The 115,343-nt window shown below is 38.9% G+C and carries 109 protein-coding genes, 3 pseudogenes and 1 riboswitch (1 of these 113 cut by a window edge); of the genes and pseudogenes, 66 read left to right on the top strand and 46 right to left on the bottom strand.

Annotation, left to right across the window (positions count from 1 at the left end):
* The 4 genes from sstT to GXK58_RS13235 all read left to right on the top strand — a co-directional run.
* Positions 1-322 carry the end of a serine/threonine transporter SstT gene (gene sstT / locus GXK58_RS13250; protein WP_160723571.1) on the top strand. 917 nt of this gene lie to the left of the window's left edge, so 322 of the gene's 1,239 nt are visible here — the last part of the coding sequence; the start codon falls outside the window, past its left edge; its stop codon occupies positions 320-322.
* A gap of 264 nt (positions 323-586) precedes the next feature.
* Positions 587-865, top strand: coding sequence for a hypothetical protein (locus GXK58_RS13245; RefSeq protein WP_160723569.1), 279 nt, complete (start codon positions 587-589; stop codon positions 863-865).
* 259 nt (positions 866-1,124) lie between these two features.
* Positions 1,125-2,207, top strand: coding sequence for a mechanosensitive ion channel family protein (locus tag GXK58_RS13240; RefSeq protein WP_160723567.1), 1,083 nt, complete (start codon positions 1,125-1,127; stop codon positions 2,205-2,207).
* A 274-nt stretch (positions 2,208-2,481) separates the two neighbouring features.
* Positions 2,482-2,658, top strand: coding sequence for a DUF3934 family protein (locus tag GXK58_RS13235; RefSeq protein WP_160723565.1), 177 nt, complete (start codon positions 2,482-2,484; stop codon positions 2,656-2,658).
* 114 nt (positions 2,659-2,772) lie between these two features.
* On the opposite strand, the gene GXK58_RS13230 is transcribed toward GXK58_RS13235, so the two are convergent.
* Entirely contained in the window at positions 2,773-3,759 is a 987-nt protein-coding gene (locus GXK58_RS13230) for a glycoside hydrolase family 43 protein (protein ID WP_160723563.1), read from the bottom strand.
* A gap of 365 nt (positions 3,760-4,124) precedes the next feature.
* On the opposite strand from GXK58_RS13230, the gene GXK58_RS13225 reads away from it, so the two are divergent.
* From GXK58_RS13225 to GXK58_RS13195, 7 genes are all read left to right on the top strand, one after another.
* Positions 4,125-4,289 (top strand): hypothetical protein, encoded by a 165-nt coding sequence (locus GXK58_RS13225; protein WP_160723561.1) that lies wholly within the window; start codon positions 4,125-4,127, stop codon positions 4,287-4,289.
* Between the two features lie 195 nt (positions 4,290-4,484).
* Positions 4,485-5,324, top strand: a complete 840-nt coding sequence (locus GXK58_RS13220; RefSeq protein ID WP_160723559.1) for a D-alanyl-D-alanine carboxypeptidase family protein — start codon at positions 4,485-4,487, stop codon at positions 5,322-5,324.
* A gap of 204 nt (positions 5,325-5,528) precedes the next feature.
* Positions 5,529-6,509, top strand: coding sequence for an ABC transporter ATP-binding protein (locus GXK58_RS13215; protein ID WP_160723557.1), 981 nt, complete (start codon positions 5,529-5,531; stop codon positions 6,507-6,509).
* Positions 6,499-7,272, top strand: a complete 774-nt coding sequence (locus tag GXK58_RS13210; protein WP_160723555.1) for an ABC-2 family transporter protein — start codon at positions 6,499-6,501, stop codon at positions 7,270-7,272. The genes GXK58_RS13215 and GXK58_RS13210 overlap by 11 nt, the downstream gene beginning before the upstream one ends.
* 1 nt (position 7,273) lies before the next feature.
* Positions 7,274-8,062 carry an ABC transporter permease gene (locus GXK58_RS13205; RefSeq protein ID WP_160723553.1) on the top strand — a complete coding sequence of 263 codons (789 nt, stop codon included), beginning with the start codon at positions 7,274-7,276 and terminating at the stop codon, positions 8,060-8,062.
* A gap of 294 nt (positions 8,063-8,356) precedes the next feature.
* Positions 8,357-10,132, top strand: a complete 1,776-nt coding sequence (locus GXK58_RS13200) for an ABC transporter ATP-binding protein (protein WP_160723551.1) — start codon at positions 8,357-8,359, stop codon at positions 10,130-10,132.
* A gap of 331 nt (positions 10,133-10,463) precedes the next feature.
* Complete coding sequence (locus GXK58_RS13195; RefSeq protein WP_202171362.1) at positions 10,464-11,690, top strand: multidrug effflux MFS transporter; 1,227 nt, start codon at positions 10,464-10,466, stop codon at positions 11,688-11,690.
* A gap of 86 nt (positions 11,691-11,776) precedes the next feature.
* On the opposite strand, the gene GXK58_RS13190 is transcribed toward GXK58_RS13195, so the two are convergent.
* Positions 11,777-12,325 carry a TetR/AcrR family transcriptional regulator gene (locus tag GXK58_RS13190; RefSeq protein ID WP_160723549.1) on the bottom strand — a complete coding sequence of 183 codons (549 nt, stop codon included), beginning with the start codon at positions 12,323-12,325 and terminating at the stop codon, positions 11,777-11,779.
* Positions 12,326-12,542: 217 nt separating this feature from the next.
* Between GXK58_RS13190 and GXK58_RS13185 the strand changes: the two genes are divergently transcribed.
* The 4 genes from GXK58_RS13185 (at position 12,543) to GXK58_RS13170 (ending at position 16,476) form a co-directional block, all read left to right on the top strand.
* On the top strand, positions 12,543-13,298 hold the full coding sequence (locus GXK58_RS13185) for a carboxymuconolactone decarboxylase family protein (RefSeq protein WP_160723547.1): 756 nt from the start codon (positions 12,543-12,545) through the stop codon (positions 13,296-13,298).
* A gap of 43 nt (positions 13,299-13,341) precedes the next feature.
* Entirely contained in the window at positions 13,342-14,205 is an 864-nt protein-coding gene (locus GXK58_RS13180; RefSeq protein WP_160723545.1) for an aldo/keto reductase, read from the top strand.
* Positions 14,206-14,411: 206 nt separating this feature from the next.
* Positions 14,412-15,509, top strand: coding sequence for an MBL fold metallo-hydrolase (locus GXK58_RS13175; RefSeq protein WP_160723749.1), 1,098 nt, complete (start codon positions 14,412-14,414; stop codon positions 15,507-15,509).
* A gap of 232 nt (positions 15,510-15,741) precedes the next feature.
* Complete coding sequence (locus GXK58_RS13170) at positions 15,742-16,476, top strand: cation diffusion facilitator family transporter (RefSeq protein ID WP_160723543.1); 735 nt, start codon at positions 15,742-15,744, stop codon at positions 16,474-16,476.
* Positions 16,477-16,616: 140 nt separating this feature from the next.
* Here the strand turns inward: GXK58_RS13170 and ftsX are convergent, their stop codons facing one another.
* Genes ftsX through GXK58_RS13155 form a run of 3 tightly spaced genes read right to left on the bottom strand, consistent with a single transcriptional unit; the run spans position 16,617 to position 19,431 of the window.
* Entirely contained in the window at positions 16,617-17,504 is an 888-nt protein-coding gene (ftsX, locus tag GXK58_RS13165; protein WP_272928152.1) for a permease-like cell division protein FtsX, read from the bottom strand.
* Between the two features lie 2 nt (positions 17,505-17,506).
* Positions 17,507-18,187 carry a cell division ATP-binding protein FtsE gene (gene ftsE / locus GXK58_RS13160; RefSeq protein WP_160723539.1) on the bottom strand — a complete coding sequence of 227 codons (681 nt, stop codon included), beginning with the start codon at positions 18,185-18,187 and terminating at the stop codon, positions 17,507-17,509.
* A 32-nt stretch (positions 18,188-18,219) separates the two neighbouring features.
* The gene (locus GXK58_RS13155; protein ID WP_160723537.1) at positions 18,220-19,431 is read right to left on the bottom strand and encodes a glucosaminidase domain-containing protein; all 1,212 of its coding nucleotides are present in this window, start codon (positions 19,429-19,431) and stop codon (positions 18,220-18,222) included.
* Between the two features lie 477 nt (positions 19,432-19,908).
* Here GXK58_RS13155 and GXK58_RS13150 point away from each other — a divergent pair, with 477 nt between their 5' ends.
* From GXK58_RS13150 to GXK58_RS13125, 6 genes are all read left to right on the top strand, one after another.
* Entirely contained in the window at positions 19,909-20,271 is a 363-nt protein-coding gene (locus GXK58_RS13150; protein WP_160723536.1) for an aminotransferase yhxA, read from the top strand.
* 44 nt (positions 20,272-20,315) lie between these two features.
* Positions 20,316-20,714, top strand: a complete 399-nt coding sequence (locus GXK58_RS13145; protein ID WP_160723534.1) for a DUF350 domain-containing protein — start codon at positions 20,316-20,318, stop codon at positions 20,712-20,714.
* A gap of 15 nt (positions 20,715-20,729) precedes the next feature.
* Positions 20,730-21,191, top strand: a complete 462-nt coding sequence (locus GXK58_RS13140; RefSeq protein ID WP_160723532.1) for an RNA helicase — start codon at positions 20,730-20,732, stop codon at positions 21,189-21,191.
* Positions 21,192-21,193: 2 nt separating this feature from the next.
* Positions 21,194-22,423: a glutathionylspermidine synthase family protein gene (locus GXK58_RS13135; RefSeq protein WP_442862476.1), complete on the top strand. Its 1,230-nt coding sequence runs from the start codon at positions 21,194-21,196 to the stop codon at positions 22,421-22,423.
* Between the two features lie 188 nt (positions 22,424-22,611).
* Positions 22,612-23,034: a MarR family winged helix-turn-helix transcriptional regulator gene (locus GXK58_RS13130; protein ID WP_160723528.1), complete on the top strand. Its 423-nt coding sequence runs from the start codon at positions 22,612-22,614 to the stop codon at positions 23,032-23,034.
* A 105-nt stretch (positions 23,035-23,139) separates the two neighbouring features.
* Positions 23,140-24,357 (top strand): multidrug effflux MFS transporter, encoded by a 1,218-nt coding sequence (locus GXK58_RS13125; RefSeq protein WP_160723526.1) that lies wholly within the window; start codon positions 23,140-23,142, stop codon positions 24,355-24,357.
* Positions 24,358-24,632: 275 nt separating this feature from the next.
* Here the strand turns inward: GXK58_RS13125 and GXK58_RS13120 are convergent, their stop codons facing one another.
* Positions 24,633-25,220, bottom strand: a complete 588-nt coding sequence (locus tag GXK58_RS13120) for a DUF421 domain-containing protein (RefSeq protein WP_160723524.1) — start codon at positions 25,218-25,220, stop codon at positions 24,633-24,635.
* 201 nt (positions 25,221-25,421) lie between these two features.
* Here GXK58_RS13120 and GXK58_RS13115 point away from each other — a divergent pair, with 201 nt between their 5' ends.
* Positions 25,422-26,261, top strand: coding sequence for a DUF2935 domain-containing protein (locus GXK58_RS13115; protein ID WP_160723522.1), 840 nt, complete (start codon positions 25,422-25,424; stop codon positions 26,259-26,261).
* 99 nt (positions 26,262-26,360) lie between these two features.
* Here the strand turns inward: GXK58_RS13115 and GXK58_RS13110 are convergent, their stop codons facing one another.
* Together GXK58_RS13110 and GXK58_RS13105 are read right to left on the bottom strand one after the other, a co-directional pair.
* Positions 26,361-27,503, bottom strand: a complete 1,143-nt coding sequence (locus GXK58_RS13110) for a YsnF/AvaK domain-containing protein (protein WP_160723520.1) — start codon at positions 27,501-27,503, stop codon at positions 26,361-26,363.
* 111 nt (positions 27,504-27,614) lie between these two features.
* Entirely contained in the window at positions 27,615-28,463 is an 849-nt protein-coding gene (locus GXK58_RS13105) for an AraC family transcriptional regulator (protein WP_160723518.1), read from the bottom strand.
* A 125-nt stretch (positions 28,464-28,588) separates the two neighbouring features.
* Here GXK58_RS13105 and GXK58_RS13100 point away from each other — a divergent pair, with 125 nt between their 5' ends.
* The 15 genes and pseudogenes from GXK58_RS13100 to GXK58_RS27700 all read left to right on the top strand — a co-directional run bounded on the left by GXK58_RS13100 (position 28,589) and on the right by GXK58_RS27700 (position 45,993).
* Positions 28,589-29,584: a Gfo/Idh/MocA family protein gene (locus tag GXK58_RS13100; RefSeq protein ID WP_160723516.1), complete on the top strand. Its 996-nt coding sequence runs from the start codon at positions 28,589-28,591 to the stop codon at positions 29,582-29,584.
* Positions 29,585-29,603: 19 nt separating this feature from the next.
* Positions 29,604-30,545: an aldo/keto reductase gene (locus GXK58_RS13095; RefSeq protein ID WP_160723514.1), complete on the top strand. Its 942-nt coding sequence runs from the start codon at positions 29,604-29,606 to the stop codon at positions 30,543-30,545.
* A gap of 553 nt (positions 30,546-31,098) precedes the next feature.
* Positions 31,099-31,263, top strand: a complete 165-nt coding sequence (locus GXK58_RS27015; RefSeq protein WP_202171360.1) for a hypothetical protein — start codon at positions 31,099-31,101, stop codon at positions 31,261-31,263.
* A 911-nt stretch (positions 31,264-32,174) separates the two neighbouring features.
* Complete coding sequence (locus GXK58_RS13085) at positions 32,175-32,840, top strand: response regulator transcription factor (RefSeq protein ID WP_160723512.1); 666 nt, start codon at positions 32,175-32,177, stop codon at positions 32,838-32,840.
* Positions 32,827-34,296: a sensor histidine kinase gene (locus GXK58_RS13080; RefSeq protein ID WP_160723510.1), complete on the top strand. Its 1,470-nt coding sequence runs from the start codon at positions 32,827-32,829 to the stop codon at positions 34,294-34,296. The genes GXK58_RS13085 and GXK58_RS13080 overlap by 14 nt, the downstream gene beginning before the upstream one ends.
* Positions 34,297-34,683: 387 nt before the next feature.
* On the top strand, positions 34,684-35,781 hold the full coding sequence (locus GXK58_RS13075) for an alpha/beta hydrolase (protein ID WP_202171359.1): 1,098 nt from the start codon (positions 34,684-34,686) through the stop codon (positions 35,779-35,781).
* A 16-nt stretch (positions 35,782-35,797) separates the two neighbouring features.
* Positions 35,798-36,871 carry an alpha/beta hydrolase gene (locus tag GXK58_RS13070; protein WP_202171358.1) on the top strand — a complete coding sequence of 358 codons (1,074 nt, stop codon included), beginning with the start codon at positions 35,798-35,800 and terminating at the stop codon, positions 36,869-36,871.
* Between the two features lie 236 nt (positions 36,872-37,107).
* Positions 37,108-38,691: a carboxylesterase/lipase family protein gene (locus GXK58_RS13065; RefSeq protein ID WP_160723508.1), complete on the top strand. Its 1,584-nt coding sequence runs from the start codon at positions 37,108-37,110 to the stop codon at positions 38,689-38,691.
* A gap of 451 nt (positions 38,692-39,142) precedes the next feature.
* Complete coding sequence (locus tag GXK58_RS13060) at positions 39,143-40,249, top strand: alpha/beta hydrolase (protein ID WP_237389657.1); 1,107 nt, start codon at positions 39,143-39,145, stop codon at positions 40,247-40,249.
* Between the two features lie 387 nt (positions 40,250-40,636).
* On the top strand, positions 40,637-41,716 hold the full coding sequence (locus GXK58_RS13055) for an AraC family transcriptional regulator (protein ID WP_160723506.1): 1,080 nt from the start codon (positions 40,637-40,639) through the stop codon (positions 41,714-41,716).
* A gap of 80 nt (positions 41,717-41,796) precedes the next feature.
* On the top strand, positions 41,797-42,648 hold the full coding sequence (locus GXK58_RS13050; protein ID WP_160723504.1) for an aldo/keto reductase: 852 nt from the start codon (positions 41,797-41,799) through the stop codon (positions 42,646-42,648).
* A 250-nt stretch (positions 42,649-42,898) separates the two neighbouring features.
* Complete coding sequence (locus GXK58_RS13045; protein WP_160723745.1) at positions 42,899-43,981, top strand: MBL fold metallo-hydrolase; 1,083 nt, start codon at positions 42,899-42,901, stop codon at positions 43,979-43,981.
* A 483-nt stretch (positions 43,982-44,464) separates the two neighbouring features.
* Positions 44,465-45,202, top strand: coding sequence for a cytochrome P460 family protein (locus GXK58_RS13040; RefSeq protein WP_160723502.1), 738 nt, complete (start codon positions 44,465-44,467; stop codon positions 45,200-45,202).
* Positions 45,203-45,315: 113 nt separating this feature from the next.
* A pseudogene (locus GXK58_RS27705) lies at positions 45,316-45,633 on the top strand (DUF4405 domain-containing protein); the annotation flags it as partial.
* Between the two features lie 33 nt (positions 45,634-45,666).
* Positions 45,667-45,993, top strand: coding sequence for a hypothetical protein (locus GXK58_RS27700; protein WP_237389672.1), 327 nt, complete (start codon positions 45,667-45,669; stop codon positions 45,991-45,993).
* 112 nt (positions 45,994-46,105) lie between these two features.
* Here GXK58_RS27700 and GXK58_RS13030 read toward each other — a convergent pair whose 3' ends face one another.
* Positions 46,106-47,023 carry an AraC family transcriptional regulator gene (locus tag GXK58_RS13030; protein WP_160723498.1) on the bottom strand — a complete coding sequence of 306 codons (918 nt, stop codon included), beginning with the start codon at positions 47,021-47,023 and terminating at the stop codon, positions 46,106-46,108.
* Positions 47,024-47,238: 215 nt separating this feature from the next.
* On the opposite strand from GXK58_RS13030, the gene GXK58_RS13025 reads away from it, so the two are divergent.
* The 14 genes and pseudogenes from GXK58_RS13025 (at position 47,239) to xerS (ending at position 58,461) form a co-directional block, all read left to right on the top strand.
* Positions 47,239-48,405: an MFS transporter gene (locus GXK58_RS13025; RefSeq protein WP_160723496.1), complete on the top strand. Its 1,167-nt coding sequence runs from the start codon at positions 47,239-47,241 to the stop codon at positions 48,403-48,405.
* A gap of 83 nt (positions 48,406-48,488) precedes the next feature.
* On the top strand, positions 48,489-49,133 hold the full coding sequence (locus GXK58_RS13020; protein ID WP_160723494.1) for an NAD(P)H-binding protein: 645 nt from the start codon (positions 48,489-48,491) through the stop codon (positions 49,131-49,133).
* Positions 49,134-49,159: 26 nt separating this feature from the next.
* Positions 49,160-49,633: a flavodoxin family protein gene (locus GXK58_RS13015; RefSeq protein ID WP_160723492.1), complete on the top strand. Its 474-nt coding sequence runs from the start codon at positions 49,160-49,162 to the stop codon at positions 49,631-49,633.
* 2 nt (positions 49,634-49,635) lie between these two features.
* A pseudogene (locus tag GXK58_RS13010) lies at positions 49,636-50,619 on the top strand (aldo/keto reductase).
* Between the two features lie 129 nt (positions 50,620-50,748).
* Positions 50,749-51,114: a nuclear transport factor 2 family protein gene (locus GXK58_RS13005; RefSeq protein WP_202171356.1), complete on the top strand. Its 366-nt coding sequence runs from the start codon at positions 50,749-50,751 to the stop codon at positions 51,112-51,114.
* A 159-nt stretch (positions 51,115-51,273) separates the two neighbouring features.
* The gene (locus GXK58_RS13000; protein ID WP_160723488.1) at positions 51,274-52,125 is read left to right on the top strand and encodes an aldo/keto reductase; all 852 of its coding nucleotides are present in this window, start codon (positions 51,274-51,276) and stop codon (positions 52,123-52,125) included.
* Between the two features lie 260 nt (positions 52,126-52,385).
* Positions 52,386-52,802, top strand: a complete 417-nt coding sequence (locus GXK58_RS12995; RefSeq protein WP_160723486.1) for a (R)-mandelonitrile lyase — start codon at positions 52,386-52,388, stop codon at positions 52,800-52,802.
* A gap of 86 nt (positions 52,803-52,888) precedes the next feature.
* Entirely contained in the window at positions 52,889-53,218 is a 330-nt protein-coding gene (locus GXK58_RS12990; protein ID WP_160723484.1) for a carboxymuconolactone decarboxylase family protein, read from the top strand.
* Between the two features lie 26 nt (positions 53,219-53,244).
* Entirely contained in the window at positions 53,245-53,988 is a 744-nt protein-coding gene (locus GXK58_RS12985; protein ID WP_160723482.1) for an SDR family oxidoreductase, read from the top strand.
* A 258-nt stretch (positions 53,989-54,246) separates the two neighbouring features.
* The gene (locus GXK58_RS12980) at positions 54,247-55,410 is read left to right on the top strand and encodes an MFS transporter (RefSeq protein WP_160723480.1); all 1,164 of its coding nucleotides are present in this window, start codon (positions 54,247-54,249) and stop codon (positions 55,408-55,410) included.
* A gap of 97 nt (positions 55,411-55,507) precedes the next feature.
* Positions 55,508-56,404, top strand: coding sequence for an FAD:protein FMN transferase (locus tag GXK58_RS12975; RefSeq protein WP_160723744.1), 897 nt, complete (start codon positions 55,508-55,510; stop codon positions 56,402-56,404).
* A gap of 79 nt (positions 56,405-56,483) precedes the next feature.
* A complete protein-coding gene (locus GXK58_RS12970) occupies positions 56,484-56,933 on the top strand; it encodes a hypothetical protein (protein ID WP_202171354.1) in 450 nt (149 codons plus the stop codon).
* Positions 56,934-56,988: 55 nt separating this feature from the next.
* Positions 56,989-57,072: pseudogene (locus tag GXK58_RS12965) on the top strand (oxidoreductase); the annotation flags it as partial.
* Between the two features lie 300 nt (positions 57,073-57,372).
* Positions 57,373-58,461: a tyrosine recombinase XerS gene (gene xerS, locus GXK58_RS12960; RefSeq protein WP_160723478.1), complete on the top strand. Its 1,089-nt coding sequence runs from the start codon at positions 57,373-57,375 to the stop codon at positions 58,459-58,461.
* A gap of 526 nt (positions 58,462-58,987) precedes the next feature.
* Here the strand turns inward: xerS and GXK58_RS12955 are convergent.
* From GXK58_RS12955 to GXK58_RS12930, 6 genes are all read right to left on the bottom strand, one after another.
* Entirely contained in the window at positions 58,988-59,737 is a 750-nt protein-coding gene (locus GXK58_RS12955) for a hypothetical protein (RefSeq protein WP_160723476.1), read from the bottom strand.
* A 102-nt stretch (positions 59,738-59,839) separates the two neighbouring features.
* Positions 59,840-62,278 (bottom strand): DNA topoisomerase IV subunit A, encoded by a 2,439-nt coding sequence (parC, locus tag GXK58_RS12950; RefSeq protein WP_160723474.1) that lies wholly within the window; start codon positions 62,276-62,278, stop codon positions 59,840-59,842.
* Positions 62,275-64,254: a DNA topoisomerase IV subunit B gene (parE, locus tag GXK58_RS12945; protein WP_160723472.1), complete on the bottom strand. Its 1,980-nt coding sequence runs from the start codon at positions 64,252-64,254 to the stop codon at positions 62,275-62,277. Before parE ends, parC begins: the two co-directional genes overlap by 4 nt.
* Positions 64,255-64,543: 289 nt before the next feature.
* A complete protein-coding gene (locus tag GXK58_RS12940) occupies positions 64,544-64,957 on the bottom strand; it encodes a CoA-binding protein (RefSeq protein WP_160723470.1) in 414 nt (137 codons plus the stop codon).
* Positions 64,958-65,054: 97 nt separating this feature from the next.
* Positions 65,055-65,987, bottom strand: a complete 933-nt coding sequence (locus GXK58_RS12935; RefSeq protein ID WP_160723468.1) for a sensor histidine kinase — start codon at positions 65,985-65,987, stop codon at positions 65,055-65,057.
* Positions 65,988-66,011: 24 nt separating this feature from the next.
* Positions 66,012-67,304, bottom strand: a complete 1,293-nt coding sequence (locus GXK58_RS12930) for a GGDEF domain-containing response regulator (RefSeq protein ID WP_160723466.1) — start codon at positions 67,302-67,304, stop codon at positions 66,012-66,014.
* A gap of 360 nt (positions 67,305-67,664) precedes the next feature.
* On the opposite strand from GXK58_RS12930, the gene plsY reads away from it, so the two are divergent.
* The gene (gene plsY, locus GXK58_RS12925; protein WP_160723464.1) at positions 67,665-68,264 is read left to right on the top strand and encodes a glycerol-3-phosphate 1-O-acyltransferase PlsY; all 600 of its coding nucleotides are present in this window, start codon (positions 67,665-67,667) and stop codon (positions 68,262-68,264) included.
* A gap of 388 nt (positions 68,265-68,652) precedes the next feature.
* Here plsY and GXK58_RS12920 read toward each other — a convergent pair whose 3' ends face one another.
* The 9 genes from GXK58_RS12920 to acnA form a co-directional block, all read right to left on the bottom strand.
* The gene (locus tag GXK58_RS12920) at positions 68,653-68,949 is read right to left on the bottom strand and encodes a hypothetical protein (RefSeq protein WP_160723462.1); all 297 of its coding nucleotides are present in this window, start codon (positions 68,947-68,949) and stop codon (positions 68,653-68,655) included.
* Positions 68,950-68,997: 48 nt separating this feature from the next.
* A complete protein-coding gene (locus GXK58_RS12915) occupies positions 68,998-69,426 on the bottom strand; it encodes an acyl-CoA thioesterase (protein ID WP_160723460.1) in 429 nt (142 codons plus the stop codon).
* Between the two features lie 20 nt (positions 69,427-69,446).
* Positions 69,447-71,783, bottom strand: coding sequence for an AAA family ATPase (locus GXK58_RS12910; protein WP_160723742.1), 2,337 nt, complete (start codon positions 71,781-71,783; stop codon positions 69,447-69,449).
* A gap of 122 nt (positions 71,784-71,905) precedes the next feature.
* Positions 71,906-72,136 (bottom strand): small acid-soluble spore protein Tlp, encoded by a 231-nt coding sequence (gene tlp, locus GXK58_RS12905; protein WP_160723458.1) that lies wholly within the window; start codon positions 72,134-72,136, stop codon positions 71,906-71,908.
* A 139-nt stretch (positions 72,137-72,275) separates the two neighbouring features.
* A complete protein-coding gene (locus tag GXK58_RS12900) occupies positions 72,276-72,419 on the bottom strand; it encodes an acid-soluble spore protein N (RefSeq protein ID WP_160723456.1) in 144 nt (47 codons plus the stop codon).
* A 64-nt stretch (positions 72,420-72,483) separates the two neighbouring features.
* Positions 72,484-72,615 (bottom strand): FbpB family small basic protein, encoded by a 132-nt coding sequence (locus GXK58_RS12895; protein ID WP_160723454.1) that lies wholly within the window; start codon positions 72,613-72,615, stop codon positions 72,484-72,486.
* A gap of 145 nt (positions 72,616-72,760) precedes the next feature.
* Positions 72,761-73,297, bottom strand: coding sequence for a peroxiredoxin family protein (locus tag GXK58_RS12890; RefSeq protein ID WP_160723452.1), 537 nt, complete (start codon positions 73,295-73,297; stop codon positions 72,761-72,763).
* 92 nt (positions 73,298-73,389) lie between these two features.
* The gene (gene abc-f / locus GXK58_RS12885; protein ID WP_160723450.1) at positions 73,390-75,111 is read right to left on the bottom strand and encodes a ribosomal protection-like ABC-F family protein; all 1,722 of its coding nucleotides are present in this window, start codon (positions 75,109-75,111) and stop codon (positions 73,390-73,392) included.
* Between the two features lie 465 nt (positions 75,112-75,576).
* A complete protein-coding gene (gene acnA, locus GXK58_RS12880) occupies positions 75,577-78,285 on the bottom strand; it encodes an aconitate hydratase AcnA (protein WP_160723448.1) in 2,709 nt (902 codons plus the stop codon).
* Positions 78,286-78,608: 323 nt separating this feature from the next.
* On the opposite strand from acnA, the gene sspO reads away from it, so the two are divergent.
* Positions 78,609-78,761, top strand: a complete 153-nt coding sequence (gene sspO / locus GXK58_RS12875) for a small acid-soluble spore protein O (RefSeq protein ID WP_160723446.1) — start codon at positions 78,609-78,611, stop codon at positions 78,759-78,761.
* Between the two features lie 69 nt (positions 78,762-78,830).
* Here sspO and GXK58_RS12870 read toward each other — a convergent pair whose 3' ends face one another.
* The gene (locus tag GXK58_RS12870; RefSeq protein ID WP_160723444.1) at positions 78,831-79,100 is read right to left on the bottom strand and encodes a hypothetical protein; all 270 of its coding nucleotides are present in this window, start codon (positions 79,098-79,100) and stop codon (positions 78,831-78,833) included.
* A 111-nt stretch (positions 79,101-79,211) separates the two neighbouring features.
* On the opposite strand from GXK58_RS12870, the gene GXK58_RS12865 reads away from it, so the two are divergent.
* Positions 79,212-79,352, top strand: coding sequence for a small acid-soluble spore protein P (locus GXK58_RS12865; protein ID WP_160723442.1), 141 nt, complete (start codon positions 79,212-79,214; stop codon positions 79,350-79,352).
* A 91-nt stretch (positions 79,353-79,443) separates the two neighbouring features.
* Here the strand turns inward: GXK58_RS12865 and selA are convergent, their stop codons facing one another.
* The gene (gene selA / locus GXK58_RS12860; protein WP_160723440.1) at positions 79,444-80,856 is read right to left on the bottom strand and encodes an L-seryl-tRNA(Sec) selenium transferase; all 1,413 of its coding nucleotides are present in this window, start codon (positions 80,854-80,856) and stop codon (positions 79,444-79,446) included.
* Between the two features lie 189 nt (positions 80,857-81,045).
* Between selA and GXK58_RS12855 the strand changes: the two genes are divergently transcribed.
* Positions 81,046-81,441 (top strand): Hsp20/alpha crystallin family protein, encoded by a 396-nt coding sequence (locus tag GXK58_RS12855; protein WP_160723438.1) that lies wholly within the window; start codon positions 81,046-81,048, stop codon positions 81,439-81,441.
* 87 nt (positions 81,442-81,528) lie between these two features.
* Here GXK58_RS12855 and GXK58_RS27540 read toward each other — a convergent pair whose 3' ends face one another.
* Positions 81,529-81,735 carry an Rdx family protein gene (locus tag GXK58_RS27540; protein ID WP_337248180.1) on the bottom strand — a complete coding sequence of 69 codons (207 nt, stop codon included), beginning with the start codon at positions 81,733-81,735 and terminating at the stop codon, positions 81,529-81,531.
* 173 nt (positions 81,736-81,908) lie between these two features.
* Here GXK58_RS27540 and selD point away from each other — a divergent pair, with 173 nt between their 5' ends.
* Positions 81,909-82,964: a selenide, water dikinase SelD gene (selD, locus tag GXK58_RS12845; protein WP_442862473.1), complete on the top strand. Its 1,056-nt coding sequence runs from the start codon at positions 81,909-81,911 to the stop codon at positions 82,962-82,964.
* 98 nt (positions 82,965-83,062) lie between these two features.
* Here selD and GXK58_RS12840 read toward each other — a convergent pair whose 3' ends face one another.
* A complete protein-coding gene (locus GXK58_RS12840; protein ID WP_160723436.1) occupies positions 83,063-84,007 on the bottom strand; it encodes an L-threonine 3-dehydrogenase in 945 nt (314 codons plus the stop codon).
* Positions 84,008-84,097: 90 nt separating this feature from the next.
* Complete coding sequence (locus GXK58_RS12835) at positions 84,098-85,288, bottom strand: glycine C-acetyltransferase (protein WP_160723434.1); 1,191 nt, start codon at positions 85,286-85,288, stop codon at positions 84,098-84,100.
* A 145-nt stretch (positions 85,289-85,433) separates the two neighbouring features.
* Between GXK58_RS12835 and GXK58_RS12830 the strand changes: the two genes are divergently transcribed.
* A complete protein-coding gene (locus GXK58_RS12830; RefSeq protein ID WP_160723432.1) occupies positions 85,434-85,739 on the top strand; it encodes a hypothetical protein in 306 nt (101 codons plus the stop codon).
* Between the two features lie 107 nt (positions 85,740-85,846).
* Here GXK58_RS12830 and GXK58_RS12825 read toward each other — a convergent pair whose 3' ends face one another.
* Both GXK58_RS12825 and GXK58_RS12820 read right to left on the bottom strand, forming a co-directional pair.
* Positions 85,847-86,566 (bottom strand): hypothetical protein, encoded by a 720-nt coding sequence (locus tag GXK58_RS12825; RefSeq protein WP_160723430.1) that lies wholly within the window; start codon positions 86,564-86,566, stop codon positions 85,847-85,849.
* A 57-nt stretch (positions 86,567-86,623) separates the two neighbouring features.
* Positions 86,624-87,622 carry an NAD(P)H-dependent flavin oxidoreductase gene (locus GXK58_RS12820; protein ID WP_237389656.1) on the bottom strand — a complete coding sequence of 333 codons (999 nt, stop codon included), beginning with the start codon at positions 87,620-87,622 and terminating at the stop codon, positions 86,624-86,626.
* A 215-nt stretch (positions 87,623-87,837) separates the two neighbouring features.
* Positions 87,838-87,939: riboswitch (purine riboswitch) on the top strand.
* Between the two features lie 117 nt (positions 87,940-88,056).
* Here GXK58_RS12820 and GXK58_RS12815 point away from each other — a divergent pair.
* Complete coding sequence (locus tag GXK58_RS12815; RefSeq protein WP_160723428.1) at positions 88,057-88,650, top strand: xanthine phosphoribosyltransferase; 594 nt, start codon at positions 88,057-88,059, stop codon at positions 88,648-88,650.
* On the top strand, positions 88,650-89,960 hold the full coding sequence (locus GXK58_RS12810; RefSeq protein WP_160723426.1) for a nucleobase:cation symporter-2 family protein: 1,311 nt from the start codon (positions 88,650-88,652) through the stop codon (positions 89,958-89,960). The genes GXK58_RS12815 and GXK58_RS12810 overlap by 1 nt, the downstream gene beginning before the upstream one ends.
* 680 nt (positions 89,961-90,640) lie before the next feature.
* Here the strand turns inward: GXK58_RS12810 and GXK58_RS12805 are convergent.
* The gene (locus tag GXK58_RS12805; RefSeq protein ID WP_160723424.1) at positions 90,641-90,847 is read right to left on the bottom strand and encodes a hypothetical protein; all 207 of its coding nucleotides are present in this window, start codon (positions 90,845-90,847) and stop codon (positions 90,641-90,643) included.
* 149 nt (positions 90,848-90,996) lie between these two features.
* On the bottom strand, positions 90,997-91,257 hold the full coding sequence (locus tag GXK58_RS12800) for a hypothetical protein (protein ID WP_160723422.1): 261 nt from the start codon (positions 91,255-91,257) through the stop codon (positions 90,997-90,999).
* Positions 91,258-91,500: 243 nt separating this feature from the next.
* Between GXK58_RS12800 and GXK58_RS12795 the strand changes: the two genes are divergently transcribed.
* The 5 genes from GXK58_RS12795 (at position 91,501) to GXK58_RS12775 (ending at position 96,671) form a co-directional block, all read left to right on the top strand.
* The gene (locus GXK58_RS12795) at positions 91,501-92,406 is read left to right on the top strand and encodes a putative selenate ABC transporter substrate-binding protein (RefSeq protein WP_160723420.1); all 906 of its coding nucleotides are present in this window, start codon (positions 91,501-91,503) and stop codon (positions 92,404-92,406) included.
* Between the two features lie 14 nt (positions 92,407-92,420).
* Positions 92,421-93,179, top strand: a complete 759-nt coding sequence (locus GXK58_RS12790) for a phosphonate ABC transporter ATP-binding protein (RefSeq protein WP_160723418.1) — start codon at positions 92,421-92,423, stop codon at positions 93,177-93,179.
* Positions 93,176-94,810, top strand: coding sequence for a PhnE/PtxC family ABC transporter permease (locus GXK58_RS12785; protein ID WP_160723416.1), 1,635 nt, complete (start codon positions 93,176-93,178; stop codon positions 94,808-94,810). Before GXK58_RS12790 ends, GXK58_RS12785 begins: the two co-directional genes overlap by 4 nt.
* 279 nt (positions 94,811-95,089) lie before the next feature.
* Positions 95,090-96,256 (top strand): MFS transporter, encoded by a 1,167-nt coding sequence (locus GXK58_RS12780; RefSeq protein ID WP_160723414.1) that lies wholly within the window; start codon positions 95,090-95,092, stop codon positions 96,254-96,256.
* 73 nt (positions 96,257-96,329) lie between these two features.
* Positions 96,330-96,671 carry a hypothetical protein gene (locus GXK58_RS12775; protein ID WP_160723412.1) on the top strand — a complete coding sequence of 114 codons (342 nt, stop codon included), beginning with the start codon at positions 96,330-96,332 and terminating at the stop codon, positions 96,669-96,671.
* Positions 96,672-96,697: 26 nt separating this feature from the next.
* Here the strand turns inward: GXK58_RS12775 and GXK58_RS12770 are convergent, their stop codons facing one another.
* Both GXK58_RS12770 and GXK58_RS12765 read right to left on the bottom strand, forming a co-directional pair.
* A complete protein-coding gene (locus tag GXK58_RS12770) occupies positions 96,698-97,213 on the bottom strand; it encodes a DUF3189 family protein (RefSeq protein ID WP_160723410.1) in 516 nt (171 codons plus the stop codon).
* A 126-nt stretch (positions 97,214-97,339) separates the two neighbouring features.
* Positions 97,340-97,966 (bottom strand): hypothetical protein, encoded by a 627-nt coding sequence (locus GXK58_RS12765; protein WP_160723408.1) that lies wholly within the window; start codon positions 97,964-97,966, stop codon positions 97,340-97,342.
* A gap of 250 nt (positions 97,967-98,216) precedes the next feature.
* On the opposite strand from GXK58_RS12765, the gene GXK58_RS12760 reads away from it, so the two are divergent.
* A complete protein-coding gene (locus GXK58_RS12760) occupies positions 98,217-101,879 on the top strand; it encodes a polysaccharide deacetylase family protein (RefSeq protein WP_237389655.1) in 3,663 nt (1,220 codons plus the stop codon).
* A 61-nt stretch (positions 101,880-101,940) separates the two neighbouring features.
* Here GXK58_RS12760 and GXK58_RS12755 read toward each other — a convergent pair whose 3' ends face one another.
* The 8 genes from GXK58_RS12755 to map all read right to left on the bottom strand — a co-directional run bounded on the left by GXK58_RS12755 (position 101,941) and on the right by map (position 110,214).
* A complete protein-coding gene (locus GXK58_RS12755; protein WP_160723406.1) occupies positions 101,941-103,017 on the bottom strand; it encodes a copper resistance D family protein in 1,077 nt (358 codons plus the stop codon).
* 5 nt (positions 103,018-103,022) lie between these two features.
* Positions 103,023-103,571 (bottom strand): copper resistance CopC family protein, encoded by a 549-nt coding sequence (locus GXK58_RS12750; RefSeq protein ID WP_237389654.1) that lies wholly within the window; start codon positions 103,569-103,571, stop codon positions 103,023-103,025.
* Positions 103,572-103,743: 172 nt separating this feature from the next.
* A complete protein-coding gene (locus tag GXK58_RS12745) occupies positions 103,744-104,820 on the bottom strand; it encodes a PrsW family intramembrane metalloprotease (RefSeq protein ID WP_160723402.1) in 1,077 nt (358 codons plus the stop codon).
* A gap of 99 nt (positions 104,821-104,919) precedes the next feature.
* The gene (locus GXK58_RS12740; RefSeq protein ID WP_160723401.1) at positions 104,920-105,888 is read right to left on the bottom strand and encodes a ring-cleaving dioxygenase; all 969 of its coding nucleotides are present in this window, start codon (positions 105,886-105,888) and stop codon (positions 104,920-104,922) included.
* 19 nt (positions 105,889-105,907) lie between these two features.
* On the bottom strand, positions 105,908-106,516 hold the full coding sequence (locus tag GXK58_RS12735; RefSeq protein ID WP_160723399.1) for an alpha/beta hydrolase: 609 nt from the start codon (positions 106,514-106,516) through the stop codon (positions 105,908-105,910).
* Positions 106,517-106,677: 161 nt separating this feature from the next.
* Positions 106,678-108,156, bottom strand: coding sequence for a SulP family inorganic anion transporter (locus GXK58_RS12730; RefSeq protein ID WP_160723397.1), 1,479 nt, complete (start codon positions 108,154-108,156; stop codon positions 106,678-106,680).
* 275 nt (positions 108,157-108,431) lie between these two features.
* Positions 108,432-109,370 (bottom strand): AEC family transporter, encoded by a 939-nt coding sequence (locus GXK58_RS12725; protein ID WP_160723395.1) that lies wholly within the window; start codon positions 109,368-109,370, stop codon positions 108,432-108,434.
* 103 nt (positions 109,371-109,473) lie between these two features.
* Positions 109,474-110,214, bottom strand: coding sequence for a type I methionyl aminopeptidase (gene map, locus GXK58_RS12720; RefSeq protein ID WP_160723393.1), 741 nt, complete (start codon positions 110,212-110,214; stop codon positions 109,474-109,476).
* A 193-nt stretch (positions 110,215-110,407) separates the two neighbouring features.
* Here map and GXK58_RS12715 point away from each other — a divergent pair, with 193 nt between their 5' ends.
* Positions 110,408-111,751: a D-serine ammonia-lyase gene (locus GXK58_RS12715; protein WP_160723391.1), complete on the top strand. Its 1,344-nt coding sequence runs from the start codon at positions 110,408-110,410 to the stop codon at positions 111,749-111,751.
* Positions 111,752-111,768: 17 nt separating this feature from the next.
* On the opposite strand, the gene GXK58_RS12710 is transcribed toward GXK58_RS12715, so the two are convergent.
* From GXK58_RS12710 to GXK58_RS12700, 3 genes are all read right to left on the bottom strand, one after another.
* Entirely contained in the window at positions 111,769-113,262 is a 1,494-nt protein-coding gene (locus tag GXK58_RS12710) for a pyruvate kinase (RefSeq protein WP_160723389.1), read from the bottom strand.
* A 152-nt stretch (positions 113,263-113,414) separates the two neighbouring features.
* Positions 113,415-114,773, bottom strand: a complete 1,359-nt coding sequence (locus GXK58_RS12705; protein WP_160723387.1) for an arsenic transporter — start codon at positions 114,771-114,773, stop codon at positions 113,415-113,417.
* 242 nt (positions 114,774-115,015) lie between these two features.
* Positions 115,016-115,343 (bottom strand): hypothetical protein (locus tag GXK58_RS12700; protein WP_237389653.1); only part of this gene is annotated, 328 nt, incomplete at its 5' end.

The following is a 115,343-nucleotide window of genomic DNA, read 5'->3' as shown; positions in this document are numbered from 1 at the left end:
ACTTGCAGCAGTGCATACATTAAACATCCATGTAGATATCCCTACTGCGTTTATCCTTAGTTTATTATCTGCGATTTGTGCTTGTGGTGCATCAGGTGTTGCAGGCGGCTCACTTTTACTGATCCCGCTTGCTTGCAGCTTGTTCGGCATTCCTGGGGATGTTGCGATGCAAGTCGTAGGAGTAGGTTTTATCATCGGAGTGCTGCAAGACTCTTTTGAAACCGCCCTTAACTCTTCCACAGATGTTCTTTTTACAGCAACAGCTGAATTTAAAAAGTGGAGAAAAGAAGGAAGAACGATTGATATTCAAAAAGTTTCATAAAAATTGGGGCGAAGCTTGCATGTCAGGCTTTGCCCTTCTTTAAGCCTATAATTTGAAGTTATGGAAAAAATGTCAATAAGGTGAAATTGTTTTTAAGAGCATGTAAAAAAGTAGTAGATAACTTGAAAACAGTATTGATATTTCAAATAAGATGGATATAATGAATATGGTGATTAAAAGAACAATCTTTTATCTCCCAAAGAGGTTACAGAACACCAGATAATGGTGATAAAATAAAACGAATAAAACGAAGGAGCAAGAACGATGAAGTTTCCTAAAAATATTATTTTAGATTCTATTGCCGAACGTAGAAACGATGAAAATTATGGTCTGGAATTTGTTCAAGAACTTGGGAACGATGATGCAGGTTATTCCGAAATGGTTGTCATTATTTTCAAATACAAAGACAAATATTATAGTGTCGATATCCAGCATGTCAATGGGGAGAACAATTACGATCATTGGGAAGACGAAGTGGAATGTCCTGAGGTTGTAAGAAAAGAGGCAATTCAATATTATTGGGAAGAAGTTAAGATTAAATAGAATGATAACATCTAAGTGAAACCTGTCGTCTCTTGTTGACGATGGGTTTTTTAATCTTAATTTAAGAATTGCATGATTAACTTATTACTATACATAGCTTTCTTTGAGATTACTACCCATCAATCTGAGACTTTTGATGTATTCAAATCTCTTAGTAAAAAAGTTATTATTATGCGTTGTAATGATGTAAAAAAGTATTTGTAAAAAGAGGGAAGGTATTTTAAAAATGTCTTTAAGTTCGTTTGTAATGGGGTTTTCAATGGCAGAGATAAACTATGACATCTTAAAAGATTTAGGAATTTCTATAGGAATTTTGCTACTGTTTATTCTTTTTAGAAACCTATTTACAAAGTATGTGTTCCAATTGATCTTGAAACTGTCAAGGAAGACACCAACAGATTTTATAACTCAAATATGTTTAGGGTTTGAACGTCCTTTAGGTTGGTTCTTTATTATTTTAGGTTTGTATGTTGCAATGGATTACTTTCCATTTATGGAACAGCACAATGTCTTATTTTTAAAATTTCTACGTTCTATGGTGATTGTTCTCATTACTTGGGGACTGTTTAATTTATCTTCGCCAACATCGGGTTTATTAATAAGTGTGAATCAAAAGCTAAATAATAAGATTGATTTAATTCTGATTCCTTTCATATGTAGAATCATCCGTGTGATTATGATTGCGATCAGTATTAGTATTATTGGTCAAGAGTTTGATTATGACGTCAATGGGCTGGTAGCCGGCCTCGGCTTAGGCGGCCTGGCATTTGCTCTCGCTGCAAAAGAAGCGGTTGGAAATCTCATTGGCGGCGTGGTTATTGTCACCGAGAAACCTTTTTCGATTGGGGATTGGATTTTAACACCAAGTGTTGAGGGGACAGTAGAAGACATTAACTTTAGGAGTACGAAAGTCCGGACATTTAGTCAAGCTCTTGTAACGGTACCTAATTCAACCCTTGCCAACGAGCCGATTACTAACTGGAGCCGGATGGGGAAAAGACGTATCACTTTCCACTTAGGATTAAACTATCAAACGACCAAAGAACAAATTAAAAGGGTTGTAGAAAAAATGGAACATATGTTGAGAACCCATGAAGACATTCACCCGGATACGATTATGGTCGCATTCGATCATTATAATGAAAGCAGTCTCGATATTCTAGTTTACTTTTTCACAAATTCGACGGTTTGGGCAGAACACGTGAAAATTAAGCACGAAATCAATCTGGCCATCATGGGCATCTTAGAGGCAGAGGGAGTAGAAGTGGCTTTCCCAAGCCGAACTCTTTACGTTTCACCGCAAACTAATGAATTACTCCAAACAATGGGATCTTATGATTGATAGTAGATTTAGTTTTTTCAGAGGAAACCTATGTTTATGGATTTTTTTGTGAGTAGAGTTACTGTTCTACTGGATACTATAAAACATATTTCTGAGCCTAGCCGATTGGATAGGCTCTTTTTTAAGTAGGATACACTCAAAACATGGTGAAATATCATTTTAAAAAATAGAATTGCTCTCTTTTTATCTTTATGTATGGTATACTGCATCGTGCTTGGATAAAAGATAAGTAAAATGGACAAAACAAAACCGTATATAATATTGGAGTGATTATATGAATAAAACTAAGGGTAAAGGCGGAACGGGCAGAGGAACAGGAAAAAAGGGATGGAATCGGTGGAAAGCTAGTGCTAACCGAGCTAAGAGCGCCAAACCTTATGTTAGTAAAGGCGCTAAAAAATCGGATGTATCAAATTCCACTAGTAGTAATAAAGCTGATACATCCGAATAAAGTAACCTATTGTCGTTATTTTGCAGTAGCTTCCTATTCAAATTCAACAGTGGATATTCCCTAAACGAGAGAAGGCTGACCTCAAAGCTTTTTGAGAGTCAACCTTCATCCTAATTATTTATCACCATAAGGATCAATCGTTTGAATGGTTCTGTCTTCATTATATTTTAATTCTGTGAATTTCACAGAACGCTTATGGTTGACACCGTCTGACAATGAGCAATCATGATAGAACAGATACCACTTATCATTAAACTCAACAATTGAATGATGGGTAGTCCAGCCAATAACAGGTGTAAGAATCGTTCCTTTGAACTCAAATGGTCCTTGTGGATTTTCACTAACCGCATAAACAATTTTATGAGTGGTTCCAGTTGAATAGGATAGATAGTAAAGTCCATTGTATTTATGAACCCATGGACCTTCAAAATATCTTCGGTCTTCGTCACTTGCAAGGATCGGATTGCCGTTTTCATCTACAATTGAAATTTCCTTCGGTTCACTTTTAAAAGTCAGCATATCATCGCTTAACTCTGCGACTCTTGGTCCTAGTGCAGGTTCGTTTGGAGCCGGTCCTTCAGCATCTGGGTTAAATGTTCCCGTCTGCCATTTTTCCAATTGTCCTCCCCAAAGGCCGCCAAAATAAACGTAAGCTCTATCATCTTCATCTACTAACACAGCTGGGTCAATACTGAAGCTGCCCGGTATGTAATTTTCTTCGGCTTTAAAAGGTCCTGCTGGATTTGTGCTTGATGCCACGCCAAGTCTGAAAATACCATCTTTATCTCTAGCAGGGAAAAATAAATAATAGGTATTGTTTTTATAAGCAGCATCAGGTGCCCACATCTGTTTACTTGCCCATGGTACATCTTTTAAATGAAGCGCTTCTCCGTTATCTATACACGGTGCGTCTACATCATCCATTGATAAAATATGGTAATCTTCCATTGCATATTGATCTCCATTATCATTTGAAGGACCATCATGATCAAGGTCATGAGAAGGATAAATATATAGTTTGCCATCAAAGACATGTGCAGAAGGATCTGCTGTAAAAATATGTGTTACTAAAGGTTCATTCTGTTTTGAGTTTTTCCCCATAATAATAGCTCCCTATAAAAAAGTATTTACGCTTACATTCCTATTATACTGAACTTAGTTTACTTTGTATAGTGGGTCAACTAAGTTTTTTATCTTTATAGGATTTATTGAAAAAACCAGAATAATTTTATCAGTTTCAATCGGTCCAAGTTGGGTATCCAATAGACGTAATGAAAGATTCGTTACTACTCACTAATATGAAATAGGAAGCGCTTTCTGCTGACGGATTAAATCTGGTTGGAGGGGGACGAAAACGTTTTTAGTGATGGTGGATTTGCCAAAAAGGACTCTAATTTGGAGGATTGAATCACTAAGTAAACTCTTCTAATGCTTGTAAACAATGGAAGGGAAAGGGGGTGGCGGGTGTGGGTAATTTCCTTCGTAAAGCTGTGGAACAAAGAAGAAAAACTTTAATTAATCATTTGCATACCTTTAATCACTTTTATAAAGAGGAGGATTTTTCGCTCTGGTCTTTAACGGAATTAGAAGAGGAATACAAAAAAACTATTGTGGATAGCCAGCCTCTGTGAACAGGATCCTTGCAATGGACAAATAAAAAGAAACCATGAAATACGTAAACGTATTTTTAAAGACCTCAACCATTTGGGTTGGAGGTCTTCTTTTTATTGATTAAAACAAAACTTAAGTATTTCTGGAAAAAATGGAACAAAATAAAACGGCAAAGCCATTTTAAAGAATTGCGGATATTAAACTGGAGGAACATCATGGCAAACATCAAGAAAATCCTTATCGCAAGCCTCATAGCCCTTTTTGTAATGAATGCAATTTTCTCAATAAAGGTAAGTACAGCGGAAATGGAAGTTCCGCAAATTGCGGGTGAGTATGGAGTGGCGATAGATGCCTTAACTGGGGAGGTCCTTTACAACAAAAATGCCCATTCGAGAGCGTTTCCTGCAAGTATGACGAAAGTATTAACAGCCACTATTTTAGATGAACGCATGAAGGATGGGGAAATGTTGACGGTCAGCAGAAATGCTGCCAATCAAGAATGCATTTGTTTTGGGCTTACACCAGGAGAAAGGATCTCCAAACAAGACGCAATGAAAGCTTTATTGCTGTTAAGTGCGAATGATGTGGCTGTCGTTATCGCAGAAAATGTCGCTGGAAGCGAACCAGGATTCGCAGAACTTATGAACCAAAAGGTGAAGCAATGGGGGCTAAAGAATTCCCATTTTATCACACCTAGCGGTCTTCATCATCCCAGCCATTATTCCACTCCGTATGATATGGCTTTTATTACAAAAGAAGCCATTAACCATCCCAATGTTTTAAATGTGATGTCTGCTCAAGTAACAGAAGTTCATACAAGCAGGCAAGACAGAACCATTAGTCATTTAATAAATTTTCTCAGCAATCCCCATGTCATCGCTGGAAAGCCAGGGTTTACAGATCAAGCTCAGCATACGCTGGTTGAATATTTAAAAAAGGGCAACAAGGAAGTGATCTCTGTTGTCATGAAGTCAGATAAAAAGTCCAAGTACAAGGATATTCAGGCGATGGCAAACTATACGTTTGTACAAATGAAAACCCGATCTACTCACTAACAAATCAAATTCTATTCTAAAATTGCTGCTCACTTGAAAAAAATCCCTCTTTCCTATTAGAAATGGGGATTTTTAATACTGTTACAAAACAAAATAAATATTACCAATAATTTTTAAGAGATTCATATATTTTATTCTTGTACTACAACAATTTCAAAAACTATACTAATAGAGTATGATTATTTTTCAAATACTGGAGGAACCATGTCTATCCTAGTTCAAGATTTAACTAAATCCTTTCGCGTCCATGTGAGGAAAGAAGGCTCTATGGAGGCGTTACGCAGTTTATTCAAACGGGAGTACGAAACCGTTCAAGCGGTAAAGGACGTGTCCTTTACCATTAATACAGGCGAAATTGTAGGGTTTTTAGGTCCCAATGGTGCGGGAAAAACAACCACCATTAAAATGTTAGCAGGATTGCTGCATCCTACTTCTGGGAGTATTAAGGTAAATGGTTTTAAACCGCAGGAACAACAGAATGAGTACAAAAAAATGATGAGTTTGGTGATGGGGCAGAAAAGTCAGCTGATTTGGGACATCCCGCCAATGGAAACCTTTTTGGTCAATAAAAGTGTTTATGAAATTGATGAAAAAGTATTCCGCCAAACCTTAGATGAATTGGTTGAATTGCTAGAGTTAGCCCCATTGCTTGGGAAGCCTGTTCGAAACTTGAGTCTTGGCCAGCGGATGAAATGCGAATTGGCCGCCTCACTATTACACCGGCCATCCATTCTATTTTTAGATGAACCCACGATCGGTCTGGATGTAGATACACAAGAAAAGGTCCGGCAATTCATCGCTAAATATAATCGTGAACATCAAACAACGATTCTCTTAACTTCACATTATATGGGTGATGTGACTGCACTTTGTGAGCGGGTATTGATCATTAATCACGGGAAACTTCTTTACGATGGTGGATTACAAGTATTAACAGAAAGATTGACACCTTACAAATTGTTAGAGGTGCGTCTTCCTGCTGACTCAATTGGTCAATGGGAGGCGTTCGGTGAAGTGGTTTCATTTGAAGATGGTAAATTGACCCTTCGCGTAGCTAGGGATCGTGTACCGATTGTTTCATCAGCACTACTGGCTAATTTTGAAATTAATGACCTCAATATCCAAGATCCGCCGATGGAAGAAGTGATTACCTTAGCTTTCCAGGAGGAGTCACATGATTACTAAATACCGGGCGATTTTACGGATGAAGTATGTTGAAATGTTCTCTTATCAACTCTCAACGTTGGTCTGGATGTTTGGTACGATGGTCCAGCCATTGATTACTATGATGGTATGGATGAACATTTATCCAGAAGAGGGAGATACGTTTATTTTGTATTTTGTCTCACTGATTATGGTCGAGCGCTTGACAAGTGCTTGGGACGTCTGGGAAATGGATCGCCAAATCAGAGAAGGATCGTTTTCCTATCAAATTGTCCGGCCTTTTCATCCGATTCATTGGGCAATCGCTGAAAATATTGTTTATAAAGGTTTGTTCTTAGTTGTGCTTATTCCTTTATGGATTGTTTTATCCTTCTTTGTTCCATCGCTTCAGTTACATTTATCCTTTAGCCAGTGGGGACTTTTTCTAGTTGCGTTGCTGCTTGGAGCGATTATCCGATTTGCGTTTAGTTTTATGTTTGGTATTTTAGGTTTTTGGATGACCAAAGTAACCGCGGTCTATGCCACGTTTGAAACTGTTTCCTTATTTATTTCAGGCCGAATTGCCCCGTTTTCTCTCTTGCCGCCGGTTGTGAAAGAGATCAGTACTTTCTTACCTTATCGATATATGATCGGATTTCCTTTAGAAATTCTAACGGAGTCAGCCGATTCGCAAACATTAATGGCAGGATTTATCGGTTCTTTTATTTGGACTGTTCTGCTTATTGCTGCAATCGGGTGGTTATGGAAGGCTGGACTAAAGAAAAATCAGGCGGTGGGAGGATAAGATGAGGCGTTACCTGCGTATATTTAAAGAATTTTTTCGAACATGTCTGGTAGAGGAACTCGAGTATCGCAGCGAGTTTGTTGGAAATCTGTTTTCAAGTTTATTTGGTATTATTGTTTCGATCTTAATGGTGCAGATTTTCTTTTATCAAACGGATGAATTGGGCGGCTGGCCCTATGCAGATGTATTGATTCTTCTTGGAATATTTAATACATTACAAGGATTAGTTGATTTCGCTCTTCGCCCCAATATGCCAAGGCTTCTTTTACATATTCGAATGGGAACATTGGATTATGTACTGACCAAACCGGTCGATAGCATGTTTTTTGTTAGTCTGCGGCATCTAGTCTTCTGGCGCCTGATTGATGTCTTGTTAGGAATTGGATTAATCATCTATGGTCTTGTCCAAAAACATTTCATTCCTTCTTTTCTTGACGTAGGATTCTTTTTTGTTAGTATCCTGGCTGCCATGTTAATTATTTATTCGTTATGGATGTTATTAATGACCACGGCCTTTTGGGTGATTCGAATGGATGATTTATCTTTTTTATTTAATTCTTTCTTTGAAACGACTCGCTTCCCAATTACTATGTATAAAGGAGTGCTGCGAATGGTTTTAACCTATATATTACCGGCAGCTTTTCTTACGTTTACACCGGCAAGTTCTTTAATAGGCAAATGGGATGGGGGAACTACCGTCACATCCCTAATTGTGGCTGTTATATTCTTTTGGCTGGCCCGCAGATTCTGGAAGTTCGCCCTTGCGAATTATACTAGTGCGAGCAGTTAAATTTCTCAACTTAATAAGTAAAAGAGCTTTTTATATTTTTATAAGAAATGGGTTAGCCAGTTCGATTGGTTAACCTATCTTTTTTTCTAAAGGAGATTTTTATTGATTTACGAAACAAACAATAAACTAGTATAGGGACGGGTTTTGAAATATGTTTTGTTTGACGTATCAAATCTTGAGGAGTAGGATTGATGACGTATGTGGAAAACAATCGAATCAGGAAATAGTAGAGTAATGAAAAAAGTAATTAGGAAATTTTTTGTGATATGAGTTTCTATTTTGAGGGAGTTAAAAATGAACAGTTTTAAATTATATAGTAGATTTGTAAAACCTTATTGGAAGTTAGTAGTCATTACCTTGCTCATTGGTGTTATAAAGTTTGGCATTCCTTTAACCTTACCATTAATTATGAAATATGCAGTTGATTCCATTCTGCTGACAAAACTTTCATTAAGTCAGAAGATTCTTCAGCTAACTTACGTTATTTCAATTGCGTCTGTTTTATTTATTATCGTTCGATTTCCAGTTGAGTATTATCGTCAATATTTTGCTCAGGAAATTACGAGCAGAATTTTATATGACATCCGTGATAAACTCTATGGGCACTTACAAAAGCTTTCCCTTCGGTTTTATCAAAACCATAAAACCGGAGAAATCATTTCCCGTGTCATGAACGATGTGGAGCAAACAAAAAACATTGTTGAGACGGGTATGATGAATATCTGGTTAGATATCTTCACGCTCACCATTGCATTAGGCTTTATGTTTACTCTGAATGTAAAACTGACATTCGTAGCGATTGCCATTCTGCCTCTTTACGCAATTTCTGTAAAAAAATTATATAAACGTCTGAAATTATTAACAAAGCAGCGTTCACAATCCCTTGCGGATGTTCAGTCCTATCTTCATGAACGGGTTTCTGGGATTCCTGTTGTAAAAAGTTTTACATTAGAGGAGTATGATCAGAACCAATTTGATATTCGAAACAGCAATTTCCTTTCTAAAGCGTTGAAAGTTACCCAGTGGAATGCTTTAACCAATGCCATCATTAATACGCTAACTGATATCGCCCCATTACTGGTGATTGCCTATGGAGGATATAAAGTAGCGACAGGTGACCTTACGATTGGGACATTTGTTGCCTTCTTTGGCTATTTAGATCGGATATATAGTCCATTACGAAGATTAGTCAATTCATCTACTTTACTGACACAAGCAACCGCTTCGCTTGAGCGGGTTATGGAGTTATGGAATCACCCTTATGATGTTCAAGACGAACCTAACGCAAAAAAATTAGTTAATGTTACTGGTGATATTAAGTTTCAAAATGTATGGTTTCGATATGATAAGGAATCCGAATATATATTAAGAAACATTAATTTATCTATACCTTCGGGCCGGACAGTTGCTCTTGTTGGGATGAGTGGAGGGGGCAAATCCTCTTTAATAAGTCTCATTCCCCGATTTTATAATATTGATAAAGGCGATCTTACCATAGATGGCATCGACATTAATAACGTCACTCAACGTAGTCTGAGAAGGCATATTGGTATGGTGCTGCAGGATAATATTTTATTTAGCGGTACCATTCGAGAAAATATTTTATTAGGAAATCCAGAAGCATCAGAAGAAGAAGTCATTTTTTCTGCGAAGGCAGCAAATGCCCACGAATTTATCCTTAATCTTCCAAATGGTTATGATACAGAAATAGGGGAGAAAGGGGTAAAACTATCAGGTGGTCAAAAACAAAGGGTTGCCATTGCGAGAGTTTTTCTCAAAAACCCGCAAATTCTAATCCTGGATGAAGCAACGTCGGCATTGGATTTGGAATCTGAATCTTTGATTCAAGAATCGCTTGATAAATTAGCTAAAAATAGAACGACGATTATTATTGCACACCGTTTATCGACCATTACGAATGTAGACGAAATCATCTTCATGAAAGATGGGGAAATTGTTGAACAAGGGACACACGCGGAATTAATGAATCAAAAGGGCCATTATGAGCAGTTATTTAATATTCAAATATTAAATCAAGATAAAGATAAACAAATGGTGATGGACTATTAAGATAAATAAAAAATTGAGTAAGAAAAACCAAAGATTATATTGGATTCTTTTTCAAAGAGCAGTGAACTAACACTGCTCTATTTTTTTTAGAACCAAGTTTGGTTTTATTCTACACTCCTATCTAATAAAGCCCCCGTTACTGCACCATCAACTTTAGACATTTTAAGTCACCCATCCTTTCGTTGTTTACTCAACAATTTTAATAGTTTTGTTGAATAAACAACGAACTGCGTTAATTTATCCATTGAAGACATCCTGTTTCTCTTTATAATTATAAACAGATGTTGTTTTATCAATCAATGATGTTAATTGTCTTATTAAAGGAGTGGTCATGCTGAGTATAAATTCTAATAAAAATCAACTGGGTTTTGCCTTGATGTTAGCCGTATTTAGTGCGTTAGGGCCGTTTACCGTCGATATGTACCTTTCATCTTTCCCCCAAATTATGAAGTCCTTTGAAACAAACGCATCTATGGTTCAGACAAGCTTAACTGCAAGTTTATTAGGATTAAGCATAGGTCAACTTGTAATGGGTACTTTAAGTGATGTCCACGGAAGACGTAAACCGTTGTTAGTCTCTATGCTCCTGTATTTTATTTCCTCTATAGGCTGTGCTTTTGCACCAAATATTGCAACTTTCATAGCAGTAAGATTCATCCAAGGATTTGTCGCTGCTGCTGGACTCGTTATCTCACGTGCTATCGTTCGTGATCTATATAGTGGGGTGGAGCTAACCAAGTTCTTTGCACTCCTCACAACCATTGCTAGTGTTACGCCATTACTTTCTCCACTCGCAGGAGGTGTGGTCACATCTTTTACCTCATGGATCGGTGTGTTCATCTTCACCGCACTATTAGGAATATACCTAACCATCATAACAACTTGGAAGATAAAAGAAACGCTACCAGTTGAAAAACGGATACAGAGTAACTTTAGCGAGTTATATAACAACTATAAAAAGTTATTTCTCGATCAAACATTTATGGGGTATGCCCTTGTATCAGGAATCATATTTGCAGGAATCTTTGCTTATGTTTCTGGAAGTCCTTTTATTTACCAAAATATTTATGGAGTTTCACCTCAAGTGTTTTCGCTGCTATTTTCCTTGAATGGGATTGGTTTAGTGCTAGCTTCCCAGATGACGAAATTCATGGCAGGACGAATGCAAGCACGTACTATTTTCTTGATTGGATTGTGGTGTGCTTTTATTGCCAGTCTTGCAGTTTTGGTTGTAGTTCTAACCCATGGACCGTTATTTGCACTAGTTATTTCACTCTTCTTATTCAATTCATCAAACGGTATCATAGGACCGATGTCATTTACATTAGCAATGGAATCCCAAGGACATATTGCAGGAACTGCTTCCGCACTGCTAGGAATCCTTCCATTTTTGTTTGGCTCTATTGCTTCCCCGTTAGTGGGAATGGCAGGTGAATTTTCTGCGTTACCATTAGGTATCATTATTTTTACATCAAGTTTGCTGGCCGTCCTCTTCAATGGCGTCTTAATTAAAAAAGACAAACTGGTAGCCACTTCCAAAGAAATCAGCAATATTTAATTATCAATCAATTAAACTAAAGTTATGTTGAAGAAGGCTAGAGAATTTTTCCCTAGCCTTTTTTATTTTTTTGCCATGTTGTTTAATTATTCTAGGTTTCTATCTAACAATTCCCCTGTTTGTTCAGCCATGATACGGGCTGACAAAGGCATCTCATTCTTAAACCACCATTCTACTGATCCAACGACCGCTGAACCAAAAAATTGTAGAATCACTTCTTGATTTAATCCTTTGTTTTTTCCTATCGCTATATCCACTTCGGATTTAAACTCTTCCACTACTAAATCAAGAAAACGGCTACGAAAATAGGGCGCACCTTTACTCGCCAACATCGTTGAAAAAAACAAATAATTACGCTCAAAGTATTCGTACCAGACATAATTTCCTTCTTGAAACGTCATCTCAGATGCCGATTGGCAAAGTTCCCTAAGATTGTCCATATGTTCTTCAATCATCTTATCCAATAAATCGTATTTATCAGTGTAATGAAGATAAATCGTTCCTCGATTCACATCTGCTCTATCAGCAATATCCTGAATGGTAATGTCGTCAAAACTTTTTTCAGACATCAGTTCAGTTACCGCATTTTTTATAGCAACTTGGCTTTTAGCTATTCTTCTATCTACTTTAGACATTTTCATTCACCAATCTTTCGAAAGATAATCAACAATTTTAATTGATTTGTTGAGTAATCAACGAATTGAGTTAATTTAACCATTGAAAGTATGAATGGCTTTTCTATAATTATAAACAGATGTTGATTAATCAATCAATATTAATTTTTACAAGCAGAAAGTTGAGTTTCTTTTTGAAATAATAAAAGTAAACAAACTTCTAACAGGAGGCATATTTATGGACCGTGTTGAAAAGAGCACAGAAAAATACAACCAGCTATTTGGTAATGGAGTACCAGCCGCATACGCTACCGATCCTGATTTTCAGGACATTCTTAGCCGTTTTATTTTTGGAGAAGTTTTTTACCAAGGTCAGTTAGATGACAAGCAGCGTGAGCTTATCACTCTGGTTGTGCTCACCACGAACCAGACGTTACCGCAGCTGAAGGCGCATGTAGCTGCAGCATTAAACGTCGGGCTTACACCTGTTGAGATTAAAGAAGCTGTTTACCAGTGTGCTCCGTACATTGGATTTCCGAAAACATTAAACGCCATCAACGAAGTCAATGAGGTTTTCAAATCAAGGAATATCCCATTACCAATTGAAAGCCAAAAGACAGTAGATGAAGATAATCGTTTTGAGAAGGGTCTTGCAGTACAAGTAGAAATTTTCGGTGATGTAATCGCGAAAATGCAAGAGGCTGCCCCATTAAATCAAAAGCAAATTCAGGAATACCTTTCTGCTTTTTGCTTCGGAGATTTCTACACTCGCAAGGGACTCGATTTGAAAACACGGGAGTTGTTGACACTCTGCATCGTAAGCAGCCTGGGTGGCGCTGAAGGTCAAGTGAAAGCTCATGTACAGGGAAACTTAAATGTGGGCAATGATAAGGAAATATTGATTACCGCCATCACACATTGTCTGCCATATATGGGTTTTCCAAGAACATTGAATGCACTGGCTTGTGTGAATGAAATAATATCAGAAAATTAATCAAGATACTAAAAAAATATAACTATACAAAGGAGACAAAGGCATGTTTAACGAAACTTTCAAATTATCAAATGGTGTAGAAATTCCAAAATTAGGTCTTGGTACCTGGCTGCTTGACGATACACAGGCAGCACAAGCAGTCCGTGATGCGGTATCTATCGGATATCGCCATATTGATACAGCTCAAGCTTATATGAATGAAGCAGGTGTAGGTGAAACAATCCGTTCATGCGGTGTCGCAAGAGAAGAACTTTTCATTACGACAAAGGTTGCAGCAGAAGCAAAGACCTATCATGCCGTTACGCAGTCTATAGATAATTCTTTAGAAAAATTGGGACTGGATTACATTGACCTTTTGATTATTCACAGTCCACAGCCTTGGGTGGAGTTCCGTGAGGAGAACCGTTACTTCGAGGAAAACAAAGAAGTGTGGAAATCTTTGGAGGATGCTTATAAGGCAGGCAAGGTAAAGGCAATCGGCCTTTCTAACTTTCTTCAGGATGATATAGAGAATATTCTTGCAAGCTGTGAGATCAAGCCTATGGTCAATCAGATATTGGCACATGTGAGCAATACTCCTTTGGAACTAATTGAATTCTGCCAGAGGAATGACATCCTGGTAGAGGCATATTCACCAATTGCCCACGGTGCAGTTCTCGATAATGCAGAGGTTCAGGTAATAGCTGAAAAGTACGGGGTATCTGTTGCTCAAGCCTGCCTGCGTTATGCTATCCAGCTTGGTATGGTGGTAATTCCTAAGACGGCAAATCCAGATCACATGAGAAATAATGCAGAGCTTGATTTTGTTATCAGCGATGCAGATATGGAGATTTTGAAGAATTTAGAGCACATCCAAAATTATGGTGAGCATAGCTTCTTCCCTGTATTTGGCGGGAAATTAAAGTAAACAGGTATTAAATAATGGACGAACCAATCCACGAAAATTTTTCGCCCAACAAAAGCCCTAATCAGAAGGATGTATTATTTGTACACCCTTCTTTTTTACCGTTTAATGCTAAGTGAAATGTGTTTAGATTAGAAGTCTCTATCAGTTTTTGGCTAAATATGCAATGGTTCATGTAAAATGGGGAGGAGGGGGTTATAAAAAAAGTGATAGTTTATTTATTAATTTTTTTCGTTGTAGTACTAGTTTTCATATTATTGTTTATAAACCTAAATCCAGTTTTCGGAGGCAACCCAAGCAAAATACAAAAAGAGCAATTTAGTCATTTGGAGAATTATATGGATGGTAAATTTATCAATCCAGAAACAACAAAGTTAACTATGAGTGCAACTGATTATTTCTCCATGCTTGAGGAAAATATTTCAGGTGCTAAAGACCGTAATCCTCAAGGTCAAATTCCTTTTTCCGAACCCAATTGGACCAAAATAAAAAGTGGGGAAGATAGTTTAACTTGGTTTGGGCATTCTGCTTTCTTACTTAGTATTGATAACAAAAAGATGCTTGTAGATCCCATGCTAGGCCCCATTGCTTCACCTGTTTCTTTCGTAGGAAGCAAACGTTACAGTGAAGATCTGTTACATCTTATTGATGAAATGCCGCCGATTGATGCTGTTTTTATTACTCATGATCATTACGACCACTTAGATTATCCATCTATTAAAAAATTAAAGAACAAGGTCAATCATTTCTTCGTTCCGCTGGGTGTAGGTGCACACTTGATCGATTGGGGAGTTAAGAAAGATAAAATAACAGAACTAAATTGGTGGGAAGAAACAGAGTTTCAAGGCCTAACTGTTGCATTCACACCTTCCAAACACTTTTCTGGGAGAGGACCGTTAAATAGGAATTCCACCCTTTGGGGCGGCTGGGTCATTCTTGGAGGCAAGACACGTTTCTATACAAGCGGAGATGGCGGGTATGATACACATTTTAAGGAGATAGGGAAGAGGTACGGACCTTTTGATCTTACTTTAATAGAAGGCGGACAATATGACCGGCGTTGGTCTTGGGTTCATATGACACCTGAACAATCTGTTCAGGCTCATATAGATGCAAAAGGTAAAAATATGATGTTAATTCACTGGGGAGCTTTTACGCTTGCTTATCATGGTTGGACAGAACCAATAGAACGAGCATTAAAAGCGTCAGAGAAATACGGAGTAAGTATGATAGCTCCTAAAATTGGCGAAACAGTTCCATTAGATGAGAAATACTCCATTCCTATCTCCTCTTGGTGGACAGAATAAAAGAGTAGGAATAAGAGATGAAAAAAGAATAATTAATAAAATAATACCAAGTTACATTTTCGATATTTGAATAGGTTACATTCTAGATACATAGGAGCAGAGCGAGTAAAAAGATCATCGATTACGATGGTCTTTTTGGATTTTTAAAAAAATAATAAAAGGTTATTTTTATCAATATTTCCCACTTTATTCGGACAAGATAAAACAAATAAGTGGGGAGGAAACATAGCGTATGGAAATCAAGCAGGTGTTTAAGTACATTAAAAAAGGTAACCAATCTTCAGCACTAGCTATGACAGGAAATATGCTTATTGCAGTTATAGAGTTTATAGCTGGAGCAATTAGTGGAAGTGGGGCTATGTATGCAGCAGCTATGCACTCATTCGGGGATGCAGTGAACCAAGGTTTCATTTTTATGGGTAGTGTTTTTTCACAAAGGAAACCGACAAAACGGTTTCCAAATGGATTTGAATCCTTGAACAATATATTTAGTATCATTGCCGCGTTGGTTGTCTTAACCATGGCATATGAAACGATAGATGAGGGATGTCATTTATTATGGCACCCTCCTGAACACAGTAGAGGTCTAGTCATTAATGTTTTGATCTTAGTTCTAAATCTGGTTATTGATGGTGCTGTCTTACTAAAAGCTATTAGAGAAATAAATGAAGATTCCAGGGTAATTGATAAGGGTTTCAAATTTGTGCTTCACGCTTTTAAAAATGTGAGTAAAGCAGCTCCACCAACGAGGTTTATCTTCTTTGAAGATATTGTTTCAGTTACCAGTGCTATTCTAGCGATGATTGCGGTGATAGTTACATCTATTACAAAAATCCATTTTTTAGATGGAGTTTTTACTGTTATTATCGGATTATTAATGCTTTGGGTATCTATTCGAGTGGCTTACGACAATATAGTAGAACTCGTTACAAGTTCTGCTATCATGAATGACCAATACCATGAGTGAATAGATTTCCTAATTGACGGGGGAGCGACGGCTTCTTAGTTTTACAGACCATTAAAACCAGCAGAATAAAAGATCAAAACCTGTTACTCTTTGGAAATCTCAACAAAGAATAACAGGTTTTTTTATAAATTAAAATGGTTTTAAATTTTTAATATCCGTCTTAATGATGAATTGGCTCCCCAAATCCCAATAAAAGCACCAAAACCCAGAAGAAGTAAACAGGAAATAGGAAGGAGCTGGTATGGATGAATCAGTTCAACAAAGGCCAGATCAACATATTTATTAAAATAGATATAAACAAAATAATACCCTATCCCAGTTAAAATGACCGCAAACAACGCCCCTAGGAGTCCGATAAAAGATCCTTCGACAATAAAAGGATATCTTATAAAATAGTTAGTGGCTCCTATCAATTTCCTCAACTGGATTTCTTGTTTTCTAGCTAACACGGTTATTTTTAATGTATTGCTAACCAAATGGCCAGAAATAAGGGTGAGGCAGATAATAAAAATACCGCCAATTAATCGAGCTATCTTCGTGGACATAAGTAGAGGAGCTACTACGTTTTTTGCATATTCCACTTTATCGACTTGAGCGAGATTTTCTATTTTACTGGCAACTAAAGATACATCTTGCGGCTGTTCCGTTTTAACCACTAACTTATCATTCAAAGGATTATCATCTTTCAAGGTTTGAAAAGCGGCGCCTTCATCACCCAGGTTTTTCATAAAACTCTGAAGACCTTCGTTTTTTGAAACAAAATCAATGGAAGAAACTTTTTCTATTGATTCAATATTGTTCCATAATGTCTTTAGTTCAGCCGTATTGGTATCTTTAAGATATACTTGTATCTCTACATTATTTTCAACTTTTTCAGTGATATGGTTTAAATTAATTAATAGTAAAAGAGTAACCCCAACAAGAAAAAGCATAAAAGCCAATGAACTAACCGATGTGACGGTCATCCATCCATTCCTCTTAAAATTATTCATTCCTTCCGATAAATGCCTATTTATATACGAGTTCATTTTCAACTTGTTAACACCTTTTCTTTAAGATCACTAGGTATACTTCCATTATCAATTACTATGATTCTTTTGCTTGTCCGTTCAATAAATTCCCTATTGTGAGTGGTCATTATGACCGTTGTTCCCTTTTTATTAATTTCTTCAAACAAGGTCATAATCTCTGATGCAGTTTTCATATCCAGGTTTCCAGTTGGTTCATCGGCCAAAATGATTTTGGGTCCGTTAACGATGGCCCTTGCAATGGCAACCCGTTGTTGTTCGCCTCCAGATAGTTCATGAGGGAAACGATTTGCTTTGGAAGAAAGCCCAACCCTTTTCAATGCTTGGTCTACATTGCTGCGAATGAGGTTCATCGGAATTCCAATCGATTCTTGGGCAAAAGAAACATTTTCATAGACTGTCATATTGGATATCAATCGAAATTCTTGAAAAACCATTCCGATTGACCTTCTTAACAGATGAATTTTACGTTCTTTTAAAGTTGATAGATTCATATCATTCACAATGATTTCTCCGCTCGTTGCTTTTTCTTCTCTTGTTATTAGTTTGTTAAGTGTGGATTTACCTGCTCCGCTTTCACCTATGATTAAGACGAATTCTCCGTTATTAATTTGCAAGTTAATGTTGTTAAGAGCAGGTACGCCGTTTGGATATACTTTTGATACATTTTCAAATAGAATCAATGTGCACAAAATCTCCTTTCAAGTCGCATAAATTAGATGTCTAATTTATAAATATCATACTGGTAGATAATTTTAAGCAATTTAGTTGCGTAATTTGGGTCGGTAGCATACCCGCCTTTTTGAATACCATTTGCATAATCTGCAATATTTGTAACGTCTTTCAGGTATTTCTGATACCTAGGTTTTAATAACAGCTCAGCATGATCCAGCATACTATCATAGTAAGTAGTATAACTCGCAAATTGGGCTTTTGTGGTGATTTTTACCCCATTTACATATTCGGTTGTATCCATATAGACTGATCCTGCAGTGCCTGTTCCTTTAACTCCAAATAAATTTTTTGCTTGGAAAGCAAGACCTGATAAACCGTTATACTTTCCTGAACTTTCTAAAATGATTTGGCCTAAAGTAATGGAGGCAGGAACCCCTTTTTCTTGATGGAGTCTTTGCGCATCAGCAACGAATGGGGCTATTACTGAGTTAATCATTTGGACATTACCCTTATTCTGAATCCCGTTAATGATAGCCTGGATTTCCTTTTCGTTTTCTTGCAGCAGCTTTAGTGCCAGTAATTTTTGCTGTTCTTCCTGCTCCAATTGTTTTTTCTTCTCTTCAAGGGTACGGGCTAACAATTCTTTTTCCTTTTTACTGTTCTCTTCACTTGCTTTTATTTTTTCCAGCTCCGCTTTTTCTTGAGTGGTGGTATCTTGTAATCTCTTTACATTCTCTTTAATACTGGCTACTTTATTTTGATCAGCAATATACTCTTCAATAAATTTCTTATCTTCATTTACAATTTTATCATAGGCAACAAAATGGTCGATAAATTCTCCAAAACTATTAACTGATAGGATCACATTCATAAAAGACATATGACCTTCCGTACGATAATAAGAAGATACTCTCTCCTTAAATTCTTGTTCTCGATTCGTTAGTAAAGCCGTGATTCTAATAGATTCTTGATTTAAATGGTTCATATTTTTTTGAATTTCTATTAATTCATTTTGCTTTTGTTGAATTTTTGTATTCGCTTCTGCAATTTGCTGATCAATTTCTTTCATTTTTTCCGTTAGGGTATTAATTTCTTCTTGCACTTGAAGTTTTTCTTGTTTTATTCCTGATAAGTCTGATTGCAATTGCTCCTGTGTGACCGGTGTGTTGGATGGAACCGTTTCAGCTTTTGCAGCGATAGGTGCCGTCATTAAAGAAAAAGTTAAGGGTACCAAATAGATTTTTTTATTCATATTGTTTAAATCCTTCTTTTGTATTTTATTAAAAAACATTATGGGGATTAAGGAGAGAATGCCATGTACAGATACATACTTATAGTATAGTAACAAAACAGTCATGGAAATTAAATAAACACTTTTTGATTCCTCATAATCTGTATTCTACAAAAATTATAAACTATAAAATCACTTTAATTATTTTCAAATTTTTAACAATTTCCGACATTTGAAAATAAAAATGGCGGAAGGCAAAGTATTTACGGAAATATTTCTTCATACCATATCTATTTTAAGGATAGCTAAAGGAACTGGCAACTATCAAACAGATTAACAGACAGGTATTTTTTTCTATTTTTAAAGGCGGTTCGCCGTAACCTCTGTTATTATTAAGTTTGATAAACATCTTGATTATGTTATAAATCAAGAATTTTACCACGAATCTTTTTGGAAAATGGTTCGTAAAGTATAGACATCAGGTACGGAGGTGATTGCATGAAAAAAACAAGAACAGTAATGACGGGAATCACATCTACAGCCCTTCTGTTAGGTCTGGCAGGTTGTAATTCAAATTCTCAGAGTATACCTGCACCGCCCGACGACCCGAGCTGTACCGATTGGGAGTGGGATGATGATGATGGTGTTTGGGAATGTGATGATAGCAGCTCCAGATACTATGGGCATTACTTTTACGGAGGACACTATTATAATAGCAAGTCATTACTTTACAAAAGTAAGAACTATAACTCTTATAAAAACAGTTCGTCCTTTAAAGGGAACACTTCAGGAAGCAGTAGTACAGGGTCGGTAAAGAAAAGCTCAGGTTTTGGGAGCGGCTCAAAAAGCTATGGTGGATAAAAGCTTGACCTTAGAACTTTACGAAAATGAAAGGGAGTATGTTTGTGAACTTATATGCTAATTTTGCTGCTTATTTAGGGGTAGGGTTACTACTTTTAATTATAGGACTCATATTATTTATGGTCAGTACCCCAAAAATAAAGGAGTTTGGATTAATTGCCGAAAAAAACGTAACAGCCGCTCTGACACTTGGGGGTAAAGTCGTCGGTCTTGCTTTAGTTTTAGGAGCATCTGCTGAATATTCAGTCTCACTATTCGATATGGTGATTTGGGGAATAATCGGTATCATTTCTCAAATTATTGTGTTTATTCTCGCGGAGGTATTAACGATCCGTTTCAGTATCCAAAAGGCCATTGTGGATGATAATCGGGCAGTAGGAATCATTTTGTTTTCCTTATCCTTATCGATTGGCTGGATTGTGGCAAAGTGTTTATCTTACTAAAGGGCATGGTGTCAAATGAGGAAACTTACATATTTTATTGATAAAGGAAACAATGACTACGAACCCTTTTATGAATATTACGTCGATCATGTCGGTTTAGATGAGTTGTATGCCCGGCAGCTATGTACTTATTTTATTATGAGAGGTCAGCTATACCAGCTGATCTCAAATGAAATGAACGGTGACGAAGATATTCTTGTGATCAAAGAGATGGGAAGAAACCCTCATGCAGCCGATGAAAGAGGGGTACGCGGAAAAGGACTATCTATTGAGATTCGTAGATATCGTGAAGAAGAGAATTATAAATTAATCACTTCTATCCCATGTGAAACTCATTATGACATTATTCGTTTTCTTTTAAAGGATGTTGTGGATGTTCGCGGTTTTGGACAGAAGGAAGTCACTTCGACAGAAATCGACGAAGACAGAGGGGTTTATGTCCTTTATGTAAAGGAGTTGGGGGAGGAACAGGCTTGAATATTGATTCCTACCATGACAAGAGAAGTCGTTTTTATAAGAAAGTGGACCATTTCTGGGCCAATCTTTATGGGGAAGAATATGCGCTCTATGATATTGAGCTAATAGAATGGAAGAAATTAAGTCAAATTCACATCGCAAGCGACCGGATAGGTTCCATCTTTTTTAAAACTTCCAAGCTGCTTCGTGAAGTACCTGACCGGACATTATTGGAAATGGGATTCCCAAAGGAGACCATTCAGTTTATAAGATTAAAAACTCTTCCTGCCGAGAGCGTTATTTCTCGGCTTGATCTCATTCCATATGGAAATAGCTATAAATGTATTGAAATAAATGCAGATACGCCGACCTTTATAAAAGAACTATTTTATGTTAATGAAGAAATCTGCAGGGAATTCTCTATAGAAAATCCGAATGCACCAATGGAACAATTATTAGGAGAAGTTGTTCGCCGAAATATTCATTCTAGTGTAAAGCAATTGGGAATAAAAGAACCTAATATTGTTTTTACAGCTCATGAAGACAACTTAGAGGACCTGGAAACGGTCCTTTATTTACAAGCACTTTCCGAAGTTCCATCTAAATTCATCCCACTTCATAAGCTTCAAATTCAAAAAGGCGTCGGACTTTTTGATGAAGAGGGAACCAAAATAGATATTTTATATCGGCAGACTTTCCCCATTGAAAGTATCATTACTGATGAGGATTCAGAGGGGAATAGGATTGGAATATGGCTGTTGGAGCTTGTGGAAGATGGAAAGCTTGCTATCATTAATCCGCCATCGGCATTTTTGCTGCAGAACAAGGCGGTACAGGCAGTCATTTGGGGATTGCATTGTGAGAATCATGTATTTTTTACCAAAGAAGAGCATGAGTGGATTGACGAATATTTTCTTCCGACGTATCTTGAGCCGGATTTTTTTATAGAGCAAGGCTTGCCATTTGTTAAAAAGCCTGCATTCGGCAGGGAAGGGGATACGGTCGAAATATATACATCCGAAGGAACCTTAGCTCATGCAGACTCCCAAAGGTCATATATGGATTTTGTGGCAGTTTACCAGAAGTATATCAAGCATCCTACCGTTATGTTTCAAAGTGAAAAAGGGGAACAAGAAGGGAATCTTTTAGTTGGGAGCTTTCTACTAGATGGAAAACCCTCAGCTGTCGGGTATAGGGTAGGAGGAACGATTACAAATAACCTTTCCTACTATTATCCAATTGGAATCAAATAGGGATGGCTTACCAGCAAATCTAATGGTTTGATAGTGGTCAGGGGAGAATTAACCTAAACCAATAAAAAGTGGACTTTATTTAACGTCTTCATTTTTATTGGTTTAGGTTTTTTCAAATTAGAACTTTTCATATGACTATAAAAATTATCTACTTGAAAACACATAGATATCTATGTATAATAAAAAACATGATAAAATATGATACAGCCTCAAAAGTAGGAAAGATTAGAGACGCAGTAAACCATTTGATTTTGTCGGAGCTAAACAAACACGGAGTGGATGGTATCTCCCCATCTCATGGAGATATTTTGGTACGCCTTTACAGAAAAAACGGCTTATCCGTGAAGGAATTGGCTGAAAAAATTCATCGTACTCAACCGACAGTAACAGTTTTAATTGATAAGTTACAGAAACTAGGATTTGTAGAAAGAAAAAAGAGTAAGGAGGACAGTAGAATTACTTTAATCAATCTAACGGAAAAGGGAGTTCAGCTGGAACCAATATTTCGTGAGATCTCCGAAAAATTAAATAATGTCATTTATGGGGGGCTAACCCACACCGAAAAAGAACAGTTGGAATATTTGCTAGAAAAGGTTCTTAAAAGATTTTAAATTTTTTTATGATATTACATAGACATCTATGTAATAATCGTCGTGCTGATTTTATGTTACTCATAATCAATAGTAGAAAAAAATATAGATAGGAGATGTAATGAATTGGATTTAAAAAGCAATAAATATTCGCTTGTTTTCGCCATACTTTTAGCTGTCTTTTCTGCGATTGGCCCGTTTACCATCGATATGTATTTAGCTTCATTTCCTAAAATTATGGGCTATTTTGGGGCAAATGCTTCCTTGGTCCAAGCAAGTTTGACCACTTGTATTTTAGGGATGGCTATTGGTCAGATCATCATGGGGGCATTAAGTGATGTTCATGGCAGACGTAGACCATTATTGATATCTATGTTTGTGTATTCCCTTACTTCCTTCGCTTGTGCCTTTGCACCGAACATGACTGTATTTATCATTTTGCGTTTCATCCAGGGGTTTGCAGGTTCCGCTGGGATTGTTATTTCTCGAGCGATTGTTCGTGATTTATTCAGTGGTATAGAACTGACAAAGTTTTTTTCACTCTTAACCGTTATCGGTAATCTTGCTCCATTGATTGCACCGCTTGCAGGTAGTGCGATCATTACTTTCACTCCTTGGGTCGGTATATTTATCTCTTTGGGTATTTTTGGAATATTATTATCAGCTTTGACCGCATTGAAAATCAAAGAAAGCCTGCCTGCAGAACGGCGAGTTTCTAGTGATTTTATGGGTTTATTACTAAATTTTAGGGAGTTGTTAAAACATAAGCGATTCATGGGATACGCTCTTGTTCAGGGGATCTTGTTTGCCGGAGTTTTTGCCTACATTTCCGGGGCTTCATTTATTTATCAAAAAATTTATAACGTGACACCGCAAGTGTTTTCGATGCTTTTTGCTTTAAATGGAATTAGTTTAATTCTTGGGGCTCAAGTTGTAAAATTTTTAGCAGGGCGGATAAAAGAAGATAGCATTCTTTTTGTGGGGCTTTCACTAGCCTTTATTTCTGGAACGATTGTGATGGTCAATGTCTTTATGCATGGTCCTTTAATGATGTTAGTCATACCGCTTTTCTTCTTGAATGCTGCGATTGGTATCACCGGTCCGACTTCATTTACATTAGCGATGGAATCTCAAGGGCATATTGCTGGAAGTGCGGCCGCACTCTTGGGTGTAATGCCAACTTTATTAGGTGCTGTTACTGCACCGCTTGTGGGAGTAGCAGGGGAATATTCTGCCGTACCATTTGGCGTAATTATTTTCACAACGAGTTTGTTATCAATCATTGCGTATATAGCTTTGGCTAAAGAATCTAAACAATCACCTTTTTTCGAGGGAAAGATTTAAACCTGAAGTATTTAAGAGATAATAAACAAATTAAATCGATATGTTCAGTAATAAACAAATTACGTTCATTTAATAATTGTAGGCTATCGTTTCTTGGTTATAATAGAGAGTGTAAGTTAAAATACTGAGTGGACACAGGCAAAACCTAAATGGATTGTTACTGGTCATTCAGGCAAAACCTAAATCGCTTAATATGAGAAGCTTCTATAAGTTTCCTATTTTGTGATTTAGGTTTTTATTTATCTTTCGTTTATTTGATCCTCAGCAAGATGCGCTTAATGTAATTGATTTGAAACCTCTTTAGAATTTTTACCTATAATTACTTCATTAAAAATATTATCTTTATTGTTGGAATTAGTTATATTAATTTGTGAGAAATTAGCTTTCAAAATCTGTTCCAAATCACCCATGGTTACTGGCCTTGCATGAGGCATTAAACTATAACCTAATTCTCCATTATTTTCGATTGTTCCTATTTGTACATCTTCTATGCGATTAATACCTGCCATTCTTAAACGTTTTTCCAAGTCATCCACAGAAATTCTTAATGTTTTTAAGTTGTCTATTAAGAGTTTTCCTTCAGAAATTACAGGGATTGCTTCGCCTTTCATCAACTTTTCTACTCCGTTCCAGCGAAGAGTAATCCATTCCGTAACTAGCAGAAATCCAATAAAAGCAGCAGCGGCTACTATGGAGTTACCAATCCCTTTTCCAGCTACTTCTCCACCAAGTACCGTTCCCAAGGAAATGATTATTGCCATTTGTGGGACCGTCATTTGTGATATTGATTTTCTACCCCCAAGCCTAAGGATGAAGGATCCTACAGATGCAAATAGGAGAGCTTCCCAAAAATATGTCCACATTTTTCTTCCTCCATTTTTGATTTAACCTTATTTTTGTTTTATTTGCGATAAAAATACCCGACGGCTTAAAACCTTAACGTTTCGGTGCCCAATCAGGGTAAATGAGTTGAGGATCAGAGCTTATTTTGACATCTTTAAGGCATATTTTATTGACTATGTAAATATGAATAGAGCAAAAAGAGTATTTCTGGGAGGCATACGATGAACGGGGATCATACTCCTTTACATGCTGATACAGGTGTTACATCTGGATTATTTGTTGAGCGCTCTTTAAATGAAATTCGTTTTTGGGCTAGGATCATGAAAGAACATTCTTTATTTCTTCGATTAGGTTTCAGAGCAGAAGATACTCAACTTATTCATGAGGCCAATCAATTTTATCGCCTATTTGAACACATCGAACAAACTTCACATTCCTTTAATAATCAAACAGACCCCGAACAAATAAGAAGATTTAATTCAGAGGTACAAATAGCTGCAACGAATATTTTCGTATTTAAACGGAAAGTATTAGAACTCATTCTCACATGCAAATTACCGGGGGCAAATAATTTCCCACTATTAGTTGACCATACAAGCAGGGAAGCGAATTATTTTAGAAAACGATTAATTGAATTAAATGAAGGAAAATTACAATCGCTTCCAGATGCCATTATTAAAGAAAATGTCTTCTTCTTAAGGATTATGGCAGACCATGCCAAATTTATTGGTCATCTCCTTGATCCGTCAGAAAGGAAACTAGTTGATTTAGCTCAGAATTTTAGCAATGATTTTGATCAATTACTGTATCAGGCAAGGGACTTAGAATCTATGAAGCCACAATCACAAACCGTTCCTCTTTTAGATCAATTTCTTGATCAGAATCGCGTGTCGGTCGTATCTCTTAGAGACTTCAAGAAAACAGCCCGTGATTTAATTGAGCAATGTAAAATAAAGAGCATTATTCATCCTCTATTAGCAGACCATGTTTTCCGGGAAGCGGATAGGTTCCTAGAAATCATTGATATGTTTGACGCACATCTTACTAGTGGTACTCAATAACCTAAATAACGAAACAAAAGGCTGAATTCAAAAGTTGAATCCAGCCTTTTTTATAGCATCTAAGAATTTCAATTATCCAATCTAATTTACTGACAATGATCATTTTTTCTTGTTTTGGTTTTTATTATTTTTATTTTCCCCCTTCGATGAATTTTCATTACTGTGGATTTCTTCTTTCACATTAGCAACTGTAATGGATACTTCATTTTCGCTTTCATTTTCCTTAATAGCAGGAGAATCAGTTCGCATCCCGTTTGCTTTGTCCTTATTAGTAGCAGATAATTCTGGTTTGTTTTTCTCTACTTTAACAACGAGGGAGCCTGTGCTTTTTTCGTGGGTTTCCTCCTTTTTATCCTCTTTTATTATGCTTTCAATGTCTGGATTTCCTTCTACTATTAATATATTTGGGCTTTCCTTACTAACTTCTTCTTGCACCATATCAGACTTCAACACTGTGACTGCTTCCGTAACTGATGGGACAGAACGTTCCACAATTCGAGCTTCTTCTTTTCTAATGATATCCTGTACTTGCTTTGTTTCTTGAATTTTTCGTTTGCCTACAATCACTTCTTCAACAACTACTGGTCTTTTCGTTACTTCTATTCGTTCTTCGGTAATGGGAATACGAATGATTTCATCCTCTGTAAATGCGCTGCCATCATACTTTCCATCAGTGACAGGACGGCGCTCAATATATACTTCCTCTCGTAAAAGGGGTACATAAACAGTTCGCTGTTCTTCCACAACTTCTTTTTGGAGCTGTAATTCCCCAACTTGGATACGCTCTTTTATAATATCAAGCTGTTCTTCATGAAGCTGGACAGCTGTTGTTTTTTCGGTCTCATATTGTGCTTCATAAATTGGGCTGTCGTAAGTTTTATACGTGTCAACCAGCAGGATCATTTTTCCAGTATATATTTCCTTTTCACACTGTTTTGCGGTAAATTGTGGTATCCCTCTTTCAATAAGTCTTCTGGACAAAGCGTTTGCCTGACTTCCGCCCATTCCTGCCGTCATCAAGGAAAAAAAGCTTTCCATCATGACACCAGCTAAGGTATTTACCTGTGTATCCGCTTCTACCATCACGCCAGTTTGGGAAGTGATTAACGGAATGTCACTTCGATATTTCGCAACAACCATCATATCTGTTTCACGATGCCCCTGACGTTTCAAACCTTCGATTGCATACAAGACTTCTTGCTCTGAATTAAATGTTCCAACGATTCTTTTTTCAATACTCATATTACCATGCCTCCTATAATGTACTAATGCAGTAAGAAAATTACATCGAGGTGCATAGAATGTCTACCCAAGTACAATGATTTGAAACATTTTCAAGAACATGAAGTCATACTATTTCTTGGTTTTAAAAGGATACAGCTGGCGGTAATCGGTAGGTGTCATTCCTTCATGTTGTAAAAAACGTTTATTAAAATAACTTATACTCGGATAGCCTGCCTTTAGAGCAATTTCTTTAATTGTCATTTCCTTATTGTCCAGCAGCCATTGTTTGCTCATTTGAAGCCGGCATAATGTAATAAACGCCATTGGTGTCATTTGTGTAGCCCGTTTAAAAAGGCGGCAAAAATAGTAGGTGCTTACACCTGCTTGTTCTGCCCAGTAATCCAATTCGAATGGTTCACAAGCATTACTTTGCATCAAGGGGAGCAATGATTGAATACGATCGTCTAATTCTTGCTTTCGATCAGAAGTTCGAGGCACCACATTTGTAATAAACTCCATTAAGAACGTATAGGTAAGGGTGGACAAGCGGGACAAATGCAAAAAACTATTTTTCTCCGCTTCAAGAAGAAGCTGTTCATGTAATTCTTCTAATGGTTGAAGATGTTGAACCTTCCAAAGTGAATGCTGATGAAAACCTTTATCCGATAAAAATGGATGGAGGACACTTCCATAAAAATGAACCCAGCGAATATTCCAAGGGTCATTCTGGCTGCTGTAATAACGTTGTTCCTGCATAGGAAAATACAAGAAAGCATCTCCGCGCTTCAAGGAATATTGTTTGCCATCCATTTCTACAAAGCCAGAACCAGAGACAATAAAGTGGATACTAAAATTATTAAGCGTTCCCACTTTTCGGTCTACCTGATGTTTCGGCTCATCCCAATACAATCCGATTGATTCCGGAAGGACCATATATTCATGATCATTAAGTGTAGGTAATAAATATTGTCTTTGCATTCACCATCACTCTTTTCATCGCAATATTGTTTCATATGTAGGGCAAAAAGATTCTATTTTTATTTTATTATGAGTTTCATATAATGACAATATAGTATTATCTTTACATAAAGGAGAGGAATGGAATGAAAAAAATTCGTTGGGGGATTATCGGATGCGCAGGAATTGCAAAGCGCTCGGTTATACCAGGAATCCAGCAATCTGAAACAGGCGAAGTCGCTGCAATTGCTAGCCGTGGATTGGACAAGGCCAAGCAAACAGCTGAACAATTGAATATACCGACAGCTTATGGAAGTTATGAAGAATTAATTGCTGACCCTACTATTGAAGCCGTTTACATTCCGCTGCCTAATCACCTGCATAAAGAATGGGTGATCCGTGCCGCAGAAGCGGGTAAACATGTTTTATGCGAAAAACCATTAGCAATCAATGCAGAGGAAGCACAGGAAATGGTTGAAGCTTGCGAAAAAGCTGGCGTTGTATTTGCGGAAGCATTTATGTACCGGTATCATCCGCGGTATACCACCATTCGTAACATTATAAAATCGGGTGAGATAGGGGAGATACGGGGAATCCACGGCACCTTTACTTTTAATAATTCTAAGGAAATGAACAATATTCGGTATAAAAGAGAGTGGGGCGGCGGCTCATTATATGATGTCGGCGTTTATCCAATTAGTGCTGCACGCATGTTGTTAAATGAAGAGCCAAAAGCTGCAACTGTTCATGCTTATCTTTCCGAAGAACACGATTATGTAGATATGATGACCTCTGGCATTTTGGAGTTTAATCGAGGTGTAGCTTTAACCTTTGATAGCGGAATGTGGGCTGCATTCAGAAATACCCTAGAGATTTTGGGAACAGAAGGACGAATTGAAGTGCCTAGCGCCTTTGTGGTTAATCAGAATGAGGGGGATAACTTTTTTGTCTATACACAGGAAGGGAAGAGAGAAGTGGAAGTTCCTCGCTTGAACCAATATGCCTTGCAAGCAGATGCAATAGGGAGAAGCATTCGGAACGGGGAACCGCTTCCTTTTCCAGCATCCGATGCCGTTTTGAATATGAAAGTGTTGGATGCTTGTTTAACATCGGCAAGAGAACAACGTCGGGTTGAGATCTAACTAATTGGAGGTCAAAATTATGAAATCGATTACCATTCCAGGATTATCAAAACCAGTAACGACTCTTATTCAAGGCTCTGATTATTTTAGGCCGAGTGTTTATGAAAACATTTGCCATGTACTGGACCGTTATTTTTCTATAGGTGGGAATACGATTGATACCGCTCATGTTTATTGTGGCGGTGAGAGTGAAGTGGCAATTGGACAATGGATGAAAGAACGGAATAATCGTGAAGATGTCGTCATTTTGACGAAAGGGGCACACCACGACCAGAACGGCCCTCGTGTAAATCCAGAAGCCATATCAAAGGATTTGTTTAAGAGCTTAGAGAGGCTTGGAACCGATTATATCGATTTATATGCGTTGCATCGTGATGATCCGAATGTTCCAGTCAGTGTGATTATGGATGCCTTAAATGAACATATTGCCGCCGGAAGAATTAAGGCGATTGGAGGGTCAAATTGGACGGTCTCCCGGTTGCAGGAAGCAAATGAATATGCGGCAGCTAATGGGTTGGTTGGATTTACTTTTAGTAGTCCAAATTTAAGCTTGGCCAAAGCGAAAGAACCATTTTGGGCTGGCTGTGTATCAGTTGATGCGGCTGATTGTGAGTGGCATGAAAAATATCAGCTGCCCATTTTATCCTGGTCATCCCAAGCAAGAGGGTTCTTTACTGGCCGATTTACTCAGGAAGATCAAAGCAATGCAGATCTTGTTCGCGTTTTCTATAGTGACGACAATTGGGAACGTTTGCGCCGGGCTGAACAATTGGCAAAGGAAAAAGGTGTCAGTACCATTCAAATCGCTCTTGCCTATGTGCTTAATCAACCATTTCCGACCTGTGCTCTTATTGGAGCCCAAAATGAAGTAGAGTTGATCTCTTGCTATGAGGGTTCACAGATTGTTTTAACGAAAGAAGAGTTAAGATGGTTGGAACATGTTGATATTAGTGTAAGATAAATACCCATTTGAGATTTTACACGTACGGAATGGTTAGAACCTGTTGATGATGAATGGTATAACAAGTTATAAATGACTAACGCATCGAATGAATTGATTCGATGCGTTAGTCATTTATAGATAAATATTTAACTTCCTTTCATCGATGCATTTTGTTGTAAGAGGATTATGCAATAAATTGGGAGGAATAGGCTATCGATCACTTTCTCATCTGTTGCATAATAGACATGTTCATGCTTTTTTTAATTTTTGTACGGTATAAAAATTGAAAAACTGGCCCTATAAGACTAGAACAAAAATTTACCACTACTGCGGCATTTAGCTAAAGGTGGGTGCCGACAATTAAAAGGATGAAGAGGTAATCTCTTCACAAGACGAAATCGCAGATTGGTTAGGTCTATAAATAATTCAGTTAGGGGGAATTGGCAATAAATACGGACCATTTCATATCGCTTTAATAGAAGGCGGTCAATATGATAGACGCTGGTCTTGGGCTTGTATTTTTCCAGAAAAATAAGTACAGGCTAATCTAGATGTAGAAGGCAAGCATCTGATGTTAATACATTGGGGTGCCTTTACCTTTGCGAACCATGCTTGGAAAGAACCAATAGTACGAGCATTAGAAGCGGCAAATAAAGAAGACGTGAATCTCATCGCTCAACAAATTAGTCAAAACCATCATTTTATTTACTTACATTTATATTTAGACCTATTATAAAGTAGTTTACTTATAAATTTAGGAGCTAAGTTTTAAGGTTTGAGTGAAAAAAAATAGCAAACAAAAAATAGAATATTTCCTTTAAATTTGAATAGGAAGTGGTCTATTTTATCTGTTGGAATTATGGAGCGAAGCATGTGAATATTTCGATAAGAACTTTGTTTCTAAGGATATGATCAATGCGTATCTTTTCATTCTATTAAATTTGTCACACGAACAGTACAACAGGTAATCACACGGACCTTATGAAACAGAATGATGTGTTTGTCATCTATTTTGTGAAATATATAGAAGACCATAAAGAAAGCGGAAGTGTATTAGGTGAAAATGTTAACTTAATTATATACACATATGAAGGTCCTATTATAAAGGTAATTCTCTTTAAGAGTAAATGGTTGTTAGAGGATTAGGCAATGATTTGCTATGATAGTGATACTAGTCGTGTTTTCATTTATTGTATAATGAGGATGCAAGAAAGAGAAGGCGGTACCAGAATTCACAAAAAGATAAGCCTATGAAACTTAATCCACCAGTTTCAAGAATCCAAGAAGCTCTACTCATAGGAAGATAATATTTTAATAAATCGAGATTACATATAATAGAAGAGATGTATGGGAAGAGAAGGACTTCCATTAAAGGATGGAAAACTACTTATGATGAGACAGAAAGCTAATGCTGAACCTGAAACTTAGTATCGCGAGTAATATAAGAACTGCAGGACTTTTCTAGAGATCTGACTAAAATAATTTATATTGGTAATTGCTTAATGTCCCCATGTCTTATTCTTTCCTCATAGTTTACTCAAAAATTACTCACAAATTTAATTTTGGAGTGACAAGAGGTCTCCGGGCACATTTTAGAGAATATCCCATTGTTAAAAAAATATATGAAATATGGAGGAAGGGATTAAGATGTCAAAACTACTAATTGTTGATGATGATATACATCTTCGCAAGCTAGTACTTACATATGCTGAATTGGATGGATATCAGTGCGAAGAGGCAGAAGACGGCAAGGAAGCTATCGAAAAAATAAATCATACACAATTTGATATTGTTATCCTGGATGTCATGATGCCAGGACTTGATGGTTTTGAAACGTTGGGGGAATTTCGCAAGGAGAGCCAGGTTCCGGTAATTATGTTGACCTCCCGAAGCGAAGAATATGACAAGTTGCTGGGCTTTAACCTTGGAGCAGACGATTATTTACTAAAGCCATTTAGCCCAAAGGAACTAATGGCCCGAATCGGAGCTATACTCAAACGTTGCGGGAACAAATCAAGTGATAAGCTTACTTTTGGAGAGTTATGTATCTCTCCCGGATATAGAGCAGTAACCGTAGGTAAAAAAGAATTTAACTTGCCACCTAAAGAGTTTGATCTTTTATTATATCTCGCACAAAATGAACGACTTGTACTCAGTCGCGAGCAACTTTTGAATAAGGTGTGGGGATATAATTATCATGGTGATACACGTACGGTAGACACCCATATCAAATCACTTCGGGAGCATCTGGGCGACTATAGGAAAGTAATTCAAACCACTTGGGGGGTTGGGTACAAATTTGAATATAAATAAAATTAGTGAGGTTTCGCCCTTCCACTCAAAGATTGTATTACGATTGTGGCTACTTATGATGCTTCTGGTGGCACTTAGCATCGCTTTTATATGGGTTGTGCAGATTTTTCTATTTGAAAGGAACTATGTTGACTCCACTGTCACCGAAGTACAAGGTCAATTGCAACCTTTTATTGAAGAGTTGGAAACAAATGATCTCGCTAATAACGAACAACTTATTTCTTCTTTAAGCAAATCCGCCAATGGGAAAATGATACTGATTGATGGTAATGGGAAAATAATTGCAGTTTACAGTATGGGTCTCAAAATATTAGATGAGGAAACCTTGGAATCTATGTCAGGAGCTCTAAAATATTTGAAGCAGAGTAAAGAATACCAGCTGGTTATGCAGGGAAAGTCATATAATAAAATTTTACGATATGGATCTGAGCCGGTAGTCCTTGAGATCGGTATTCCAGTGTTTTACGATAACCGGCAGGCTTCGATTGTTTTGTATCATTCATTAGATCAACTGCATACGGTGCTTCGTATCAATCGCAGTCAGTTGGTGATGCTGAGTATAATACTAACATTGGCTGCTGCTATGCTTTCAGCATTATTGTCTCGCCATTTTTTGAAGCCAATTAGGAAAATAAAGTGGACTGTAGACAGACTTGCAAAGGGTGAACTAACTGCAACACCAGGGCTTTCGCAGAAAGATGAGTTCGGGCAATTATCCGATTCGGTGAAGGAGCTTAGTCAGGCTCTACAGCGTGTGGATATTCTTCGTAAAGAGGTCATCGCCAACGTATCACATGAGCTTCGCTCACCGCTGGCCCTTATCAGCGGATACACTGAAATGGTGCGGGATATAAACTGGAAAGAGGATGAAAAACGCAATGAAAACCTAAGTCTTATTTTACAAGAAGCTGGACGAATGAGCGAGATGGTTAGCGACATCATGGATTATTCTCAGCTTCAGGCTGGATATGTCAAACTAAAAATGGACTGGTACAATCTATACGAGATTGTTGAGTCGGAGATAGCGCACTGTGAACAGAATGCCTCTGTTTATGGTATTAAGATTCGATTGGTGAGCGAGCGAACTGATCTTCCAGTTAATATTGATGCGGTGAAAATCTGTCAAGTGATGCGAAATTTATTAAATAATGCCATCAATCATACCGCACATGGTGGGACGATTGACGTAGTGATTGAGAATTTGGACAGCAAGATTAAAGTGTCTGTTATTAATCCTGGAGACCCTATTCCCGAAGAGGATCGTGCTATTATATGGGAAAGATATCAGCGTGGTCAACATCATGGCGGTCGTAATAAAGGGACCGGAATCGGACTTTCCATTGTAAGCACCTATTTAAAGGCTCACGATATGCTTTATGGAGTGGATTGCGAGGAAGGTCTAACCACATTTTGGTTTGAGTATTCAAGTTCTAGTAATGTGCGCGAAAGCGAATAGCGGATATCCTAAGTATTGGACACCAATTATATATATTCATTCAAAGGAGCAGGCAAATTGATATGCCTGCTTTTTTGCTGTCAGAATAACTATCATAAAAATTTGCCTCTTTTCTCACAAAATTCTCACATTTTAATAATAAGATTAAGAACATAATCTGACCTAAAGTTACGGTCATTCTATTATCAAAAAATACTATTTTAATAAAAAAGAGAGAAATGTACTATGAAAAAAACTAGATTAATTTTATTATGCATTGTTAAGGCGGCATCTTAACATCGTGTGTAAGTAATGAATCCAAATATCAATACGCCGGAGGACTGACATTTGCGCATGATGAAACGATTATGGGATGGCTGTTCGGAGAACATTGAAGGAGGTGGAAGGATGCAATCTAGGAAGTACAGACTCGTATTTGCCATCTTTTTGATGTTCATTGCACTGCTTACTGGATGCGGTAAAAACACGGCAGATGAGCAGATTTTTTCATCGAAAGCTGAAACAGGCAGTGAAATTGTCGAAGAAGGACAGGATCCAGTGAAAGAATCCGGTACAAAAGCAATAGCGGATACAGAGATATCCACAGATGAAGCAGAGGACTATTTAGAGATGATCTACACAGTGGACACAAAAGTATGGGATGTCATTGATGATCCTGCCTTTGATGGATACGGGAGACTGATTTTCCCTGCCGATAAGACGATTGTCAGGAGTATGACTCTGAGTGAGTTCGGCAGCATCCTGACCTGGTACAACTATGTGAATCCAGATCGGACAGTCGAAATCGTAAATTATATGAAAACCAAAGTAGAGGCGGGGGAACAGATTTTTTATGACATCTACACGGATGAAGAAAAAGCCGCTGATCCCGCCAAGGAAAATACCGGACTTTTCGTTTTTCGAGGGAATCCGGGGAAGAAATTTGCCATTGTGAATGCCGGTGGCGGCTTTGTATATGTAGCAGCCATGCATGACAGCTTTCCGCATGCATTGGAATTATCGAAAAAGGGATATAATGCATTCGCACTGATTTACCGACCGGGAGCCGAGACAGCCTGCGAGGATCTTGCACGAGCGATTGCTTTTATCCATGAACATGCGGATGAACTTGAGGTCGACACGGAGGATTATTCCCTGTGGGGAGGCTCTGCAGGTGCGCGGATGGCGGCTTGGCTTGGATCATACGGAACAGCAGCCTTTAGTGAAGCGGAGTATCCGAGACCTGGAGCGGTCATCATGCAATATACGGGACTTTCCGAGGTGTACGGAAATGAGCCGCCGACATATGCAAATGTGGGTACCATCGACGGCATTGCAAGCTTTCTAACAATGGGGCGTCGTATTAATAACATCAAGGCAAATGGAATAGACTCAGAGATTGAGATTTTTGATGGTCTACCGCACGGGTTCGGACTTGGTGAAGGGACGATTGCAGAAGGGTGGATAGATCATGCGGTCAGGTTCTGGGAGAACCAGATGGACTGAGGAGGAAGAATGGAGAATGAGAGCAAAAAGATTTATCGTAATTATGGTAGTGTCGCTGTTTCTTAACGGTTTATTTGGGGCATGTAGCAGCCGGCAATCACCGGATGCTACTTCGGTCTCTGACGTACGGGATAATGCAGTTAGTGAAACAGGACAAGAGGAAACAGGAAAGGTGGAAGAAGCTGACATGAACACTGGAAGCGGTACTGAGCATCCAGTTCCGCAGGAACTGGAGAATATTCCAGAGGAGTATTACCTAGCGGCAGATCAGAAGGGAACCTTGGTGGAGCTTACTTACAATACCTATGAATCGAAATCATATGAAAAGAAAAGAAAGAAGATTACAAAACGGGCAATCGTATATCTGCCATATGGGTACTCTGAAAAAAATAAATACAATGTTATGTATCTAATGCATGGCGGCTGGAGTAATGAAACAACGACCCTTGGTACTCCGGATCATCCGAATTCCTTTAAGAATGTCATTGATCATGCCATAGAGAATGGAAAGGTAGAGCCGCTTATCATTGTATGTCCTACCTACAATAATGAAAGTCCGGAGGACAGTGCAGACTACACGTTGGCATTTTATACTCTGACGGTCAATTATCACAATGAACTGGTAAATGACCTGATTCCTGCTGTGGAAGGAACTTACTCGACATATGCGAAAAGCACATCGCCGGAGGATATTAAGAATTCCAGAGATCACCGTGCATTTGGTGGATTTTCGATGGGATCTGTTACCACATGGTATACCTTTGTGAATTGTCTAGATGAATTCCGATATTTCCTGCCGATGAGCGGTGCGATGGATTATGAGGGCGATGATGTAGATGCGGCAGTTACTGCCTCCGGTCACAGCCCTGGCGATTTTTTCATTTATGCGATTACCGGAACGGATGACTTTGAATACGGACATCTCACAAGACAGATTAAAGGAATGCTTGGTATGCCGAGTGGGAATTTCATATCCACCGAAAGTGAAGAATCTGGAAATATCGCATTTCGTATTAAGGACGGGTATTCGCACGACGGTCGTGCAGCAATGGAATATACCTATAATGGGCTAATGTGGTTTTGGAACTAAGTTAAGGATGTGTAATATGAAATATCAGACTTTAGGAAGTAATCTGAAGGTCAGTGCAGTAGGTCTTGGCTGTATGGAATAAGCCTGATTTTAACTGAAGACGGATGAAATGATGAAAAGCTTGAAAAGAACAAGAGGTATTTCAAAGTGGAGGGCTTTATGAAGAAAGTCATGTTTACGAGCGAAAAATCGATTTTGATAATCAACCGTAAATGATAACAATCCGGAGGTGTTATATGGAAAAAAAGAAGACGAAGAATAAGGGCTTAAAACGTATTTTCATGGTGCTTGGGGTTATCGTTGGAATAATCATTATTGCTGGAGCAGGAATATTTCTGTATTTACGCAGCCAGTTTGCAGCTCCGAGAGTCGTGATAGGGAATGTGACAGATGATGCAATTGTCAAAACAGGGGCAGGATCTCTCAGGGGATACATCAGCGATGGAATATATACCTACCATGGGATTCCTTATGCCGAGGCAGCGGAGCGGTTCGTGCCGGCAGAGAAGGTGACTCCATGGAAGGGGGTGCTGGACGTAGCTAAGTATGGAAAAATATCCCCACAGGGAGCGATCCTGGGAATGTCAGTAAGTGATGATGCGGATGAAACGGATAATAACAGTCAGAACCTTAATCTGTGGACACCAGGTATTAACGACGGAAAAAAACGTCCTGTCATGGTGTGGCTGCATGGAGGCGGATTCTCTATGGGTTCTGCTAATGATGCTACGTCTGACGGAACGGCGCTCAGTAAAAGTGGAGATGTCGTTGTGGTAGGAGTGAATCACAGGCTGAATGTATATGGGCATATGGATCTTTCTGCTTACGGGGAAAAATATCAGTATTCTGCCAATGTAGGGATGATGGATATTGTGATGGCACTTGAATGGATCCAGGAAAATATCGAAACCTTTGGTGGTGATCCGGGAAATGTGACTGTCTTTGGACAATCAGGAGGCGGAGCTAAGGTGCTGTCGCTTATGATATCGCCTTATGCAAAAGGATTGTTTCATAAGGGAATCGTGGAAAGCGGAGCCACAGAGATGATGGGCGTGAAATTCAGCTCCAAGGAAGAAAGCCAGAGACTGACCGAGAATATTCTCAAACATCTTGGTATTTCAGCTGATAACATTGATGCGTTGCAGACGGTTTCCAATAAGAAACTGCAGGATGCAGCAGGCAGCGCTTTACAGGAAACGGGAGTGGAGTTTCAGATTCCGGCACCCTTAAGCGACGATTATGGAATGGAATGGGGTCCGGTCATAGACGGTGACTTTATGCCAACCAATCCTGTCACAGAGGATTCCTTCGCAGAAATGGGAAAAGATATACCGCTTCTGATTGGAAGCAATCTGAATGAATGGACAGGAATGAGGGCGGCAGCAAGACACAGTGATCTTAACGACAAACAAATCAATGCATATGTATCAGCCTATCCGAATAAGGATCGGGATGAAGCGGACAAAGTAGATACTTTTATCCGTCTGCCTATGCTGAAGATCATGTCGCATAAGGCAGATCAAGGTGGTGCTCCGGTTTATGCCTATGTATTTACCTATGATAATGGTGCTATGGGGGCATATCATGGAGCGGAAATTCCCTATGTGTTTGCACACGAAAGCGGAAAATTAGGCAAAGAGGTCAGCCAGGCATGGATTAACTTTGCGCGAAGTGGCATTCCGGGAGCGGATGGACTTCCTGATTGGGAACCGTATACAAGGGAACGTAGAGCGACTATGCTACTGGATACACAGTCCGAACTCGTATACAACCATGATACAGAGCTAATGCGCCTTTTAGAGCCTGATTATGTTTATTAGAGAAAGGAGACATCTGCGTAAGAAAAAGCACAGGCTTTTATAGGTGGAGTTTTCAAGTAGCGAGAGCCGGCTTTTCTCATCACCCTGTAATTGAAGTCATGAGCTGAAACGGATAAGCGGATAGTTTCGAGCACCATATAAACGGATGAACGTCTATTAGTCTGAAATTTAAAGAATGTCGCAATTTACAACCATTATGTCGTCCTTTGCTAATTACAAAACGACGATAGATAAGTAGACTAATAACTGTACCATCCACTACGAAAGGTACAAAAAACAAACAAAGTTGTGTGTAAGTATCAGAAAGAGGCGATGATGTATGACGGCACATTCCTTAGACCGTATAAAATTCCTGTATCAACTTGAGCAGGATGTTCTTCTCACATTATGACCCTGGTACGGTGGAAATGCTTATCGGGCTTGTACACTAAAAAAGAAAGGATGAACAATGATGAAAAAGAAATATTTACTGACACTGGCTTTGACAGGAGCCATGACGCTGACACTACTTACTGGTTATGATAACAACAATAAGGAAAATGAAAAGAAACAGGAGAAGAGTAGCTCTTCTAATTCACTGGTAATAGCCGACCAGGGTATTTTTTCTGCAGGAGGTATCACTACGACTTCAAAGGGAACTTTTGATCCAGAGAACCAGTGGGAAGAGACTGGGGCTGGTCAGACTTCCCACGTAGATCATGCCAATGTGCTGTATCAGATTCCAGAGAACGAAACTGGTATGCCGATGGTATTTCTGCATGGCTATGGACAGTCTCGTATGGGTTGGATGACGACGCCAGATGGTCGTGAGGGTTGGTCAGATATGTTCCTGAGAATGGGGCACGGTGTGTTCCTTATAGATCAGCCAAGACGTGGAGAAGCTGGAGCAACTTCTGTCAGCGGTGATATCAGTACCAAGAACCTAGATCAGCGTTGGTATACGCAGTTTAGAATCGGTCGATGGGAAGATGGCAAGTCTGTTGTAAATGAAGGCTCTCAATTCCCGAATGATGATACATCTATTGATCAGTTTTTCCGTCAGATGACACCAGATACGGGTATGACCTCCGATATGGGTGCAGATTTTGATAACGAGACTGTAGCAAAGGCGCTTGCGGCAACCATCGATGAGGTTTATAACCGCACTGGTAAGGACTCTATTCTGGTGACGCACTCCCAGGGTGCCGGTCCAGGATGGACAGCAGCTATGTATACAGACCATATTGCAGCCATCGTAGCCATCGAGCCAGGTGGCGCTCCTGGCGTGGATTCTAAGGAATATCAGGCTATAAAAGAAAAGAATATCCCAGTTACATTCTATTTTGGCGACTATATCGACAATGGCGATCCTGACATTCAGGCTACCTCCATGTGGCAGATGATGCGCAAGACCTGCTATGATTTTGTAGATGCCTATACCGCTCAGGGTGGAAAGGGCACGGTTGTTGATCTTCCAAAGGAAGGGATTACCGGAAATGATCATTTTATGTTCCAGGATTTGAACAATAAAGTAATAGCAAAGCATATTGAAAAATGGATTAAGAAGAATGTGAAATAACAATCAAATAGAGTTTAGGATAGGTATGAGGTTAAGTTTTTGAAATACTCAAAGAAGCAGGCAAAATTGCTGTAGAATAATATAGAAAAAACTAAAATGACTGGATTAGTGGAAAAAACTATCCAGTCATTTTTCCAAGAAGATGAAATCATCATAATTTAGAAATATAAATTCTTGGGGTTTTATTGGATAGTGTCGAGCACTCTATAAACGAATGGTCTTCCGTTTGCTTGGAATAAAAAATGGCGTAATTTACAAACATTATGTCGTTCTTCACTAATTACAAAACTACGTTGGATAGATAGAATAATAAATGTACCATCCACAACAAAAGGTACAAATGAAAATCAAAGCTTGATGTTAAGGAACAGAAAGAGGCGATAATGAATGACGGTACATTCCTTAGACCGGATAAAAATCCCCGTAGCAACTTGGGCAGGCTTTCATCATTTAGGTATTTCTCCTCAAGACGTTGTTCGCAAAGCACAGCTACCGCTCACGATTCTATCCGAATCGGTTGAAGTGACTACCGCCCAGTATTTCGCGATTTGGAGTGCTGTGTCCGAATTAATTAGTGATGCTGCTGTTGGGATCATTAGGTTTATTTCGGGGTTAAATCCAGCGCAGTTGCCGCCAAGTGTCTTAGCACCTTATCATGCTCGTGATTACCGGGACGCTCTAAGTCGAATTGCCAGATACAAACAACTTTGTTATCCCGAACGCCTTCATATCACCGAGGATGGAGAACTCTGTACCATTGAACTAGAATTTCTTTATACTGAGCAGCCAGAACCGCCGATCCTGGTTTATCTGACACTCGCATCCCTTCTGCAGTTAGGAAGGATAGGTTCAGGTCATCGCTTTCCTGCTAAGTCAGTTGAATTTTCGCACCCGAACCCACTGGGGGACGTGGAGGCTCTTGAAGATTACTTTGGCTGTGGCATCAAATTCGGAGCAAAAAACAACCGTTTGACCCTGCATCGAAGTGATTTGGACCGCCACTTTGTCACATACAATGCGGAGCTACTAGATATACTAGTTCCTTCACTAGAAAAATCTCTGGACGATAAGCAACGCAGCAAATCAACGACCGAGATCGTCAAGTGGATTATTAAACGCAGCCTAGACGGGGGTCGCCCCGATGTACAGATAATCGCAGGAGAGTTGGGAATGAGCGAACGTACTTTACAACGCCGACTTACCGATGAAGGCACAAGCTTCAAGCATCTATTGTCGGATGCTAGACGTGAGAAGGCACGGGAGTATCTTGCAGACCCCTCTCTCGATATTAAAGAAGTGGCTTTCCTACTTGGATATGAAGACAAGAGCTCTTTTTACCGCGCATTTCGACTTTGGGAAGGTGATACACCTTCAAATTGGCGTGCTGAACAATTAGGCATAACAGAAGGCAGACAAGATATGGATTCATTTACTAAAGATAGTTCACTAACCGGAATGAATTTCTAACCATAAAGGAAATTTAGTTTATACAAGTCTGTAAAGAAGTATATAAGTCAACTAATTTTTATAAAATAGGAGGATTTTAAATGCAAAATGTTATTTTAAACAATGGTGTTGAAATGCCAATACTTGGCTTTGGTGTTTTTCAAATGAATGATTCAAAAGAATGTGAACAAGCTGTATACGATGCAATTATGGCTGGCTATCGTCTTATTGATACAGCAGCCTCTTATCAAAATGAAGAAGCAGTCGGAAGAGCCATTAAACGAAGTGGTGTGCCTAGAGAGGAATTATTTATTACTACAAAATTCTGGGTGCAAGATGCCGGTTATGAAAACACTAAGAAAGCATTCGCAAAATCTCTAGAAAGTTTGCAATTAGACTATTTGGACTTGTACTTAATTCATCAACCGTTTGGTGATGTATATGGTTCTTGGCGTGCGATGGAGGAATTGTATCGCGAGGGGAAAATTCGAGCAATCGGAGTGAGTAACTTCCATCCGGATCGTCTTGCAGACTTGATGGTTCACAATCAAGTGATGCCTGCTGTAAACCAGATTGAAACCCATCCGTTCAATCAGCAAATCGATAGTGCTGACTATATGAAAGAGAACAATGTCCAAATACAGTCTTGGGGTCCTTTTGCGGAAGGAAAAAATAACATCTTCCAGAATGAGGTTTTAGTTTCAATTGCGGAACAATATAACAAATCAGTTGCTCAAGTGATTTTACGTTGGTTGACTCAAAGAGGAGTTGTTGTTATTCCAAAGTCTGTTCGTAAAGAAAGAATTATTGAAAACCTCAATATCTTTGATTTTGAGTTGACTCAAGGAGACATGGAAAAGATTTCTACGTTAGACACGAAAGAAAGCTTGTTCTTTTCTCATCGGGACCCTGCAATGGTGAAAGGGATCGGTACATTTAAAATTCATGAGTAATTCTCAACTAATAGTTATTGTTTACTCATCAGATATTCCACAGTACCAATACACTTGATAGTTAAAACTCTTTAAACAAAAGAAAAATTGTGAACAAGGCTGCCCTTCATTGTTAGGGCGGCTTATCATTTTTCTTTATAAATAATTGAAGGAGGGTGATAAAATGTCAAACCTCGAAGAACATACTATAACACAGAAAATGAACGGACATGTTTCACAAAAAGCTAAGAAAAGAATTATAAAGAAAATAATGATTTATTTATTGGTTTTAATCGTTGTATTAGGAGTTGTCATTTCATTGTTTATGTATATACATCCAGCTTTCGGCGGTAACCCAAGTAACGAACAAAAAGAGGTATATAAAACATTTGATAATTATGATGACGGGAAATTTGTCTATCAGACACCAACAGAATCTAATATCTCATCCACGTTTAATGACTCAAATTCAGTTAATAAGGAAACCAATCCTGCTGGTCCAATTCCTGTATCTAAGATTGATTGGAACAAAATTAATAGTAAAGAAGATAGTTTAACCTGGTTTGGGCATTCTGCCTATTTACTTAGTCTTGATAATAAGAAGATACTTATTGATCCAATGTTAGGTCCCATTGCTTCACCCGTTTCCTTTGCAGGACCTAAGCGCTATAGTCAAGATTTTTTGAATAGTATTGAAGAAATGCCTCCTATAGATGCTGTCTTTATTTCGCATGATCATTACGATCACTTAGACTATCAATCTATAAAGAAGTTAAAGAGCAAGGTCGGTCATTTCTTCGTTCCTTACGGTGTAAGTAATCATTTAATTCGATGGGGTGTTGCAAAAGAAAAAATTACAGAAATGAATTGGTGGGATGAAACGGAGTTCCAGGGTTTAACCATAGCATTAACTCCATCGAAACATTTCTCTGGAAGAGGGATTTTCAATCGAGATTCAACCCTTTGGGGTGGTTGGGTCATTCTTGGAAAACAAACCCGTTTCTATACTAGTGGAGATGGTGGCTATGATGCGCATTTTAAGAAAATTGGCGATAAATATGGACCATTTGATATCGCTTTAATAGAAGGCGGACAATATGATAAACGCTGGTCTTGGGCTCATATGTTTCCAGAAGAATCTGTACAGGCTAATTTAGATGTAAAAGGCAAGCATATGATGTTAATGCATTGGGGTGCCTTTACACTTGCGAATCATGGTTGGACAGACCCAATCGAACGAGCATTAAAGGCTGCAAAGAAAAATGATGTGAATCTTATTGCTCCACAAATTGGTGAAACTGTTCAATTGGATGGGAAGATGTCTATTCCTGTTTCATCATGGTGGAAAAAGTAATTGGCAAAGAGTTACGAAACAAGGTTTTTTTTTTCTAAGGCAATAGTTCCTGCAGTAACCCCGACCAAAACCCATCCTTCTGCAAGCAAATTGAAAGTGCCAAACTAATGAAAGAAAACAGTGCACATAGATATCATGCATAGTGTAGTGGCACATCTCAATAACTGAAAATCAAAGCAAAACAACGAGATAGATTATGAAGATTCATCATGAAAAGTGGGCTAACAAAATTTGTATATAGGTGTTTGTAAGAGGATTATGCATTAATTTGGGACGAATAGGCTATCGATTACTTTTTCATTTATTGCATAATATTTATGTTCATGCTTTTTTTAATTTTTGTACGGTATAAATATTCAAAACTAACACTTTAACACTAGAACAAAAATTCACCAATACTGCGCCATTTAGCCAATGGGTACCGACAATTAAAAAATGCACTGAACCAAACTATAACAGGAAAACTTTGAGGAGGAAAAAAGTATGAAGAAACTATTATTTCCGTCCCTTGCATTGCTGATATCCCTCATTCTTACTGCTTGTAACAACAACAACGATAAAAATGGGATTTCTCAACGGGACCAATCTAGTGACAGTTCCAAACAAGAGTCCTCTGGGAGTGGCACTGAACTTGTCAAATTCCCTGAAGGCTACGAAAAAGGTGAGCTCTTCACGACTGTGACTCGTGGAAATACTTACGAAGAACTCTACACTAGTCGGGAAGCAATTGAAGCAGTACAGAATGGACAGCCGATACCTAGTGGAACGGTAATCACACTTGAGATCTATGAGGATGAAGAACTTGACCGGATCTTCGTGATGGAAAAGCGCACTGGTTGGGCTGACCAAAACCCTCCCGATATGCGTAACGGGGATTGGCAATACCAATCATTTTCCCCTGACGGGTCAGTGGAAGAAAATGCAGACATCGGTCGTTGCTTTTCCTGTCATGCGAATGTGGAAAGAGATGACTACGTGAATAAGTTGGATGAGATGAAAAGTTATGACTTTGAGGAACCTACAGGTTCAAAGGACGGAAGTACAGAATCTCAAATCATAGGTTTTCATGCCAAGGACTGGGAGGTAAAAGAAGTAGCTGCTCACATGGATGATCGGCATGATGTTCTTGATGAAGAAAGAGGCTTAATCGGAGATGAGACAGAAGAGGGGATCGTGCAGAAGGTACTTCTGACGATTTATTTCAATCAGATAAAAAAATGAGCGATTGATCCCTTTATAAAGGGACCCGGATCTATCCCACCAATACATCCCGACGGAAAACAAACCCACATATTAATTAAAGTAGAAAGAGGAGAAGTTTTTTGAAAGGAAATATGTTAATCAGGATGGTTATCGACCTTACCATGACCATTCTGATGTCAGTGGCAATGGCTTACCAAATAACCGGAAATACCATTCATGAACTCATTGGAGTTATCCTGCTAATATTGTTTATTGTCCACAATATAATAAATAGACGATGGTATAAGACAATTTTTAAGGGAAAGTACAATATACGTCGTATTCTAAGCATAGCGGTTAACCTGCTTTTTCTTGTATCAATGTCTGTGGTAATAATAAGTTCTGTTCCAATTTCCAGTGATATATTTCCGTATATTCCTGTAGAAAATGACATGATTCTACGGCAGATACATGTTCAGACTTCATATTGGGGATTTATCTTCATGTCTGTGCATATAGGAATGTCATGGGGAACAATTATCAATGCAGTACGAAACATGAGGGGGATTACTAGCACGAGTCGTATCCGCACAATCGCGATGCGTGTGATAGCGGTGTTGATAGTTGTATATGGTGTTCAGACTTCCTTCGAGAGAGACATGCTTTCTAGGTTAACCATATATAATCCATTCGGATGGAGCTATGATGAGTCCACGATGGGATTTTTAATAGATTACTTATCGATAATGGGAATTTACATCAGTGGGACTCATTATGTTCTGAAATTTGTTCGGAAGAAGGAAAAAGCTATTGCTTACAAAGAGAGGTAAACTGCAGAATAAAAGAGTGCATTAATCTGAGATTAATGCACTCTTTTATATTATTTAAAGTGTAGCTGCGGCTATAATTTAGTACACAGAATGAAGCCCCCGTGAAGGGGAATCAAGCTTTTACCATTCGGTCATTTTGCTCCTTCAGGCTCTTTATATCCTCTTTGGGTGGTAAACCAAACATGCGCGAATATTCACGGCTAAATTGTGATGGACTTTCATAGCCTACCCGGAATGCAACATCAGCTGCATCTGCTGATTCCGATAATAACATGCTCCGTGCTTCTTGAAGTCTCAGTTGTTTTTGGAATTGAATTGGGCTCATAGCGGTTATCTCTTTAAAGTGCCGATGGAGTGATGAAACACTCATATTTGCTATTTCCGCAAGTTCCTCAATCTTAAAAGATTTTTCATAGTTATTCAGAATATGTTCAATCACGTCACTAATTTGATGGGTAGAACTTCCTTCTATTGCTATTTGTTTCAGCATAGCACCATGTTCTCCTTGCAGCACCCTATAGATGATTTCTTTCGTGATTAGGGGAGCAAGTACCTTGATGTCTTTCGGAGTATCTAGTAAACGTGCTAATCTTGTTACCGCGTCTAGCAAAGATGGCTCTATTTTACTGACATACATACCTCGTTTAGCATTTTCCTTCTTGTCAGCGCCCATTTGGAATTCACGTAACACCTCCAGTATTTCATTTGGTGTAAATTCTAGTTTGAGAGCCAGATAAGGAACTTCAGAAGAGGCTTCCATAACTTGTCCGGTTATTGGCAGCCTAACGGATGCAACTAGGTAATCGGCAGGACCATACTGAAAACTCTCATGTGACAGCAATACCTCCTTCATCCCTTGAACGACAATGCATAAGGAAGGCTTGTGAACTCCGTAATTTGGTCCCGTATTATTAGAGTATCTTGAGAAGAATAAAGCCGGAATAGCAGTCATTTGAGTACCATCTCGTCCTGTGTGACCCTCTATGATTTTGGCGAGCTCAACTCTTTGTCTATATAATTGTTCAAACATAAAATCCCTCCTCTGTTTTCTTCATTTGTGATGGTCCCATTATAAGGCTATATACTTTCTGCGTAAATGGTTGTGAAAGGATTAGGCAATCATTTGGTAGGATTGTGATACCAGTCGTATTTTCGTTTGTTGCATAATGAGGATGTAAGTTATTACACATCTTTATTTTCAACGTAAAAAGATCAAATTATTGATAAGGGAGTAGATAGATCACCATGAATAATACATGGAAAATATACATGCTAACCCTCATCAGCTTCTTGGTTGGCACCTCACAATTCGTCATCTCTGGAATTCTAGATAAAGTCGCTTCTTCCGTCGGTGTTTCCGTATCGGTTGCGGGGCAGCTTATTACAGTATTTGCTCTTGCTAACGCAATCGGCACGCCCCTCTTCATGTTGGCGACTGCAAAGATGGATCGGCGAAACCAGCTGCTACTGGCTTTAGCCATTATATTTCTCGGAAGCGTTTCGACACTTGCTCTTCCGGGCTTCAACTTTCTGATGGCTTCACGGATCATACTTGGAATCGGAACGGGTATATTCGTCGTCACTTCCTATTCCTCTGCAGCTAATTTGGCACTTCCTGGACGACAGGCTGGAGCAATGTCAAATATTGCATTAGGCTATAGTGTTTCCCTTGTTCTCGGTGTACCCATCGGGCGTGTAATTGCTTCCGCATATGACTGGAAGGTGATTTTTGGGGGCATTGGAATCTTTACGGTGCTGGGATTCATTGCTATTGCAATAACAATCCCATCTATGCAAAGTGAAGCACCTATCCCTCTGGGGGAGCAACTCGCCCTGTTAAAGAATCCAAAGGTCGCTTTCGCCCTTGGTGTGTCGTTATTCGTATTTATCGGATACTCAGTGGTCAATACGTATATCACTCCTTTCTTGACATCTGCTATATCAATAAGCGGAAGGGGAGTTAGCGTCATTCTCTTCGCATTGGGCATAGCGAGCTTGTTCGGGTCTAAACTTGGTGGCTTCCTAGCGGATCGGATTGGTACTACTAGGACACTCATTGGCAGCATAGTAGTACAAACCCTAAGTCTTGCAATGGTGTCTACCTTTTCTGGTTTTGCAGTTGTCGTCATTATGTTACTCATGATTTGGTCTATTGCTGTTTGGATGTTCGGACCGACCCAGAACTTTAACCTACTGTCGATTGCTCCTGAAGCGTCGGGTATCATGCTTAGTTTAAACAGCACATTTGTGCAACTGGGCTTTGCAGCAGGAGCAGGCATCGGGGGAATCGCCGTGGGTAGCTCATCGATTCTTGCCATTTGTTGGATTGGTACTGCTGCGGTTGCAGTGGCATTATTTATCACTGTCGCCTCATTGAGGCTTACCCGTTTGCTATCAAGTGAACGAGGATGATTTTAAATAAAGGCTCTTGGTACAACATAAGAGAGTGCGTAAGATATAAATAAACCAAATTTATTAAAAGAGGAGTAGTTACTATGAAAATATTGATTTTAGGTGCTGCAGGTCAAATAGCCCGTATGTTAAGAAATGAATTGATCAATAAAACGGACCATTCAATCGTTCTTTATGCCAGAAATGGTCATAAGCGTTTAACTATTAATGATGAAAACCGAGAAGTGATCTTTGACGGTGATTTTAAAGACAAAGATAAACTGATTAATGCAATGAAAGATGTTGACCTTGTTTATATCAACGACATGGGTGATGATAAATCAACAAAAACAATCATTGATGCCATGCGTGATGCAGGAGTGAAAAGGGTAATTGCGGCATCTGTTCTTGGAATTTACGATGAAGTGCCCGGAGCTTTCGGTAAATGGAATAATCGTATGATTGGTGGTAGTCCCAGAATGCAGTCCCAGATTGATTCAGCGTATTTATTAGAAAATTCTAATCTGGATTATACGCTTTTAAGACTGACATGGCTTTACAACGAAAATGGGAATACAAAATATATGATTACCCAAAAAGGAGAGCCATTTATTGGTGCACAAGTTACGCGTCAAGCTGTAACTCAATTAATCATGGATATCATTGAAGAAAAAAGTGATAAATATCTTCAAACCAGTCTAGGAGTGAGTGAACCAGATACAGATTGGGCGAAGCCATCATTTTATTAAGATATTTAGTAGAAGGGGTAATATTTGTGAGACGTATATTTCTAAACGGCAGTATGAATATTGATGGAAATACTGCTGGATTAGCAAAAGAAGTTTTTCGAGGTCTTGATTATTCTCCTATCCATTTAGCTGAGCATCATATTAATCAGATTGGACAAGACTCCGGTGGACAACAAGATGATTTTCAAAAAGTAATGGAACAATTAATAAAAGCAGACGATATTGTCATTGGTACTCCGGTTTATTGGTCCAGTATGACTGGTTATTTAAAGACTTTCATTGATCGTTTTGCAGACGCTTTGGATGCCCCATTAGCAAGTAAGCGTGTTTTTCTATTAATTCAAGGTACGGCACCTGATGATGCTATTCCTTATATTACAAATGTAATACAACATCTCTGTCGCCGTTTCCACATGAATTATATAGGATTAGCAACTAATTCTAAGGAAGCAGCTAAATTGCACAAACAAATGGTTATTAATATGGAGAAAGGAAGATAACAATGAAAAAACGCAAATTAGGAAAAAGTGGGCTGGAAGTCTCCGCTATAGGTCTTGGCTGTATGGGAATGAGTCATGGTTATGGTCCGGCATCGGACAAAAAAGAGATGATTTCGCTGATTCATGCAGCAATTGATAGAGGCGTTACTTTCTTCGACACCGCAGAGGTTTATGGTCCATATGTGAATGAGGAGTTAGTCGGCGAAGCACTTAAACCTTTCAAGGGAAAAGTGGTCATTGCCACTAAATTCGGTATCCAGATGGAAAATGGCAAGCAGGTACTTGACAGCAAACCGAAGACCATTCGGCAATCAGTTGAAGGCTCGCTAAATCGCCTAAAAGTTGACACCATTGACCTCTAATATCAGCATCGTGTTGACCCCAATGTCCCAATTGAAGAAGTCGCCGGAGTAGTACAAGACCTAATCAAGGAAGGCAAAGTTAAACATTGGGGGCTTTCTGAAGCAGGAGTACAAACAATTCGTCGTGCGCACGCAGTTCAGCCTCTGACTGCAATACAAAGTGAATATTCCATGATGTGGAGAACTCCTGAAGAAGAACTGTTGCCTACCCTTGGAGAACTGGGAATCGGTTTTGTTCCGTTCAGCCCACTGGGAAAGGGATTCCTTACAGGAAAAATTGATAAGGGTGCAAAATTTGGTAACGCTGACTTCCGCAGCATTGTTCCTCGCTTTAAGCAAGAGAATATCGAAGCGAATCAGGTTTTGGTCGATTTGATAAAAAAGATTGCTACAGAAAAAGACGCTTCACCAGCTCAAATCGCACTAGCATGGGTACTTGCTCAGAAGCCATGGATTGTTCCGATTCCCGGTACAAGGAAATTGGAACGACTGGAAGAAAATCTTGGTGCAGCGGAAGTTAAGCTGGCTCCTGAAGAACTACATGATTTGAATGACGCGCTATCAAAGATCGAAATTTCGGGAGAGCGCTACCCGGCAGAATACGCAAATAGAGTGGGTAAATAAGAGAAACATACAATTTCGAAAACAGGACTTTTCCGACTTAAACAATATAGAGATCGCCAATCTGATGTCCAAATGGTTAAAAGAAAAAGGATTAGATTAATAAATGTTAGAAAAAGGAATGATACAAATATGGAACAAGCAATTATAGATCTTTCAAGGAATAAATGGGACTGGATGATGGAGAGACAATTAGACGATTTAAGTAATCTCTTTCACGAAAAAGCCGTTTTCGTACACATGGGGGCTACATTTTCTAAAAATGAGGAAATTGATGTAATTAAAAATGGTTCTATAGTTTATAAGAATGTAGATATTCAAGAAACATCCGTTCGGCTAATTGGCACAACTGCCATCCTTCTAAATAAAGTACGCCTGGTAGCTGTGGTTGGGGGCAATGAAGTGACGAATCCATTTGTGGTTACAGAGGTATATGTGCTACAGGAGGATCAATGGAAGCTGGGATCAATGTCTTTCACAAAGCTGTTAGCACCATAAAGTAATTTTGATAGTTATTTCAGTAATTCATATCCATACAACGTCTAATCCAAAAGCTATTGAAACCCTCATTGATGGGAGAGCGCTATCCGGCAGAATACGCAAATGAGATTGGGCAAAAAAAGAAACTCAAAATTTAATTAACAGGAGGAATTTTTTATGCAAAAAGTAACTTTAAACAATGGTGTTGAAATGCCAATTCTTGGATTTGGAGTTTTTCAGATGCGGGATGAAAATGAATGTGAACAAGCTGTTTACGATGCGATTATGGCAGGATATCGTCTAATCGATACGGCTGCCTCTTATCTTAATGAAGAAGCAGTCGGCAGGGCAATCAAGCGGAGCGGTGTGCCAAGAGAGGAATTGTTCATCACCACAAAACTTTGGGTTCAGGATGCTGGTTATGAGAGCACAAAGAAAGCATTTGCCAATTCACTAAAAAGACTTCAATTGGATTATTTAGACTTGTATTTGATTCATCAGCCATTCGGTGATGTATATGGTTCTTGGCGAGCTATGGAGGAATTATACCGGGAAGGTAAGATTCGAGCAATTGGAGTTAGCAACTTCTATCCGGATCGTCTGATTGATTTGATCATTCATAATGAAGTGGTTCCTGCTGTCAACCAGGTCGAAACACATGTTTTCAATCAACAAGTTGAAAGTCATAACTTTATGAAAGAGAACAATGTTCAGATTGAGTCTTGGGGACCGTTTGCTGAAGGAAAAAATAACATGTTCCAGAACGAAACTTTGGTATCCATTGCTGAAAATTATAATAAATCCGTTGCCCAGGTGGTTTTACGTTGGTTAACACAAAGAGGCGTTGTTGCGATTCCAAAATCTGTTCGTAAGGAAAGAATCATCGAAAACTTCAATATCTTTGACTTTGAATTAAGTCAAGAAGATATGGAGAAAATTGCTACCTTAGATACTAAACAAAGCTTGTTCTTTTCACATCAAGACCCTGAAATGGTGAAAGGAATCGGGACTCGTAAACTTGATATTTAATGTTCTTTCAAATTCCGAGGTGAATCTACCCACCTAAATACTATTGTGCATTAAGGTGTTGAATCCATAAAAAAGCGTGTGAATTCTACACACGCTTTTTCCATTACAGACTGTGGTGTAGGACTAGAAGTTTCTACAATCGGACTCGGCTGCATGGGTGTGATTTGAATGAAGTATTCTTGAATATCGAGATTCCGGGAGGTCATTATACTCTTGAATACGAAAATAGAATTAACAAATAGGAAAGGATGTTCTCTAGTATGTCTAATATTCAAGATATAAGCGAAAGTGTAATCTTCTCGAAAGGTGTAAAAGTGCCGAATGACCATTTCATAGGGGCAGCACATCTTGAAATGCTAGTTTCAAATGACAATATCTTTAATTGCCCTATAGGTAATGTAACTTTTGAACCGGGGGCAAGAAATAATTGGCATAAGCATCCAGGTGGTCAGATTCTTCTTGTTACCGGTGGCAAAGGATATTATCAGGAAGAAGGCAAACCCGTACAAGAGCTTCACGAAGGTGATGTAATAAAGATCCTTCCTGATGTAAAACATTGGCACGGTGCTACATCAGATAGCTGGTTTACACATCTCGCGATAAGTACGAATGTTCAAAAGGGAGAAACCGAATGGTTGGAACCCGTAACAGATAAAGAATATAACAACTTAAAATAACACGAATTTTATCTAGCGAGGTCACTGATTTTTTACAGGCATCCAACTTCGCTAAATCAAAAGTAAAACGAAAGAAGGAATATAAAATGTCTAATTCTAAAGAACCTACTATTGCACAGAAAAAGTTAGGAAACTTTGCGCCGAAGCTTGTGCAATTAACTGATGATGTTTTGTTTGGAGATGTATGGGCGCGCGAGGAGCTTTCTCCGCGTGATCGCAGTTTAATTACCGTCGCTTCTTTATTAACAGGTGGAAATACAGAACAACTGAAATCCCATTTAAATTTAGCAAAACAAAACGGTCTTTCAGAAGAAGAACTTATTGAAGCAATGACTCATCTTGCTTTTTACGCAGGTTGGGCGAAGGCAATGTCAGCCATGACAGTTGCAAAAGAAGTATTTTCAAAAGAAAAATAAAAATAACGAAAGGATGTTTTATTAGTATGTCTAATATTCAAGATAAAGTTGTCATTATTACGGGTGCCTCTAGTGGGATTGGAGAAGCAACTGCAAAAGAACTTGCCTCCAAAGGAGCAAAACTTGTTCTTGCAGCACGCCGTGAAGACCGTTTAAAAGAATTACAACAAGACATTCAAAATACTGGCGGTCAAGCGTTATATAAAGTTACCGATGTGACTTCGAATGAACAAATGGACGAACTCGCTGAGGTTGCTCTTAAAGAGTTTGGAAAAATCGACATATTAGTCAATAATGCCGGAGTAATGCCACATTCATTTCTTTATAAGAAAAAGATTGATGATTGGAACAAGATGATTGATGTCAATATTAAAGGAGTGCTTTATGGCATTGCTGCTGTTCTTCCAACAATGAGAGAACGTAAATCCGGTCATATTATTAACCTTTCTTCTGTAGCAGGTCACTTTGTAGGTCCTGGGAGCACCGTTTATGCTGGAACTAAGTTCGCCGTGCGTGCTATATCCGAAGGGCTACGTAAAGAAGAGGCTGGAAACAATATTCGTTCCACTATTATTTCACCTGGAGCAGTTCAGTCTGAATTAATTAATTTGATCACCGATATGGATTTAAAACCAGGGATTGATAAACTTTATGAAGATGTTGCCATTGATGCTGAAAGCATTGCCCGTGCCATTGCTTTTGCAATTGAACAACCTTCTGATGTTTCCATTAATGAGATGATTATTCGTCCTACAAGTCAAGAAAGGTAATGTTAACTTGAAAGGGTAGGTAGCTAACCGTCAACAAAAAAACTTGCTCCGTTTGGTAGCAAGTTTTTTGTATTTCTGAGAATTCTTTCTACTTTTCTTATACTTAGTCCCACTATATTCCAACTCAACTATTTTGGAGAAATAGGCAATGATGTGGTAGTAATGTGATATCTCTGACCTTTTGATTTGGGGCATAATTATTAAGGTCAAGTGAACATAACATACTAATTTTTATATTAAGGAGTTGATACGCACATTATGAAAAATACCTGGAAAATTTACATGCTGACACTCATTAGCTTCTTTGTTGGCACTTCTCAATTTGGTATAGTCGGAATGTTGGATAAAATAGCTAATTCAGTAGGTGTATCGGTAGCCACAGCTGGACAGTTAGTTACTGCATTCGCTCTCGCTAACGCAATCGGAACACCTATTATCATGATTGCTATTGCAAAAATGAATCAACGCAAGCAATTGTTACTAGCTCTTGCCATCATTATAATAGGCATCATTTCAACAATCACACTCCCAGGTTTCGGCTTATTAATGGTAGCACGGGTCGTACTTGGAATCGGAACAGGAATGTTTATCGTAACCGCCTATGACCTTGCAGCCAAGCTAGCTCCTCCTGGGAAGCAAGGTGGGGCGATGGCAAACATCTCAATGGGTTTTAGTTCATCCCTAGTATTTGGAGTTCCCATCGGACGTATTATTGCAGCGTCTTATGATTGGAAGACAATCTTCTGGATTATCGGCATCTTCTGTTTACTTGCGGTTTTCGCTGTCGCACGAACGATTCCGGACATGGAAGGTGGAGGAGCCGTATCTCTTGGTCAGAGACTTGCCCTATTGAAGAATCCACGGCTTGCAGTCACTCTTTGTGTAACTTTGTTTGTTTTTACTGGCTTTTCGATTATCGATACGTATATCACCCCCTATCTGACTACCGTTATTCCTCCAAAGATTGAAATTAGTCTCATCCTGTTTGCAATGGGCATTGCAAGTGTGGTTGGCTCCAAAACAGGCGGGCTATTTGCAGATCGAATTGGTGCATTCCGTACACTTATGGGTTCTATGTTCATACAAGCTCTTGCTATGGTATTGCTGTCATTTGGTTCTGGATCATTAGTTGTCACCATCATCCTGTTAATGCTATGGGAGATAGCTTGTTGGACGTTTGGGGCTGTTCAGAACTTCAATCTAGTATCGCTAGCTCCAGAATCATCTGGAATTGTGCTCAGTCTGAACAGTTCGTTCGTGCAGCTTGGCTTTGCTGCGGGAGCCGGTATCGGAGGAATTGCTGTAGGAGGTTTCTCGATAATGGTAATCACTTGGATTAGTGCAGCTTCTGTTGTGTGTGCTGCTATCCTCTTTATTTTTGCACGGTCTTTCTCACATGCCAAGAAATTAATTGCAAATTGAGGACTTCTGCGCAGTCCTATACATTAGATGAATTACTTTTACCACAGAACATAAAAAATGTAATTCTAACGAATTAATTTTTAGGAGGTACGTGATAATGAACGCGGAAAAATTTGTGTTCACATTCAAGTCCATCGGAACTCAATGGGAGATTGAGACACACGAGCAACTGGACCATCGATTGAAACAGCACATACTTCAGCGGACTAATCAATTTGAAGCGACTTACTCACGGTTCCTTCAGGATTCTCTTGTGACTCGAATGGCTACTGCCCCTGAGGGTGGTTGCTTTGACTTCCCAAGTGACGCTGGTACCCTTTTTGCCCTATATGACAAGCTCCACACAGCTACCGGAGGTGCCGTTGACCCTCTTGTAGGGCGTGACCTTGAACTTCTCGGTTACGACCGGACTTATTCGCTTACACCTGTTCCTGAATATTACCAAGCCAAGGAGCATGAAAGGGAGAGAGCCTCGTGGTCAAAGGACGTTATCCGGCATGGTACTTCACTCGTAACACGCCGTCCGCTGGTGATAGATGTTGGAGCAGCTGGGAAGGGCTACCTTGTAGATATTGTCTCTGACATCCTTATAGAGGAAGGATTCACTGAGTTCATTGTAGATGGCAGTGGAGACCTACACCATTCGGGTGAATCCAGCATCCAAGTCGGGCTTGAACACCCGTTTGACCCGAATATGGTAATAGGTGTGGTCAATCTGAAAAACCGTGCCTTGTGTGCTTCTGCAGTTAATAGACGTGCTTGGGGTGATGGTCTGCATCACGTTATCGATGCCCGGACAGGCATTCCTGTGCGAGATGTCGTAGCAACGTGGGTTATTGCAGATGATGCAGCAACGGCAGATGGACTTGCAACGGCACTTTTCTTTACACAGGGTGAGCATCTTGCGGAGGCATTTCGTTTTTCATATGTGAGAATGTTTGTAGATGGTCATGCTGAGTTTTCGCAAAACTTTGACGGTGAGCTTTTTTACTAAGTGCTTAACTGGGGATAGAACATTCGCTTATGCAACATGGTAGGTATCGCCAAGCAAATTGACGAAAGGAGGTATTAGTATGACTACACTTAAAAAGAAAATTATTGTCACAATAGCAGGGATCTCCGTTACCTTTATAATTTCCTCATGCCAAACGACTGATAAGGAATCGGAGCAGTCGAGATACTCTTCTAATTCAGGTGTAAACTCATCGAGCTCGACTGCGATTGAAGAAGCATCATACGCAGACGGTGTTTATGAGGCTACCGGTCAATATGGGAGCCTTCCTTCTTCCATTACTGTCACTGTAACCCTTGTCGATGAAGTTATCACAGATGTCAAAGTCACACCCCATGCAACAAACCCAACATCTCTAGATTTGCAACGTAGTTTCGCAGCCGCTGTCCCACAGGTTGTTGTCGGGAAGCGTATTGACGAGGTTAAAGTGGGTCGCCTAGCAGGATCAAGCGGTACTCCCGACGGGTTCAATGATGCGATTGAACAAATAAAGGAGCAAGCCAACTCTTAGTATCGCTGGCTGCAAACGTGGAAATCACCGTAGGATAGGTATACAATGATGTCTAATACAAAAGATAAAGGTGTTAATAATTACAGGAGCTTCTAGTGGGATTGGAGAGGCGACAGCTAAAGAACTTGCTTCTAAAGGAAAGAGTTAGCACCATTGCTAGGGAAAATAATCTAGAGTATTGACTACGGATGAGTTAATGGCAGGGATTTAACATTTATTAATAGAAGTGCCTGATATTTGATGATTTGGTAGATACTTAATATTAAAGGCAGGGGGGGCTTAAGGAACCCCCTTAACACACATTATAAATTCGTTCGAAACAAAAAGAATTCACGAGGAATAGGATAAAGATACTATTTATTTGGCATACACATAATTACGTAAAATATAAATTTGACGTAATTATGTATATCAAATAAAATGGAAGTGAGGTGTTTTTATGGTAAATCAGGATAAACAAACCAATTTTAAAAAATTACAAACCTTGCTAAACGAACTCCCTTGGTATGTCGATGAGTACATAAATCACAAGCTGCGGAAACTTTCAACAGCATCCTTGTTTAATTACTGTCATGATTACAAGATCTTTTTCAATTGGATGATACTTGAGCAGCTGTATGATGGTCCGATTAAGGATATCCCATTGGAACGACTGGAGCAAATGACAGTTTTAGAGGTTGAAAGCTTTTTAAACTATTTGCATTATCAATTGGAGAACAAAGAATTAACCGTTAATCGCAAATTATCAGCATTAAAGTCACTGTTCAACTATCTGCAAAATATCGCTGAAACACCTGATCTAAAGCCATATATTAACCGTAATGTCATGGCAAAGATCGAATTTAATGAAGTTAAGGATAGCATGGAAACAAAAGCTAATAAAATGGAAGGTAAAATCCTTCTTGGAGACGAATACGAAAAGTTTCGGTTATTTGTGGCAAATGATTACGGCGAATTAAACAAAGAAAATAAAAAGCTTTATAACTTTTATCAGTTAAATAAAGAGCGTGATACGGCAATCGTCTCCTTAATTTTAGGCTCAGGTCTCCGGCTGTCAGAGTTAGTTGGAATTGAATTAGAAGATATCGATTTTAGTAAATATAGTGTAAGAGTGATTAGAAAAGGAAATAAAGAACAATTCGTTTACTTTAGCCAGGTAGCGATGGCGGATCTCCAAGAATATCTTTCTGTACGCACAACTAAATATCAAGTAGATAAAACAAATAAAGCATTATTCATCTCGGCGCCAATTGGTCCTAAAGGCAAATCACGCAGGCTCACCGCACGATCAGTTGAAAAACTAATTGAAAAATATGCTGCTGCATTTGGAAAACCGGCATTATCGGTACATAAACTAAGGCATTCATTTGCTACCAGATACCATGCAGAAATTAATGATGTGCCAAAATTACGACGTCAATTGGGTCATTCATCAATACAGACAACGATGATCTATACTCATATAAAGAATGATGACTTAAAGATTGCTGTTGATAAAATGGATATGCCGAAAGAACAAACTGAGTAGACCTAAGAAAAACTGCCCCCTTTACGGCAGTTTTTTATTTTTATCAGTTTACATAATATTATTATGTAAACATTTTAGTTGATTGTCTCAATAGTTAAGTATACTTAAGATATTGAGACGAAATTAATTTTTTTGTTTGAGTGTTCATACCAATTTCTCTAAGCTTTTTTCGGAATATTTCGCTGTGAAATTTCTATCCTGTTGCCTTAAACAGTTTTTTTGCGGACATTTTTCAGAGGCCTTTTTCTATTTTTGTCTTCAATATCCTCTCTTGGTGCCATTTTACATAGATATTTTATAGTAATTGTCTTCTATGGGCTCTCTTGAGAACAATTCTAAAAGATACTTTTTTATTATTGTCTTCAACACCCGCTCTTGCGAACATTTTTGAGCACTTGTCCTTAGATTTTGGCTTCAATCCCCCCTACTAAAGTAAAATCCTGCATTCTCCCCCCTCCCCTATCTTCTGTTGCCGCTGCTGTTTTCATGAGAAAAAACGCTTGGAAAACTCCAAAGCGCTTTTTCCTCATGAGGGTTTAACGTCCGTTTTAAAAAGCTTCCAATGACCACGATCGTAATACCAAATGGATTCCACATAAGCAATGGTATCCGCATTTACAATCCCTGTTATCCTTTGCTGGCCTTTTAATCCTGTGCGTTCCTTATCAATTTGTATAGGTTCTACACGATTAAAGGTGTTTACGGTTAATTCCATTGGCTCATTTAGTTTTCCTCGATAGTAAAAACCGAGCTTTTTATAATATTCTTTTCGATTTTTCAGGTCAAACAAATATGATTTTCCTGTTTTAGTCAGTTGGACCTCTGCTTTATAACCATTTTTAAAGTTCGCTTCCATCTCTAACGGCTCAGGGACAGTTAGATTTTTCCGTTCAAAGCCCTTTAAGCTGTACAAATAATTTGTTACATCACCCGTGCTGTCATCAGTTAATATATTTGCAAATATATCCTTCAAGCCATCGTTGTCTAAATCCACTAACTTGAGTGATGCCTTTGAACCGCTTTTTAACGTTATGCTATAGGTCTTGCCGTTTGATGCCGTAATATCGATAAAGATTCTTCTTAAGAAGGACTTGTCATCTTGGTCAGGTACTCCCTTTAAAAGGATCGTCTCGTTTTTATTATCGCCCGTTACATCTGCTTCCTGTTCTGTTATCGTAATCGATTTGGCTGTTTTCTCAATCGCATAAACACCGGTTATGGTCGTTAGTGAAATTAGAAAAAATGAAACAATAACAAGGAGCATTTCTTTTTTCATCCAGTTCCCCTCCACATCCTTTTGTTAGCTAGTATGTCCAATTATGGGAAAAAGATGAAAAAAAGGAACCTCTTAATTTCTTAAGAGATTCCGAAAAATGAATTATTCAGTTACCGTTTCTGCAGCTTCAACTTTCAAAACGGTTGTTACTTTACCGTTTTCCTCTTCATCAAGGATAAACGAGCCGTTTGAATAGCGGTCACTATAGCTGATATTAGTTGTTTTCAGTGTTTCTGTATACCCTTTTTCAGTCTGAATGATAATCGTATCTTGCTCATTAGCTACGACAAATCCTTCGATACGATGAGGTTTAGACTTTAATTCCCTTAAAATCACCACACCGCGTTTCGCCCGGGAGGATTTCTCAAATTCTTTTAATTTCATGCGTTTTAAGGCACCGCGCTGGGTAGCAACGACAATCGATTGGCTGCTGTCCGGTGTAATCAGTTTACCCCCGACAACAAAATCGTCATCTTTTAAGTTAATGCCCTTTACTCCGGCAGCCCGCTGTCCGACAATACTAATTTCTTCTTCATGGAACCATAAAGAATAGCCAAAGTGCGTAACTAAGAAAAGTTCCTTAGAACCATCCGTTAGATGTACATCAACCACCTGGTCATCATCTTTTAAATTCACTGCAACAAGTGGTTTCGAGTAGCGCTGTGCCTTGTATGCCTTTAGCTCGGTTTTCTTAACCATACCGTTCTTAGTTACAAACACAAGATAAGCATCTATCTCAAAATCTTTAACTGATATTGCATGGATAATCTCTTCGTCACGGTCGATTGGGATTATGTTGGCTACGTGCTGTCCAAGATCCTTCCAACGGATATCCGGCAGCTCATGTACAGGGCAGAACAAATAGTTCCCCTTGTTGGTAAAGAGCAGCAGGACATCCTTCGTATTCATGTCCAGTTGGGCTAGAAGACGATCCGATTCCTTCATTGCCAGATCTTGTCCGCCGGAAGCCGCAAATGAACGCTGGCTTGTCCGTTTGACATACCCTTCTTGAGTGATTGTCACAATCACATCTTCACTCGGAACAGTGACATCTAGATTTATTTTTATCTCTTCAATTTCTGCTTCAATTTTAGAGCGACGCTCATCCGCAAAGCGCTTCTTCACATCTTTAAGCTCTTTTTTAATAACGGATAAAAGTTTCTTCTCGCTAGCTAAAATACTAGTAAGTTCTTCAACCTTTTTCGCTAATTCTTCTGCTTCATTCTGTAACGCAGTGATATCTGTGTTTGTTAAACGATAAAGTTGTAAAGAAACGATCGCTTCTGCCTGAAGCTCTGTAAATCCGTACTTGGCAATTAAGTTGTCCTTTGCATCGCGTTTGTCCTTAGAAGCACGGATAGTTGCGATCACTTCATCTAGGATCGATAGTGCCTTTATTAACCCTTCTACAATATGCTGACGCTCTTTCGCTTTATTCAAGTCATATTGGGTCCTGCGGGTAACAACTTCTTTTTGATGCCCGATGTAGGCATCTAATAATTCGCGAATCCCCATAAGTACTGGACGCTTATTATGAATAGCTACCATATTAAAGTTATAGGTAACTTGAAGGTCACTATTTTTATATAAGTAATAGAGGACACCTTCTGCATCGGCATCCTTTTTTAACTCTATAACGATTCTTAGACCTGTTCGGTCTGTTTCATCGCGGACTTCTGACATGCCTTCCACTTTTCGGTCAAGACGGAATTCGTCCATCTTCTTAACAAGATTTGCCTTATTAATTTCGTAAGGAATTTCAGTTATAACAATTTGCTGTTTGCCTCCGCGAACCTCTTCAATTTCTGCTTTTCCGCGGACGATGATCTTACCTTTACCCGTTTCATAGGCCTTTTTAATACCCTCAATTCCTTGAATGATACCGCCAGTAGGGAAATCAGGGCCTTTAATAACCGTCAAAAGTTCATCGACTGTTACGTCAGGCTTCTCCATTCTTAATATCACACCGTCAATGACCTCACCAAGATGGTGTGGAGGGATATCGGTTGCATAACCTGCTGAAATCCCTGTTGATCCATTGACGAGAAGGTTCGGGAACATCGCCGGTAAAACGGTTGGTTCCTTAGAGGTATCATCAAAGTTTGGAATAAATTCAACTGTATCCTTTTCAATATCACGTAAAAGTTCAGCGGCAATCGCTGATAACCTTGCTTCTGTGTAACGCATCGCAGCCGGCGGGTCACCATCGACACTACCGTTGTTCCCATGCATTTGAATCAGGACATTTCTAACTTTCCAATCCTGGCTCATCCTTACCATCGCTTCGTAAACAGACGAGTCCCCATGGGGGTGGTAGTTACCAATAACGTTACCCACGGTTTTAGCCGATTTACGGAAGTTTTTCTCAAATGTATTGCCTTCCACATGCATAGCATAAAGAATTCTGCGCTGCACCGGCTTTAACCCGTCGCGCGCATCCGGTAAGGCACGTTCTTGGATAATATACTTACTATATCGCCCGAACCGGTCACCAAGTACATCTTCTAGAGGCAGGTCACGGAATTTTTCTAATGCACTCATTCTGCAGCTTCCTCCTCTGAGACCGTAATATTTTCATTTTCTAAAATGGTGTCATCTTCTTCTAAACCAAAGGCTACGTTACTTTCAATCCATTTACGACGCGGTTCAACTTTGTCACCCATTAAGGTAGTAACGCGTCGTTCCGCTCGTGCGATATCATCGATCTTAACGCGGATTAATGTCCGTGTCTCTGGGTCCATGGTGGTTTCCCATAACTGATCTGCGTTCATTTCGCCAAGACCTTTATATCGCTGAATAATGTAGCCTCGGCCCACTTTCTTAATGGCACCCTGAAGTTCATCTTCGTTCCACGCATATTCAATAATTTCTTTTTTGCCTGAACCCTTACTTACTTTGTATAAAGGCGGAAGGGCAATAAATACTTTCCCTGCTTCAATAAGCGGCTTCATATAGCGATAAAAGAAAGTAAGCAATAATACCTGAATATGAGCACCGTCCGTATCGGCATCTGTCATAATGACGATTTTGTCATAGTTAATGTCTTCTACAGTAAAATCAGCACCAACACCGCCGCCAATTGCGTGAATAATGGTATTAATTTCTTCGTTTTTAAAGATATCGGAGAGTTTTGCTTTCTCTGTATTAATGACTTTACCGCGGAGTGGAAGGACTGCCTGGAAGCGTCGGTCACGGCCTTGCTTGGCTGAACCTCCCGCAGAGTCACCCTCAACCAGGTAAAGTTCATTTTTTTGCGGGTTGCGTGATTGCGCGGGGGTTAGTTTACCAGATAAAATCGTTTCTCCCCGTTTCTTCTTTTTACCGCTTCTCGCATCCTCGCGTGCTTTACGAGCAGCTTCACGAGCCTGATAAGCTTTAATGGATTTTTTTATCAAAATAGAGCTGATATCAGGATTTTCTTCAAGGAAGTAGGAAAGATGCTCAGAAACGACGGAATCTACAGCTGACCTTGCTTCACTGGTACCAAGTTTTCCCTTCGTTTGTCCTTCAAATTGAAGTAATTCCTCTGGGATTCTAACGGAAATAACGGCTGATAATCCTTCACGAATATCATTTCCGTCTAGATTTTTGTCTTTTTCCTTCAACAAGGCAACCTTACGGGCATAGTCATTGAACACCCTTGTCATCGCTGTTCTTGCCCCAACCTCATGCGTACCGCCATCTTTGGTCCGGACATTGTTTACGAAAGACAACATATTTTCTGAATATCCATCATTGAATTGGAAGGAAAAGTCAACTTCGATGCCGTTTTGGATTCCTTCAAAGCTGACAACCGGATGAAGGGTTTCTTTATCTTCGTTTAAATATTCAACAAAAGCCTCAATTCCATTTTCATAGTGGAAAACTTCATGAATATTGTTACGGTCATCAATAATCTCTATTTTTAATCCTTTTAACAAAAAGGCGGATTCTCTCAGCCTTTCAGAAAGGGTTTCGAGGTTATAAGTCGTAGTCGAAAAAATGGTTGGATCCGGCTTAAAGTGGATGGTTGTACCGGTTTGATTCGTTTTGCCGATTTTTTCGAGGGTAGTGACGGGTTTACCACCATTTTCAAAACGTTGTTCATAGACAAATCCGTCTCGTTTAATCGTAACGGTTAACCATTCAGATAAGGCATTCACGACCGATGCACCAACACCGTGCAAACCGCCGCTTGTTTTGTAGCCGCCTTGGCCGAATTTGCCGCCTGCATGGAGCACAGTCAAAATGACCTCAGGTGTTGGTTTTCCCATTTTATGCATACCTGTAGGCATTCCTCTACCCTTATCCATAACGCTTATGGAATTATCTTTGTGTATTCTTACAATGATTTGATCACCAAATCCGCCTAGTGCTTCATCGACAGAGTTGTCTACGATCTCATAAACAAGATGATGAAGACCTCGTGAATCGGTGCTGCCAATATACATACCTGGCCTTTTTCTGACCGCTTCAAGACCTTCTAGTACCTGGATGGCATCATCATTGTAATCAAATGCTTGCTGATTTCTTGCCACTAAAATACCCCTTCCTACCAAAAAACATAATGGCATTTAAGATGCCATTTTCTAATAATTATTAAGTTTAACATTCGTTTAAAAGAGTCATTTATCCTTTAAATTTGTCCAATAGAACTAATGTTTGCCACCCTTATTTTATCACAACTTCTTGTGGCGTCTATGCTTTATTGTAGCGATTTATTTTGATTTGGCAAATATGTAATGAAAAACGACTTATTTTTGTAAAACAATTTAAGCGATTTTTAAGGGGAATTATAAAAAAAAACTGCTAAAAAATAGCAGCTTTTTACCTTGTCATTGCATATTCAATTTTAATGCAGCGATCCATGATCACCGTGTAGCCCTTTTCCTTTAAAAACTCGTAAGCTTCTTCGTTAGCAAGACCTAGCTGAGACCAATAAACATCTGCGTCAATTTGATCAAATTCTTTCGCAACATCGAACAATTGTTCGGAACGGCGAAATACGTTAACGATATCTATATGCCCCTCAATATCTTTTAGAGAGGCGACCGCTTTAACCCCCAAGACTTGATCCACCGCTGGATTAACTGGTATGATTTCGTAGCCTGCATTTTGCATGACCTCTGACACTTGGTAAGAAGCCTTTGCTGGATTATCACTTAAACCTACGACTGCAATTCTTTTCGCCTTATTTAAGATCGCACCAATTTCTTCACGACTTGGATTTTCGATTGCCACTTTTACCACCCCTTGGATTTATTGTCTTTATTTTACTCCTTATTTTATAAAAACCAAAGTAAAAGGAAAAGCCCCCAAAAAGTTTGGGAGCTTAGGATTAGGAAACAGAGACTATTTCCTGCTGTATGGACTGTTTTACCTTAGGTACAGAGAGAACAAAACGGGCACCATATTCATAATTTTCAACTGACGCTGTTCCGTTCATATTTTCAAGAATCATTTTGGTCATGTAAAGACCTAATCCAGTTCCATGCGGTCTAGTGGTGAAATACGGGTCAAAAATTTTATCAAGAATTAGGGGATCAATTCCTCCTGCATTATCAGTAAACTCGGCTCTGACATACTCCTTTGTCTCAATGATTTGAATCTTTATTCTGCGATTCTCCATTTCTTTTTCAACAAACGCATCGCGGGCATTGGTTAAAATATTTAATACCACTTGACTGTATTCGTTAGGAAAACCGTAGGCCATTAGCTCGCCTCTGTATTCAAATTCCATGTTAATTCCGTAATATTTGAGGCTTGATGAAAAAATGGACAAAGCGTCCTCTATCGAACTTCCGATCGAAAAGGGGGTTTTTTCATTATTGGGTTTGTAGAACTTACGAAAATCATTTATCGTCCGGGACATATGCTTAATTTGTATCAAACTTTCCTTGGTGAATTGATCAATATAAATTTCATCCAGCTGACCAAATTCAAACTCTTCACGAACATCTTGAATAATTAGTGATAGGCTATTTAAAGGCTGCCGCCACTGATGACCGATGCTTGCGATCATTTCACCCATTGCAGCAAGTTTTGAATGCTGAATGAGGAGATGGTCTTTTTGTCTATTTTTTTCGACCTCTTCATGAATCTTTTTTTCTAGGTTTCGATTGATCGCTTCGTACTTCTCAGCTAAATCTCGATAGCTTTTTTCACTTTCCTTGAGTTTTTTCATCAGCCCGCAGCTTTTAAACAAGTACAAGGAAATGGTCAAAATAAAGTAACCGATCACCAATGCTAAGGAAATATATACATAAAGCATCCTTGCCACCTCCTTAAACAGTGCTTAGCTGTATACTGTTACCCGGTTTCGCCCATTTTTTTTGGATTCTTCAAGGGCTTGCTCGACTTCTGAGATCAACTCATTTTTTGATTTTCCAAACGTAAACTCTGTAACGCCAAAACTGCAGGTAACCTTACCGATCGAATGATCATATCCTTCTATAATCGATCGGATGGACTCCGCTAATATGCCAGCTTTCTGTCCATCTGTCTCCGGAACTAGCAGGATAAATTCTTCTCCGCCCCAACGGGCAAACATATCGCACTCGCGAATCCGCTGTTGAACAATCGTGGAAACGGTGATTAACACCTTATCTCCTGCCGGTTGACCAAATTGTTCGTTTATAGTACCAAAATTATCAATATCCATTAGTATTAGTGAAAAGGCACGTTCAAAACGCTCGGCACGCCTCATTTCTCCAGCCAAAATCTCTTTGAATTTCTGACGGGTCAAACTGCTCGTCAGGCGGTCAAACATAGATAAATGCTCCCTTTCCCGGCTTTCTTTCTCTAAGTCAGTAATATCTGTTAGTACAAATAAAATTTGTTTAGATTCAGGAATCGGCCCTGCTTTCATCACGTAGTTATAATCGTTACCGAGAGGACCTTTCCACCGCACTTTCGCCACGTTTTTCCCTGTCGAAAAAAATTCCTCCGTCCACCGTGCTTTATCCTTTGGATAAAAATAATGAGGATCTTCAACAAATAAATTGGATAGTAATTGACTTTGATAACGGGCTTGATTACTTACATGGCTGCCTATTCCGGTTACATTAGTAAATGCTTGATTCCACTCAACAATTTCCCCGTCCTCAATAACAAAGATAAGATTATCCTGAAAATCAAGAATAGAACGGGTTAGATTCTTTTGCTTAACCAGTTCTTTCTCCAGCTGGATCTGGTAAACAGATTTCTGAATGGCTTGAAGCAAGGCATCCAAATCGATAGGTTTAAGAATAAAATGGTTGACATTGTTTTCGATCGATTGAAGAAAAAATTCGTTATCATCATGAGCAGTTGTCACAATCACTTGGGCTTTTTCATTTTGAGCCCGGATTTTCTTAATCATTTCCAAACCGCTCATTTGGTTCATTTTTATATCCGCAATAATCAAATCTGGTTTGTATTTTTGGTAGAGTTGTAATCCCTCCAAGCCATCAATCGCTACATGAATGTGAGCAAAACGGCGATTTAACACTCGCAGCAGCTTTTCACGGGAGAATTTCTCATCTTCCACATATAAAACTCTTATATCTGGGTACTGGTATTTAAGATACTGAAGAACACTACTTGCCATATGAACCTCACCTCTCTTTTAGTTTAGTAATGAAGGTATGTAAGAAAACCGACCTCTCTAAGTATGTAACCAGGCCGGTTCTTTCGTTTCTATATTTGATTTTCCTTTATTATAGGTTCACAAAAATTTGCATTCAATCCCTTTATCAACCGTTGCTAAATTCTCCATATATTTGTAATAAAATTGACTATAATTGTTCTAACTTTAGCCTTAAACAGGATAAATAGCACAGGATGGTTGAACTAGCAGGCGGCTTCTAAATTCTTGTATACTTGTGAACTTATTATGAAAGTTTAGTGCTTTTTTGCAAATCCATGGTAAAATAAAAGAACTGGATTCTTTATTGAAGGAGAAATATTAATGGTTCAAATTATCTTGGTCTTAATCCTTGCCTATCTTCTAGGCTCCATTCCTTCTGGTTTAATAGTCGGAAAAACATTCTACAAAATTGACATTCGGGAACATGGAAGCGGGAATTTAGGAGGAACAAACACGTTTCGGACACTCGGGGTAAAAGCAGGATTAGCAGTAACACTTGCTGATATCTTGAAGGGCACATTAGCCGCTGCATTGCCTTTGATTTTCCATGTGGATATCAATCCATTATTGGCTGGTATATTTGCTGTTTTAGGACATACTTACCCCATCTTTGCTGGATTTAGAGGTGGAAAGGCAGTCGCTACATCAGGCGGTGTCGTCTTGTTAGCCGCACCATATATGTTTTTAACAGTTATAGTGGTATTCTTCATAAGTTTGTACATAACCAAATATGTATCGTTATCATCAATGGTTGCAGGTGTTACGGCTGTTTTGTACGCTGTTATATCTGGATTGGTTAGCAGCTGGAATATTCCCTTGCTAATTGTGGTGCTTTTGTTAGCATCGTTCGTGACCTACCGCCACAGGGCAAACATTAAGCGAATAATGAATAACACCGAACCGAAAATTAAATGGCTCTAGAGAGACGATCTCTAGAGCCATTTTTTTTATTATATTCGAAGCAATTGAAACCGCTTCTTGCCTAATACATCTTCTACATAATCAAGTTTTGTATTTTCAAAGTAAACCATATCATTTTCATGGATAAGGATGATGATATCTTCGAATTCGAACGTATGATCTCCTTTGATTTTCTGCTCTTCCAGAGACAGATTCAGCTTAGGCCCGCCTCAGCCAATCCCCATCGTTAAGCGCAGGAACAACCGTTCGTCCTCTGTTTTTTTCTCTGATTGAATCGTGTCAGCTAATTTATGGTAAGCACTCTCTGTTATTTTAAACATATCGATTCTCCTATTTTTTCGGTACTAATTGGTGATAGATGGGCAAGCTCGAAAATGCTTTTACTGTTTTATTTACCCCATAGATGCTCGCTTAAGCCCTCTTTTTGTAAGATCTCAGTTTGCCATTCACCTAGTAAATCAAAGTGAGAATAACCATCTTTTCGGTGATGAATCCATTCCTTTTTTAGTCCGTACTTTTTACCCCAAGCGGCTAGTTTGTCTAAGTCCAGACAACCGACCTTAGTAACCGTCTTACATTCCGGGAAGCGTTCATCGAGCCAAAAATGGGTTAAAAATGCAATTTCGCCTTGATCAATCCTTTTTTTCCATTCAAGAAGTTCTTTTCTCTTAATGCCAAAAGCCACTTTCTAATTCACCTCAAGTCCCTTGGGGAAAACAGTTCTTAAAACAAATTAATTCTTCTTAATTTCTTCGTATTTCAAAAACCAGTCCGGAAAAGCTCTTTTAAAAGAAGTAGGTCTAAAATTATCTTTTTTCACAATGATATGGGTTGAAGTTCCTTCCGCACATACCTCGTCATTTCCATTGACAATGGTGTAGGAATAGATGGTCTTAATTCCATCATTTAAAGATACCCAGGTCTTCACAAATGCTTGATCACCGTATCTTAGCGGTTTTTTATAAGTAATTTGGATATCATACACGGGGGCATAGAAGCCTGCTTCCTCCATCGAAAGATAACTATAACCTATGTCTTCTATAAATCCAGTCCTGCCGAGTTCAAAGAATTTCAGGTAATTGGCATGATAAATGACACCCATCATGTCCGTATCTGCATAATATAGTTGAATTTCTCTTGTCGAGACAAAATAATTTTCCAAAGTAAACTTCCTTTCATTCGTCAATAGGCTGAAAGTTTTCCAAGTGCTTTTTCCACATCTTCGATTTCAAGATAGGCCGCTTTTTCTAGAAGACTTTCTTCCTCTTCTTTATCCATTAAACGCAAGGCTTGTGCCTGGATCATTTCATCTACTAAATTGGAAGCAAACCGGCCGTTGCCTGTAAAGCGCTCGGCCTCCATCGATTGCAGCAATAGGTTCTTCGCATCATCCGTGAGATGATACTGAAATTTACCCGCATAATTAGACATAATTTCAAGTAATTCTTCATTTGAGTAGTCTAGGAAGAGGAAGAACTTTTTAAAACGGGAACGCAGTCCAGGATTGCTTTCAAGTAATTGATCCATTTCATTTGGATAACCCGCTAAAACAACGACCAAATTCTCATTTTGCTTTGTCATTTCATCAACAAGGGTATCAATAACTTCTTTTCCGAAATCACCAGATGTTTGGCTAATGAGAGAATAGGCCTCATCAATGAACAGAACTCCACCTAATGCCTCTTTAATCTTTTGTTTAGTTTTCCCCGCTGTCTGCCCTACAAAGCCCGCTACAAAGTCGGCCCGGCTTGCTACAATGAGGTGGCCCCTTTTTAAAATCCCACACTCTTTTAAAAACTCTGCGTAGATTTTTGCTACAGTAGTTTTCCCTGTCCCAGGGTTGCCCGTAAATACGGCATGCAGCTGGATAGGTACGGTGGGCAAGCCTTTTTTTCTTCTGAATTGCTGCATTTTCACAAAGGAAATTAGTGTTTTTAGTTCACCCTTTAAGGAAGTTAATCCAATTAATTGATTCAACTGTTGCTGCGGAGTTTCCGAAAGAGTTTCTGTCTCGGTCTGAAAGTCCTCTTGATCGAGAAACATCATATCTAGGATGTCACTATCTGCTGCACGATCTTCGGCCCCTTTTTTAAAAATAGCATCCAAAACGATATTGTGAACGGTTCTGGCGTTGCCAAATGTATCATCAACCCGTTCCTTTTCAAGCCGATGATGGATTTCAAGCTTAGATTCTTCGGTTAGGAGATAGTCATTTTCTGCCGCAACTAGCTCGGAGATCTGAATTAATTCTTCATTAGAGTAATTCGGCAGATGAATAAAGTTAGATTGCGGGAACCGGCTTCGTAATCCAGGATTGGCATGTATAAAAGAACGCATTTCATCGGGATAACCCGCTAATATAACGGCGAATTTCCCGCCATATTCTCTGCTCGTCATTAAAGAAACAAGAGTATCAATCGCCGCTTGTCCATAATCATTTCCTGATTGGCCTTCACGCTTTAAGCTATAGGCTTCATCAATAAACAAAACACCGCCCACCGAACGTTCCACAATCGACCGGACATTTTCTTCTGTTTGCCCGACAAAGGATCCAACTAAATGAGACCGGTTTGTCTCGATGACTTCCTCTCTGGGTAAAGCGCCAAGCTCGTAATAAATCTTTGCTAATAATCTGGCTAAGGTGGTTTTTCCTGTTCCAGGATTACCTGTCAAAATCATATTAAGACTAAGTTCGTCCTTCATATGAAAGCCAAGTTCTTTTCGCTGTTTTTGGTATTGGAGATAACGATAAAAATCATGAACGCGCTTCTTAACTAAATCCATCCCGACCATTTTTTGCAGCTGATCAAGGGCATTTTCTGTATCAGCAACTGGTGTTTCTTCCTCAATAAATTGCTGGGCCCAAGTCTGTTTTATCTCTTCAATGGCAGCCATATGCAATTTTAGATCATCATAATAAGTGGATGTATGGAAAACACCTGTAATGGATTGGTTATACTCTTCAGCTGCTTTTAATAAACTTCCTGTTTCCTCAATGGCAGATGAAAGTAAATTGGCAAGTGTTTCATATCTTTGAAGCAAACTCTTCATTTCAAAATTTTGAGCGTCTATAATCATTTTTTGCAATTCGCTGAGGTTCTCATCTGCGTCTGTTAAAAAATGCTGGCATACTTCAATATATTCTTCCGCTGTTTTCTTTTTAGCGGTGCGATTATCTGTTTCCCGCATCGAAGGAAACGTTAGTAAGGTTAAAAGGTCCTGCATCTTTTTCCAGTCTGATTGTACGGTGTATTCCCTTGCTTTTTGGTTTTGGGGATTTAATGTTAGTGCCTTGTCCAGCCATACCCCTGCGATCGAGTCATTTTTATTTTGATACAGTCTTGAATAAGCGCCAAACGTTAATAGCTTAGATAAAATAAACGGATCCGTTTCATATCGAATCGCATTTATTAACTTTGCTTCATCATAAATAAACCCTGATTGATTAAATTCATGTTCCCATTGTTGAACCTGATCTTGGGAATGTGAAAGATTGTTGTCCAATTGATTCAAAATCATCACTCTTCTAATTAATATTCTATTGTTGCACGTCTCCCTATCTTACCATAGTCAGATACACTAGTTAAAATAAGAGGTCTTAAAAAAGAACCTGTTCGATTTTTTGAACAGGTCCTTGGCAGTTATTCGCTTTTGTTTTTTGCTTCGTCTTTTACTTCTGAGCGGAAGGATTCAATGCTTTCACGTCTGCGTTCATTTTTCGCATGGATTTGCTCTTTTTGGGTTTCGCTGTCTGTGAATGCAAGCGACTCCTCAGCAGCTTCCATATTCTCAATTGTATTGTGAATCATTGATTGAAGTTTTTCCACGTTATCGCTGCGATCATCAGGATTTGGTTTGTTGTTATATGCCATGGTCAACATCCTCCTAAAGTGTGTTTGGTACAGATATAGTTTGTAACGGAAAGCCAAATTTATCACTGGAGAATTATTGGAAAGTTAAAACAAAAAGACCCGATGGCTGTTGCTGCCACCGGGTCTTATATATTTGAGATTATTCACCTTTTGTTTGAATGACTTGAGCATGTTTCCCAGAAGTATCATTCATTTTTTTTCCGTTATTTCCACTGAAGCCTCTTGGCTGCGTGCCTAAATGGCTCGGTGTGTAAGCTTGAAAATGTTTTTTTGGATTACCCATGTTCAATCCCCCCTTACTAACATTTTGCCCATAAGAAGGGGAAGCATGATTGGAAACTCTTGTGTTACTCCGCTTTGCCGAGGCGTTTTTCTTCTAAACGCTGTTCAATTTTTTCCATTGCCGCACGGTCTTTTAATAATTGCGATTTATTTTCTAATACAAGTTCTGCAAATGAACGTTTTCTAGGTTTTCTCACTGTTATCACCATCCTTATTACTTATTCTAACAGTTATTATGCCCGGAAACGGTTGCAATTATTACAACTTTTTGAAAATTTTAAGAAAATAATCATCTAAACGGATGTTCGATTGAAAAAAAGACATTGGCAAATGCCAATGTCCTTAATTTAATTCCTGCATATATTTTTTCATTACATCAAGCTTCATTGAACCTGTATATTTCTTTTGGATAATCCCTTTACTATTAATAAAATAAGTCGTCGGGATTGATAATATTTGGTACGCTTCATTTACTTTGTCTTCTGCATCCAGAAGGATAGGGAATGTTATCTTATTTTTATCTACAAATCCTTGTACATCCAATTGAGGATCAATATTAACAGCTAAAATAACAGTATCATTTCCCACTTGTTTTGAGAACTGTTCCATTGCTGGCATTTCCTCTTTACAAGGCGGACACCAGGTTGCCCAGAAATTGAGCATCACTTTTTTCCCTCTTAAATCCGATAATTTTACGGTGTCACCAGTTAATGTTTTAAGTGTAAAGTCAGGTGCCGAAGCCCCGATTGAGAGTCCTTCGGTTGCTGTGGATGCTTCGGTTGCCGTTTGCGGATCTTCAGTCTTTTTATCCATTGCCTGAACAATAGCAACTGTCAATAAGCTTACTAAACCAACGGCGGCAATTACTTTTTTTATCATCCCGGAACCTCCTTTGTTTCTTCTTCTGATATAACGATTTTACACTATAAACTCAGTTGAAACAAAATAACTCTTGCCAAAGTTGTGACAAATCATTTTGTCAATTCCTTTTTCTGCTTTAGTAACAGCTTAAATTCTTGATCTAATACAAGATATTGAGGATCTTTTTGATCGATCATTGATAACTGGCCTAAAATATTCGCAATTTTATTTTCAATAATCAATAACTCTTCTTTAGAGCTTTCAGCATTTTTGTTGCTCTTGGGATGTAAATATTCCTCCGGTTTCTTTTCCACCCGTTTAACCCGCTGTTCCTCAAATACAAGCAGCCGGTCACAGAGCTTATTTAGGAAATAGTAATCATGAGAGACAGCAATAATTGATCCTTTAAATTCTGATAATGTTTTTTCCAGCTGCTCCCTGCTCGGCAAATCCAGATGATTGGTTGGTTCATCAAGAATCAGGACATCGTAAGCTTTCATTAATAAATCCGTAAGCTTTACTCTTGTACGTTCCCCAAGACTTAAGGTCCCAATTGGCTTCATGATGTGTTGTTCTTTTAGTCCTAAGTTAGCAAGCATTGTTCTTGCTCTAAAAATGTCTTCTCTATCGGTTAACCCAAGTGCTTCAAGGGGCGTTTGGTCAGCGGGAAGATCATTTACATCCTGACTTAAATAAGCAATTTTTAACGATTCACTCTTCCAAATCTCGCCATCAGAACAAGTCTCTTCACCTAAGATCATCCTAATTAAAGTCGTTTTACCACAGCCGTTTTCACCTAATAGGCCAATTCTCTCACCATAATTGATATAAAAATGTGACCTCTGAAATAGGGGTTGACTATCGAACCCTTTAGCTAAATTCTTGGCCTCAATAATCCGCTTTCCTCTTTTTCCATGGGCATCAAACTGAAATTTAACCTCCGCTTCTTCGATTGGCTTTTCAATTTTACTTTTAGCCAATTCACTTTCAAGCCGTTTCATTTTTGATTTGATTTGGCTATCGCGTTTTTTAGCTTTCGCACGATGATATTCTTTAATACCAAATTGTCTTTTTGAAGGACCTGTTCCTTTTTTAGTTGAGTCCCGATGAGCTTTTTCCGACCAGGATTTTAATTGCTGCATCTGGGATTCCACTGATTCTATGTGTCGCTGCTGAACTTGATATGCATGCTTTTTACTTTCAAGCCTTCTTTGTTTTTCAAGAATGTAATCACTGTAATTACCGTTGTAAAACTGAATTTTACTATTTTCTAGTTCAAATATTTGATTTACCGTTTGATCGAGGAAATGACGGTCATGTGAAATAATCAACACGGGTCCCTTAAATTCACCTAATTCGGAAACGAGCCAGTTTATTCCTTTAAAATCGAGATGATTGGTTGGTTCATCCAAAATCAAAAATTCTGGCTTTGATGCCCAGATGTGAGAAAGGGCAAGTTTCAGTTTTTCTCCTCCGCTTAGATTCAGCATGCGTTCCTTGTTCCAGTCATAAGCCTTATTAAGGCCTAATTCCTTTGTAAATTGAAATATGTCCTCACGCGTATGGCTGGTGAACTGACTAATCTCATAATCAATCGATTGCGATAAAAAACCTATTTTTATATGGTCAGCCATTTCTACTTTACCTTTGTCTGGATCCAGTTTCCCCAGCAACAGTTTGGCGAGGGTGGTTTTACCTGAGCCATTACTGCCGACAAGTCCGATGCGGTCACCATTTTTTATTTCAAAATCGATATTCTCGAGTACCTTCCTCAGTTGAAAACTTTTATCTAAATCAGTAACTTTTACAATCACTTTTTGATTTGTAAGCATAAAAAAACTCCCTTCATTTGAACCTGAAAGAGAGTTTTATGTCATATGTTCAATACCGAAAAATCCAACACCAAATAAACCTGTAACAAGGATTAAATGACTCGGTATAAACGATTTAGGACATAAAAAAGGACAGACTAATCCCATTCTTCAGGTTCAACATTTTTCGTTATTCGAATAATGTGCTGAAAAATAAGATTAATACTTCATTCGCCCTTTGTTCATTCCTTTACGTTTTGATATTTATATTTTATTGATAAAAGTACAATTTTGTCAACATTTTCTATTAATAAAACACCATGCCTATTAAGATATGGTGTTCAGTATAGTACTTAGAAAATAGTCTAGCTGAAGCGCCTAGGGGCTCGGGGTCATAAGCCAATCCGTCAAGAAGGTTAAAAAGCAACCTTCTCGCCGGCTCGTCTTATGCCTGTCGCCCCTGTTCAAGGCGCTTCCGCTTTCTAATTAAGCTTCTTGTAATTTTTCACGAAGTACCATTTGCAGGATTCCGCCGTGACGGTAGTAATCGATTTCTACTTCAGAGTCAAAACGAACAAGAACTTCGAATTCTTTCTTGTTGCCAGCTTCGTCAGTAGCCGTTACTTTTACAAGATCACGAGGTTTTACATTCTCGTCTACTTGAACTTCGAATGTTTCTTTACCAGTTAAACCAAAGGTTTCAGCGTTTTCGCCTTCTTTGAATTGAAGTGGAAGCACGCCCATTAACACGAGGTTAGAACGGTGGATACGCTCAAAGCTTTCAGCAAGAACTGTTTTAATGCCAAGCAGGTTTGTACCTTTAGCAGCCCAGTCACGGGAAGAGCCCATTCCGTAGTCCTTACCAGCAAGAACCATTAGTCCAGTTCCATCTGCTTTGTACTTCATGCAAGCATCATAGATTGATGTAACTTCGCCTGTTGGCCAGTAAGTAGTGAAGCCGCCCTCTGTACCTGGTGCGATTTGGTTACGGATACGAATGTTTGCAAATGTTCCGCGCATCATTACTTCATGGTTACCACGGCGGGACCCATAAGAGTTAAAGTCGCGAGGCTGTACGCCTTTTTCTAACAAATACTTACCAGCTGGAGTATCTTTACCGATTGCTCCTGCAGGTGAAATATGGTCAGTTGTTACAGAATCTCCAAACTTACCAACAATACGAAGGCCTGCTAAAGGTTCTACAGTACCTGGTTCAGGTGATAAGCCTTCGAAGAAAGGCGGGTTAGCAATGTATGTGGAATCTTCATCCCAAGCATATAATGGCTCATTGCTAGTTTTGATTTGGTTCCAGCGCTCGTTGTCACCAAACACGTTTTCATATTCTCTGCGGAATAATTCTGGAGTAACGGTGCGTTTTACAACATCGTTTACTTCAGCAGTTGATGGCCAGATATCCTTGAAGAATACATCGTTGCCATCTTTATCTTTACCGATTGCTTCAGTAGCAAAGTCGATGTTTACTGTACCAGCAAGGGCGTAAGCAACAACTAATGGCGGTGAAGCAAGGTAGTTAGCTTTTACAAGCGGGTGAATACGTCCTTCGAAGTTACGGTTACCTGAAAGAACAGATGTAACTAAAAGATCGTTTTCCGCAATTGTTTTTTCGATTTCTTCTTTTAATGGACCTGAGTTACCGATACATGTTGTACAACCATAACCTACAAGGTTAAAGCCAATTTGCTCAAGGTATGGAAGTAAACCAGAATCGTGAAGGTAACCAGTTACAACCTTAGAACCTGGTGCTAAAGAAGTTTTGACGAATTTAGGAACTTCCATTCCAAGTTCGACAGCTTTTTTCGCAACAAGGCCTGCACCCACAAGAACATATGGGTTAGATGTATTTGTACAGCTTGTGATTGAAGCGATCGCTACTGCACCAGTTTTGATGGTAGTTTCATCGCCATTTTTAAACTTAGCCACTGCAGACTTTTCAAGCTCATCCGCTTGCAAACCAAAACCTTGGTTTCCTTGTGGAGCCGAAACAGCTGTTACGAATTCTTCTTTCATTTTTGAAAGAGGAATTAAGTCTTGTGGACGTTTTGGTCCAGAAAGGTTTGCTTCAATTTCAGCAAGGTCGATTTCGATTACATCTGTGTAAACAGGTTCAAATGATGGGTCGAAGAATAATCCGTTCGCTTTGCAATATTCTTCAACCACTTTCACTTGCTGCTCGTCACGGCCAGTTAGGCGTAAGTAGTTAAGTGATTCGTCGTCGATTGCGAAGAATCCGCAAGTTGCACCGTATTCAGGTGCCATGTTTGCAATTGTTGCACGGTCTGCTAGTGGCAATGAAGGTACACCAGGGCCGAAATACTCAACAAATTTACCAACTACACCATGTTTACGAAGAATTTGAGTTACTTTAAGGGCAAGGTCGGTTGCAGTTGCACCATTTGGAAGCTCTCCAGTTAACTTTACACCAACAACTTCTGGTACAGGGAAGTATGAAGGCTGACCAAGCATCCCGGCTTCTGCTTCGATACCGCCAACGCCCCAGCCAAGTACGCCAAGACCGTTAATCATTGTTGTATGAGAGTCAGTTCCTACTAATGAATCTGGATATGCCTCTAGTTCGCCATCAACTTCTGCCACATGGACAACATCTGCTAAGAATTCAAGATTTACTTGGTGTACAATCCCTGTAGCAGGCGGTACTGCACGATAGTTATTAAATGACTTTTGTGCCCAGTTTAGGAACTGGTAACGTTCAGCATTACGTTCAAATTCATAGTCCATGTTGATTTTTAAGGAATCAGAAGCCCCGTAAGCATCAACCTGTACAGAGTGGTCGATAACAAGATCGACTGTCTTCTCTGGATTAATTTTGTCTGGGTCTCCTCCAAGGTCAGCCATTGCTTTTCTCAAAGAAGCAAGGTCAACAACTACAGGAACACCTGTAAAGTCTTGAAGAATAACACGTGTCGGTTTAAATGGAACGTCCACTTCTTTTAGCTCAGCAGTTCCCCATTTTGCTAAGTTCTCAACGTGTTCTTTTGCGATTACGCGGCCATCATATTGGCGAAGTACAGATTCAAGTAAAACCTTTACAGAATAAGGCAATTTAGAAACATTGCCGATACCTGCTTCTTCCAAAGCGCTTAAACGATAATAGTGGTACCGTTTACCGTTTGCTTCGAAGGAAGAACGGGCGTTAAATACATCATTTTTAACCATGTGTAACTCCCCCTGCTCGTCATTCTTAAATTCTCGAAAAGTCTTAAAATTTGAATATTCCCATTCATCTTCACTTTTCTCACAATTCTTATCTTAATACAACCTCTAAGATAAGTAAATAACAAGAAAGTTATTGTGATTGATAAGTTTTTCTTATGCTAATTATGTATTTTGTTCAGAATATTTTGAAAAACCAAACGCTACAAGCATGTAATTTGAATTTTAGGAAAATCAGACTTTTCTATAATATTATCGCAAAAAACTTTTATTTTGTCATGTTTTAAGTGTGGAAGGAAATATTAAAATTGTAGGAGGTGATTGGGATGGCAAAACGTAAGTCTAATCATGTAATTCCAGGTATGAATGCGGCAAAGGGTCAAGGCGTTGGCGCAGGATTTAATGAGGAATTGGCCAGTGAGCCAGAGTTAACCGCTAAGGAAAGAATGAACAACAAAAAACGAAAGAAAAATCAATAATATAGTCCTGCTGTGCTTGCTCAGTCGTGCAGTTAGACAAAAAGCAGGAGGATTAACCCTCCTGCTTTTTTAGTCCTCTTGATTCACTTCTGCAACCATACTTTGAAGGTCTTGCTGAAAACGTTCTAATTGTGCTCTTTGATGCTCTGATGCCACTTCTAAGGCATTTTCAATTTGTTGATAGGCCTCATTCACTTCATCCTTTAAATGCTTCAGCTGATGACCGTAGCTGGCACTGTCACTAACAATTGTCTCAAACAGACCTTGCGCATTTTCATATCCTTGCTGAGCCGCTTGAAAAGCTTGTTGTTTGTCTTTGTTGTAAGGATATTTATCCATATCTCTCATTCACTCCTTCATTTTATATACCGTTAAATTGCACAGAACAATAAAAATTATTCAGCATAAAAACACTTATTGACTGCATCCTAACAGTAGGAGGGATGAAAAATGGTTAACAAAAATGATGGAAAAGATATGCGTAAAAATGCACCAAAACAATCAGGCCAGCCTGAACCACTGAGTGGTTCTCATAAAGTTAAGAACCGTAACCACTCACGTAATAATCATAATGCTGGCCACGATATGTAAAAATATTGCAGCGCCCTGATTATGCGCAGCAGCTGAACATAAAAAACAGAAACGCCCTGCCGATCAATCAGGGCGTTTCTGTTTAGGATGATTAAGCTTCGAGATTGACTAGTGCCCCTAACAATATAGCTTCTTCGTCAGATGAAACTGTCCTTAAATCAATCATAAACTCATCTTTTTGGATACGCGCTACAATCGCAGGTTTCGTTTCCGTTCGCAACTTTCTGCCAATCTGCTCTGCTGAAAGCTGATCATGCTTTAGAGCAATAACCATTGTCGGCAATAAAACATCTGGCATGGTTCCTCCGCCTACTTGGCCAAAGTCTTGAAAAATTCTCGCGTGGAAGCGACTCGTTTTTTGTAATAATTTTGTAACGAATAATTGTGCTCTTTCGTCTAATTCATGAATAGAAACTAATAAATCACGAATTATTGGAATGTTTTTCATCGCGGTTTCCCCTTGGGCATATTCAATCAAGGTGCCCTCTAGTGCCGCCAATGTCATCTTATCGACCCGAACCACTCTAGCTAATTGGTGTTTTTTTAATTGATCAATAATGGCCTTCTTTCCGGCGATAATCCCTGCCTGTGGTCCTCCAAGGAGTTTATCTCCACTGAATGTAACAACATCCGCCCCTAGATCAATCACTTCTTTTACAACGGGCTCTTCGCCAATACCGTGTTTTCTAAAATCATACAGTGCCCCGCTGCCAAGATCTTCATAAAAGATGACGCCCTCTTGTTTTTTCGTTAACTGCACGAGTTCGTCTGTATCAACAGTTTTAGTAAAACCAATTACCTTGAAATTACTGGTATGAACTTTCATGATGATGGAGGTATCTTGTGACATTGCCTTTTCGTAGTCATACAAATGCGTTTTATTAGTCGTCCCGACTTCCTTTAGGATAGCACCGCTTTCTTCCATTATGGATGAGATACGGAAGGAGCCTCCTATTTCCACAAGCTGGCCGCGGGATACGAGGACTTCTTTTCCGTTAGCCAATGCCCTTAAAACCAGATAAACAGCAGAAGCGTTGTTATTGACGACCATAGCTGCTTCCGCCCCAGTGATTTTTCTAATCAGTGCTTCTACATGACTATGGCGTGAGCCCCGCTCCCCTTCCGTTAAAATATATTCAAGATTGGAGTAATTTCTAGCGGTTTCCACTACATGGGTAATGGCTTTCTCACTAAGTCTTGCCCTGCCAAGGTTAGTGTGCAAAATGGTTCCTGTCGCATTAATGACTCTTTCTAACGTATACGAGTATTGTTTTTGAACATGTTCTTCAAGAGTCTGAAAAAGCTCAATCATAAATTGGTTGGATCCAGGAATTGCCCCCAGCCAAATACCTTTTAAGATCAATTCTCTAATTTGATCAAGTACTTCTTTTAAATGTTTGGTGAGCTGCGTGTGATCTAGATGATGATCATTGTGAAGTTTAAGAAAACTTTCATGGTTTTGAAGCTCATGGATGGCTGGTAACGAACGTAACCATTCTTTCACAATAAAAACTCCTTCTTTAACCTTTACCTAAGGGCTGGATGGCCTTTCCTTTCATATCAGTATAATGAAGCATCCAGCCTTCGCCTCTTGGGCATGTCCGGTGGTAAAATTTCTTTTCCTATTATATCATATCCCGTTCACATTTTATGAACGGATAGAATAAAATGAACGAGCAAGGGGGATTCAAAAATGAAGAAAAAAGCTGCACAAAATCAAGCTTTTGATTTTGCTATAGTGGAAAAGTGGCTGGAAAACTATTTTCTGGACCCATTAACATCTTATTACGACCAAACCCAATTTCAAATAGACCTATTCGAGACCGAACATGAGTGGATTGTAGAAGCGAACTTAAGTGATTTTAATGTAACTGTTATAAAAATATATATAGAAGAGAAAAAATTAACCATCTCTGTAATGAAACACCCCCCTTCCCTTACACATCAGACAAGGTCACGGTCCATTGAGTTTCCATTTTATATCAAAGATCAAGACATATCCGCTTCTTTTACAAATGGGATTCTAGAGATTTTTATCTCAAAAACCAAAAAAGGAACAGGAAAAAATAGATATATCACTCTGCCTTAGCTTCTTTAAGGTGAATTTTTTCTTAATCAGTTAACATAATATGATTATGTAGATGAATAAAAGCCCTCGCTTTTCGAGGGCTTTTTGTTATTTGGACTCCATCATTTCAATGATTTCTTCCGTTTCAGGAAAAATGCCAGTCTCCTGTTTAGAATAGATCTTCTCCCCATCAACAGTTACTTCAAAAACACCGCCTGAACTTGGAATCAGTTCTAGCTTCTGGATGTTTCGATTGAAATGGTTGAATAACTCTTCCGCGAAACTCGCGGCTTTTGGTGCGTAGTTTCATTGCATACAAAATTCTACAGCCACATGGTAGTTTTTCACACTTTCACCCCCTGCAATTCGGTTTTCCTATATTAAGATAGTAGAAATAGTTTATCGTATCCCCTTTCAATTCGCAAATGTTCTGCATGAGTCGTGCGGTTTTGGACCGAAAGAGGTATACTATGAAAATGGAGGTGGACATGTTGAGTGAACAAGAGAAAATTCGCCTGACCTCTTTTTCGACAAAAGCTGGTTGAGGCTGCAAAATCGGTCCTGAGGACCTGGCGCAAGTTTTGCGTCATTTACCAAAACAAGAACCTGTCCCTGAGTTAATTGTGGGGCTTGATACATCGGATGATGCAGGGGTTTATAAATTAACCGACTCCATTGCTCTCATCCAAACAGTAGACTACTTTACTCCAATTGTCGATGATCCATATATGTTCGGACAGATTACAGCAGCTAATGCGTTAAGTGATGTATATGCAATGGGCGGCCAGCCGAAAACGGTGATGAATATTGTTGGATTCCCCATTAAGAAACTTGGTGCGGACATGTTATCCGATATCCTTCGCGGCGCTGCTGATAAAGTAAAAGAAGCAGGCGCAATAACTGTCGGCGGCCATTCCATTGACGACCAAGAGCCTAAGTTTGGTTTATCTGTCACGGGAATTGTTCATCCGGAAAAGGTATGGAAGAACGTAGGTGCTAAACCCGGTGACGTACTGGTATTAACTAAGCCAATTGGTGTGGGAATTCTCACAACCGGGATTAAGCGAAGTGCTGTCACTGCGGAACAGGAGCAGCTGGTAACGGAAACGATGGCTATGCTCAATAAGACAGCAGCGGAGGTTTTAAGCAGCTATCAGCCGCACTCTGTTACAGATGTGACTGGTTTCGGATTGCTTGGCCATGGTAGTGAGATGGCCCGCGGCAGTAATGTAAGCTTTGAATTCTATTTAAGCCAAGTTCCTGTTTTAGAAGGGGCTTTCGAATTGGCGGAAAAAGGAGTTGTTCCGGGAGGTTCGAAGTCAAATCATAAATGGATCAGCGATGATACAGTATATGAGGATTTATCTATAGAGGATCAATATGTTCTATGTGATGCGATCACCTCTGGCGGACTGCTAGTTTCAATGAGTGAAAAAGAAGCAAAAAGCTATGTGGAGCAGCTACATGCCAGCGGAATCACTCAAAGTGCCATTGTTGGCCGTGTAATGGAGAAACAAGAGAAACTTATTTATGTTAAAAGATAACAGCGGAGCTCAAGCTTCGCTGTTATTTTTGTTGTAAACATCACCTGCTGGCATAAAGGGAAAAATCCCCGAGCCATCCTTGCTGCGTTTGTTTAAAATTATAGCTTCTGACGTAACTTCTCAATCATATCCTCGGTCATTTTATCCAGATCATACCCGCATGTGAAACCCCATTCTTCCCTGGCACTGCTTGCATCAATCGAATTGGGCCAGCTGTCGGCAATCCCTTGCCTTAACAGATCTACCTTATAAGAAATTTCAAATTCAGGAATATACTTTGAAATACTTGCCGCAATATCTTCCGGGGCCACACTCATCGCCGTGACGTTAAATGAATTGCGATGCTTAAGTTTGGCTGCATCTGCCTCCATTAAATCGATGATCGCTTTCAAAGCATCCGGCATGTACATCATATCCATATAGGTACCTTTATCAATATAAGAAGTATACTTTCTATTTTTAACCGCATCATAATAGATTTCAACTGCATAATCTGTCGTTCCCCCGCCGGGAGGAGTAACATGGGAGATGAGGCCGGGGAAACGCAAGCCACGCGTATCTACACCAAATTTATGAAAATAGTAATCTGCAAGTAATTCACCCGAAACCTTATTAACCCCATACATGGTTGTCGGGCGCATGATTGTATCCTGTGGTGTTTGATTCTTTGGTGTATTTGGTCCAAATGCACCAATCGAACTGGGGGTAAAAAATTGTGCCTTCCTTTCCCTGGCCGTTTCAAGGGCATTCATAAGCCCGCCCATATTCAAATTCCATGCAAAAACTGGCCTCGCCTCTGCTGTAGCTGAAAGCAGGGCAGCTAAATGCATAATGGTATCCACTTTATATTTTTGGGCAGTCCCCATGAGCATGCTAAGATCCATAACATCGACCGTTTCAAAGGGTCCGTTTTGAGCGGCCTCACTCTCATTCTTCTTAATATCTGTCGCTATAACATTCGTTGTTCCATAAACTTCCCGCAGCTTAAGTGTAAGTTCCGAACCAATCTGTCCTAATGCACCTGTGATTAAAATCCGCTTCATCGTGGTTTCTCCGCCCTCTTCACTAATGCTGAACATTTATATTTAATTTATGGATACGTAACTTAATTGTGGAAAGTGTCTATAGAATCCTTAAATAATGCCCATTTCCTTGCCTATTTTTTCATAAATCCTAATCGCTTGATCAAGCATTTCTTTTGTATGGGCAGCAGTTGGCATATTTCGGACACGCCCTGTCCCCTTTGCTACAGTAGGGAACACAATTGCTTTTGCATAGACCCCTTCATCATACAAACGTTTACTAAATTTCTGGGTAAGCATCTCGTCACCAATGATACATGGGGTAATGGGAGTTTCACTGTTACCAATATTAAATCCCAGCTTTTGTAATCCTTTTTTTAGATAATCGCCATTTTCCCAAAGTTTTTGGTTCAGCTCCTTGCTATCGATTAAAATTTCAATCGACCTGATGCAGGCTGCTACATCCGCTGGAGTTAACGATGTAGAAAAAAGAAACGGACGGCTTCGGACCTTTAACCAGTCAATTAGTTTTTTCTTGCCGGCTACATACCCGCCAACCACACCAATCGCTTTTGATAAAGTTCCGATTTGGAAGTCAATTTTATCGGAAAGACCGAAATGCTTAACGGTCCCTGCCCCTTCTCCAAGCACACCGGATCCATGGGCATCATCTACATAAGTGATTAAATCAAGTTCTTCAGCAATCTCCACAATCTCAGGTAATAAAGCAATATCACCGTCCATTGAGAACACACCATCAGTAATCACCATGATCTTGTTTAATTGACCGGAATCTTTTGCTTCTTTCGCGCGCGCTCGTAAATCTTCCATATCAGAGTGTTTGAAGCGAATAATTTTCGCCTTGGAAAGACGGCATCCATCAATAATCGAGGCATGATTTAATTCGTCCGAAAGAATCGCATCATCAGCATCCAAACAAGCCGAAATAGCGGCCATGTTACAATTAAACCCTGATTGGTAAGCAATTGCGGCTTCCGTATGTTTAAATTCAGCCAATTTTTCTTCTAGCTCGACATGAAGTTTTAACGTACCGTTAATAGTCCGGACAGCCCCTGCACCTACTCCGTATGTTTCAATTGCCTCTTTAGCTGCTTTTTTAAGCCTTTTATCCGTTGCCAAGCCTAAATAATTGTTAGAAGATAGATTAATTAATTTCTTGCCGTTAAGCGAAATTACAGGACCATTTGCGCTTTCAAGCGGGTCGATGACATTGTAAAGTCCTTTTTCTTTTAGGTCTTCTAGATTTTTAGTTAAATAGGTATCTAGCACATGACTGGACACAAAAATACCCCCTTTGAGTGTATGTGTAGGTTAATTCTTTATATATCATATTCCTGAAGTGCGTTTAATCATTTCTTATTTTCATCTTTTTCGTTATAATACATTTTATAAATTCACACCTGCTTTATAGAAAGGATGTCTAACTTTGTCAGCTATATCCTCCACACTATACTCCCTGATCATTGGTGTATTGTTTATCTTTATTATTAAATTTTTCTATGAATTCTTTAACGGTGAAAAACCAGAGAAGCAAATAAAAAAGATACATAAATACTTCAATAAAGAAACGATTAAAAAAATTGATCGTTTAGAGCATGAACCGCGTCAATACACTCTGTATCAGGTCACAACAGCCAATGGCAAGAAAAAGGTGAAGGTTAAACCAGGTTATAAAGTGGTTAATATCGTACCGAAAAAAGATAAAAATAAACCAAAAAAAGGAACCATGTAATATTAAATAACAGGTTACTTTTCAATCGCAAAACTTGTAATTGTAACCCAAAATATATAGTGAGAAAACTCAAAAAGCACCGATATTTCGGTGCTTTTTGTCGTTGTTTATTGCGAGAGGTTGGTAAGTTTAAAGAATTCAGGTTCGGGTTTTGCGTATTTTACACCTTTTTCCGACTTAAAATAAATTTCTTTTTCCCTTTCATAGATAACCATGATATTTATCTCGCCAAAATCCATTGTACTTTCTTTTTCGAGTGGTAATGCCTTTTCATCCCAATCGATAGCATTATTTATAATGCCTGCTATTTTCTGTATCTTAGCTTTATCCTTTAAAACTATACAATCTGTGTCAGTTGAATTCTTATATATGCAAATACTTTCTGGAACTTTATCTATCCAGATTGAAGAATGATAAATAGGATTTTGGTCGAATATGATCTTTGTTTGTTGGTCAGATCTATCATATGAAGCAGAGATGCTTAATTCACCTTCAAAACCTTTTTTTGTCCAAGAAGAATCAAATCCACCCCAATCATTTTCTGGGTCATTGTCATCAAGTGCAGATTGAACATATTGATTCTCCCATCCATGTTTGGGAAGTTTTTTAAAGTAAAAATCATAAATCTCCTTCCAGTGGTCCCCCTCTATTACATAATGATTTTCATTTGGCTCTAACCCTTTAAATAAAGGGATATCGTCTTGTTGTTCAGGAATAATAGACATTCCTTCATAAGTATCATCAGTCATTTTTAGGTATCCTAACCATCCCCCTGAAATTAGTAAAATGGTAAAAGTACCAACTAAAAACCATTTAATTTTATTCATTCCATACCTGCTCACATCATTTAAATGTAAGTTGAGCAACGTTCTCCTTACCAGGATTCATTTTACACTGGCATTTGTTAGTCTGCCTGCTAAACGAATCATCTTTTGATGTGCTTCCCTATATTCAAGTTCTAATCGATTAATGATATCAGCGGCGGATTCAATCCGGTCAATTGCTCCCACCCCATGACCCGCCGACCAAATGTCCTTCCAGGCCTTAGCATTCGATTCCTTTTGCATATGATCGAAGTTTATTTGTTCCTTCTTTGCTAGTTTCTCCGGATCAAGTCCGGCTTTTTTTATACTTGGGATCAGCATATTTGCTTTAACCCCGGAGAAAGCATCCGTTAAAATCAGGTCCTCCTGTGTGGCTTCCACAAGCATTTTACGATAATCATTATTTGCCATACTTTCTGTTGCCACAATAAAACGAGAACCCATATAGGCAAGATCCGCACCTGCGGCCTGGGCGGCTAAGATACTTTTCCCAGTTGAAATCGAACCGGCAAGGATTATGATGCCGTCCCAAAAGGTCCGGACCATGTCAACGAATGCAAAGCTGTTAATTTGCCCCGCATGGCCGCCAGCCCCGCTTGCCACGAGGATCAACCCATCCACACCCGCTTCCGCCGCCTTTTTAGCAAACTTTAAATCACTTACATCTGAAAAGACGAGGCCGCCATATTCATGAACAATCTCCACTACATGTTTTGGACTTCCTAAGGAGGTAATAACTAGTTGGGGTTTATGCTTTTTAATAAGAGCTAGTTCATCCTGCAGGCGGCTATAGGAGCTATGTACCACCATATTCATTGCCCATTGAGCAATTTTCCGATCCGGCTCGATTGCTCGTGCCTCCGCTAGCTCTTCATTTAACTGTCCCATCCATTGGTCTAAAACCTCGATTGGCCTGGCATTCGGTGCTGGAAAAGAACCTATGACCCCATTTAAACAGCATGTTTTTACCAGTTCGGTGCCTGACACCAAAAACATGGGTGCAGAAATGATCGGTAACCTTAGCTGCTTCCACCAGCTCTCAGGTATTGTTGTACTCAAGAAAAATCCCTCCTTAGATTTGGAATATTCTTACTAAAAATCTGTAATTTTATAGTAATCGAAAATGAATGACTATTCAATCATTGTTTTGATTTCACCTTTAAATGATTGAAAATGGTTTCAATAAACGAATATTGACCCTTTAAATTTTTAAAATGTTCGTTTTTTACTGAAAAAGGATTGATTTCCTCTATTATCGTGATATAATATGAATATATTAAATATTAATTTTTGCTCATATAATCGCGGGGATATGGCCCGCAAGTTTCTACCAGATTGCCGTTAACAATCTGACTATGAGTGGGTAATGATACGCCTATGAGCTTTTTCTAATAGATTTGCCAAATTAGAAGCCCAATGGTCATTGCCTCACTCTCTTACAGTGTGAGCAATGACCATTGGGCTTTTTTATTTTTCAAGGGGGATTTATCCAGATGAGATTACTAGAAGAAAAGATTGCTTTAGAAGGCAGGGTTTTATCGGATCAAGTATTAAAAGTGGACTCGTTTTTAAACCATCAAATTGATCCACTCCTAATGAATGAAATTGGGAAAGAGTTTGCGTCACGTTTTGCTAATGAGGGGATTACAAAAATCGTAACGATTGAATCGTCCGGCATCGCTCCAGCTGTGATGGCTGGGTTATATATGAATGTACCTGTGGTTTTCGCTAGAAAAAGAAAATCATTGACACTTATTGATGACTTACTTACTGCTTCTGTCCATTCGTTTACTAAAAACGAAACAAACGAAATATCCATTTCCAAGAAGTATTTAGATCAACATGATCATGTACTAGTCATTGATGACTTTCTTGCAAATGGACAGGCTGCACTTGGATTGGTGGATATTGTCAAACAAAGCGGTGCAAATGTAAAGGGAATTGGCATCGTTATTGAAAAGTCATTCCAGCAAGGCGCAGAGAAACTGCGGGAGCTTGGATTAAGAGTGGAGTCACTAGCTCGGATTGCCTCTTTAAAAAACGGAGAAGTTCAATTTATCAATGAAAAAGTGGAGGAATTAGTCTAATGAAACAAAGTCCATGGAAAACAGCTTCTTTAGGAATTCAACATGTTTTAGCAATGTACGCCGGGGCTGTCATCGTCCCTCTAATAATCGGCGGGGCCCTTCATTTATCTGGTAAACAACTAGCCTATTTAGTATCACTTGATATATTGACAAGCGGGATTGCTACTCTTCTTCAAGTATGGCAAAACCGTTACTTTGGAATCGGTCTTCCTATTGTTCTAGGCTGTACATTTACAGCTGTTGGTCCGATTATCGCGATCGGCGGCCAATATGGTATGGGTGCAATCTATGGTTCCATTCTCGTTTCAGGAATTATTGTTATCCTAATCGCTTCCTTTTTTGGAAAGCTTGTTCGCTTCTTCCCGCCTGTTGTCACTGGATCTGTTGTAACCATTATCGGAATTACCTTAATCCCTGTTGCCATGAATAATGTTGCCGGCGGACAAGGCAGCCCAGATTTTGGATCTGTCACAAATCTTAGTCTTGCTTTTGGTACACTACTTTTTATTATTGTACTTTATCGCTTTTTTAAAGGTTTCGTTCGTTCGATTTCTATTTTACTAGGATTAATTGCAGGTACGATTGCCGCAGCTCTTTTAGGAAAAGTTAATTTTTCTGCTGTCGGTGAAGCATCTTGGTTCCACATGGTTGCACCTCTGCACTTTGCGGTACCGACATTTGAACTTGCTCCGATTATTACAATGACGCTTGTAGCAATTGTGAGTCTGATCGAATCATCTGGTGTATATTTTGCATTAAGTGATATTACGGGAAGAAAGCTGACTGAACAGGATTTAGTCAAGGGATACCGTGCCGAAGGCCTTGCTAGTCTTGTAGGTGCCCTTTTCAACTCCTTCCCTTACACGACCTATTCACAAAACGTTGGGCTCGTTCAATTTTCTGGAGTGAAGTCAAAGAATGTCATTTATACGATGGCTGGAATCTTGATTTTCCTTGGATTTGTTCCTAAAGTTGCGGCATTAACGACCGTCATCCCTACTTCTGTCCTTGGGGGCGCAATGGTTGCGATGTTTGGCATGGTCATTGCTTCAGGAATTAAAATGCTAAGCAAAGTCGATTTTTCTTCTCAGGAGAATCTGTTGATTATTGCCTGCTCGGTGGCTGTCGGTCTAGGAGTTACAACCGTTCCTACTTTATTTGATGCCTTACCAGAAAGCGTGAAAATTTTAACCAACAGTGGCATCGTTGCCGGAAGTTTAACAGCGATCATTTTAAATATCATTTTTAATGTCGCAAAAACGAACCCGCAAAGCCAAAAAGTTACCAATAGCAATCAAAGTGTTGCTTAGAGCTGCCTCTGGTGCTTAAGAAAAGTTTTTTGCAAAAACAGGAAATTATACCCATATAACATCTGCTAATATTGGTAATCTTATTATTAGAGCAAGGCTTAACAACAAACCTCACTGTTATGGCTACTACATCATGATAAATTTTAGCCTTGCTCTCAATTCCCACCCAATTACCCATATCATCCAGCTTTTTAAAGCATAAAATGTATTGGGATTAGTCAAAAAGCCAGGCCAGTATGAATCAACATTTTTTTATGTACTTTTCACCACTACTCAACATGTGAGTAGTTTTTTTATTTCCATAAAAATGGAGTCGCTAATGTCTAAAATAAGAGTACTGCATAGAAGTAAAATGAGGTATGGTGCCCGCACCATACCTTGTTAAATAGTATAAATTTTTTTTCATCAAGAAATCTTAAGTAAAAGTTAAGCTTTCTATCGTTTAATAATAAATAAGTTGTTAATGCTTAACTAACATTTTGCATTAACCGTTTTTCTTGTTTAAATTCTTCTGAGTTTAGACCTCCCATTTAGGTTTAGCCTAGACCACTAAACCTAAACTTTACCTTTGATTTTATCAATGAATCAAAGGTCTTTTTTATTTTCACTGTGTAGTCTTCCCACTTTTCACGTCTGAAGATAAATGCAGCAAAAAGAAAGCGGCTATTTAACAGCTAATCTTAAGCACTGTAATTTTCCATTGTTTGTACGTCATTAGCTTCTTCTTTACATGACTGATTCATAATGCCTCTTTGAGACATAATGGAATAAATGATCCCTAGTTCATAATACATCTTTTTAGTTGATACACCATTATGTATATTTTTATTAACTTCATTGTAAAAAGCGATTAACAGATCGTTTGGTAATTTTTCATAAAAAGTCATTTTTAACTCCTTCTAACCATTTTATTCACTTATTATCCATTTTATATGAAAAAGAAAACGTTTTCAATAAATATAGTAAACTAAAAAAATTAATTTTTGAAAAATAAAATAGAAGGGGGAACCATTTAAATGAACAAGATCAGACGAAGTTAACTGAAACTCCGTCTGATCATCTCTAATAAACCTGATAAGCTGGTTTCGGAAAATAGATCCCCATCACTGACTGTAGAGTTCGTATCAGTCCTTTTCCTTGATGTACTTGTTGTCCCCGAATCCCCATTACTTGAACCTGATGTTGTGTTTGTAATAGATATAGGCGCAATTGTAACTGCGCCGCCAAAGTTCACAATTCCTCCTGAAATCGTTCCAATTGTGATTCCGTCCTTATGGTATGCCGCCATTTTAAACATGCCTCCCTCCTTATATATTCTATGTACAAGTTGTCATACTTGTTTAACCATTTACATTAGTTAGTCGAAAATGAGTATTACGCTTAGCTTAGTTTAGCCATTGATTTCCTTCTTCTTCCTATATAAAAAACCGATAGTATTTTATAGATTAAATAGATTTTATGAATTTATTGGTCTAGCTTCTTTCTTTATAATGTAGAAGGCAATAAGAAATTAGACATACTATTAGAGGTGCGGAAATTTATGAAAAAATGGCTTTCTCTGGTTTTATTAGCTATCCTCGTTCTTTCACTAGCTGCATGCGGCAGTCAAAAGGATGATAAGGCAAGCGAATCTAAAAAAGAAACAACGGATACAAAAGAAGTGTTCAAAATTGGTGCGATTCCTGACCAGAATGCAACTGAACTTGATAAAGGGATGACAGCTGTTGCACAATATCTAAGTGAAAAAACTGGAATGAAGGTAGAATTTGTACCGTCTGTTGACTATGCTGCCCTTGTGACAGCTTTTCAACGTGGTGAAATTCATATGGCATGGTTCGGCGGGTTAACAAGTGTTCAAGCAATCAGCCTCGTTCCTGATGCGGAAAGCTTTGCACAAAGACCTAGAGATGCAGAATTCCATTCAGTATTCATCACTCAACCTGACTCAGGAATTACAAAGCTTGAGGATCTAAAAGGTAAATCATTTACCTTTGGAAGTGAAAGTTCGACTTCTGGGCATTTAATGCCGCGTTATTTCTTATCAGAAGCTGGCATAGACCCGAATACAGATTTTGACGGTAAGCCTAACTTCTCTGGTTCACACGATACTACTTATAAATTAGTGGAATCAGGTGCATTCAAAGCAGGTGCATTAAACGAAGCCGTCTGGGAAGCAGCAGTAGCCGAAAAGAAAGTGGATACTACTAAAGTAAAAGTTTTTTATACCACTCCATCTTACTTTGACTACAACTGGACAATCAATAGCAATGTAGATGATGTATTTGGAAACGGTGCGAAGAAAAAAGTAGAAGATGCGATTCTTTCCATTACAACTGATCAAAAAGAAATTACTGACTTCTTCCAAACAGATAAATTTATCGAAACAAAAAATGCTAATTATGGTAAGATTCAAAAGGTAGCAAAAGAACTAAACATCATTAAGTAGTAGGTGTCAGATACATGTCTTCAAAACAAATGATTGAAGCGAAAAATTTAACAAAACACTTTGAGCGGAAGATAGCTTTATCTTCCCTTTCTTTTACAATCAAACAGGGAGAGTTAGTAGCATTAATTGGACCAAGCGGAGCGGGTAAAACCACTCTGCTTAATTCCATTATTGGACTGGTGCCTATTTCAGGAGGAGACCTTCTAATCGATGGCCAGCCCCTTTCTGCTTATAAAAAAGGGAAAGTCTTTGCAAAAAAAATGGGCGTAATCCGCCAGCAATTTGATTTAATCGGCCCGCTTGCTGTTATTCACAATGTTTTGGCTGGCAAACTCTCTGAATGGGGAACGATTAAATCCCTCTTTTCCCTATTGGTACCACAAGAGAAAGGATTAGCAATGAAATCGCTAGAACGTGTTGGGCTTCAAGATAAGGCATATGAAATAACGTCCACCTTATCAGGGGGCGAACAGCAGCGTGTGGCGATGGCAAGATTAATGGTGCAAAAACCGGAAATCATATTAGCCGATGAACCAGTTGCTTCTCTAGACCCAGCCAGAGCGGATGACATTTTATCCATGCTGACAAAGATTGTTTCTGAGGAAAATCAAACCTTAATCACCAGCCTCCACTCGGTTGAGTATGCCAGGAAATATTTCACAAGGATTATTTCGATGAAAAATGGGGAGATATTTTTTGACTTGCCGACGGAACAGGTAACAGATGACCTTTTAGCAGAGCTATATCAAATACAAAGCGGTGCTGCGATATGAAACTAGCACCCTTCTTCAAATTGTATAACCGCTTTCTCCTCTCGCTTCTATTAATTGCTATATTTGTCTGGAGTCTTTTCTCCGTCAAATGGGGTCCCGATTTATTTCACTCCGGTGGTATTCCTACCTTAGCACAAATATTTGAAGGTCTTTTTCAGCCTGACCTTTCTCCAGACGTTTTAATGCTTGGATTTGAGTCAGCGTGGATTACATTAGCGTATGCCGTTGCCGGGATGTCGCTTGCCATCCTTTATGCTTTTGTGGCTGGTATTCTTGCTTCAGGGGTATTGGCTTCATCAAGAACGTCAAAATGGGTTTCAAAGGTGCTTTTTAGAGGGATTTTAGGATTTACTCGTTCCATCCATGAACTCATTTGGGCCTGGCTGTTTGTGGCAGCTGTTGGGCTCTCCCCGTATGCAGCCATCCTTGCCCTTGCGATTCCCTATGGCGGCATCCTAGGGCGGATCTTTGCTGATATGCTCAATGACGTTTCGAAGGAACCGATTAAGGCATTAAAGACTTCAGGGGCATCAAAACTGCAAACCCTTATTTATGGATACCTCCCCTTAGTTTGGGCGGATTTGATCAGTTACACTATGTATCGTTTTGAATGTGCGATTCGTTCGTCAGCCATCATGAGCTTTATTGGTTTAGGGGGTCTGGGTTACCAAATTCAATTATCCCTGCAGGATTTAAAATATGACCGGGTTTGGACGTATGTATTCTTCCTCATTGGGCTTGTCATCATTGTGGATTTATGGAGCAATTTGGTCCGCCAGGCATTAACCGAGCGAAAGAAGCAGCTTAGGTTTAGCGCTGGCTGGAGATCAGTCTTTTTTACGTTAATCCTTATTGCTGGTTCATGGCTGTATATAAATCTCAGTGAAAATGCAGATTTGTTTGAGCTCGTTTCTGATCGAAATCTCGCAGCAGCTAAAAGATTTTTCGGAGGACTCCTTGGGATAGGTATTGACCATCCTGCGTTCCTTGATAAGGAAAGCTGGTCTGGTGCTTTGAAACTTACGTTGGAAACACTGGAAATGAGTATTATGGCGATTGGCTTTTCGACAATTGCCGCCTTCTTGACGGTGGTTCCAGCAGCAAGAAACATCGCTAATGGAAAATTAACTGGGTCTAATAAGTGGTATAATCGGCTGTTATTTTGGATTGTACGACTTGCTTACATTTTTTCTAGAGCGGTTCCTGAACTTGTTTGGGCAATGATGATTATTTTTATTTTTAAGCCTGGGTTATTGCCAGGAGCAATCGCGCTTGCCCTTCACAATTTCGGGATATTAGGTAAACTTTGGGCTGAAGTAATTGAAGATATGGATTCCCGCCCGATTAGGAATTTGGCAACAGCTGGTGCCTCTAAAATGGAATCATTCTATTATGGCATCCTGCCGATGGTCATGCCTAGATTTCTTACCTATATTTTATATAGATGGGAAGTCATAATGAGGACAACGATTGTTGTTGGGTTTGTCGGTGCAGGCGGTTTGGGAATGGACTTTAAGCTTGCTATGAGTTATTTCAATTATACACAAATTACCTTACTGCTTTTATGTTATATGATTCTAGTTGTTATAGCGGATTTCGCTTCTGAAAGTACCAGAAAGGCAGTAAAATAAAAGCGGAAATTGCACGAACAAGGACGAAAAACACATCTTCACGATAAGATGTGTTTTTTTTGTTTTCTATCATACGCTTTCTCTCAGCTAATAAACTGCTAGCAATTTATTAGCTCATGCTAGGTTGGCTTTTAATTAATATTTCGTTCAATATTTTTTAAATTTTTCAACAAGTTACGTTATTCAGCAAGGAAATAATCGGAGGTAATGCTTGTTTTAGAATGTACCTTTCCGTTATTCTAAAAAGAGAATACATTTTATCAAAGGGGGTGAGTCTCCTTGGAAACTAAAAGGGCTTTACCTATATTGTTTCTTGTTATGTTTTTAGTAATGGTGGGATTTGGCATAATCATACCGGTTTTACCTTTTTATGCAGAGGAAATTGGCGCTAGTCCGACTGAACTCGGATTGTTAATGTCCGTTTACTCCCTGATGCAGCTGATCTTTGCTCCGATATGGGGTCAGGTTTCCGATCGAATCGGGAGAAAGCCTGTGATGATGATTGGAATTGCCGGCCTTGGGCTTTCCTTTTTCATCCAAGCCATTTCCACTCAGTTGTGGATGCTTTTTGCGGCAAGAATCCTTGGGGGAATGCTATCTGCTGCAAATATGCCAACAGCGATGGCCTATGTCGCCGATATCACAACAGAGGAAAACCGTGGAAAAGGAATGGGGATTGTAGGGGCAGCAACAGGACTCGGCTTTGTTTTCGGTCCAGCCATCGGTGGTATTTTCTCAAAAATCAGCTTAAACATGCCTTTTTATCTCGCAAGTGGGTCTTCCTTTATCACCTTATTCCTTGTATTAATACTATTAAAGGAGTCTAAGCAAAAAGGAAGTGAATCTGTACAAAAAAGAACACCTTTCTGGAGAGCGTTTAATGGGACAACTTCCATCCTCTTTTTCGTACAGTTCTTGATTTCACTCTCACTTTCCGGCCTTGAAGCTACGTTTGCTTATTTTGCTGCCCAAAGAGCCGGGCTTGAATCTATTCAGTTAGGTTATATTTTTATGATTATGGGGTTTGGCAGTGCACTTGTTCAAGGTGGTTTGGTTGGAAGATTGACAAAGAAATACGGCGAGAGTCCGGTGATTCTTGGCGGTATGATTGTCTCCGCAATCGGATTTGGGCTAATCTTACTTGTACATAATTTTACTACAGCCGCTATTTTTTTAACGGTTTTTGGATTAGGAAATGGTGTAATCCGGCCAAGTGTATCTTCTCTATTAACGAAGACATCTTCCTCAGGTCATGGTGGAACCACAGGCCTATTATCGTCGTTCGATTCATTAGGCAGGATTATTGGCCCGATACTTGGAGGTTGGTTATATTCCATCATGATTGGTCTTCCATATCTTTCAGGTGTTGTGATCACCATTATTGCCCTTGTTCTTTTTCTTATCTTCCGTCCTCAGGTAAATGCTATAAAGTTAACTGATCGTTAAATAAGCAGGCATATGTTACGTGGACATGCATAAAATGGGTTTAGGGATTCTGGTAGAAATGAGGAGCAAAGACATGAAAAGAAAAACCTTTATCAGTGTTTTTTTCGTTCTGATTCTCTTAGGCTTTTCGGCTTATCTTGATTCACCTTACTCATTCTTAAACAAAGACTATGCTTATTCGAATGACCAGCCAGCTGCAGCAATTCCTGCAGCGGAAGCATCGTCAACGGATGTCACGGAAACGGAAGAGAGACTCGTGGAACGTGTAGAGAAGAACGGTTATATCATCGAAACATATGAGGAATATGAAGTTTCTAAAGACAAGGACGGTCATATCTTAGAAAGCGAACCGACAGGACAAACGAATACACTTAAATATTGGGACTATAGCAAAAATAAAGGAATCAGCAAATAGACCGCTAGGATTAGCGGTCTTATTTGTTATGACTTATACATTTCATTTTGTAAAATAATGATATTTTCATTAAAAGATGTATGGCCCACTTGTTTAGTGTTTTCAACCAGCCGGTAAATATTATCACAGCATAGTTTGGCACCAATTACTAACAACGGTACACCAATAAAGTCCAGCTTTAGCCCTCTTGAAAAAAAACCTCCAAGCGACATAGGCAATGGTACAGTAGGTGATGTATGGGAGAAAATAATTTTTTCTTTAAAGTGAAATCTTTCCTGCAGAAGTAAAGTCAATTCCTTCAAAGATGGGATAACGAGTTTGTTTCTTTTGCAGCCAATTGTATAAACGGCATTCCCTTCCTCATCTTCCCCATGATAAATGAGTTTTCCAAATTGTTCTTTCGTTAGTTTATTAAAATATTTTACATTTAATATTTCTTCCGTCGTTAGTTTCCTTTCCGACTGCGGCAATTGTTTCAGATGATAGGCGGCGGCCAGAGAGGTTGTATGTGTCCCACCGTAATCATTATAAATATATATCATAGGAAATCATCCTTTAATATGTGAATAAAAATATTATGGTCATTTATTCCATTTATAATTCGGAATACAAGCTACTAAATTTTATTAAATGAAAAAAGATCGCCTCGATGACGACCTCATTAATCTTTATTTTTTCTTGCCATTGTCTTCCTTTTGCTCCTTACGAGTCACAGCTTTGGCTTTTGCCTCTTCTGAGACTTGTTGTCCATGATTAGCAGTCGTTGTTGTTGTATTCGTTGTTGTTGATGTATTCGTTGTTGTTTTTGACGTAGATGGTTGAGATGGTAAAGTTTTTGTAGCAGTAGCTTGTTTTGTACTTACTGTATTTGTCGTTTTCTGTTCCTGCACCGCGCTAGGAGCGGAAGTGGTTGTTTTGTCAGTAGGTGATACAGCACTTACAGTCGGTGTATTTTTCTTTTGTATTTGGACTGTCGCTTTATTAGTTGCTGTTTGTTGTGTAACAGGCTTATCTGAAACCGTGGGTACCTCGTTTTTTATTTCAGATACTGCTTTTTCCTCTTTTACCGTATGGATAGCAATCGGTTCTTCAGCCACGATTTTGGGTGTGTGAGCTTGCACTTTTTTTTCTTTTGGATTGTTATTAACTACTGTTTTATCGCTATCGGAGATTGGGATATTGTTTTCTTGCGGTAATGGTTTAGCAGGTTGGTCAGTTAGCAAGTTATTAGTGATAGAAAACGTAACGGAACCCACTAATACCATGGTAATGGCTCCTAATGCTTTTTTGTTCATAATTTTCCTCTTTTATCTTTTTTATTAAGGACTGCAATACAATTTACGCTAAACCTCTTCGGTTTTTGGGGGTAACTAGTAAGAAAAAATAAAAAATTGACAGTATTACCATCATTAAAAGAAAAAAACATTTCAACCTACCCCCAAAATTCAGCAATGACTACCTAACCTTTTGTTGGTAGTCTTTTTTTGTCGAAAAAATCGATCCATTCCCCGAAGATAAATCACCACACCTATAAGGAGGTATTCTGTGAATCGAATTTTTAGATGGATGGTGCGATCACTTTTTGCACCTGTCACTGGTAATAGAGGCGCTATTGCGAGTTCGTTGGGATTTTTCTTGGCTTTCTTACCTGCCTATAGTTTAAGAATTCCGTTATTGATTGTTCTCTCCCTTTTATTTCGCCTGAACATAATCGCTATATTTCTTGGAACTTTAATAACCTTACTTATTCCAAATATTAAGGAATTGCCCTTTCTAAATTTACCTATTTTAAAAGGCTATAATTTAACACCGGTCTTGGGAGGATCAGTCGGACTTGTTTGTTATTTTTTCTTTCTTTGGTTTTATAATTTGGGACTGAAAAAAGAGCAACAAAATCAAGAACATGTTTTCCTTGATCCTGCGAAAAGACGCTGGACAGTTTTTAAAAGGATGACTGCAGGATTTACTATACTGATTGTTTTAGTTTCATTTGTTTTTATTAAAAGTCTTTATAAGGATCCAGAGTTTCCTGACCTGCAACTAAAGACAAATGAAGCAGCGAGCGGGATTGAACCAATTAATCAGGCCTTCACTGAAGAACAGCTTACCACACAGCTAAAACAGACAGATTTTTCTACGCCTGCACCATTTAATGAGGTTCTAAATAATAGGAAATCCCTTTCAACTCAACAAGAAGTTTATGCTTTTTATGTTAACTGGGATGAAAACAGTAAAGCTTCTTTCAATGAAAACATTGATTCTATTACAACCATAGTGCCGGAGTGGCTGCAGCTTACATCAGATCTGGGCTTAAAAACTAGCACTGATCCGTCTATTATTAAAGAGGCATACGATCATCAAATTAAGATTCTCCCTGTCGTTAATAATTATCTGAACAATAAATGGGATGGGGAAGCTCTTCACCGATTATTTACAACTCCCGGTGCTGAAGATCGGTTTATTAAAGAAATGTTGGACTATGTGAGATTCAATGCCTTTGATGGTATTAATATTGACTTTGAAAATATTGATCCAAAAGACAAAACTAATTTTTCAAGTTTTGTAAATAAAGTTTCTGATGCATTTCATAAAGAGAATCTCTTGGTAACAATTGATGTCCCGCCAAGTAACGCTGCTTTTGACTATGCTTCTATTGCCAATCATGTGGATCGAATGTTTGTTATGTTATATGACCAGCACAACACCGCAAGTAAGCCTGGACCTGTTGCATCAATAGATTGGGTAATACATAGCTTAAAGCAGCTCAATATCCCCTCCCAAAAGTTAATTGTCAGTTTGGGCAGCTACGGATATGACTGGGAAGAAAACTCTAAGAAGGCTGCTGAAACGGTTACCTTCAGAGATATCATGAATCTTGGAATCGGGACCAATCTCCAAATCCAATGGAATAAACAATCAGGCAATCCTTATTTGCGATACAAACTGAACGGAAAAAACCATACGGTTTGGTTTTTAGATGCCGCTTCATTCTATAATCACATGAAGATAGGCATAGCTAGTGGTTCCAAAGGAATCGCCGTTTGGCGTTTAGGTTCTGAAGATCCTTCAATCTGGAACTATATCAATCAACCAAAGGAAATGGACAATCCATCCAATGCCCTTAAAACATTATCTAGTCCTGAACCTGTTAAATATTCAGGGGCTGGGGAAATTTTAAAAGTAGTAGCTCAATCCGAAAAGGGAAAAAGGACCATTCAAATGGATTCCCATGGATTGATCCAAAATGAGACCTATACTAAATTACCAAAGCCTTTTGAAGTGGTTCGTTACGGCAAACCTAAACAAAAGGAAATCGTCCTTACCTTTGATGACGGACCGGACCCTATCTATACACCACAAATATTGGACATTTTAGAAAAGTATGATGTAAAGGGCTCCTTCTTTATTGTTGGTGAGAACGCCGTGCTCCATCCAGATCTAATTAAAAGGATGTATAGTAAAGGTCATGAAATTGGCAGTCATACGTTTACACACCCTGATGTCGCATCCACCCCAACCTGGCAAACCAAATGGGAGTTAAATGCGAATCAAAGACTTGTACAAGAAATTACCGGCCACTCGATGACCCTCTTCCGTCCTCCGTACGCAGCAGATGCGGAACCAAGCACAAGGAAAGAGTTTCTGCCTATTATCCGTGCACAAAATATGGGTTATACGATGGTCGGTGAATTAATAGACTCGGACGATTGGCAAAAACCTTCTAGTGATGAATTGGTAAACCGAGTATTGGAACAGCTGCCAGAGGGAAATGTAATTTTGTTCCATGATTCTGGGGGTGACCGCTCGAATACGGTAAAAGCACTGCCAGTAATCATTGAAGAGCTGAAAAAGCGCGGCTATACTTTTACAACAATCGGTAATTTGATTGGAAAAACAGATAGTCAGGTTATGCCCTCTGCCAGTAAGGACAACCCTTATTTGATCTATGACAAGGTTGTATTTACGCTTATGCAGGGCTGGCGTTTTGGATTAACTGCCCTTTTCTACTCAGCTATTATTTTAGGAATCTTGCGGCTGGCCCTCTTTATCTTCCTTTCTAGAAGACAGGTAAAAGAGTATAAAGAGACGGAAATTGACGCTGACTTTACTCCTTTTGTAAGTGTCGTTATTGCTGCTTACAACGAAGAAAAAGTAATTTGCAAAACAATTAATTCCATTCTATCAAGCGATTATCCAGCTTTTGAAATTTTGGTCATTGATGATGGATCAAAGGATCTTACCTCCGCTGTTGTGGAGGAAACTTACGCAAATCATTCGCTGGTCAGATTAATTAAAAAATCCAATGGGGGAAAATCTTCCGCTGTCAATCTTGGATTTAAAGAAGCAAACGGAGAGATTGTGGTTGCCCTTGACGCAGATACACTTATTGCCGGAAATGCCATTTCTCTATTGGTTAACCACTTTAAAAATGAACAGGTCGCAGCTGTTTCAGGCAATGTAAAAGTCGGTAATAAGGGGACCCTCCTTACAAACTGGCAGCATATCGAATATGTAACAGGCTTTAACTTAGAGAGAAGAGCATTTGCTGTGCTTAATTGTATTACCGTCGTACCAGGGGCAATTGGTGCATGGAGAAAGTCTGCAGTAGAAGAAGCTGGATATTATCAAGAAGATACGTTGGCAGAGGATACCGATCTTACTCTGACTCTTTTACGACTAGGGAAAAAAATTGAATTTGAGGAAAAGGCTTATGCCTTTACAGAAGTGCCGGAAGATATAAAAAGTTTGACAAAACAGCGATACCGATGGGTTTATGGTACATTACAATGCTTATGGAAACATCGCGATGCTTTATTTAATAAAAAACACCACTCATTGGGATTTATCGGACTGCCAAATATGTGGCTTTTCCAATATATCTATCAAACCATTTCGCCGATTGCAGATATTTTGTTTATCTTAGCTCTTTTTAATGACCATCCCAAAAAAGCGGCGATTGGATTTATACTTTTTTACCTATTTGATTTTGTTACATCACTCTATGCGTTTCGATTGGAGAAAGAAAATCCGAAACCATTGGGTTCCTTGTTTTTGCAAAGAATCTTGTACAAGCAGCTAATGACTTATGTCGTGATCAAATCTATCTTTGCCGCATTAAAAGGAGTAACCGTTGGCTGGAATAAACTGAAACGAAATGGAAATGTAACACAAGAATCTTATATGGCGAATGTAAAGCAAAATCTATAATGATTATAATAAAAGGTCTTTCTCCGTTGAGAAAGACCTTTTTTAATTGATTTTGTTCCACTTATATACTTAAAGAAAACATAAAGCCAGCATAAAGTACGACAATAAAACAAACCCCAAATATGACTCCTAATAATGGTTTTATCCTTTTAAAGCTAATGAATATCATAAATAAAAATAGAATTGACATGATAATTAAAACAACGGATTGTAAATTAGGTGAAAAATGGATATTTAAGGTAGTAATAATGTCTTTCCCTATTAACCATTCGGCCCATTTGGAAGGCCCTTCAGATTTAAGGGTAAATTCGATCTCATGCGGCGGTGATAATGTTCCCATGACGCCAGTGACATAAAAAATAATGAATAAAAAAATACTCTCGCCCCTAATCCAACTTATTGGATTAAAGGAGTCAGTTTGGATCGATTTCCTTGCTAGAAAACCATTGATTAACGCAAATATTAACAACGGGATGATACTGATATGTTTTAGCAGAAGCATTTGTCCATAAGGCAGGACCCATGCCTTCACATAATCCCTTGGTGACACCATAAAAAGCATAAGAATAAAGCCGCTTATAAGGATGATGATTAGGCTGATTATAGCTAGAGGTGTAAACCAGCGTAAAAACCTGCCCCAAATGGCGTGTTCTTTTGAAAACCAAGCAACATGCAGTAAGATTCCCGTCCACAGAGTAACCATTAAAAAATGGAGGCTATGCGACAACAAGCCAGGCCAAAAGGCTAATGACGCTGTGTGACTTGAATAGCCAACTCCTAAAATCATCAGTAAGAGCAGGATTGCCTGCAAATATTTAGAAGCGTTTAACTGCAGTGCCATCCATAAGAAGGTAGCCATAAATCCAATAAAGATCCATGCCTTCCCAACTTGGAAATCGATGAAAACGGTTTGAATGGCTAAACTTAGTCCCACACCATCTTTAAAATAGAAAATCGTTTGTAAAATCGGACCTAGTGTAAAGATAATGATTCCCAGTGTTGACAGCAATAGAAATGGTTTTGCTATTCTACTTTTTGGCTTACTTGCTTCGGGAACAAATTGCAATGCAACATGTCCTACTAAAATAGAATATAAAAAATAATTGCCAAACTCAAAGATTGGAATTAATAATCCCATGACTATTATCGTTTCCTTCTAAATAATAGGAACGCTCCTAAAAGCAGAACCACCACAATCGCAAGTGTAACTGCCGTCTTTACGCTTGATGAGGATTGATTGGCTTCATTGTTTGCTTTTGTTTCTGTAGATGTTTCTTTTTTCGGTTCTTCTTCTTTTGTTTTTGTTTCAGGCTGCTCGGTATTTGTATTTGGAACTGCCGCTGCCTCTTTTTCGACATTAAACGTAATTTCGCCTGATAAAGGATGGCCGTCTTCCCCGGCAATATTCCATTGAATCGTATAGGCACCATTTTCCAATGGTGAGGATAAAGTTCCGATTAACTTATTCTCTTGGGGTGTAACACTGGTAAAAGTAATTTCTTGGCCCTCTTTAAGTAACTTCATGGTACTTAACGATTCAATTTCCCCTTCATATGTAAGAACGATTTCTTTCAAATCTTCTTTAACAACGGCACCGTTTGCTGGATTTGATACGGTCAGTTCCGTATGTGCACTTACTATTGTTGGAATGAATAATAATGTGCTGATTAATAAAAATAATAGTTTTTTCATCATACTCTCCTATTTCTACCCTTTTATTATTAGTAAATCTTTTTCCTATTACATTGTAGTGTAAAAAAGGTTAATTGAAAACAGTTCTCACAGAAAAAAGTTATACAACATTAAGATTCTAAGATAAAATAAGCCCCCGGTATTTGTTTATACACTGGGGGCTTGTTCTCTGTTAATTATTGGGCAAAACATTTAACATCGTTTTTTTATTTTCTATTTCCTTTAGACCTGCACGAATCAGCAGAAAAACCACTACCCAGGAACATAGCATTAAAAAGATCTGCCCTATGGGAAACATTCCCGTAATCGGGGTGTCCCACAGCGCATGTATTAAAACGACTAACGCGAAGACACGGAGGAATTTAATTTTGAATAACATCCTGAAATTAAACGGATTCTCACCTTGTACCCTGCAGAACGCTGACCCTGTTAATGCTGCCCAGGCGACATGCCCGCCTGGAGCAAAAATCCCGCGCCATAGGATCGTGCTATATAAACTTTGCCCATCCCCTGACAACAAGGCCCTTAAAGCATAGCCTGCTGTTTCAAATGCGGCAAACCCAGCCCCGACGGCAGCTCCAATCAGAAGTCCGTTTAAAATATACTTGTATTTTCTGTAACGAACGAAACTAATGACAATAATCGCTTTGGCAAGTTCTTCAACGATTCCAATCGTAATCGGATTGATATTATTCCTTAGAATATCAAAAAACATAAGTGCGGCCAGCATCGAAAGAATTCCACCGATAAACACGATATAAATAATCCTGTAAAAGGAAATATTTTGCGGTGCGTTCATTTCCCAAAAGAAAATCAAGGTAGTCAGCGGTACCGAAAAAGAACCAACAATGATAAGACCAGGAATAAAATTCACATTCTTAAAGTAGTCAACGCCTATGTACAAACCTGCAAAGGCTAGAAGGGCAAAAATGAACACCCTAGCAAACAGCCAAGGTTTGGGCCAGGTCTCTGTTACTTCTGTAATTTTCGGTGTCGTGAGAGCTGTTCCTACGATGAAAAGCCGTTCAGCCTCTAACTCACTATGATCTCGGAATACACGTGAAAAGATATTTTGAAATTTCGGTTCGATTGAACGTTCAAACTTCGGCACCATGTCCACGTAATGGGCGAACTCATAAAATAAGCTGTTTTCGTCTTCTTGTGTGTTGTTCTTAATAAATTTTTCACCGCAGCTTAAACAGAATTTAACTCCATCCGGATTGGTATAGACACATTGCGGGCATTTCAATGAACTTCACCCCTTTTGGTTTAGTCTTAGTTAATTTAACCAATTCACACAAAAAAAACAGATGAATTTTCATCATCTGTTTTTTAGTAGTAAACCATATTAATTCAGTTCAAGAGGTCTTAAGTTTGCTTCTATTTCTTCACGCCTTTGTTCTAAGAATGGAGGCAGTGCCAGTTTTTGTCCCATGGTTTCCAGCGGTTCGTCGGTTGCAAACCCTGGTGTATCGGTTGATAACTCAAACAGAATTCCATTAGGCTCCCGAAAATATAATGCCTTAAAGTAATAACGCTCCACTTTGCCGGAACTAGCAATGCGATTGTCCTTTAAACGTTGGGCCCATTGATTGTATTCTTGTTCATTTGGCACCCGGAAGGCTACATGGTGAACGCCGCCGCGGCCAATCCGTGCTCGTGGCAAATCAGGTCTTGGTTCGATATGGACCTCCGCCCCACTTCCTCCTTCCCCTGTTGCGTAGACCATAATCTCAGGGAAATCTCCTTCGAGTGAAGGATAGGAACTAACATAGCGAAAGCCCATGATTTCGGTTAAAATACCAATAGTGGGTTCAGCCATACTCACGGTAAGTGTGACAGGTCCTAAACCAATGATGGCATGTTCGGTGGGGATATCTTCCCGTTGCCAAGGAATCCCTGCTCTCACACCTTTTTCTCCGTTATCCGCCACTAGAACCAAACGTGTTCCTTCGTAGTCGCGGAATGCTAAGCTGTCCCGCCCTGCTCTTTTTTCGATTGAATCATGAGGTATTCCATGCTGTTTAAAACGTTCTTGCCAGAAAACAAGAGAATCAGTCGTCTTAACCCTTAACGAAACAGTAGAAATATCGGATGTCCCTCGGTAAGAGTGACCCAATCCCGGGATATCAAAAAACGTTACCTCCGTTCCGGGAGTCCCCTCGGCATCCGCATAGAAAAGGTGATAAGACTCCGTATTGTCTTGATTCACGGTTTTTTTAACTAATCTCAATCCTAAGACTTTTGTATAGAATTCATAATTTTTCTCGGCTTTTCCTGTTAAGATCGATACATGATGCAGTCCCAGCAATTGCATAAACGAGCCTCCTTATCCCTTATCCAATAATCCCTTTATACCACTCTGCCGCTGCCTCAACCTCTTCACGTGTTAATTGATGACCGCGATTCTCCCAGTGAAGCGTAACAGAGGCGTTTGCTTTCTGTAATATCGATTGCAATTCTTCTGACTCTGTTGATGGACAAATGGGATCATTCGTTCCAGCCGCTATAAAGACACTTTTCCCTGTTAAATCAGGAAGTTTAATCCCTCTTCTTGGAACCATCGGATGATGAAGGATGGCTGCCTTTAGGGCGTTTTGATAGTGAAATAACAAACTCGCTGCAATATTGGCGCCATTAGAGTATCCCACAGCAATGATATTGTTCCTGTCAAACTCATATTTTTGTGCCGCTTCATCTAGGAACTCATCAAGTTCTTTCGTACGGAACACTAGATCCTCTTCATCAAACACTCCTTCACTTAATCTGCGGAAAAACCTTGGCATGCCATTTTCTAATACATTCCCTCGAACACTTAGCACAGAAGCTTCATCATCGATCATTCCTGCTAAGGGGAGCAAATCTAACTCATTCCCGCCTGTCCCATGGAGTAAAAGTAATGTTGGTTTGGTCTGTTTTTTTCCTTTTTGAAAGATATGCTTCATTTATATTGCTCCTTTTCATAAACGCTATTTTGTTAGCTTCTCCAATCTTAAACAAATATTGTTTAGAATTAAAATATCTCGAATATGAGATAACGATAATATATTTATTGATTTTAGTCAATAGAAAAACACGCTGAATCTTTTCAGCGTGCTTTTTAAAATCATTGGCCAGCAGCTTTTTCCAGCGCTCCTGGTTTATTATGAATGGCGATTTTATCAATAAGTAAATTGCTTTCTTGATTTAAGCCTTTTAGATTAACCTTCACACCATTTTGATGGTACTTTATGACGACTTTATCGATGGCACCAACGGCAGAGTCATCCCATAGGTGAGCATTTGATAAATCTAGATCTACTTCGTTTACATCTTCTTTAAAATCAAAGCTGTTAACAAAATCAGTTACCGAAGCAAAGAATAGCTGACCTGTTACTTGATAAATCTTTTTATTTGTCCCTTTTGCTGAGATACTGGTTACCTTCACTTTAGAAATCTTGGAGGCAAAGAAAATAGCACTTAATATAACCCCAACTAAAACGCCCAATGATAAATTGTCAGTCATTACTACAGTAATGACTGTAATAATCATTACGATCGTGTCAGTTACAGGAATTTTTCTAATGTTCTTAAGAGAAGACCAGTCAAACGTCCCTATCGATACCATGAACATAACTGCAACGAGTGCAGCCATAGGAATCTGAACGAGGAATCCTTGAAGGGAGACAATCAGTGTCATTAGGAAGGCCCCTGCAATAAAGGTAGACAAGCGGCCTCTACCGCCTGATTTAACGTTTATAACAGATTGTCCAATCATCGCACAGCCAGCCATCCCGCCAAATAAACCGGAGACGATATTCGCGATCCCTTGACCTCTTGCTTCTTTATTTTTATCACTATCGGTATCTGTCATATCATCTATAATGGATGAAGTGAGTAATGTTTCCACCAATCCAACAAGAGCAATCGAAATGGAATAAGGAAAAATAATTCTCAATGTCTCTAAATTAAACGGGATATCTGGGATTAAAAACACTGGCAGCTTGGATGTTAATTCACCTAGATCACCTACTGAACGAACATCACTGCCTGTTGCAATCGAAATGACTGTCATCACAATGATGGCAACCAATGGAGCTGGAACCACTTTTGTAAAACGTGGCAGTATATAAATAATCACCAGCGCACCCGCAACCATTGCATACATTTGCCAAGTGGCCCCTTCAAACTGAACTAATTGAGCTGAAAAGATTAAAATGGCTAATGCATTAACAAAACCTGTCATTACCGAACGTGGGACAAACTTCATCAAACGACTAATTTTACATGCCCCCATAATGATTTGAATGACACCAGTCAGGATGGTGGCTGCGAGTAAATATTGCAAACCATACTCTTTAACTAAAGATGTCATTATGAGTGCAGTTGCTCCCGTTGCAGCAGAGATCATTCCTGGTCTTCCACCTACAAAAGAAATGGTTACCGCAATACAAAACGATGCATACAACCCGATCATGGGGTCGACACCTGCAATGATGGAGAAGGCAATCGCCTCGGGGATGAGAGCCATTGCAACAACAATCCCAGCTAAAACATCTCCTTTAATGTTACCAAACCATGAATATTTAATTGTACTTAAATTCAAAAAACGCACCTCTCTCAATTGGTTTTAATCCAGCTTAAGTGACTAACCGCATATGTCATTGCTAATAGTCGCTTCCGAATTATTTGTTGACTTTCAACTCTCATGAAAGTCGGGGCCGTAGTTAACAAAACACAGTATATATAAATGTGAACAATTTGTGAAGTTAAATGAAAGCGGAAACATCATCTTCAATCTTAAGATTTCTTCGTTTTTCACGTATTTCCTATATAACTTTAACAATCAGTAAAAAAGTGAAGGCAGTGATTGCCTTCACATTAATGGAATAGGAACATAAGCAATGCATATAGCAGCGGAATCGTTACAAACGAACAAACGGTACTTATTAAAACACCGATAGAGGCATAGTAAACATCTCCACCGTATTTTTGAGCATAGAGTGATACGGTTGATGCACTTGGTGTGCCTGTAATGAGCATAGCTGTAGTAAGAATAGGAAAGGAGACATTTGTTTGTATGAAGGGGAGTAAAGATAATGGGATAATGAGGAGTCTGGTAATGGTGACAAGCCAAATACTTGGTTGTTTACATAGCTTGATCATTTCTCTAATCGGTAAGGTTCCTACTAAACTGCCGATCAATAGCATTGACAGAGGGATTGTTGGAGCACCCAATTCGTGCAACAGATTTACGGCCATACCAGGCAATTTTATAGGTGAAAATAGCAGCAGGACACCTACAACAGTTGCAGCAATTCCAGGATTGAAGAACACCTTTCTCCACTGTACTTGTGTGCCTTTTCTAACGAATAGATAAATTCCATATGACCATATGAGAAGCAGATAAACTAAATTAAAAATAGCCGTATAGATAATCCCTTCTTCTTGAAAAAGAAGATAACAAACCGCATATCCGATAAAGCCTTGGTTTCCGAAAATAATCAGCGATTCAAAAACCGCTTCCCTAGACTTTCTAATTTTCATTTTCTTACGCAAATAAAAGGCCATCAAGCAAGCCACTGCAAGAGCATAAACGGAAAACAAAACAAGTATGATTAAATACGAATAGGAATGGGCCTGAGGGGATAGATTCATGGAATACAAAATTAAGGAAGGCAGCGTTATATATAAAAGGATTTGGGTGAGTACCTGTTCTGTACGTTCAGGAAGGATCCCTAATCGTTTTGTGATGAAACCGATTAATCCGATCACGTAAAGGACTACTAATTCTTGCAGTAAAGGAAATAATTCATTCATTTTTCCCCCTCCCCTGCTACTATATGAAAAGGATTAATATCGGGTGTTTCCATTAAAAGCTGCAAAAAAAGAAAGCGTACCAAATACGCTCTCTTCACATGAATTATTTAGTTAAAATAATGGGGCCATCCTTTGTAATGATTAATGTATGTTCATATTGTGCAACAAAACTTTTTTCAGTAACAAATGTCCAGCCATCTTCTAGTTCAAATACTTCTTCATCCAATGTGCTGATAAACGGTTCAAAGGCGATAACCATGCCCTCTTTTAAAAGTCCATGATCTGAGGTTTCATTGTAATTATAAATGTACTCAGGTTCTTCGTGAATCGTACGGCCAATCCCATGACCTGTAAGGTTTTTAATGACCGTTAACCCTTGGTTTTTCGCAACTTGGTGAACCACTTTACCCATCCCTGAGATTCTTGAACCAGGTTTTGCTTTCTTTAAGCCTGCTTCAAACGCCTCTTTCGCTACATCACAAATTTTTGTTAGGATTTCTTCGCCTTTTCCCACCACAATGGATACACCTGTATCAGCAAAATATCCATTCTTGGATCCAGACACATCGATATTCACTAAATCCCCTTCTTGGATCACACGTTCTCCAGGGATTCCATGTGCAACTTCTTCATTCACACTAATACATGAATAGCCCGGAAAATCGTATACGCCCTTAGGAGCGGAAATGGCTTCTTCTTTTTCAAAGAGCTCTCCAGCAATTTCATCGAGTTCTTTCGTTGTAACTCCTGGTACAGCTCTTTTTACCAGTTCATCTCTGATGGATGCCACGATTCTGCCAATTTCTTTTAAACCATTTAAATCCTCTTCTGTTTTTACAATCATTGGTCTTGCCCCAATCTACATTTTTATTAGTAAAAATACCATAACTTAGATTTTACTCGTCCTTACGCAAAAATCCAAGTATTGTTGATTGTTCTTATTTTTTCGAATATGATCCCTCTTTCTTGCTTTCTATACAATCAGTAACCAAGGAATGGTAAACTATTACTAACTAAACATACTTGGAGGGATTCTCATGAATCCATTAACGAATGAAAGTTCGCTTGATGCCGAAGCGCTTGACTTACTTGCCAAAATGAAAGCTCTAGATGAAGTTTTTTGGTTGAATCCTAGGCTTCAGCAGGGTCAGAAAGGTCTTGGCACCGCTCCGCTCACTCTTAACGATATTAAGGATGCAGAAGAACGTTTAAGTCGATTCGCCCCTTACATTGCCCGCGTGTTTCCTGAAACTAAAGCTGCTGATGGGAAGATTGAATCTAACTTAGTTAAGATTACTAAAATGAAAGATAACCTAATGAAAAATTACGGTCAGCCTTTTCCAGGGGATTTATGGTTGAAATGTGACAGCCACCTCCCCATTTCCGGTTCCATTAAAGCCAGAGGTGGAATTTACGAAATCCTTAAGCACGCGGAGGATTTAGCCATTGAACAAAAGATTCTTACAAAAAAGGATGATTACTCGATTCTAGGCAATGAAGAATTCCGCCGATTTTTTTCAAAATATAGCATCGCTGTTGGCTCCACTGGTAATCTAGGCTTAAGCATCGGGATTATTAGTGCCAAATTGGGGTTTAGGGTAACGGTCCATATGTCTGCCGATGCGAAAAAGTGGAAGAAGGATCTGCTCAGAAGTAAAGGTGTCCAGGTTGTGGAATATACCGGCGATTATAGTAAGGCGGTTGAGGCTGGCCGAATTCAGGCAGGTAAGGACCCATTTTGTTATTTCGTAGATGATGAAAACTCACAACAACTATTTCTCGGATATGCTGTTGCCGCCTTAAGATTGAAAAACCAACTGGAGGAACTTGAGATTCAAGTAGACGAAGACCATCCATTGATGGTCTATCTTCCATGTGGGGTCGGTGGAGCTCCTGGGGGAGTTACGTTTGGTTTAAAGCAAATTTTTCAAGACAATGTTCACTGCTTTTTTGCTGAACCCACTCATTCACCCTGCATGTTACTTGGATTAATGACAGGTTTGCATGAAAAGATATCCGTTTTAGATATTGGGATCGATAATCTCACTGCTGCTGATGGGCTTGCTGTTGGAAGACCGTCCGGATTTGTTAGTAAAATCGTTGAGCCGCTCTTAAGTGGAGCTTATACCATAAAAGATGGGGAATTATTTAAGCTATTAAAGGACCTTGCTGATACAGAAAATATTAAATTAGAACCTTCTGCCTTAGCAGGAATGATTGGCCCGGTGAAACTTTGGCTTCAAAGCAGCCAATTTGTCCAGCGATATCAAATGCAAGAAAAAAAGCCTGTTCATATTGTATGGGCAACAGGCGGGAGTATGGTTCCAGACGAGATTATGGAACAGTATTATAAAAAAGGTGATTCTTTTTTAAAGAAATAGCTGTGAAAAAATACACGCTATTTCTTCCTTTTTATGTCAGATACACCGTATTGCCTTGTAAAATTGGTTTGATCGTTATGGATACCGTCATCCTTTGAACAGACCAATTTTTTTAACATTTTCAATGCATCAACCACATGGGTCCCTTTATTTAGCATGATGCAAGCGGCTCGTGTCCCATAATCTGCATCTATGATTTCCGCTCTTCTTGGTATCCCTTTTTTTGTGAGATTTTCAAATACACCTGTAGCCCATATAACCGGCGTATAGGCAGAGGTACAAATGGTTAAAATTTCATCCTGCACAAAGGATAAATTTTCAGCCCCCACCTCAACCGCTAAATCCCCTCTCGCCAGCATGATTCCGAATTTTTCGAAGCTTAGACCTTCTAATAGAATTCTCGCCAAATGGTTGACAGCATCTTTGGTTTCAATTTTGTCATGTCTGTTCAATAATTCTAATTCAGTACGTAATTTTTTCAAGTCTAGTGGAGAATGGACAAAAGAAATACCTAAAATATCTGCATACTTAGCGACAAATGGTAAGTCCGATAAATCCTTTTCTGTTAAAGCGGGGAGATTTAAGCTAAGGAGAGAATCAGGCAAATTTAACCCCTTCCCCTCTTTTATTCGTAACTGTTTACCTGCGGGTGCAAGAATCTCAATTTCTATAAAATCAGTGGTAACCTCTGCTGCGCTTCCGTGAATTTTCCCATCATCTATAAAAATAGAATCACCTTGGCGAACATTTCGAAACGCTTTTTCCAGTGAGACCGGAACACCCGCGGGAATACCCTCTGCTGAAGGATGCCCATCCATTCCTGGATTTAGATATAATCGCAATCGATCTCCTTTAATAATATAAATAGGATCAGCTGGGATTTTTCCTATACGTACCTTAGGTCCTGCTAAGTCCATATAAATCTTACATGACTTTTGTTTAGGATACTTTCCTTCGATTTTTAATTTCTGCTCTGTTTTCTTTAAAGAAAGTACTAATTGCTGCCATACCTCTACATTGTCATGAGCACAGTTAATCCTCGCTACATCCATTCCATTTAATAATAATTCATCAATAGAGGATGGTTGTTTTAAAATTTTTGAATCTATTGTCACCATAATGGTTGTGTGATTCGTGTCCGTTACTCTCCCAAACAAATCATTGCAGCGTTTCTTTATGATTTTTCTTGATTCATCTGGAGTTGGCACCATCAATTTATTAGGGGAGAGTGGAATTGCATGGATATGATTTAAAATTTTTTCTAAAGTATAGATAACGTGCACAGGTGACTGAATAAAATCAGCGAAACCTTGATCCATTAATTGCTTGGATAGTCCTAATAAATGTTGTTCCCGTAAGGCAAGATAAGATACTAAATTGTCCCGGCACTTTTTTCTGTCTTCTTGTAAGTCTTGATAATCTTGAACGAGATTACCAGCTTGAGTGATTTGATGATAAATCTTTTGTAATCGTTGATGAAGATCTTGCTTGTTTAGTGGGAGGTCTACCACATCCCATCACTTCCTTGTATCCAAATACTTAAGGTCTATCCACTATTTATTATTCAATAATGATAAAAGTGGTGTGTAATGGTTCATTACCTTAAATAAAAAAACAAGTTCGATGTCTAGGATGAAATCAAACTTGTTTAGAAGAGGTCTAATTATTTTATAAAAAACAGTAAAAGCCATAGATACAAACCAATTAAGGTGAATAGTAACGTGGGTGGTATAACGATAAGTGTTACTTTTATATACTGAAACCAAGTAATTTTGATTTTGTTTTTCTTTAATATATACATCCAAATGAGAGTCGCAAGGGTGCCGATTGGTAAAATGAGTGAACCAATATCACTTCCGATAATATTCGCAAGATAAACAGTTTTCATCAGAAAAGGATTAAGTCCCATATCCGTTAATGCTAATGTCGAAACCATTAAGGCAGGATGGTTGTTAAATAGGTTGGATAAAAGCGAAGTGATGACACCCATCGTTAAGCTTGCATGGAATAAGCTGTCATTAACAAACGGTTTTAGGTTTTCAATTAAATAGGCGGTCAAACCTATGTTGTGTAATCCAAAGATGATCACGTACATGCTGAAGGCAAAGATTAATATATGCCAAGGGATCTTTTTAAGGACGTCCTTTGGATTAACTTTTAGATAGATCCATCTCCAAATTAACAGGAGCATTGAACCGCATACAGCCACCAGCGATACTGATATTCCAAAAAATGATGCAACGAAAAGACTAATTCTTACCAGGAAAACGAAGACTAGCATTTTTATCATTAGTTTCTTTTGTTTCTCGAAAGCGTTTTCGTCATTTAGTTGCAGCGGATGGTAGGGGCGGTTTTTATGCAGCGGGATGGTGTAGGAATGGAAGCGAATTACCGGTGGAATTTGGTTTTTAAAAACAAGGAACAGTAAATAGGATAGGAATAACAGCCCAAGGACACTCGGTACAAACATCATTTCAGTTTGAAGATAAAGATCCATTCCAATTATTTTCAGTGCAATGAGATTGACAATATTACTTACCCCGATCGGTGCACTGGATGCTGTTGCGATTAACGCACCACTAAGGAGATATGGGATTTTTTGTGAGTTTTTTAATTTTAAATTGTTTAAAATGAGAATTAGAATTGGAGTCGTTATGAGGATACTTCCATCGTTGTTAAAAAATAATGTCATTAAAAAGCATAGCAGCAAGGTATTCCAATATAAGCGGTAACCTGACCCCTTTGACAGTTTAAGCATTAATGCGGCGGTCCAACTAAAAAAACCTATGCTTTCAAGAACAATTGCCATAACAATTGTGGCAATGATGGTAATCGCAGCCCCGGTTACCTTTGAACTAATGTCAAGCAAGTCCCCTATTGAAACACTGCCACTAAGAAAAACGAGTAAGGCTCCGATGCTTGCTGGTATAGCTTCGTTCATATTTTTGGGACGGATAAAGATCATTACCATTGTGAGAATAAAAGTAAATATTGTAATGACCACCGTCAGTTGATGATACATAAAATTGAATTTACTCCCTTCTTGTAGTTTCCTTCTATTGATTTTCCGTTTATTTATTCTTGTCCTTTGCAATATAGTACGTCCCATTAGAAGGCTTGTTCTAAACGAATATCACGGATTGCCAGAAATCAGCGTTTAACTAGAAATAATGTTATGTATGTAGATGGATTTTTGTCTATATTTACATTGTTAGATAGGTACCTAAGCAACAAGAAAAGCAGTTTCTTATGTTAGAACCAGACTTAAATAATAAAACCGGTACTTGTTGAGTACCGGTTTATCATTATTCTATTACTTATTACCTTTCGGGCCCTTTGGTCCACCTTTAGGACCTTTGTTGCCTTTTGAGCCCTTGCTGCCTTTTGAGCCCTTGCTGCCTTGGGAACCTTTGCTGCCTTTTGAGCCTTTGCTGCCTTGGGAACCTTTGCTGCCTTTTGAGCCCTTGCTGCCTTGGGAACCTTTGCTGCCTTTTGAGCCCTTGCTGCCTTGGGAACCTTTGCTGCCTTTTGATCCCTTGCTGCCTTGGGAACCTTTGCTGCCTTTTGAGCCTTTGCTGCCTTGGGAACCTTT

It is taken from the genome of Bacillus sp. USDA818B3_A, assembly GCF_009928415.1.
Lineage (GTDB): Bacteria > Bacillota > Bacilli > Bacillales > Cytobacillaceae > Neobacillus.
The sequence above is the reverse complement of the archived record's forward strand: the minus strand, read 5'-3'. Positions and strand labels throughout refer to the sequence as shown.

Coding starts and splice junctions, on each gene's coding strand:
- GXK58_RS13245 (WP_160723569.1), top strand. CDS start 587: ATGAAGTTTCCTAAAAATATTATTTTAGATTCTATTGCCGAACGTAGA.
- GXK58_RS13240 (WP_160723567.1), top strand. CDS start 1,125: ATGGCAGAGATAAACTATGACATCTTAAAAGATTTAGGAATTTCTATA.
- GXK58_RS13235 (WP_160723565.1), top strand. CDS start 2,482: ATGAATAAAACTAAGGGTAAAGGCGGAACGGGCAGAGGAACAGGAAAA.
- GXK58_RS13230 (WP_160723563.1), bottom strand. CDS start 3,759: ATGGGGAAAAACTCAAAACAGAATGAACCTTTAGTAACACATATTTTT.
- GXK58_RS13220 (WP_160723559.1), top strand. CDS start 4,485: ATGGCAAACATCAAGAAAATCCTTATCGCAAGCCTCATAGCCCTTTTT.
- GXK58_RS13215 (WP_160723557.1), top strand. CDS start 5,529: ATGTCTATCCTAGTTCAAGATTTAACTAAATCCTTTCGCGTCCATGTG.
- GXK58_RS13210 (WP_160723555.1), top strand. CDS start 6,499: ATGATTACTAAATACCGGGCGATTTTACGGATGAAGTATGTTGAAATG.
- GXK58_RS13205 (WP_160723553.1), top strand. CDS start 7,274: ATGAGGCGTTACCTGCGTATATTTAAAGAATTTTTTCGAACATGTCTG.
- GXK58_RS13200 (WP_160723551.1), top strand. CDS start 8,357: ATGAACAGTTTTAAATTATATAGTAGATTTGTAAAACCTTATTGGAAG.
- GXK58_RS13195 (WP_202171362.1), top strand. CDS start 10,464: ATGCTGAGTATAAATTCTAATAAAAATCAACTGGGTTTTGCCTTGATG.
- GXK58_RS13190 (WP_160723549.1), bottom strand. CDS start 12,325: ATGTCTAAAGTAGATAGAAGAATAGCTAAAAGCCAAGTTGCTATAAAA.
- GXK58_RS13185 (WP_160723547.1), top strand. CDS start 12,543: ATGGACCGTGTTGAAAAGAGCACAGAAAAATACAACCAGCTATTTGGT.
- GXK58_RS13180 (WP_160723545.1), top strand. CDS start 13,342: ATGTTTAACGAAACTTTCAAATTATCAAATGGTGTAGAAATTCCAAAA.
- GXK58_RS13170 (WP_160723543.1), top strand. CDS start 15,742: ATGGAAATCAAGCAGGTGTTTAAGTACATTAAAAAAGGTAACCAATCT.
- ftsX (WP_272928152.1), bottom strand. CDS start 17,504: ATGAACTCGTATATAAATAGGCATTTATCGGAAGGAATGAATAATTTT.
- GXK58_RS13155 (WP_160723537.1), bottom strand. CDS start 19,431: ATGAATAAAAAAATCTATTTGGTACCCTTAACTTTTTCTTTAATGACG.
- GXK58_RS13150 (WP_160723536.1), top strand. CDS start 19,909: ATGAAAAAAACAAGAACAGTAATGACGGGAATCACATCTACAGCCCTT.
- GXK58_RS13140 (WP_160723532.1), top strand. CDS start 20,730: ATGAGGAAACTTACATATTTTATTGATAAAGGAAACAATGACTACGAA.
- GXK58_RS13130 (WP_160723528.1), top strand. CDS start 22,612: ATGATAAAATATGATACAGCCTCAAAAGTAGGAAAGATTAGAGACGCA.
- GXK58_RS13120 (WP_160723524.1), bottom strand. CDS start 25,220: ATGTGGACATATTTTTGGGAAGCTCTCCTATTTGCATCTGTAGGATCC.
- GXK58_RS13115 (WP_160723522.1), top strand. CDS start 25,422: ATGAACGGGGATCATACTCCTTTACATGCTGATACAGGTGTTACATCT.
- GXK58_RS13110 (WP_160723520.1), bottom strand. CDS start 27,503: ATGAGTATTGAAAAAAGAATCGTTGGAACATTTAATTCAGAGCAAGAA.
- GXK58_RS13105 (WP_160723518.1), bottom strand. CDS start 28,463: ATGCAAAGACAATATTTATTACCTACACTTAATGATCATGAATATATG.
- GXK58_RS13100 (WP_160723516.1), top strand. CDS start 28,589: ATGAAAAAAATTCGTTGGGGGATTATCGGATGCGCAGGAATTGCAAAG.
- GXK58_RS13095 (WP_160723514.1), top strand. CDS start 29,604: ATGAAATCGATTACCATTCCAGGATTATCAAAACCAGTAACGACTCTT.
- GXK58_RS27015 (WP_202171360.1), top strand. CDS start 31,099: ATGTTAATACATTGGGGTGCCTTTACCTTTGCGAACCATGCTTGGAAA.
- GXK58_RS13085 (WP_160723512.1), top strand. CDS start 32,175: ATGTCAAAACTACTAATTGTTGATGATGATATACATCTTCGCAAGCTA.
- GXK58_RS13075 (WP_202171359.1), top strand. CDS start 34,684: ATGCAATCTAGGAAGTACAGACTCGTATTTGCCATCTTTTTGATGTTC.
- GXK58_RS13070 (WP_202171358.1), top strand. CDS start 35,798: ATGAGAGCAAAAAGATTTATCGTAATTATGGTAGTGTCGCTGTTTCTT.
- GXK58_RS13065 (WP_160723508.1), top strand. CDS start 37,108: ATGGAAAAAAAGAAGACGAAGAATAAGGGCTTAAAACGTATTTTCATG.
- GXK58_RS13060 (WP_237389657.1), top strand. CDS start 39,143: ATGAAAAAGAAATATTTACTGACACTGGCTTTGACAGGAGCCATGACG.
- GXK58_RS13055 (WP_160723506.1), top strand. CDS start 40,637: ATGACGGTACATTCCTTAGACCGGATAAAAATCCCCGTAGCAACTTGG.
- GXK58_RS13050 (WP_160723504.1), top strand. CDS start 41,797: ATGCAAAATGTTATTTTAAACAATGGTGTTGAAATGCCAATACTTGGC.
- GXK58_RS13045 (WP_160723745.1), top strand. CDS start 42,899: ATGATTTATTTATTGGTTTTAATCGTTGTATTAGGAGTTGTCATTTCA.
- GXK58_RS13040 (WP_160723502.1), top strand. CDS start 44,465: ATGAAGAAACTATTATTTCCGTCCCTTGCATTGCTGATATCCCTCATT.
- GXK58_RS27700 (WP_237389672.1), top strand. CDS start 45,667: ATGTCTGTGCATATAGGAATGTCATGGGGAACAATTATCAATGCAGTA.
- GXK58_RS13030 (WP_160723498.1), bottom strand. CDS start 47,023: ATGTTTGAACAATTATATAGACAAAGAGTTGAGCTCGCCAAAATCATA.
- GXK58_RS13025 (WP_160723496.1), top strand. CDS start 47,239: ATGAATAATACATGGAAAATATACATGCTAACCCTCATCAGCTTCTTG.
- GXK58_RS13020 (WP_160723494.1), top strand. CDS start 48,489: ATGAAAATATTGATTTTAGGTGCTGCAGGTCAAATAGCCCGTATGTTA.
- GXK58_RS13005 (WP_202171356.1), top strand. CDS start 50,749: ATGGAACAAGCAATTATAGATCTTTCAAGGAATAAATGGGACTGGATG.
- GXK58_RS13000 (WP_160723488.1), top strand. CDS start 51,274: ATGCAAAAAGTAACTTTAAACAATGGTGTTGAAATGCCAATTCTTGGA.
- GXK58_RS12995 (WP_160723486.1), top strand. CDS start 52,386: ATGTCTAATATTCAAGATATAAGCGAAAGTGTAATCTTCTCGAAAGGT.
- GXK58_RS12990 (WP_160723484.1), top strand. CDS start 52,889: ATGTCTAATTCTAAAGAACCTACTATTGCACAGAAAAAGTTAGGAAAC.
- GXK58_RS12985 (WP_160723482.1), top strand. CDS start 53,245: ATGTCTAATATTCAAGATAAAGTTGTCATTATTACGGGTGCCTCTAGT.
- GXK58_RS12980 (WP_160723480.1), top strand. CDS start 54,247: ATGAAAAATACCTGGAAAATTTACATGCTGACACTCATTAGCTTCTTT.
- GXK58_RS12975 (WP_160723744.1), top strand. CDS start 55,508: ATGAACGCGGAAAAATTTGTGTTCACATTCAAGTCCATCGGAACTCAA.
- GXK58_RS12970 (WP_202171354.1), top strand. CDS start 56,484: ATGACTACACTTAAAAAGAAAATTATTGTCACAATAGCAGGGATCTCC.
- xerS (WP_160723478.1), top strand. CDS start 57,373: ATGGTAAATCAGGATAAACAAACCAATTTTAAAAAATTACAAACCTTG.
- GXK58_RS12955 (WP_160723476.1), bottom strand. CDS start 59,737: ATGAAAAAAGAAATGCTCCTTGTTATTGTTTCATTTTTTCTAATTTCA.
- parC (WP_160723474.1), bottom strand. CDS start 62,278: ATGAGTGCATTAGAAAAATTCCGTGACCTGCCTCTAGAAGATGTACTT.
- GXK58_RS12935 (WP_160723468.1), bottom strand. CDS start 65,987: ATGCTTTATGTATATATTTCCTTAGCATTGGTGATCGGTTACTTTATT.
- GXK58_RS12930 (WP_160723466.1), bottom strand. CDS start 67,304: ATGGCAAGTAGTGTTCTTCAGTATCTTAAATACCAGTACCCAGATATA.
- plsY (WP_160723464.1), top strand. CDS start 67,665: ATGGTTCAAATTATCTTGGTCTTAATCCTTGCCTATCTTCTAGGCTCC.
- GXK58_RS12910 (WP_160723742.1), bottom strand. CDS start 71,783: ATGATTTTGAATCAATTGGACAACAATCTTTCACATTCCCAAGATCAG.
- tlp (WP_160723458.1), bottom strand. CDS start 72,136: ATGGCATATAACAACAAACCAAATCCTGATGATCGCAGCGATAACGTG.
- GXK58_RS12900 (WP_160723456.1), bottom strand. CDS start 72,419: ATGGGTAATCCAAAAAAACATTTTCAAGCTTACACACCGAGCCATTTA.
- GXK58_RS12890 (WP_160723452.1), bottom strand. CDS start 73,297: ATGATAAAAAAAGTAATTGCCGCCGTTGGTTTAGTAAGCTTATTGACA.
- abc-f (WP_160723450.1), bottom strand. CDS start 75,111: ATGCTTACAAATCAAAAAGTGATTGTAAAAGTTACTGATTTAGATAAA.
- acnA (WP_160723448.1), bottom strand. CDS start 78,285: ATGGTTAAAAATGATGTATTTAACGCCCGTTCTTCCTTCGAAGCAAAC.
- sspO (WP_160723446.1), top strand. CDS start 78,609: ATGGCAAAACGTAAGTCTAATCATGTAATTCCAGGTATGAATGCGGCA.
- GXK58_RS12870 (WP_160723444.1), bottom strand. CDS start 79,100: ATGGATAAATATCCTTACAACAAAGACAAACAACAAGCTTTTCAAGCG.
- GXK58_RS12865 (WP_160723442.1), top strand. CDS start 79,212: ATGGTTAACAAAAATGATGGAAAAGATATGCGTAAAAATGCACCAAAA.
- GXK58_RS12855 (WP_160723438.1), top strand. CDS start 81,046: ATGAAGAAAAAAGCTGCACAAAATCAAGCTTTTGATTTTGCTATAGTG.
- GXK58_RS12840 (WP_160723436.1), bottom strand. CDS start 84,007: ATGAAGCGGATTTTAATCACAGGTGCATTAGGACAGATTGGTTCGGAA.
- GXK58_RS12825 (WP_160723430.1), bottom strand. CDS start 86,566: ATGAATAAAATTAAATGGTTTTTAGTTGGTACTTTTACCATTTTACTA.
- GXK58_RS12815 (WP_160723428.1), top strand. CDS start 88,057: ATGAGATTACTAGAAGAAAAGATTGCTTTAGAAGGCAGGGTTTTATCG.
- GXK58_RS12810 (WP_160723426.1), top strand. CDS start 88,650: ATGAAACAAAGTCCATGGAAAACAGCTTCTTTAGGAATTCAACATGTT.
- GXK58_RS12805 (WP_160723424.1), bottom strand. CDS start 90,847: ATGACTTTTTATGAAAAATTACCAAACGATCTGTTAATCGCTTTTTAC.
- GXK58_RS12800 (WP_160723422.1), bottom strand. CDS start 91,257: ATGTTTAAAATGGCGGCATACCATAAGGACGGAATCACAATTGGAACG.
- GXK58_RS12795 (WP_160723420.1), top strand. CDS start 91,501: ATGAAAAAATGGCTTTCTCTGGTTTTATTAGCTATCCTCGTTCTTTCA.
- GXK58_RS12790 (WP_160723418.1), top strand. CDS start 92,421: ATGTCTTCAAAACAAATGATTGAAGCGAAAAATTTAACAAAACACTTT.
- GXK58_RS12785 (WP_160723416.1), top strand. CDS start 93,176: ATGAAACTAGCACCCTTCTTCAAATTGTATAACCGCTTTCTCCTCTCG.
- GXK58_RS12775 (WP_160723412.1), top strand. CDS start 96,330: ATGAAAAGAAAAACCTTTATCAGTGTTTTTTTCGTTCTGATTCTCTTA.
- GXK58_RS12770 (WP_160723410.1), bottom strand. CDS start 97,213: ATGATATATATTTATAATGATTACGGTGGGACACATACAACCTCTCTG.
- GXK58_RS12765 (WP_160723408.1), bottom strand. CDS start 97,966: ATGAACAAAAAAGCATTAGGAGCCATTACCATGGTATTAGTGGGTTCC.
- GXK58_RS12755 (WP_160723406.1), bottom strand. CDS start 103,017: ATGGGATTATTAATTCCAATCTTTGAGTTTGGCAATTATTTTTTATAT.
- GXK58_RS12750 (WP_237389654.1), bottom strand. CDS start 103,571: ATGAAAAAACTATTATTTTTATTAATCAGCACATTATTATTCATTCCA.
- GXK58_RS12740 (WP_160723401.1), bottom strand. CDS start 105,888: ATGCAATTGCTGGGACTGCATCATGTATCGATCTTAACAGGAAAAGCC.
- GXK58_RS12735 (WP_160723399.1), bottom strand. CDS start 106,516: ATGAAGCATATCTTTCAAAAAGGAAAAAAACAGACCAAACCAACATTA.
- GXK58_RS12725 (WP_160723395.1), bottom strand. CDS start 109,370: ATGAATGAATTATTTCCTTTACTGCAAGAATTAGTAGTCCTTTACGTG.
- map (WP_160723393.1), bottom strand. CDS start 110,214: ATGATTGTAAAAACAGAAGAGGATTTAAATGGTTTAAAAGAAATTGGC.
- GXK58_RS12715 (WP_160723391.1), top strand. CDS start 110,408: ATGAATCCATTAACGAATGAAAGTTCGCTTGATGCCGAAGCGCTTGAC.
- GXK58_RS12705 (WP_160723387.1), bottom strand. CDS start 114,773: ATGTATCATCAACTGACGGTGGTCATTACAATATTTACTTTTATTCTC.